Genomic DNA, 115,343 nt, shown 5'->3' on the forward strand with positions numbered 1-115,343 from the left:
TGAGATTTCCCAGTATGTAAGACCCCTTGTAGACGACGAGGTAGATAGGTTCGGGGTGGAAGCGCGGCAACGTGTGGAGCTGACGAATACTAATCGGTCGAGGGCTTATCCAAAACGATTCAGTGAGCTTTGTTTCGAATCCAGTTTTCAGGGTGCAAATCCTGAACAATCCGTTTGGTGATGATGGCGGAAGGGAACCACGCGTACCCATCCCGAACACGACCGTTAAGCCTTCCAGCGTCGATGGTACTTGGACCGCAGGGTCCTGGGAGAGTAGAACGTCGCCAAGCAACTGAGGAGCCCACCTGGGGTGGGCTTTTTATTTTTTTCAAATCATCAAGGGCCTTTAGCTCAGCTGGTTAGAGCGCACCCCTGATAAGGGTGAGGTCGGTGGTTCGAGTCCACTAAGGCCCAGTTTAATAACAAGGCCCGTTGGTCAAGGGGTTAAGACACCTCCCTTTCACGGAGGTAACAGGGGTTCGAATCCCCTACGGGTCATATATGGTAAGTAGGGGATGAGAAACTGAAGGGTTCGTCGGAGCTAAGCTTCGATAGGGTACGCCTCGCAGTCTCGAAGTGAAACGAAGAGTACCCCTACGGGTCACCATTTCCCATGGAGGCTTAGCTCAGCTGGGAGAGCATCTGCCTTACAAGCAGAGGGTCGGCGGTTCGATCCCGTCAGCCTCCACCACTTTTCTATAGGGGCATAGTTTAAAGGTAGAACAAAGGTCTCCAAAACCTTTGGTGTGGGTTCGATTCCTGCTGCCCCTGCTCGGCGGTCGTGGCGAAGGGGTTAACGCACTGGTCTGTGGCTCCAGCATTCGTGGGTTCAAGTCCCATCGATCGCCCCATTACACAATCCGTTGGGGATTAGCCAAGCGGTAAGGCAACGGACTTTGACTCCGTCATGCCTAGGTTCGAATCCTAGATCCCCAGTTTTCTTGCATGAGCCATTAGCTCAGTTGGTAGAGCACCTGACTTTTAATCAGGGTGTCGTAGGTTCGAGTCCTACATGGCTCACATGTTTTATATGCGTTCGTGGCGGAATTGGCAGACGCGCTAGATTCAGGTTCTAGTGGGGTAACAGCCGTGGAGGTTCGAGTCCTCTCGAGCGCATAGCGTTAAGCGGAAGTGGCTCAGCGGTAGAGCATCGCCTTGCCAAGGCGAGGGTCGCGGGTTCGATTCCCGTCTTCCGCTCCATATTTTTTGTGCCCTTAGCTCAGCCGGATAGAGCGTTTGACTACGAATCAAAAGGTCGGGAGTTCGAATCTCTCAGGGCACGCCATTAAGACATCTTCGAATTACCAAGTGAACTGAGCTAGATTTGCACGGTAGAGTTCGTCGGAGCATAAGCTTCGGAAGGATTGCATCGCAGTCGGTCGTCAGACCGCATCTCTCAGGGTACGTAATAAAAGAAAATTCCAAGCCTTAGCATCACCGTTCAGTGGACGGTATGGTGCTAAGGCTTTTTTCATGCTGTCCTGCTTGCTTTCAGTTCATTTTAATGGAAACTTAATCCTCTCTTCAGATATCCGTCACGGAGGTTTCAGAAACGTGCTGTAAAGTACTAGGTGTAGGACAAATACAGAGAACAGGAATGGAGAGAAGAATATGAAAATGAAAATGATGAACAAGAAAATTTTGACGGGTACATTGGCAGCAAGCGTATTGCTTGGAAGTGGGCTAACTGGAGCCCTTTATAATAAAGCTTTTGCAGCGACGGATGGGACAAGCTCATCGGCTGCTGTAACGACAGCGGCTGACACAGCTGCACCGGGGGACGGACAAGGCCACCATGGCCAACGCGGCCAACGCGGCGGCGGCCACGATGGTTTCCGAGTCCTCAACGTCGAGAAGGAGACGGCATCCATTCTGGGAATCGATGAAACGACCCTTCGCGATCAGCAGAAGCAAGGCCAAACGCTGGTTCAAATCGCGCAGGACAAAGGAGTAACGGAAGACGTGCTCCTGCAAGAGCTGACTACTGCCGCAACCGACACAATTAATGCAGCTGTAACAGCCGGCTCTCTGACACAGACTCAAGCCGACCAACAAACATCCGGTTTGGCGGATCGCTTGAAGCAGCAAGTGGAAGGACAGGGGTTTGGCCATAACGAAGGCCAGGGACACGGCAAGATGGAGCGCGGACGTTTCGGTACCTTTGCCGATCCGGAGGCCATGGCCCAAATCCTTGGGATGACGCAGGCGGAGCTGAATACCGAGCTACAAGCAGGCAAATCCCTGGCCGAGGTTGCTGAAGCCAAAGGCATTGCCAAAGACGAGCTGATCGCCAAAATCAAGGACAGCCTGACAGACAAGTTAACCAATTTCATCGATAAAAAAGAAACTAAAGATAAAGCAGCTGCGACCAACTCCAGCGATACTTCAGCGAACTAAGTCGGAAAGGGGCATGCACTATGAAACAGCGCAGCTTTTGGAAGAGCGCAATAGCCCTTGTGGGAGCAGGAATTCTCGCATCCACGGTGTTTAGAATCACCTCTTCCATCCATCATCCTGAATTCCCAGGAAGAAGGTTGGAGCCTGTACGGGCACTCCACGGGCAATGGGGACGCGGTGGCGGACCTGGCGAGTTTCATCACGGCTTTGCATGGATGCCGGGTTTGTTCCTTCTGGCAGCCATTGTGATAGCCGGCTATGTATACATTAAATATAGAAGTCATCGGAAGCCAAGCTACGAGGCCGTAGTTATGGAAGCACCATATACATCAACAGTGACACGTCGAGTGGATTATCTAGATGAATGGGAAAAACAAGTACAGCGGGAGGAAGTTAACCATGGGCATTCTAAAACGAATTAAGCAAATTGCGGCAGCGGACCTGAACAAATATTTGGATAGCTTTGAGGATCCCATCAGCATGGTTAACCAGTATATGCGGGAAATCGAGGAGCAGCTGGACAAAGCCAAGGCGGCGCTGGCGGGCCGGCTCGTTGTGGAAAAAAGCTACGAGGTGCTCGTCGAGCAAACGAAGGAGGTGATCGGAAAACGGACTCGCCAAGCCAATCTGGCTGTGGATCGCGGGGAAGAGGAGATCGCACTCCTAGCTCTTCAAGAAAAAATTATTCATGAGGAAAAACTGCAGGTGTACCTCGAGCAGCTGGCGACCGTGAAGCAGCAAACGGCGGCGCTGAGTGAGGAATTGAACAAGCTGACGGATATCTGCAATGAGCTGCAAACCAGAAGGCAGTTTCTACTATCTCGAACGAACGCTGCCGAAGCCATACAAAGAACAGTTAGAGTGCAAAATACGTACAATTCGGAGTCGATTCTGAGAGGCTTTGCGCGAATGGAGGAAAAGGTTTGGCGTATGGAAACTGGAGCGCAAGCGAGTAGAGAGGTATCACGGCTAGCGAGGCCTGATGGACTTGGTATTGGTTTAGTGAGTCAAGCCGCATTCAGTGAGCTTGAGAGGCTGAAGGCAGAAAGGAACGTTTGACACACCCACCTCAGTAAGCCGATGCTAATCGGATTGTGGAGTTGACCAGACCTCGCCGGAGACGCGTGGCCCCCATATAGGGGAGCCCGCGTCTTTTTCATATTGAAGTGCAGTACCTGGATACTGTTTATCCACATAGCAGCGATTTCTAAAAAAATGAAAAAAGACTATTTACACAATACGATATATCGTATTAGAATGAAGATGCAACAATAACGATATATCGTATTGGAGGCGAGCATATGAAATTTGATCACCATTGGAAGAGCCATCAAGGCTGGCGGGGCTTTAGCAGGGCAGGGGACTTGGAGGAACGATTCTCGAGGCACCACCGTGGAGGGGGACCGCACGGCCCCGGCGGAAGAGGGGAAGGGAGACGCCGTTTTTTTGAGCGCGGGGAATTTAAATTCGCACTTCTGGAGCTTCTTGCCACTGCACCGATGCACGGATATCAGCTGATCAAAGCAATGGAGGAGAGAACGGGAGGCTTGTATACGCCTAGCGCCGGTTCGATTTATCCTAATCTGCAGCTGCTGGAGGATATGAGCTATATAGGCTCGTCTGAAGCCGATGGGAAGAAGCTGTACCATATTACTGAACAGGGCATCCAATATCTTCGCCAGAGCGGCAAGACGGACCAGAAACAGCCCGAGAAGCTTTGGGACCGGCGCGGCGGCCGATACAAGCTGTTCGAGAAGCAGGGGAAGCACGAACTGCGGGAGCTCATGAAGGAGTGGTCTGGAGTTATTTCTCTGATGGCTTCGGCGGCAAGAGGGGCGCAGGAGGACAAGACCGGGGCAAAGGCGGAGAGGTTCCAAGACTTGATGGTCTCGTTTCAAACTCAGCTGAACGAATTTCTTGCGTCGGATGCCGACAAGTTTGCCAAAGAAGCGGATCCCGATCCATCTTCCTCAACGGAGGATGATCAGCAGGAGAAGGAATGAAACCGAAGGCAGCAGACATAATAACAAAAAGCGGCAAGCAGGGATGAAAGAATATCCTAGCTTTGCCGCTATTTTTTATCGTTCGTTCAGCTGCATGGTAAAGGTCGTTTTTTCATCGGGTACGCTCTTTGCGTAGATTTTCCCTTGGTGCTGTTACACAATCGACTTCGCAATGGCGAGCCCCAGACCATAGCCGCCGTTCTGGCGCGAGCGCGAGGAATCGATCCGGTAGAAGCGGTCGAAGATTTTATCGAGATGTTCCTCCGGATCCCCGGGCCCGTATTGCTTACCGACAGCTGGATATGGTGATGCTGCCTCTTGAGCACCAGCTGGATCGAGCCCTTCGGATTCGAATATTTGATGGCATTGTCCAACAGGATCATGGCTACCTGCTTCAACGTTGGCTTAATCATTCTGACCGTTTCAGGCATTGCCTTATCGATCCAAACCTTAAGAGCACAAAGCCGAAGCAGGATAAGAAAAGCGGCTTAGTAAAAATAGGGTGATAAAGGAACAGCTGGTTCCTCTATCACCCTATTTTGCCTATGAAGCGCCCATCATTATAGCAACGACTGCGTAATCACAACTACCGCGGAGCGCGGGTCCCTCTTCCCGAAACGGTGCTGCCAGCTGCTGGTTGGGCTAGCTGTTCCAACGCCGGAAGCGCCCGGGTGGTTGACGGCCATGAAGACGGTCGCTTGATAATCCGTAAAGGAAAGTCCGCATAACGCCGCTTCCGTTGGTGCTGATGCGTATTGCTTGGTTTTTTGGGCGGAGCCCGTAGGATGGATGAGATAAAGTCCGTTGTTCTTGAATTCCGACCAAGCGCCTGTGTTCAACCGTTCAGGAGAAATATCCGAGCCGACCCAGAGGTTGCCGTTATTGTCGATGGTCAGGCTGCCTGGCGAGCTGAAGCCGCTTTGGCGCCCGCCCGCAATGAACGTTTCCGACGTGAAAGTATCCCCGGAGCTTTCCTTCAAGCGGATGATTTGGCCGTGAAGATTGCCGCGATTATCGTTTTGGGTACAAGCGACGAACACGCTGCGATCCCTCGGATGAACAGTAAGCTCAGCTGGACGATCACACGGCGTGGCTCCGACAATCAGTGCCGCTTCACTGGCGGACGCCAGAACATCGCTTTGGGATTGAAACTGCTCCAGCAGCGTTTCTTTGGATTTATACAGGCTCTCCGGCGCTTGGTAGGTGATGCGCTTCAGCTGATTCCGCACATTGTCCAAGGATAGCTCGATCCAGCGGCCTTGGATAAAGTCAGCGGCGTACAGCGTGCCCTCGCTCAAAAGCTCACTCGTCTGAGTATCGCCAGCTTCCGTCCACTTGCCTGCGCTGACGTACTTGTAAATGAAGCCCTCCGGCGAATCTTCTCCCATATAGACAACGACCCGATTGTCGCTGCTCAGGGTCATGGCTGCGCTGCCGTGATGGAATCGTCCGAGCGCGGTATGCTTAACCGGCTTGCGGCGCTTATTGAACGGATCCACCTCGACGATCCACCCATAATGGGACAATGCGAGACCAGCGTCGCGGCTGGCGGCCTCGAACTGATTTTCGCCGGTTAGCTGGGTGTTCCATAAGGTTTTAGCCCCGCCTCGATTCGCTAATGTACCTTGGACCAGGGTTGCGCCGTTTACAGCCGAGGTGCCGCGAACCGGACCAGACAGCTCGATTGGTGTTAATCCGGAGACGCGATAAGCGAGGGTAGAGTCGGTCGCGAGCTTCCACTGGCCGAACGCATCCTTCTTCAGATGAAGCACCGAGCCGCCTTGCTCGTAAAGCAGCTGCTTTTGCTGCTCCCATGCCACGGCTTCCGACCGGTCTACCATCCAAGAATATTGGGCGAATTCGTGGTTGACCCAGAGCAGAGCTTCAGAGTCAGACCCCGGAATCGGGAAAAAGGACGTGTAGCTGCTGTTCATCCCCAGCGTATCGCCCGATGCATTGATCGTGTCGCCATACGCGGCCAGAACGGAATAAGCCAATCCGCCAGCCAAAAGCAATTGATCCGCATCGTCCGCGGTGTGCTTGGTCGGGTTGAAGGTCTCGGGCAGTTGATCGTATGTATTGAGCTCGGTGGCCTCGCTTGCCCGGGAGCTAAGAGAGCCTAGGCCGGAGTACGCAGCAGCCAGGGAAGCGAAGCCGGTTCCCAGGTATTTCAAGAAATGTCGACGCGACACATGTTTATTCAATTCCATCTCACGTTCTCCTCCGAAAGTTAGACACTATGCTACTAAAGATACCATATATTTCGAAGATTTGAATGCGGTTTACAAATAATTTTGCTAGAATTGTAGGTAACTAGAATTCCTTGGAGGTAACGTGATGGGTACACCTTTTATAGGCGAAGTTCGGATGTTTGCGGGTAATTTTCCTCCGGCAGGATGGGCGCTTTGCAATGGTCAGATCATGCCTATTAGTGAAAATGATACGTTGTTTAACTTAATTGGTACGACTTATGGTGGTGATGGTCAGGAGACGTTTGCATTGCCTAATTTGCAGAGCCGGATTCCATTGCATCAAGGAAACGGATTTACTTTAGCAGAGACGGGCGGAGCAGAAAGTGTCACGCTGACGGTGAGTCAAATCCCTGCCCATGCGCATGCTGCGGGCGTATCCTCCAAATTCGGCAGTACGAACAGTCCTGACAGCACGGTGATGGCGCGGTCGACCCTGAATCAGTTCACGGATGGGTCCGTGACGAAAAGTGCCATGGGAGCGACCACTTTTGTAGGTTCCTCGGGTGGGAGCCAGCCGCATGATAATATGCAGCCTTATTTGACGATTAACTACATTATTAGTTTGTATGGGATATTTCCTTCACAATCCGGCGGTGATCCAACCAATCCGTTTATTTCGGAGGTTCGCTGGATTGCCTTTAATTTTGCCCCAGGTGGAAATGCGTTTTGCAATGGACAGCTGTTGCCGATTGCCCAAAATCAAGCTTTATTCTCGCTGCTCGGCACCACTTATGGGGGAGATGGCCGGGTGAATTTTGCCCTCCCGGATTTAAGAGGCAGAGTACCGATTCATCAAGGTAATGGACATACCTTGGGGGAAAGAGGCGGAGAGCAAGGGCACACGCTAAGTATTAGTGAGCTGCCGGCGCATACGCACTCCCTTGGCGCCAGTAACAGTGTGGCCGGCTCCAATGCGGCCGTAAACAACACCTTTGGGGTGACCGCTACCAGCTCGTATGCTTTCGTACCGGATAACGCATCGGATACCGTGACCACTAATGTCGGTGGCAATCAAGCGCATTTGAACATGCAGCCTTATTTATGTCTGAACGCTATTATTGCTTTGGTGGGAGTATTCCCAAGTCAGAATTAAGGAGAGATACGATGTCTAGCGAACCGTTTGTTGGGGAGATTTGCCTATTTCCATTTTATTTTGCGCCCAGAGGGTGGGCTACTTGTGACGGACAGCTTCTCCCTATTGCGCAGAACACGGCGTTGTTCTCCCTGCTGGGGACTTATTACGGAGGGGATGGCCGAAGCACATTTGCTCTTCCCAATTTGAATGGCAAAGTGCCGCTGCAAGCCGGACAAGGTCCGGGGCTGTCCCAGTACGACCTTGGTCAGGAAGGCGGCTCGGATTACGTCACCTTGCTTCCTACAGAGATTCCTGCTCACAATCACACGCTTCAATACGGACAAGCTGCAGGCTCGCAAGAGTCGCCCGCAGGTCAAATTTGGAAGGATACACCCGGACGTCGCAGCGGCTTCGCCTATTCGAGTTTGCCGAATAATGTGGTTATGGGGGCACAAGCTATTGCACCGGCAGGCGGCGGACAGCCGCATAACAACATGCAGCCTTACTTGACGCTGAATTTTTGTATCGCGCTGCAAGGGATTTTTCCACCGCGCGGTTAAAGCATGAGTTAGAAGCGGTTTTCGATGAGTCGGAGAGGAGCCTGAGATGTGAGTGGCTGGCGGGATAGTTGGGGACAGTCGTTTTGGAAGTACAGGCGTTGGGAAGCAAGATTTATTTTGTTAGGGCTGTTCATCGTAGCCGGCGTTTGTTTTGGGTTTGTAGGTTCGGTACATGCGGCAGCATTCTCTGTAAATACGAACGCAGATACGGTGGATAGCAGTCCCGGCGACGGGATTTGTGCTGACAGTTCAGGGAAGTGTTCGCTTCGAGCGGCTGTAATGGAGGCGAATGCGGCAGCGAGCTCAGACGATATTAGCATTCCTTCAGGTACATATACTTTAACAGCGGGCGAATTGCAGATTACGAACCCAGTCAGACTGTTAGGTACCAACCAGTCGAATACGATTATCCAAGCGGCAAGCACACCGGATACGGCCGCGTCCCGAGTGTTTAATATTAATTCGACACTGGGCGCGGGATTCGATGTTACGATCCAGGGGCTAACGATTCGTTACGGTAAGGTGTCCGCGGACGCGAACGGCTTTGGCGGCGGAGGCATCGGCGCTGATGTCGGGAACAAAACGCTGACCATCAGAGATTCGATTATTGACAATAACGTCGCTTCAGGAGAAGGCTACGGCGGCGGACTGTATGTTTCAGGTACGTCTGCGGGAAGTGTGGTCCTGTCGAATGTGACGGTTAGCAATAACAAAGCAGGACAGTCGGGGATGTCCAGCTACGGCGCCCGAGGCGGGGGCATTTACCTGGAAGGGGACATGACCTTGAGCATGACGCAGCTAAACGTGACGAACAACGCTTCCTACGGGCAAGGCGGAGGAATGGCGATTGTATCCGCTACGGCATCATCGCGTTCGGTTGCAATCAGCTCCAGCTCTTTTACCGGCAACCATGCTTATAGTTCGGGAAGCACCCCTAATAAGGGGCCAGAGGGGCGCGCTGGGGGATTGTACTTGGGCTCGCCTGCGGTCATTACGGGCACCGACTTCACTGGCAATACCGCAGATGGGGACGGGGGCGGCTTGGTGCTCGACTATTTTGCCGGCACGGTGGGATTAACGAATGTTACGGTGACAGGTAACACGGCTGCGCGAGGCGGTGGGCTGTTCGTTAATGCGAATAAGGCGCCGAGCATCACGGGCACTACTTCATTCTCTGGAAATACGGGCGGCGATGTGGCGGCCAATCCGGAGAGCTCGGATCTGAAGGTTACGATTGCTCCAGCGGCTGCTCCGAACGGGACGTTCGCGCAAGGCAAGACAGGAGCGCACTACTCGGTGACCGTGCGAAATAATGGCACCCTCAAGACGAGCGGCACGGTCACGGCCACGGTGACGCTGCCGGCGGGGCTCACCGCTACGAATATGACGGGAACCGGATGGAGCTGTACAGTAGCGAGTTTGACTTGTACAAGTTCGGACGTCCGGAATGGACAGAGCGATTTTCCTGTTATTGATGTGACGGTCAACGTTGCGCCGGGTACATCTCGCACGGTGACGAGCACCGCTCAGGTATCTGGGGGCAATGAGCTCGATTTCAGCAACGATACCGGAACGCATACTACGACGGTTCTAAGCAATGATGCTACGTTAAAGGGGCTAGCTGCTTCGAGTGTGACGCTAAACGAACCGTTTGCAGCAGGGACATTGGATTATACGGCGAATGTGCTGTATGCCGTGAGCTCCATTACGGTCACACCGACGGTTAATGAGTCTCATGCTACGGTGAAAGTGAACACCAGCAATGTGAATAGCGGTCAAGCGAGCGGGGCCATCAATCTGGCGGTTGGCAGTACGAATGTCATTAGCGTGGTGGCGACGGCGGAAGACGGTACCACGACGATGAATTATACCATCACGGTGACCCGAGCGCCCAAATCGACGAATGCGAATTTGAGCGACTTGAAGGTCGACGGGGTGAGCATCGGAGGCTTTGCGCCTAACACGACATCGTATACCCTGAATGTACCGAACTCGAAGACAACGATGGCGGTGACGGGTACGAAGGCGGATGCGACGGCGACTGTGGTTGTGGCGGGTGACGGCAGCCTGGCGGTCGGCACCAACACGATCACTGTCACGGTGACGGCTGAGGATGCGACGGTCGTGAAAACCTACACCGTGACGGTGGTGCGAGCACCAAGCAGCAATGCGAACCTGAGCGATTTGAAGCTTAACGGTACAAGCGTGTCGGGTTTTGCCTCCGGCACATTGGATTACACGGTAAATGTGCCGAATGCGACGACCTCCGTCGCGGTGACTAGCACGAAAGAGGACGCGACAGCGACTGTGGCAGTGAACGGCGGCAGCAATTTAGCCGTTGGCGAGAATACGGTCACGGTCACTGTGACCGCACAGGATACGACGACGGTGAAGGTGTATACCGTGACCGTCGTGCGAGCGCCAAGCAGCAATGCGCTATTGAGCGACTTGCAGGTCGACGGGACAAGCATAGCCGGCTTCACGCCTGGCACGGTTAGCTATTCGGTGTATGTGCCGAATGCGACGACTTCCGTCGTCGTAACGGGACTGAAGGCGGATGCGACAGCAAATGTAGCGGTGACCGGTGGAAGCAGCTTGGCCGTCGGCCAAAATACGGTTACTGTCAAAGTGACAGCCGAGGATACGACTACGGTCGTCAACTACACCGTGACGATCGTCCGAGCGCCAAGCAGCAATGCGTTCTTGAGCGACCTGAAGGTCGACGGGACGAGCATCGCGGGCTTTGCTTCAAACACGGTCAGCTACTCGGTATATGTGCCGAATGCGACAACCTCCGTCGTGGTGACGGGACTCCAAGCGGATGCGACGGCGAATGTGGTGGTGACGGGCGGCAGTAATCTGGCCGTCGGCAACAACACGGTCACCGTCACGGTCACGGCTGAAGACAGCACAACCACGCTGAGCTACACAATTACGGTCCGCAGACAGGCCGCGGATCCGACCTTAAATGCACTGACGGTGAACGGAACCGGTGTAGCGGGCTTTGCACCAGGCACGCTGAGCTACACAGTGAGCGTGCCGAATGCTACCACCGCGATCACAGCTGTAGGGACGGCAGCAGATGCCAATGCTGCGGTAAGTGTGACCGGCGGCAGCAATCTAACCGTAGGCGATAACACAGTGACGGTGAAGGTGACGGCCGAAGATCCGTCCATTACCCAGACGTATACCCTTAAGGTGCACCGCATTTCCGCCAATGCAAATTTAAGCGACTTAAAGGTAAGCGGCACTAGCGTCGCAGGGTTTACACCAGGCACAGTCAGCTATGCGGTGTACGTGCCGAATGCCACGACCTCCGTCGTGGTAACGGGCACAACAGCGGATGCGAACGCCAGCCTTAGCGTGACAGGCGGCAGCAATCTCGTGGTCGGCAGCAATACGGTCACGGCCACCGTGACAGCGGAGGATACGACCACAGTGAAAGCCTACACCGTCACGGTCGTGCGAGCGGCCAGCAACAACGCCAGCTTAAGCGGCTTGAAGGTGGATGGGATCAGCGTGACTGGCTTTGCGCCAGGGACGCTCGGGTATACGGTGTACGTGCCGAATGCCACGACCTCCGTCGTGGTGACGGGCACGGCAGCGGATGTAACAGCCAGCCTAGTCGTCAACGGCGGCAGCAATCTTGTGGTCGGCAGCAATACGGCCACGGTGACGGTGACCGCGCAGGATGCCACGGTGCTGACCTACACGGTTAACGTGGTTCGGGCCGGCAGCAGCAACGTAGCCTTAAGCGGCTTGCTGCTGAACGGGACGAGCGTTCCGGGCTTTGCACCGGGCGTCCTGGATTACACAACGAGCGTCACGAACACGGTGTATAGCGTATCGGTGACCGCGAGCGTGTACGATCCGGCGTCAAGAATCAAAATTAACAACATCGACGTTCTGAGCGGACAAAGCCAAACGATTCTTTTGCAAGACGGACCGAATAAGATCACGGTTAAGGTGCTGGCTCAAGACCAAATCAGCGTGCAGGATTATGCAATCACGATTACGCGCTACAGTAGTGCCTCGCTGACCGGACTTGCGGTGGGCGGAGTCAATTTATCGCCATCGTTTAATGCGGGAACACTGAGCTATACCGGGACGGTCCCCTACGGCGTCAGTTCTGTGACGGTCACGGGCTCCGTATATGATCCTAACGCTTCGCTGCTGATCAATGGCGTGGCGGTGAGGGGCGGCGTACCTAGCTCGCCGATGAATTTGACCGTAGGCCTGAACACGATTCAGGTTGTCGTGACTCCGGCGTATGGTGCTCCATCGCAGCCGTACACGATTGTTTTGACCCGCCAACCTCAGCCAAGCTCGAGTTCGGGCGGCGGCGCTGGCGGCGGTTCCACTTCAGTCCTGTTGACGGTGGATGGGAATGGAAAAACCCTGCAGGTGGACGTGCAGCGAACGCTTACCCCGGACGGTAGAGTGATCGATAAAATGGTCATTACACCGGACATTGTCAAACCGCAAAGCGGTGGAGCAGGCAGCGAGCCAAATGCATGGACGCTGGTCATTCCGAAATTGCCGGCGGAAAGCACGGAGTTTAACGTCAACGTCCCTATGAATACGCTGCAGGTGTTAGCTGACAATGGCTTGACCCTTCGGATCGCCACCGACGATGTTCAAATTTCACTTGCCAAAGATGCGATCACGAAGGCGCTGGCCGCCCATGATGAAGTGTATTTCCGATTTGCCCCGATTCAAACGGATGCGGCATGGAAGGAAACCGAGAAGCGGGTCTTGACTGCGCAGCTCGTTACCAAGGCGGCGGCAGGCGGAGAAGTCACGGTTCTGGGAAGGCCTATGACGATTGAAACGAACGTCAAGAATCAGGAGACGAAGCTGAACTTCTCGCTCAAAGACATGAAGCTTCCATCGGATCCGAAGGAGCGGGCGAAGTTCTTGTCCTCGCTTCGCGTCTATGTAGAGCATAGCGATGGAGAGAAGGAATTGGTCAAGGGTGCGATCCGATACGATGCTCAGGATCAGCCGGTCAGCATTGAGATTGTTGTGACCAAATTCAGTACCTTCAGTATCGTCGAGATTCAGAAGAAGCCGATCGATACCTTGACGTATAAACGTTGGATCGACGGGTATCCGAATGGGACGTTTAAGCCGAATCAATCGATTACGCGGGCGGAAGCGGCAGCCATTTTTGTGAAGGCGTTAGAGCTGCCACAGCCGACGACGGAGGTAGAAAAGTTCAGTGACGTCTCGGAAGGCCACTGGGCGGAAGCGGTGATTCGCCAGGTGCAAAGCGCCGGCTTGCTGAGCGGCTATCCGGACGGTTCGTTTAAGCCGGATGCAGCGATCACAAGAGCGGAGCTTGCAGCGATTATCGCGCGCTTGAAGAAGCTCAGCACGGATGACAGCAGCGGTCGGGCATTTACGGACACGCAAGGCCATTGGGCCGAGGGTGCGATCCAGGCTGTGAAGGCAGCCGAATTGATGTCGGGCTACGAGGATGGTTCGTTCCGGCCGGATCAACCGGTGACACGCGCGGAAGCGGTGAAGGTGATCAATACGCTGCTCAAGCGTCCGACCCCAATGCTGGATAAGGACAGTTGGACCGACGTATCGAAGCAGGATTGGTTCTGGCTGGATGTCCAATCGGCCTCCTCGTCCTTCAGCCACACACGGTATACGGATGGCAGCAGTGATGCGGTAGTGATTCCGTAAAAATAAAGTCATGAAATCCTGCTATGCTCACGCTTAGCAGGATTTTTTACCACCGAGGAGGATATGATGACTCATTCTGTTCAGCGCAAAAGATCAAGCCTTATGGCAGCATTGGCAGTGACCCTGCTCTTAACGGCCGGCTGCTCGGCCTCGCAGCAGCCGGCTTCCGCCAAACCGGCCGCTACAACCACCCCAAGCGACAAAAGCGTGGCAGCAAGCACTCCTGCACCGGCTGCACCGACGGCCACCCCGGCACCAGCAAATCCGCCAAGCAGTCTGGATCGGAGCAAGCCTCCCGGAAGCAACATCGATTTATCACACTGGAAATTAACGCTGCCGCTCGAGAAAGCGACGGATATTTCCACGGCTGATTTAGTCAAAGGGTATTCCTCCGACTATTTCTATACGGATCCGCAGGACGGGGCGATGACATTTTGGTCCCCGGTAGTGGGCGGAAAGACGGCGAATACGGAGTATCCCCGATCGGAGCTTCGGGAGATGATGAACCCGTCTAGCAGTAAAGTCAACTGGACTTGGCAGGGGACACACATTGAGAATGCCAGAGAAATGGTAACCCAAGTACCTTCTTCGGGGCGGGTAGTGGTGATGCAAATTCACGGAATCACCACTGCCGGCGGGGACGCGGCGCCTCTGGTGAAAGTGGAATATGACGATAAGAAGAAAGCCATTGATTGTCTGGTGAAAAGCTCGTCCAAAACCGGCGACAAGGATATCCATTACACGTTTAACGGCTATGATCTGAATAAGGCCTACGATGGACAGCTGAAAGTGGTGGACGGCGTGCTAAGCATGACGTTCAACGGCGTCACGAAAACGGTGAATTTTGTAGAGCAGGACCCAAATTGGAAGACATTAAATTTCTACTTTAAAGCCGGAGTCTATGTACAGGATAATCAAGGAGATAAAAATGAGGGCGGGCGCGTCAAAATTTACAAATTAGACGTCAGCCACTCCTAATGAGGAGGAAAAAAGAAACGGCTGGACAAACATCCAACCGTTTCATAGTAACCCTACATAAATTGTGATGTGCATTTCTATTTTGAACGGCCTTAACTCTAAGGTCGTTTTTTTGTGTTTAAAAAAGCCAGGACACCCAATAGGCCAGAATAGCTAAGGTGAAAATAACCGTAATCGGGATGACCGTCGAGGTTACTTTTAAGTAGTCGCCCCATGTAATTTTGACTTTCCCTTTCTTCAGAATGTGCATCCACATCAGCGTAGCCAAAGTCCCAATGGGTAAAAACAGCGAGCCGACATCGCTGCCAATGACGCTGGCCAGGTACGAAATTTTGAGCGTTAAGGGATCGAGTCCCATATTGGTCAAGGTTAACGTGCCGACCATTAGAGCCGGATGGTTATTGAACAGGTTCGACAAGATGGAAATCAGTGTGCCCATGACGACGCTCGCTTGAAGCAGATTGCTTGTGACAAGCGGCTGAACAGAGTGAATCAGCAGTTGCGTTAAGCCGATATTGTGCAGCCCATAAATAATTACATACATACCGAAGGCAAAAATGAGGATGTACCAAGGCGTTTTCCGCAGCATATCCGCGGGTGTGATTTTCAAATAGTACCAGCGCCAGAGCAGGAGGAACACCGAGCCGATGACCGCCATCAGTGGGACCGGAAAGTGAAAGTAGGAAGCGACGAACAGGCTGATACGGACGGCGAAGACGAAAATGAGGATGTTGCGCATAAGAGAGCCGCGTTTCTCTGGCGAGATCGGCATGGCCACTTCTTTTAACGGATGCTGTTCATTGCGCGGCGACACGTTCCAGGGTTTAACTGGGGGAAGCTTAGCGGGCAGGACGCTGCGGAAGTTGAGAAACAGCAGCCCCGAGAGGAGTGCAAGTCCCAGTATGGCCGGAACGAACATCATAGCTGTAAACATGTATAGGTCCATATGAACGATTTGGAGCGCGATCAGGTTAACGATGTTGCTGACGCCGATGGGGGCACTGGATGCGGTGGCAATCAGGGCTCCGGAAAGTAAGTATGGAATTTTTTGATGGTTTTTCAACCCTAAATTGCGCAAGAGCATCATGAGGATCGGTGTCGTGATCAAAATACTGCCGTCATTATTGACGAACAGCGTCATGAGAAAGCAGAACAGGTTCGTAAACCAGAATAAGCGGATTCCCGAACCTCGGGATTTTTCGAGCAGCTTCTCGGCCGCCCATTGGAAGAAGCCGAAGCTTTCGAGCACGATCGCCATGACGATCGTAGCAATGATGGTGATGGCCGCTCCGCCGATCGTCTCAGTGATGACGCCCAAATCGGCTAAGGAAACGCTGCCGCTAAGCAGCACGAACAGCGCGCCGACCGTTGCAGGGATGGCTTCATTCACATGCGACCGCCAGAAGATAAATGTGATGGTACATAAAAAGCTAAGAATGGTAATTGGCACCATTAAATCGTGCATGTGCATTTCTAGTCCCTCTCTTTCTTTCAGTCTAGTAATTCTTGCTAGCTTTCGATACCAAAAGATACCCATCCATGGCATGTACCCCTCCTTGACAGGTGTCTTCGATGTTCTGGTGCTTACAATATTTATACGCCCCGAGCCACTGGCATGTACTAGACTGTTCTCTATTTCTACCAATTTCAACTAATAGATATCCTTGACGTTTCTACCTCCGTGATAACTGTATGGCTGGTTTGGCGCAAATAAAAAAGCATGCGAATTAGTTCACCTAATTCACATGCTGAAGATAGAAGAGCTCCTGGTTTAAAAAGATGAGCTTGCAGTCAAAAAGGAAAACTTCCATCGAACCAATGCGATAGCTTGCTAGACTCTGATCGTTCAAATCAGGCAGAGGATTTCTGCGATTGGAAGCGGATTTAAAGCAAGGTGGCATTCATTATCTGTGCTAATGCTGCGGTTTGCTGTGATTCTCGCAAAATGCTGAAACCGGTGAACCATTTTTATATTTTTTTTACACCCCGCATTAGATTTCTTTACCCCCTTTTTACAGCGATCCGTATTAAGATTTCACTTGTACCGGTGGTCGAAGACATGGAGGGAAAAAGGAATGAGTGAATCGGAGGTCATACTGGTTTCGGCGCCGACGAAAGCGGGGGAACAGTTCATTCATCAATTAAAAGCAAGAGGGATGCCGTTCGCTGTTGTCACTAATAACAAGCAAGAGCAGCGGCGTTTCATGGAAGCGGGTGTGGGGCACATCATCCTGCTGGATACAACGGAGCCTGAGACCTGGGTTGTTCCCCAGTATCCGATCGGTAAAGTCTTTTTGTTTGAGAGCAGTTTACCGCTTAGCTGCCGCTACCTGCAAATCACGCGCCAATGGACATCCGATGCCGTCTATGTGATCACGTTACGTGACCACCCGAGGAAGATCTACAAGGGACTAGGAGCTGATTATGTCATCCCTTCGAGGACAGGGGATGTTTCGTATCTATTAAGTTAAGGAGGTCATCCGAAGGATGTTTAACGATTTTACCATGATTGTATTGTTCGTCTTATCTTTCTTAGTATTCTGGGGGTTTCTTAAGTTTTGTGAAAAAGCCTAGGGAGGGTGCTTCATGATCGTCGTCGGAATGATTGCGGTTGCTCTAATTTTGTATCTCGGGTTTGTGCTCATCAAGCCGGAGAAATTTTAATAGCGTCGGATCGTTACAACCGTCTGCAACGAGGAGGATAATTTTAAATGAGTATGGGATTTGTGCAAGTGGCCGTTACCTTAATCATCATCATGCTATTGGTTAAGCCGGTAGGCAGCTATATGGTTAAGGTATTTGGTTCTGAAACAACGGGTCTGGATCGCGTATTCGGGCCGTTCGAACGATTGCTTTACAAGCTGATGGGTGTTCGCGAAGGGGATTCAATGGGATGGAAGGCTTATTTGGGCGCCATGTTCCTATCCAACTTCGTGATGCTGGTTCTAATGTATCTTGTCCTAAGATTGCAAAAATATTTGCCGCTCAACCCGGATGGGATCGACAATATGCCCGTGGCGCAGGCGTTTAATACGGCGGCATCATTTATCACCAATACGAACTGGCAGTCCTATAGCGGAGAAAATGGGCTCTCCTATTTATCGCAGCTTCTTGCGATCACGTTCCCGATGTTCACTTCGGCCGCTACCGGCTTCGCTGTGGCGATTGCCTTTATTCGCGGACTGATCGGACGGCAGGACAACCTGGGTAACTTTTATGTGGATATTACGCGTTCGATTACACGGATCTTTTTGCCGCTGAGCATCCTGATTGCCTTGTTCCTGGTGTTCCAGGGAATACCGCAAACACTGCAAGGCGCAGTGGATGCTGCTACGCTGGAAGGAGCGAAGCAAACCATTACCCGAGGGATGGTGGCGTCGCTGGAATCCATCAAACATATTGGAACCAACGGTGGCGGATGGTTTGGAACCAATGCTGCGCATCCGTTTGAGAATCCAACGCCGCTCACGAACCTGGTGCACATCCTATGCATGATGCTGCTGCCGACGTCGTTGGTGTATGCGTTTGGACTTATGATTAAAAACAAAAAGCAGGGCTGGACCGTGTTTGCGGCAATGGGGTTCATTTTCCTGGTGATGCTCGCAACCGTCTTCGTATCGGAGTATCGCGGTGTGCCCGCTTTGGACGCTTTGGGCGTACACGGCAATATGGAGGGCAAAGAGGTTCGCTTTGGCATATCCGAATCGGCCCTTTTCACCGCAGTAACGACAGCCGCAACAACGGGCTCCGTCAATACTATGCATGAATCGTTAACGCCGATGGGCGGGTTCGTGCCTCTTGCCGAAATGATGCTCAATAACGTGTTCGGCGGAAAAGGCGTAGGGCTTCTGAACGGCTTGTTGTATCTGATCTTATCGATCTTTATTTGCGGACTGATGGTTGGACGTACGCCGGAATTTCTGGGCAAAAAAATTGAGGGCAAAGAAGTTAAGCTGGCATCGATCGCCATTTTGACTCACCCGCTGATCATTCTTGCTCCGACGGCTTTGGCACTCCTGCGTCCGGAATCGATCGCATCGATCTCCAATCAAGGCATGCACGGCTTGTCTGAGGTGCTCTATGCTTTTACATCAGGAGCAGCCAATAACGGCTCCGCGTTTGCCGGCCTGAATGCCAATACGAATTTTTATAATGTCGGCATTGGACTTGTGATGCTGTTTGGGCGGTATGTTTCGATTATTGCAATGCTCGCGATTGCCGGTTCGCTCGCAACGAAGCGCGTTGTTCCAGTGACAACAGGGACACTGCGGACGAATACCCCATTGTTTGCGGGAATTCTGGTGGTCATTATTCTCGTCATCGGGGCGCTCACGTTCTTCCCGGCGCTGGCCCTGGGACCGATCGCTGAACATTTGGCTATGCCGCGTTAAAGTTGCAACAAACTAGGAGGTTCAATCCATATGACTACAGCTAGGAAAAATACGTTAACGAAAGAAATCGTTTCACAGGCGATCATTGATGCCTTTAAAAAGCTGAATCCCGCGGTCATGATTAAAAACCCGGTGATGTTCGTAGTTGAGGTTGGTACTGTCATAACATTATTGTTGTCGATCTGGCCGGATCTGTTTGTGGCTTCAACGGTAGGACGGGGCTATAATATCGCAGTTTTTCTCATCCTGCTGTTTACCGTATTGTTCGCCAACTTCGCTGAAGCACTGGCCGAGGGCCGAGGCAAAGCTCAAGCCGATACGCTCAGAAAAACCAAATCCGAAACGATGGCAAAGCTGGTGCAAAAAGACGGGTCCTACAAGCAGGTCTCCTCAACCCAATTGAAAAAAGGAGATGTCGTCCGAGTGGACACTGGTGAAATCATTCCGACGGACGGGGAAATTATTGAAGGGCTGGCATCGATCGACGAATCGGCGATCACGGGCGAATCCGCGCCGGTCATTAAAGAAGCGGGTGGTGATTTCTCATCGGTTACCGGGGGAACCCGCGTGGCCTCGGACTACATTATCGTGAAGGTCATGACGGATCCCGGCGAGTCGTTCCTGGATCGGATGATTGCGCTTGTCGAAGGCGCTAAACGGCAAAAAACGCCGAACGAGATCGCTTTAACGACGTTGCTTGCGGTTTTAACCCTGATCTTCCTGATCGTCATCATGACCATGGTTCCCATGGCGCAATATCTGAGCGTGAAGCTCGATGTCGCCACCTTGATCGCTTTGCTCGTTTGTTTAATCCCGACCACGATCGGCGGGCTGCTATCGGCCATCGGGATCGCAGGGATGGACCGGGTAACGCAATTCAACGTGCTGGCTATGTCCGGGAAAGCTGTGGAGGCTGCAGGCGACATCGATACGCTCATCCTGGATAAAACAGGAACGATTACGTACGGCAACCGGATGGCATCGGAGATCCTTCCTGTGAAGGGCGTTTCGTCCAAAGAGATGATTTTATCCGCGTTGATGGCGTCGGTGAAGGATGAAACACCGGAAGGCCGTTCCATCGTGGAGCTTGCAAATAAGCTTGGCGAGAGCTGGGCCGAGAAGGAATATAAAGACGCCGAGGCCATCGAGTTTACGGCGGAAACGCGGATGTCCGGCCTGAATCTGGCGAGCGGGGCGCAAATCCGCAAGGGTGCGGTGGATGCTATTAAGAAGCATATTTCGGCCAAAGGCGGCAGGATTCCAAGCGACCTGGACGACATTGCGAACCGCATTGCAAGAGCGGGAGGCACTCCGCTGGCTGTAGCCGCAGGCGATCGCATCTATGGTGTCATCTACTTGAAGGATACGGTGAAGCCCGGGCTCAAGGAACGATTCGCCGAGCTTCGAGGGATGGGGATCAAGACGATCATGTGTACCGGTGATAACCCGCTCACCGCGGCTACGATTGCGCTGGAAGCAGGCGTGGACGATTTCATTGCCGAAGCGAAGCCGGAGGATAAAATCGCGGCGATTAAGAAAGAGCAGCAGGATGGCAAGCTGGTCGCCATGACCGGGGATGGGACGAACGACGCGCCGGCGCTGGCGCAGGCGGATGTGGGTCTTGCGATGAATTCGGGGACGATGGCCGCCAAAGAGGCCGCCAATATGATCGACCTCGACTCCGATCCGACGAAGCTGCTGTCGGTTGTCGCGATCGGGAAGCAGCTGCTGATTACCCGCGGGGCGTTAACGACCTTCTCCATCGCCAATGATATCGCCAAATATTTCGCGATCATTCCTGCGATGTTCATTCTCGCGATGCCTCAGCTGGAGGCGCTGAATATCATGCATTTAGCTTCGCCGACATCGGCCATTCTATCGGCGCTCATTTTCAATGCCGTCATTATTCCGCTGCTGATTCCGATCGCCATGAAGGGTGTCAAATACCGTGCCATGAGCGCCGACAGGCTGCTCACGCGCAATGTGCTCATCTACGGCGTAGGCGGAGTGATCGTACCCTTCGTCGGCATCAAAGCCATCGATCTTGTGCTTCAGGTATTGAATATCGCATAAACAGATAAAAAGAAGCTTTAGGTGAGGAGATATGAATATGATAATGACAGCGATTCGTTCGTCCGTAGTGCTCATGCTGCTCTGCGGACTGATATATCCCCTGGTAACCACCGGGGTGGCCCAAGCCCTTTTTCCTAAGCAGGCTGACGGCAGCTTGATTGAATCGGGCGGTCAGATTGTCGGGTCGGAGCTGCTTGCCCAAGGCGTAGACTCGCCTAAGCTCTTTCATCCGAGAGTCTCAAATGCCAAATATGACCCGACTGCCTCAGCTGGCTCCAATATGGCGATCGCCTCCGATGATTATGTGCAAGGGATTGCCGATCAAATCGACGAGCTGAAGAAGGATAATCCGAAGCTGACAGACATCCCGGCCGATTTGGTCACGGTCTCCGGCTCCGGCTTTGATCCGGACCTGTCCCCGGAAGCGGCCAAGGCGCAAATGCCAAGAATCAGCCGTGAGACGGGGATCAGTGAGCAGCAGCTGGCTCAGCTGGTGGATGCGCATACGAAAGGAAGGCAGATGGGGATTTTTGGAGAGCCGCGCGTGAATGTGACGGAATTGAATTTGGAGCTGATCAAGCAAGTGAAGCGCTAAAGCGCAGCGCACAGCCGCTCCCGGTTTACCGGGGGTGGCTTTCTGAGCTTTCATTCATCCTTCTCATACAAAGGGGACATCGCATTGGAAGGCTTTAAACGAAAAACACCGGAAGAAATTTTACATTCCATCTCCAAGCTGCATCGCGGCAGGTTAAAGATTTATATCGGTCCAGTCAGCGGCTCGGGCAAAACCTACCATATGCTGCGGGAAGGGAATACCTTGAAGCAGCAAGGGATCGATGTGGTCATTTGCGCTGTCTCCACTCTGCAAAGACCCGAGACGGTAGAGCAATTGGGCGATTTGGAGCGGGTGCCCAGCATTCATTGGTTTAATCATGGCGTCGAAATGAAGGATTTAAATCTCGATGCATTATTGGAGCGCAATCCCGAAGTCGTTCTTGTCGACGGACTGGCTCACCATAACCGGCCGGAAGCCCGTTTTTCTACGCGTCTGGAGGACATCAAATTTTTGCTTTCCCATGATATAAGTGTGATCACGACCGTCAATGTGTACGAATTGGAGGGGTATACCGAGATCGCTCATAAATTGACCGGCATCGAGGTAGAGCACACGGTTCCGGCGGATACGCTCGAAATTGCCGATGAGGTGAGACTGATTGACGTCACTCCGGAAACGGTTTTAAACCGGTTAGCCGAGGGACATCTGAAAGTGAATAAAGACGCTTCGGTGTTTAAAAGAGGCAATCTGGGCGTGCTTCGTGAGCTGGCGCTCCGTTTGGTGGCGGAGGATGTCAACGAGTCGTTGATGGAGCATCGGGAAGAAATGGGGCTTGTCGGCCCGTCTGGAGCAGCGGAGCGCATTCTTGTATCCACGCAGTACCACTGGAACGGCTCCATTTATGTTCGCAGAGGGCAGCAGATTGCCAAACGGCTCAATGGCGAGCTGATGGTGGTTACGTTTTGCAATTTTAAGAAAACGTTAACGAAAGAAGAGGCCACCTTCCGCAGGAGTATGATTAAGCTGGTGGAGAAGGTCCAAGGCGAATTCGAAGAGCTGCCCTTTCAGAACCGCCGGTGCATTTCAAACACCTTGGTCCAATATGCGACCCGGCATCATGTGACGCGCATCGTCATGGGGCATACCAAGCATACGAGATGGCAGGAATTTTGGCAGGGCTCGATTGTAAACGATTTGCTCAAGGCAACGAAAAATATTGATTTGTTTCTGGTCGCGGACCGGGCCGAGCATGAGGGCGAGCGGGTGCTGCCGGCGAATCTCTCGTCAAAAAAGGAGAATCACAAATACCGTCGCCTTAGCGAGCAGGAGGTTGCCGAAAAGATCGGCAAAATCAAGCGCGGGAAATTCAAAGTATATATCGGCGCGGCGCCGGGCGTCGGCAAAACCTACATGATGCTTCGCGAGGGGAATGACCACCTCAAGAAGGGCATCGATGTGCAGATCGGGCTTTTGGAAACGCATAACCGGAAGGAAACGATCGCCCAGGTCGGCAGCCTGGAGATCATCCCCCGTCAGCAGGTGAAGTATCAGAATGTCACACTGGAGGAAATGGATACGGATGCGATTATCCGGCGCTGCCCGGAGGTGGTGCTGGTCGATGAGCTTGCGCATACGAATGTGCCCGGAAGCCAATATAAAAAGCGCTATGAGGATGTGCTGAAGATTCTCGATGCAGGCATTTCCGTGATTACGACCGTGAACGTGCAGCATTTAGAGAGCTTGAATGATGCAGTGGAGCAAATTACGGGTATCCGGGTCAGGGAGACGGTGCCGGATAGCATCCTTCGGCTGGCGGACGAGGTCCAGCTCATTGACGTCGCCCCGGAAGCGTTGCAGCAGCGCATGCGTGAAGGGAAAATTTACGCGATGGCCAAGGTCGACCAAGCACTGAATCATTTTTTCAAGACGGGTAACCTGATCGCACTGCGTGAGCTGGCCCTACGGGAGATTGCTGACGATGTAGACGAGCGGCTGGAGTCGCTGGAGCGCAAAAACTCGCTGCGCGGGCCGTGGCGGAGAAAGGAAGTGATCTTCGTCTGCGTGAATAGCACACCGCATGCCGAGCGGTTAATCCGACGCGGCTTCCGAACGGCTTATCGGCTCAAGGCGGCTTGGTATGTTAATTATGTCCATACTGGAACTGCGTGGACGGTCCTTTCCGATGAGCTGAAAACCAGGCTGGAAGCGTTGGAGCGGCTGACGGTCCGATTGGGCGGAAAATTCGTCGTTCATGATTGTCCAACGCCCAAGGATATCGCTGCCGTCCTATCGGCCAAAGCGATTGAAGCCGGGGCGACACAGCTGGTGATCGGGCAGTCAAAGCAAACCTTGTGGGAGGAATTGCTGCATGGCTCGGTCGTGAAACAATTGATCCGGCAATCCCGTCATATGGATGTGCTCATCGTAGCTGATTTTGACCCCAATCTCGCATTATAATAGAAGTAGAAGTGAATGGAAGCAGGATGTGAAACTTGAATGAGCTCAACCGGCAAAATGCTTGAAAATGAAAAGACGATTCGCTCGGTACAGTCCTTGGATTGGAAGCCTTATGCTTGGGGGACGCTGGCGATTGCCGTACTAACGCTGCTTCTGCACAGCCTTGAGGTATATTTGGATACGGTGAATATCGCACTGATCTATTTATTTCCCGTTCTGTTTGCCGCGGTGTTTGGAGGCTTGGGGCCATCGATCTATGCAGCGAGCTTGGGCGTGATGGCGTTTGACTTTTTCTTTGTCCCGCCCTTTCTTAGCTTTTCGGTGGCCGATCTGAGGTACTTGATCTCCTTTGCCGTGTATCTGGCTGTGGCCGTATCTACGGCAAGTCTTGCAGCGCGATTGAAGCAGCAGCTCCATGTATCGAAGCAGCGGGAGGCTACTACGGCAACCCTCTATGCGCTCAGCCGGCAAATGTCAGCGATCACGGACCTGCATGCTTTGCTGGAAAACGTATCCCATCAAGTGTCCGGAACGATCCATGCGCAGGTGATCTTTTACTTGCCGGATGAGGCGGATGAATTGAAGGTCACAACCGCTCCCTCCAGTCAAGCCGGTTGGGGAAGCGGGGAATCGGAGATGGGGATCGCCAAATGGGTCTATCGCCATGGCGAGATCGCTGGAAGAGGCTCGAACACACTCCGGGAATCGCCGGGGCTCTATGTTCCACTGCGGGCGGAGGGCCGCGTCTACGGCGTGCTGGCTGTGAATCTCGAGGTCCAGCCGGAGCCGGGAGGCGGAGAAGCGCAGGATACGCTGCGGCTGCTGGAGGCGATCGGAGGGCTGGCCGCCAGCGCCATTGCTCGTGTGAAGCTGGGGGAGGAAGCGAGGCTTGCGCATCTGACCGCGGAGTCTGAGCGAATCCGCACGGCGCTGCTTGACTCGGTGTCCCACGAATTACGCACGCCGCTGGCTACCATCATCGGCTCCGCGACCGGCCTCATCGAAGGCGAGCCGCTGTTCTCCTCCGAAGACCGTCTGGAGCTGGCCTCGACCATACGAGACGGCGCGCTGCGGATGAATCGGCTGGTCACGAATCTGCTAGGGATGGTCAAGCTGGAAAGCGGCATGCTGACCCTGCATAAAAAATGGTGTGACGTAGAAGACATGATCGGCGTGGTTTTGTCGCAGGTGAAGGATTTTCAGCAGCATCGCGAGCTTCGTGTCCGCCTGCCGGAGCCCGTTCCATTCCTGCCGGGCGATGAGGTGCTGCTGGAGCAGGTGCTGGTCAATGTGGTCAGCAACGCCATCAAGTATTCGCCCGATTACAGCGACATCGTGATTGAGGTGAAGCAGGATACGCAGCATGTTACGATGACGGTGGCGGATTCGGGGCTAGGAGTGACCGCCTCGGAGCGGGAGCGAATTTTTGATAAATTTTATCGCGCGGAATCGACCCGTCACGTGCCGGGAACCGGGCTCGGACTGGCCATCTGCAAAGGCATCGTGGAAGCGCACGGCGGCACGATCACCGCGGAGCCGAACCAGGAGCGGGGCACCATCATCACGATCACGCTCCCGGCAGGGGAGCAGCCGCAGGTGCCGTATCCCTGGATTCCGGAAGGAGAGCGAGAACCTCATGACAACCCCTAACGGTGCGCGCATCTTAATCATCGATGACGAGCCGCAGATTCGGAAGCTGCTGAAGGTGAGCTTGAAGGCTCACCACTTTGAAATTCATGAAGCAGGCACCGGAGAAGATGGCCTGTACCAAGCCAGCACGATCCATCCCGATCTGATCGTGCTCGATCTCGGCCTGCCGGATATCCCCGGCATGGAGGTGCTGCACCGCATCCGCGAATGGTCGCGGATGCCGATTATTGTGCTCACGGCCAAGGACCGTGAGGAGGATAAAATTACGGCGCTGGACTGCGGCGCGGACGATTATGTCACCAAGCCATTCGGCATGGGCGAGCTGGTGGCCCGGATCCGTGTCGCGCTGCGGCACGTGGCCAAAGCCGTGGACGAACCGATTCTCCATTTCGGCTCGCTGGTCATTGATTTGGCACAGCGGCTCGTTGAGCTGGACGGCCACCGGGTGAAGCTCACGCCCACAGAGTATGAGCTGCTGAAAATTCTCGCCTCGAACGCGGGCAAGGTGATTACTCAGCGGCAGCTGCTGCAGCAGGTCTGGGGCGGCCATCACCATGAGTCCGACAGCCATTATTTGCGCATCTATATCGGCCATTTACGCAAGAAGCTGGAGCCGGATCCGACAAGGCCCAGGTTCATCGAGACGGAGCCGGGGATCGGGTACCGGTTTATGCTGCAGCAGCCGTAGTAGCTCGCAGCAGGGGACACTGGCGGACAATTCCTTTTGACAACCGGAACAAAAAGGTCTATCATGAGTCAGTTCAAGTAGTAGATTGCTCGGAAAAGCTAGGAAAAGGAACGGACCTATGAAAGCCAATGAAGCATTTTTCACACGTATGCACCAGAAAACAGGCGTTTCGCTAAACGAAGTCCAGAAGCAGGCCGTGCTCCAAACGGAGGGGGCGCTGCTTCTTTTGGCTTCTCCGGGCTCGGGGAAGACGACGACGATCATTATGCGCATCGGCTACCTCATCGAGGAGAAGGGCGTGGCGCCGTCGCGGATCAAGGCGGTCACCTTCAGCCGGGCGTCGGCTGCGGATATGAAGGAGCGGTTCAAGCGCTTTTTCCCGGACGTGCCGCCTGTGGACTTCTCCACCATTCACTCTCTCGCCTTCGAAGTCGTTCGGGAGCATTACCGCAAGACGAGAACTGCCTTTCAGATCATTGAAGGGGATATCGATTTCGAGCTGGAGGCTCAAGGAGAGCCCGGGACCGATCGGCCGCCGCTGCAGAAGAAGCTGATTCTCCGGCACTTGTACCAACGCCTCGTTGGCGATAACCTCACCGAGGACCAGATGGACGAGCTCACCACCTACATCAGCTTAATCAAAAACAAGCTGATACCCCCTGAGCAATGGTCGGAGATCAAGTGCGAGGTGAAGCAGGCAGAGCGCATTTTAACTGAATATGAAGCGTTCAAGCGCGCAGGGGCAGGCACGGGAAAGCTGCTGCTTGATTACGACGATATGCTCACCGCAGGGCGAGAGATTCTGGAGCGGGACCGGGAGCTGCTTCGCCGGTATCAGGAGCGGTACGATTATTTGTTGACCGATGAGAGCCAGGACACATCGATGGTGCAGCATGCGATCATCGAGCAGTTGGTGCGGGAGCATGGGAAGCTGTGCGTGGTCGCGGACGACGACCAGTCGATCTACGCTTGGCGGGGCGCGGAGCCGTCGTATTTGCTCAATTTCAGGGAGGCGTATCCGAAGGCTGTGATCTTGTTCATGGAGCAGAACTACCGGTCCTCGAAGGAGATCGTGCAGACGGCTAATCAGTTCATTAAGCGCAACAAGCATCGCTACGACAAAAACATGTTCACCCGCAATCCGGCGCATAAGCCGATTCGGATCAAGGATTTTTCCGACTATGCGTTTCAGGTGAAATATCTGGTTCAGGACATTCAGCAGGTGGAAAATCTTCGCGAGGTGGCGGTGCTGTACCGCAACAACTCCTCCTCGATCCCGCTTATGAACGAGCTGGATCGGGCTGGGGTCCCCTTTTATATGAAGGATGCGGATGTGCGCTTTTTCTCCCACTGGGTGGTGAAGGACATGCTGAACTTCATGCGGATGACCTATACGGATAAAAGGGTCGACCTGCTCGAGGAAATTTACATGAAGCTGAACGGCTACATTACGAAGCAGCAGCTGGCGGCCGTGAAGGAGCTTCACCTGGGCACGGGCTCGGTATTTGACACGCTGCTGGAGCAGGTGAACCTGCAGGAGTATCAGCGCAAGCCGCTGCTTGAGTGCAAAGAGACGTTCCAGCGTCTTAGAGGAGCGCCGCCGCTGGAGGCGATTCGCATCTTCCGCAGCAAGCTGGGGTATGAAAAAGCGATCGAACGGATGAGCGAGCGGCTCGGCTTCCGCAAGGAATATTTGATCGGCATTTTGAACACGCTCGAGGAGATAGCCACTACGCTCGAGACGATGGAGGACTTCGCCAAGCGGCTGCAGTACCTGGAGTCGGTGATGAAAAGCGCCAAGCAGCGGAAATCGCAGAACGCCGTGACCTTGTCTACGCTGCACAGCGCGAAGGGGCTGGAGTTCCAGCGGGTGTACATGATTGACCTGATCGAAGGGGTTATTCCCTCGAAGGAGGATGCGGACAAGGCGGAGGAGCCGCTCATGGAAGAGGCGGTCCGGTTGTTCTACGTCGGCATGACGCGGGCGAAGCAGGAGCTGGAGCTGCTTACCTACAAGCAGCGGGATGGCGAGAAGGTGGCCGAGTCGCGGTTCGTGGCGCATGTGCGCAGCTTGATGAATCCGACTCCGGCGAAGCCGAAGCTGGGGCAGCCGGGGGCAGATGGCAAGCCTGTCAAGGCTTCCAAGGCACGAGCGACATCGCCCGCAAGCCAAAGCCGCCGCAAGGATGCCCCCCGCAATCCCAACGCCGTTCGGAGCCGGAGTGAGCTGAATGTCGGTGCTCAGATCCAGCACCGCGTGTTTGGGCCAGGAGAGATTGTGAGCGTTGGCGAGGAACGGCTCGAGATTCGGTTCGGGGCGGGCGTCAAGGTGCTGTCGCTAGAGACGTGCCTCGAGATGGGCGTGTTGGAAAAGTGTACTTAAAAAAAGCTTGCCGCTCAATGAAGATTGAGGCGGCAAGCTTTTTCGATTTGGTGTGTGCGCAAGTTATGCGCGCTTCAGCGGAATGCTCCAGTTTCCTTCTTTGATCCAGGTCCGGTCCATGAATTCGCGGGCACGCAGGGTAACCCTATCCGAGTACACTTGGACGTAGAGCCCCTGGGAGGTTAGCGGACTGTTCTGCGACAAGCTGCGGGTCCGACCTACCGAGGCATTATGGAACCAGTGGAACGATTCCGGGGTATAATGCTGTCCGGCGCGGAAATTTTCGTGCCGGTGGCCGGAGAACACGAACACGTTCGAGTACGGCTTCAAGATGCTGCGAAACTCTTTAGCGCGAATGAGCTGGTGCGTGGCACCGTCCTGACCGATCGACGGCAGCGGCTGGTGGATCATGACGAACACCGGGCTTCCGTCTTTGTGCGGCTCCATTTTTTGCTTAAACCAGGCCATCTGGGCATCCGAATACCAAGCGCCTTCGCCGACCTCAGGCTTCTCCTGCACGTACGCTTCTTGCGAAAGCATGATGATGTGATAGCCGTTCACATAAAAATCATGGTAGATTTGGTCCATTTTAAACTGAGATATGAAGGCCTTACGGGATTGTGCGTCGGATTTTCCGTTTGGCATCGCGTCTTTGTCCCACTGTCCATGCTTGTCGATCCAAATGCTGTAATAGTCGTGATTCCCCATATTGGCGTGCAGCGGGGGAAGCTTTTTGCTGTAGTCTTTGATGATTTTGTTATACTCGCGGTAGTCGGATTCCGTCCCGGAGTCGGTAATGTCGCCGGTGATGAGCACCGTTTCGACCTTGGATTCGAAGCTGGTAATGTCATCGAGCGCTTTGCGCAGCTTGTCGCTCTGCTCCGCCGCATAGCTGTTGACGTGCGTATCGCTGAGGATCATAAAAGAAAACAGCGGCTCGGTCGTCGAAGCTGTGGCCGTCGTAGCAGCTGCCGGGGCGGAAGCAAGGTTAGGTGTTGTAGTGGCAGGAGGAATCGGCTTCGGCGGCTCGACCGCCGCTTCGATGTCTCTTCCGAGCCATTTCCAAAGCCCTAGCAGCGACGCAGCGATGACGCCGACAAAGGAAAGCAGCATTTTAATAAACTGTCTTCGCGACATGACCTCCACCTCATTAGGCAGTACTTCAACGTTCCCATTGATAGCTCTATTATACCGAAGTCGCAGGCGATAATATATCTAATTTTTGCGGAAACCGAGGGGCTGGAGAGGGCATTAGCATGGATAAAAATGGCGCTGCGGGGCATTGTAGAAAAAAGCGAAAAGGAGGCGCATGAGGTTGGATGTGAATTTATTGGAATTGGAGAAGCTGCATGCGGACATTGAGGCGATCCACGAAATTGTGCTGACGCTCAAGGCGAGCATTGACGGCAAGGACGTCGGCATTCATATTTTGAAAAATAGTGCGGGCTCCTACTTTTACGAGCTCAGCCATGCGTACCGCGGGGCCGATCGCACCGACCGGTTCAGCTCGATGGAGAATCGCTACGCTTCCGTGGAGGAAGCGGCCAAGGGCGCGCTGCAGTCCGCGACGCTGTATTACCGCAGCACCGACGAAGGCGGAGCGTGGCAGAAGAACGAGTCGTACGTTCAGTAAGCGGTAGATTCGGCGAGAGAGCATTTATGGACGAAGGTCCGTGAGTGCTCTTTTTTGCTTGTTCTTTGTAAGGGGGGGGGTATACGAGGGAAAGTGGCGATATCGTGTGAAGCCGGGGAACCGGAGGAGTCGGAGGAGTTGTGCAAGCCACGCGGACTGCGGAAGCCGGCGAAAACTGGGCAAACCTGGCGAAGTGGGGAATCCGTGCAAACCGTGCAAACCGTGCAAACCGTGCAAACCGACCCGCCGCCCCCGCCGTATGGCGATCCTTCTGGACGTAGCGGAACTGAGCTCCGCTACGTAGCCCCAATCGGCGAAAATACTGATAAAGCGGAACTACGTTCCGTTAAATCAGCGAAATTGCATGCCCTGCGCGTCTTTTGGCTTAAATAGCGGAAACGAGTTCCGCTAGAAGAGTCCGACGGGGCACAAATACCGATATAACGGAACTGAGTTCCGATAAGGGGCGGTTAATAGTGCCCCGTAGTTGAAGTCCATAGTGTGTCCCACTGGAGCCTCATTGCCTACGACCCATCCACCAGTGCACTCCGCCCGCCACAAATGCTACACAGTACACCAAATATTGTGACAAGCATGGAAAATTATTAAATAGTGTGTCATATATAAAATAATAGTATACAATATATTATGAATGTTGTATCTTAATCATGACGAGGACGATAAAGGAGGCAGAACGCGGCATGGTACAAGGTGGTGTAGGCATCAGTGGGATGGGGAGGATTGGCCGTCTTCTGGTTCGAGCGATCTTTTCAAAGCAGGAGCCGCTGCTTCCGCTCAAGGCGATCAATTGTATTTACCCGGTAGAAACGGTGGCGCATTTGCTGAAATATGACACGGTCCACGGCAGATGGGACGCGGACATTGCGGTTCGCGACGGGCAGCTGATACTGAACGGCCATTGCATTCAAGTGACGTTCGAGCGTCAGCCGGAGCGCATTCCCTGGAGCGAGCTCGGCGTAGAGCTGGTGATCGATGCCACGGGGCAGTTCAACGATCGGCAGGGCGCATTGAGGCATATCCAAGCGGGGGCTGCTCGCGTGTTGATCACGGCACCGGGCCAAGCGATGGACCTCACCGTCGTGATGGGGGTGAATGACCATGCCTACGATCCGGCGCAGCATCGTTTGGTCTCGGCTGCCTCCTGTACGACGAACTGTGTCGCCCCAGTGCTGCATCTGTTGGATCGCGCCTTCCAGGTGCAAAGTGGATGGATCACCACGGTGCATTCCTACACGTCGGATCAAAATCACTTAGACAATCCGCACAAAGATTTACGCCGAGCGCGCGCCTGTACGGAATCGATTGTACCTACAACGACCGGCTTCGGGAAAGCGCTTACGGATGTGCTTCCGCATCTTGCGCCGCATGTGCAGGGACTGTCATTGCGCGTGCCGACGCAGGATGTCTCGCTCGCTGACCTGACGGTGAAGGTTTCCCGCGAAACGACCGTGGAGGAAGTGCGGACGATGTTCCGGAGCGCAGCGGAAGGAAGCATGGGGGCATATGTGGGCTATACGGAGGAGCCGCTGGTGTCGGCCGACTATATCGGGTGTGCGCAATCGGCGGTAGTGGATGGAATTTCCATGATGGTCATGGGGAGTGAAATTAAAGTGCTGGCGTGGTACGACAACGAATGGGCCTACGCCAGCCGTGTAGTGGAGCTTGGACAGCTGATGATGGAAAGGGTGGGGAAACCATGGAAAGCACCGCTCGTCGTTTAAATCTGGGTGTTATTCTCTGCAAGCACTGCATGACGGTCATCGATACGATCGATTCGGAAAAAGTCACTACGTACTACTCCGACTGCCACGAACTGGAATGCTTCGAAAAAAGAGCGCGGCAATCGAGCCAAGCGGCGGATTCGAGTGAGTCCAGCGATTGAGCGAGGTACGGTTCAAATGCTGCTGTCGGATCGCCTAGGCGATCCGACAGCTTATTTTTTTTGAAGAATATTTTGACAAAATGCCAAGAAAGCGAGATGCTAAACAAGGGAACAAGTCCAACTAGGAATGAAAGGGTGAACTTCGATGATTTGGGGAGATTTACAGCACTGGGAGCAGGAAAAAGGCGCGTTCCATCCGGCACTGCAGCAGGCGGTCGAATGGCTTCGCACGAATGATCTCGAAACGATGGCTTTGGGACGCTACGACATTCAGGGCAGCGATATGTTCGCTATGGTTCAGGCGCCGGACACAGTGGTTCGATCCGAGCGGCTGTCGGAGCATCATGCGGTTTACTTGGATGTTCAATATTTGATCCAAGGTGAAGAGCTCATGGTGGTCGGCCGTCAAGATGCGAGCCATGCTTCCATCGATAATCAGCTGGCGGAGAATGATATCGCTTTCTTCAAGGACGTACGTCATGAGAACGAAATTTATTTGAAGCCTGGGATGTTCGTTATTTTATTTCCGAATGATCTGCACCGCCCGAATTGCAGTCCTGATGGCGGAACGGTGCTCAAGAAGGTCGTTATTAAAGTCAATAAATCGCTGCTAGGTTTGTAAGCGCTATTCCCACTGGAGAGGAGAGGGCGGCAATCATGAAATTCGTCATCGCCCCGGATTCGTATAAAGGAAGCTTGAGCGCAGTAGAGGTTGGCGAAACGATGGCTCGTGCCGTGCTTGCAGAGCTGCCGTTGGCGGAGGTGCGGGTCATCCCGATGGCTGACGGAGGCGAAGGCACGGTCGACGCTTTGGTAGGAGCGACGCATGGAAGCACGGTTGCCGTACAGGCTGTTGGGCCGATGGGAGAGCCGGTCGATACGTATTTCGGCGTACTCCCGATGGGTGAAGGCCATGCGCCGGTAGTGGTGCTGGAGGCGGCGAATATTTTTGGCCTGCCGATGGTGGCGCCGGAGCAGCGGAATCCGCTGTATACGACCTCCCGAGGGATGGGGGATGTGATTCGAGCGGCGCTCGATCAAGGGTACCGGCAGTTTGTTATCGGTCTTGGCGGCAGCTCCACCAACGATGGCGGGCTGGGCATGCTCAGCGCGCTCGGTGCGAGATTCACGGACCGGGACGGTACGCTTGCAGAGGGCTTCGGGCGGGAGCTGGCCACGCTGGCCAAGGCGGATTTGTCCGGCCTTGACCCGCGCCTCGGCGAATGCCGCTTGACCGTCGCCTGCGATGTGACGAACCCGCTGCTGGGACCGCAAGGCGCATCACACATCTTCGGACCGCAAAAAGGCGCGACACCCGAGCTGGTCCAGCACTTGGATCAGGCGCTTGGCGCTTATGCCGATCTGGTGGAGGGGCAGCTGTCCCTCAGCCTGCGTGAGCACCCGGGCGCGGGAGCTGCCGGAGGGCTTGGCTTTGCGTTGCTGGCTCTCGGAGCGAAGCTCGTGCCCGGAGCCGAGGTGGTGGAGCAAATGACCGGCCTGAAGCAGCAGATTGCTGAAGCCGATTGGGTGCTGACCGGGGAAGGCCGAAGCGACGGCCAAACCTTGTTCGGGAAGCTGCCCTTCCATGTGGCGCAAGTCGCGAAGGAAGCGGGCAAAGGCGCGATTCTTATCTCCGGCGGCTTAGGGGATGGGAGCGAGGCGCTGAATGCGCATTTTGCCGGCTGCTTCTCGATCGTGCGGGGACCGGCTTCGCTGCAGGCTTGTATGGAGGAAGCGGAGTTTAATTTATTCGAATGTACGCGCAGTGTGGTCCGGTTAATCGGCGTTGCGTCGCAACGCTCGTGTGGAGGCGAGCCGCGATGAACATTGTCGTTTTGGATGGGTACACGCTCAATCCCGGTGACTTGGATTGGGATGGGCTTCGTCAGCTCGGGGAGCTGGCCGTTTACGACCGCACCGCGCCGGAGCTGATCGTGGAACGGGCTGCAGCCGCTGACCTCGTGCTCACGAACAAAACGCCGTTGACAGCAGCCACCATCGGCGAGCTGCCGAGGCTGAAGTATATTGGCGTGCTGGCTACCGGCTACAACGTGGTCGACACGGCTGCCGCTGCGGCACGCGGCATTCCGGTGGCCAACGTGCCGACGTACGGCACGACCTCCGTCGCGCAGGCGGTATTCGCCCTGCTGCTGGAGCTGTGCCACCGGGTGCAGCTGCACAGCGATGCGGTGCATGCCGGCGATTGGACGCGCAGCCCCGATTTTTGCTTCACGCGCGCGCCGCAAATCGAGCTGGCCGGCAAGACGCTCGGCCTGATCGGCCTGGGCCGCATCGGCCTGCAGACGGCGAAGATCGCCGGCGCCTTCGGGATGCGGGTCGTCGCCGTGGGCAGCGGGCGCAGCAAGCCTCAGCCGGTGGAGGGCGTGGAGTGGGTGGAGCTGGACGAGCTGCTGGCGCGCTCCGACGTCGTCAGCCTCCACTGCCCGCTCACTCCGGCGACCGAGAAGCTGATCCAAGCGGAGCGGATCGCGCGCATGAAGCCGTCGGCGCTGCTGATCAACACGTCGCGCGGCGCCTTGATCCACGAGCAGGACTTGGCCGACGCCCTGAATGCCGGGCGGCTGGCCGGCGCAGCGCTCGATGTGCTGTCCGTCGAACCGCCTACGCCGGACAATCCGCTCCTCACGGCGCGGAACTGCGTGATCACGCCGCACATCGCCTGGGCGACGAAGGAAGCCCGCAGCCGCTTGATGGCGACGGCGGTGGACAACGCGCGCGCGTTTTTGTCCGGGCAGCCCGTGAACGTGGTGAACGGGTAGGCCTGACCTTGCCGCCTCGGCACCCAACACAGCCCCAAAAACCTAGCGGAGAAACTCGCCGCTAGGTTTTATTTTTCAGCGTATAAAAGCCGCCCAAAATGCGAAATTTAAAAATACCATGGAAACGTAAACCAGTTCCCACTCTCACGAGGTATACACCGCATGAAGAACAACGTGTCCCCCCGCCGAACTCGAGCGTACATTTCCGCGTTCACTACGACCCAGATCCACCTGCGCAATCCGTGGGTCGTGACGTTTTTTGCGTTTTCCTTCCCCGGCTTCGGCAACCTGCTGCTGCACCGCTATGCGAAGGCATTTACTCTCATCAGCTGGGAGGTGTTTATCAATACCCATGCCAAGGTCAATCTCGGCATCCTGTATTCGATGACCGGCCACTTCGCTAAGGCGAAGGAGGTGCTGGACCCGCGCTGGCTGATCATTTATGTGGGCATCTATATGTACTCGATCTGGGACGGCTATCGATCCACGATGGATATCAACAAGCAATTTTTGCTGGCGGATCATGAGAATGCAAAGCTGACCCCGAGCGTGATGAGCGCGTGGGATATCAATTTTTTGGATAAAAAGGCTCCGTTCGTCGCCCTCGCCTGGTCGCTGCTCGTGCCGGGGCTCGGCCATTTGTATATTCACCACATGATCACCGGGTTTTTCTTATTCGGCTGGACGATCGCCATTATGTATTTTTCACATATCCCGGAGGCTATCAATCTGAGCATGATCGGGGATTTTGCCGGGGCCAAAGCGGCGGTGGATATGCAGTGGCTGCTGTACCTGCCCTCCATTCTATGCTTCGTGTTTTACGATGCCTATGTGTCGACGGTAGAATCCAACAAGCTGTTTGAGCTGGAGCAAGTCCAGCATCTGAAGCAGCAGTATCAATCGCCTCAGTTTCAAATGCCAATCTAGTATGGAGTGGAAGCTGTGTATATCGTGGCCACCTTTGAGCAGACCATTTTTCTGGAACTCGTGATCGCGGAAGTAGAAAAAAGAGGCATTACGAAGCAGCACATTTTGGCGGTTCCCCTAAATAAACGGAGCGAGCCCCGCGTCATATCCGATTCGCTGCATCATGCGGATGGGTTCAGTATGGTCGATTTGGGCGCGATTCTCGGTACCGTGGGGATGCTGCTCGGGGCGATTTATGGTTTCGTGCTGGCGTGGGGGCCGATTATTTGGGGCATTATCGGTGCATTAAGCGGCTGCCTCATTGGTTACTTCGGCAAGTGGTTATGGCTGAAACGGAAGCATCTTGAAAACAAACCGATCACCTCCGAAACCGTGCTGCTCATCCAGTGCCCAGTGGAGCAGTGCGAAGTGCTGGAAAAGCTGCTGTGGGATCACCTCGCTCTAGGCGTGTCCAAGGTGGACGTCCAGCCGAGGCTGAACGCGTAATCGTATGGCACCCAAATGGAAAAAACGTGCGCTCGGCGTTAGCCGGGCTATTTGTTTTGTAAAGAGCACAATCGAATCCATTTTCGGCCAAATCGAATAATGAATTCGTGTGGAAAAGCAGCTAAGATAGGAATAGATCAACAATATCTTGGAAGGTGGGGCGTAAAACAATGAGCCCATTGAGCAAGCATAACGTCGTTGTAGCGGGTTGCGGCAGTATGGCTAGAACCTGGGTGGAGTACGCCACGAAGCGAGAGGACACCCGAATCGTCGGTCTCGTGGATATTCGGGAGGAGAGCGCCCGGGCTATGGCGGAACGGTACAGCCTGGATGTTCCCGTGTTTACCGACCTGGGACAGGCGCTGGAAAGCACGGGGGCGACCCTCGTCTTCGACATCACGATTCCCGAGAGTCATAAGCAGGTCGTCACGACGGCGCTGCGGCACGGCTGCAACGTATTCGGCGAAAAGCCGATGGCCGCGAACATGGACGAGGCCAGGGAGCTGGTGGCGCTCGCACAGCAGACCGGCAAGCAGTTTGCCGTGATGCAGAATCGCCGCTATCTGCCGCGGATCCGCGCCCTGCGGGAGACGATCAAGGCGGGTACGATTGGAACGGTGGGCACCGTGCATGCGGACTTTTTTATCGGGGCGCATTTCGGCGGCTTCCGCGACCTGATGGACAGTCCGCTGATCCTGGATATGGCCATCCATACGTTTGATCAGGCACGGTTTATTACCGGGGCGGATCCGGTCTCGGTGTACTGCCACGAGTTCAACCCGCCGGGCTCCTGGTACAAAGGCAACGCGTCGGCGATCTGCATCTATGAGATGAGCGACGGCTCGGTCTTCTGCTACCGCGGCTCTTGGTGCGCTGAAGGCTTCCGAACGCCGTGGGAGGCGGATTGGCGCGTGATCGGGACGAAAGGGACGGCGATGTGGGCAGGCGGCACGGATCCGGTCTGCGAGGTAGTGGATGAGGCGGCGGAGCCTGCGTTTCACCTGCCGTACAAGCGAATTGAGGTGCCCGTCACGTGGAGCGGACAAGAGGGGCACAAGGGCTGCCTCGACGAAATGTTCGCTTCACTCGAAGAAAGCCGGCCGGCCGAAACGGTGTGCACGGACAACATCAAGAGCATGGCGATGGTGTTCGGGGCGATCGAGAGCGCGAAGAAAGGCCAGAAAATCTCGCTAGTATAAAATAGTGCAAGGCGGCCTGCACCAAGGGTCGCCTTTTTGCTCGGTATGCTATCCAGCCTCCTCCACCCAAAAGGGGTGATGATGTCCGGCCAAGCCGCATATGCTGTAACGATGGCATGGCCATGCACCAGTGGAGGGAGGCGCGCACGTGCTGAAAAAACGCCGATGGAGAAGCGGCCCGACGGGCAAAAACCGGGTGAGACGGAATATCCTCATCGCGCTGGTCATCCTGCTGCTGTTTTTTATGCAGGGGTACATTTACATCGATAAAAACCTGAAAGAGCCGCTCACGAACTTGGCCCGCATCCGGCTGAAGCAGATCGCTACGGACTCCATCAACACGGCCATCTCCGAACGCATCGCGGAGACGACGAATTTCGAGAAGCTGATCGATTGGCGCCTGGACCGCAACGGCAAAATCAACGGCTTTTCGCTCAACTATGCGGAGCATATGAAAATTACGGCTGACACGATCCAGATTGTCAAAAATCAGCTGCAAAAGCTCGAGCAGGTCCCAGAGCATATTCCGCTCGGTCAGGCCATGAACAGCCCGCTGCTGGCGTCCTTCGGGCCGGATATCCCGATCCGTCTCGTACCGGCCGGCGCGGCGAAGGTCGACTTGAACACGAGGTACCAGAATGCCGGAATCAACATGATCATGGTCGAGGTGTACGTCCGCATTACGGTGGAGGTTAGCGTCATTATCCCTTTCGACTCCGAAACCGAGATGGTCGAGACGGAGCTGCCGATCTCGTATTCTCTCGTGGTGGGGGATGTGCCGTCGTACTATTTTGACGGAAAAGGCAATTCGGTCGGGCAGAACACCCCGCCTCCAGGCATCGCGCTGCCGCATGTCACGCCGGCTCCTAGCACCAGCACCACCCCGAACGCTGCGGAAAAAAAATAAACCCCGTTTCGGCGCTGTACAGCGCCGGCGGGGTTTTCCTGTTTATCGGCTACCACTTCATTGCCTTGGCGTTTATTTTTTGCTGCGGCGCATCCGTTCCTCGCGCTCCCACTTGCGCAAATGCGGGTACGGATCGAATGACCAGTCGGTTAAGCCGTTGTCGCGGTACAGCCCGTAATGCAGGTGCGGCGGGAATTTGCCGGAGGTTCCCGGCTTGCCGTAGCCCGAGCTGCCGACCCAGCCGATCACTTGGCCGGGCTTGACGATGTCACCTTGCTTGACCTCCTTTTTATTGAAACCGGACAAATGCGCGTAATAGTGGTACACATTGTTTAAATCTCGAATGCCGACGCGCCAGCCGCCGTACGGATTCCAGCCCATCACTTCAATGATGCCGTAGGTCGCGCTGCGCACGGGGATGCCGTGGCTGGCGAACAAATCCGTGCCCTCGTGAATGCGGTAGCCTCCCCAGCCCCGGCTTGCTCCCCAAGTGCTGCGGTACGTGTAGTCTGAGGTGAGCGGCATGACGAAGCAGTGCTCGTGCAGATCCAGCGTATCGAATTTTGCGTAGATTTGGGCAAATTCCTGAATCCGTTCCACACTGCGGGTGTTTTGATAATACTCCCACAAGCCGATGCGCAAATCTTCCTCCGCGCTGCCCCGTTTGAGCAAATACATCGCCATCGTGTACAGCCGGTCCAGATCGTTGCTGCGATCCGCGAGCCCGTCCCCCGAGCCGTCGCGTCCGATGCCGCCGAATAAGGCGATGCTTTGGATGTTTTGGTCCTCGTGATCCGGATTCATCATGCCGCACCAGCGCAGCTCGGTAAAATAAATGGCCACAATCCCTTCCGGCGCCGGACGTTTTTTGGCCAGATTGATGGTTCGCTCATATTGGTCGATCGCCGCTAGATAGTACCACGGCAGGCCGGTCAGCGCGCTGACCTTATCGAACAAATCTTTTCGCTCCGCAAACACCGCTTTGATTCCGCTCGGGTCTTTTGGTTTAGCGGGCGCAGGTGTAGGCGCTTTGGCTTTCGCTTGCTTTGAGGCAGGGGCCTGAAGGTCAGCTTCCGCCGCCGTTGCCTGAGTGCAAAATGGAGAACAGACGCCGCACGCTAGCAGTAGACCGCTCAGCGCAGCGACGAGCATTCGTGGTGGGAATGCAGCCATGAACTGGTTCCTCCTTGATGAGTGTCCCAACGATTGTCTGATACGGATAGCATGTACTGCGGATTCCCTTTTTATCCCGGCTTGATTTTGATATGATGCAGGTGGAGGGGATGTCCATGGCGTTCGAACACCGCGACGAACATATAGATGATGGAATGCTGCTGCTGCAGGCCAATATTGACGATATGAACCCGGAATATTGCTCTTACGTGTCCGATTTGCTCTTTGCTGAGGGAGCGAATGATGTGTACTGGGTGCCGATTATTATGAAAAAAGGCCGTCCAGGCGTCATGCTCAACGTACTCGTGGATGAAGCGGCTTCGGGGCGGATGGAGGACATTATTTTTCGGGAGACGACGACGCTGGGGCTTCGCTATCTGCGGGCTTCAGTCCACCGGCTCGGCCGGGAGTTTTACGAGGTAGAGACGGCGTGGGGGACGATTCACGTCAAAGCCGGCTTCCACCAAGGGAAGCTGGTGCAGTTTGCGCCGGAATTCAAGGAGTGCGAGCAGGCAGCCAAAACGCATGGCGTTCCGCTGAAGCAGGTGTATGACGAGGTGCGGCGCAAGTTTTTGGAGGAGCGAGTGAACGAAGGGTAGGGAAAAAGAAAAAGCGGTTCCGCTGGGTGGACTGATCCTGTCTAATAAACAGGGGTCAGTACACCCGAGGGGGACCGCTTTTTTTGCTGTGCGTCGGGCTTATTGCCGGATCGTCGGATGGTGATGATCCGGCCCGTCGCCTGATTTCGGATGAATCATCTTGAACCGTTCGTTCTTATGGTTGTGCGCATGATCGTGATTGTGGTCATGATCATGGTGCTTATGGTCGTGCTCATGCTCGTGATGGTGATGTCCGTGCTCATGGTCATGGTCATGGTCGTGGTGGTGTCCATGCTCATGGTGGTGGTCATGGTCGTGATGATGTCCATGCTCATGGTGGTGGTTATGGTCGTGATGATGTCCATGCTCATGATGGTGGTCATGATCGTGATGATGCCCATGATCGTGTTCATGATGGTGATGGTGATCCGGCGCATGGTGGTGTGCATGATCATGGCTGTGCTGGAAATCCTGCGGCGGCACCTGCCATTTATTCAAAAATGGATCCAGCTGTCCAACCACGGCACGCAGCACGTTCGGCTGATTCGGCAAATCCCGGGTGCCGGCGCCATACCCGATCGTCTCGACGATCATCGGCGGCAGGCCTTTAGCGAATTCGTCCGCCAGCCCGGACACGATGCCCGCACCGGTCGGCGTTGTCATTTCCATCGTGTAAGGCGTCGGTGCGACAGGCAGCCCGCGCATCATCTCCAGCGTGGCCGGAGCGGGAACGGGATAGATGCCATGGTCGCAGCGGACCGTACCGGAGCCCAGCGGCACTGGGGAGCTAATGATCTTCTCCACACCCAGCGAGTCGATCGCCAGGGCAACACCGATCACGTCGACGATGGAGTCGATCGCGCCGACTTCATGGAAGTGCACACGGTCAATCGGCGTGTTGTGGATTTTCGCTTCCGCAACGGCGATTTTTTCAAAAATCGCCAGGCTTAGCTTCACCACCCGCTCGTTAAAGCCGGCATGGTGGATGAGCTCCACAATTTCCGAGTAATGACGGTGATGCTTGGGCGGCGAATTCGGGTCGAGCACGACATCCATTTTCATCGAGGAAATGCCGCGTTTGTTCACGCGCTTCCACTCGAGGGAGAACGGCTCGATTCGGATTTTGCTCAGCTCGTCTTCAATATAAGTGCGGTCCGCACCGGCATCCACCAAGGCTGCCAGCGTCATATCGCCGCTAATCCCGGAGAAACAGTCCAAGTATAGTACCTTCATGCTTGTTCATCCCTCTTTAATTGATTTTTAAGGATAAGTGCAGCGTTATAGCCGGCCCCGAAGCCGTTGTCGATATTGACGACCGAAATGCCGGGAGAGCAGGAGTTAAGCATCGAGAGCAGCGCCGCGATGCCGTTAAAGCTGGCGCCGTAGCCGATGCTGGTCGGAACCGCGATGACGGGTACGGAAACTAGCCCGCCCATCACGCTGGCCAGCGCGCCTTCCATGCCAGCCGCGACAACGATGGCGCTCGCTCCGCGAATGACCGGCAGACGCCGGAACAGCCGATGAATACCCGCCACGCCCACGTCGAAGATACGCTCCACGCGGCAGCCCATCACTTCAGCGGTCACAGCCGCTTCTTCGGCGATCGGCACGTCCGATGTGCCTGCGCAGACGACTGCGATATAGTCGCCGCTCATTGCAGGCTTCACATCCTCACGAAGCCAGATCAGCGCCCGGGCATCCGCCCGGTAGGTCGCTCCCGGCACCTTGTCCAGCACGTAGGCGGCTTTGTCAGCGCTTACCCGTGTAGCCAGCACGCGGTCCGTTTGTGCCATCAGGCGTTCAAAAATCGCCGCAATTTGCTCTGCCGTTTTCCCCTCGCCAAAAATGACCTCCGGAAAGCCCGTGCGCTTCGCCCGCTGTGTATCGAGCTGCGCGTACCCTAATGAATCGTCGATGGCTTGACCAGCAGGCGCCTCCGTCTTGGCGGTTTCCTCCAGCAGCTTCTTCGCCTCTGAAATATCCAAATCGCCGGATGATACCAGCTTCAAAATATGCTCTAATTGCATACAGCCCATTCCTCCGGTTTCTGAAAGATGCGGATTTTGAATAACAAATGTAAGTGGAATAACTGGGAACGTTGTCCAAAGATAGTTTACCACATTTTATGATGGCAGACGAGAAGCAGAGGCGGAGTCTTTTTCTCCGGCTGGATTGTTCGCGCATTCATGATATAATAACGCTATGCGTAGTATTTAAAAGCAATAAGAAGAAAGCGGGGAAGCATCTATGGCTACTCGACCTATCGAACGAAAACCCGATTGGCTGAAGATCAAACTAACCACAGGGGACAACTATAAAGAGTTAAAAAATATGATGCGCGGCAAAACACTCCACACCGTCTGTGAGGAGGCCAAATGCCCGAACATACATGAGTGCTGGACGAATCGGACGGCGACGTTCATGATACTCGGCGATATTTGTACGCGGGCTTGCCGGTTTTGCGCTGTGAACACGGGACTGCCGACCGAGCTGGATCTTCAGGAGCCGGAACGCGTGGCAGAGGCCGTCGAGCAAATGGGACTTCGCCATGCGGTCGTCACGTCGGTGGCGAGGGATGATTTGCAGGACGGCGGGGCGATGATTTTTGCCGAGACGATCCGCGCGGTCCGACGCCGCAACCCGTTCACCGGGGTAGAGGTGCTGATTCCGGATTTTCAAGGCAGCGAGGAATCGCTTCGGGTGGTGCTGGCGGCGAAGCCGGATATTTTGAACCACAACGTGGAAACGGTGGAGCGGATGTCCGACAAGGTGCGGGCCAAAGCCAAATACGGCCGCTCGCTGGAGCTGCTGGAGCGCTCCAAGCGCATCGCGCCTTCAATCCCGACCAAATCCAGCATTATGCTGGGCGTGGGGGAAGAGTGGGACGAGATTTTGCAGACGATGGACGACTTGCGGGCGGTGGACTGCAATATCATGACCATTGGCCAGTATTTGCAGCCCAGCGTGAATCATTTGCCGGTGACGAAGTATTACACGCCGGAGCAATTTGCGGAGCTGAAGGAAGAAGGCCAGAAACGAGGGTTCCGACACGTCGAGTCCGGGCCTTTGGTACGCAGCTCATATCATGCGCATGATCAGGTGCAATCAGCGCAGCAGTCGTAATCATGGGGGGGGGCAGTTACATTGATTCATATTGCGGGCAGAACCTACGAAGTGCTGATCGATCATAAAAACGGCTGGCGCCCTGAAGCCTTCCGTGACCGGTACAGTGAAGTATTGGATCGCTACGATTACATCGTAGGGGACTGGGGATACAGCCAGCTGCGGCTGCGCGGATTTTTTAAGGATACCCATCCGAAGGCGACGAAGGATTCGATGTTCTCGACGCTGCAGGATTATTTGAATGAATACTGCAATTTTGGCTGTGCTTACTTCATCATTGAGAAGGTGCCGAACAAGCAAGGGGAGCACGGTGAACTGCTGCCAATCTCCGAGGACGACTTGATGCTGGATGTCGAGCTCCCGCAGGAGCAGCCGGCGGCGGTACATGCTTCCGCGGTTCCAGCAAGAAGTCACGAGGGCAGGCACGCTGGAGGACAAGCATCGCATGGCGGAGGTGCCTCGTCAGGGCAGCAGAAGTCCCAGGGCGGCGAGCGGCATGAACGACATGGCCAGCAGTCGCATGCGCAGCAGGGAGGCAGAGGCGAGGGCGGGGGTGGGGGCGGTCACCGGGGCTCCGGCCACAAGACGCACCATCGCTCGCACCAGGGTCAGTCGCAGAAGCCGCATCAAGGCGGCTCGTCCGGCGGCCGGCACCATAAGCCGCACCAGAATCAAGGCCAAGGTCAAGGTCAGAACCAGAGCCAAGGCCAAGGCTCGTCCAAGCCGAAGCATTCGTCTCCTTCTGCATAGTGGCAGGAGGTCTACGCAGCAAGAGCCCGCAGGGGCTCTTGCTTTTTTGCGCTGCCCGCCATCGCTCTTGGGGATTAGCCTCGCCTCCGACCGCCCAGCACCCCTAGCGGAACTGGATTCCGCTATTTCGCCCCAAACCCACCAAAACCAGCCCCTAACGGAACTGAGTTCCGTTAAAACATCAAACCCGCTCGCCTCGCGCGACTTTCAGCCCAAATAGCGGTCCATAGTTCCGCTAAGCCGCCCCGGCTCCGCCAAAACCCCCAAATAGCGGAACACAGTTCCGCTAGCACCCTGCCGCCGCGCGCCCCCACGCCGCTGCTGCCTCAACGAAGAAAGCCGTCCGCCCCGAGCGAATCCCAGGACGAACGGTCAATCCACAACTACTTCAAATCGTTCTCGTACCCGATGAACGCCTCGCGCACGCGGCTCCAGAACGGGAACGGACGGAAGCGGGCGAACTTCACCTTTTTACCGGCGGCGACCAGGCTGCGAATCGAGATGATGTCGTTGCGCTGCATGTACAGGTGGTCGAGCGACAGCAAAATGTTCTGGTTCGCGCGCGGATAAATGTCGCAGTGATGATGCTTCGGCAGTAAAATCGGCGAACCTAGCGTACGGTACACACGGTTATTGATCGACGCGATCTCGGCAATCTGGATGGCATCCAGGGACGGGTGCACCATGGCTCCGCCCAAGCTCTTGTTATAAGCCGTACTGCCGGAAGGCGTTGAAATACAGATGCCGTCGCCGCGGAACGTTTCGAACAGCTCGTCGTTGATGTGCAGCTTCGCCACCAGCGTTGCATCTACGCCCTTGAGCGTGAATTCGTTGAGCGCCAGCTCCGTTTCGATCCCTTGCGCCGTCGTAATTTGAATCTCGACCAGCGGGTACTTGACCACGCGAAGGTCGTTCTGCTTAGCGCTCTCGCCCATCAATTCCGCCAGCAGCTCCACTTCATCCGGCTTCCAGTCGGCAAAGAAACCGAGCCGCCCCGTATGAATCCCGACGAACGCGATATGCTCCAGCTGAGTTTTATATTGGTGAAAAGCGTGCAGCAGCGTCCCATCGCCGCCGATAGAAAGCACAATGTCGGGGGAGGCTTCATCGAGAATCAGCCCGTGCTGCCCGATAAGCTGATGAAATGTATTCATCAATTGAATGGAAGTCTCGTCGCCGCGGTGAACCACATTATATTTCAACGGTTATCCTCCTAAGAGTAGAGTGGCAGCGGTGCAGTCGTGCAGCCGATGCCGGATAAGCAATACTATCGTTAGCCCCGAGAAGTCTCAGAGGCGGATGAGCAATATGCATCGATCTGGTGAAACAGGCTTTCGGGCAAATGGCGAAACTGAACCGCTACCCGATAGGAATCGCAGCTGAAGTGCGTGACCCGCAGCACCTCGCCATAAACCGTAAAGGTATGATTCACGCTAGGGAGTACGAAGGATAATTCCAAATACAAGGCGCATAAAACGCGAGTGTTCGTAATAAACGAAAGTCCGCCGCCTGCGATATCCAAAATTTGTCCGGAAAAAGCGACGCTCTGCTGACTCAAGCTGCCGCGGGCACCGGTAATCCGGCAGGTCACGGGGGTTCGAGCCGGGAGCGTAGTGCGGGTAAATACCCGATCCTCTTTCATGTTCAGCTCGAACGGAGAGGAGAGGGTTAAGGTGCATACGCTGCGCTTCACTTCCAAATTCAGCAAGTCGACAAAAGCATAATACAGAATACCCCGCTTGCGAAAAGAAAATTCAATAAAGCTCACATGGTGCAGCTTCTCCAAGGGGTTGACGGACGAGTACTCGAGTGAAACCGCCATCCCCGTTTCGTCCACTTTGAGGACCGTGAAGTCATCCTCGAAGCAAAACGGCTGGGCTTCCTTCGTTTCGCCGACAAGGATCAGGTGGCAGCTCATGCGGGGCACAACCTGCTCACTTGCTAAAGCTTCATTCCACAACATCCGTATCACCGCTCGTCTAGATTTGCAAATCTGACAAAATCCGCTATCTTCATATTAATCAATATTGGAAAATAAAACAATGCCGCCCCGAAGAAACGAGGCGGCATGGCTTTAGAACGTGGTGACGAGCGGCAGCTCGAAGCGGCGCGCGAAGTTTTCGCTGATCGGAAGGACGCGGACGCTGAAATGCGGGCCGTGCTTCAGATGCGCGGGAATCATCGCATGATAAATGACAGAGCTGTCGTCGAGCTGGCGAGCCGGCTCCATGGTGACGATCACCTGCCGCCAGGCATCCGGATGCTCTTCATAATACAGCAGCTCGACAGCGGTATCCTTGAACCAGACCGGACCGAATTTGACCGTGGCTGTTACGTCCTTGAGCCGATCGACCGGTAGTGCCGGCTGTCGGGCAGAGGTGCCGTCGTTTACCTCAATAATCCGCACCTTATGCCAGTGCTGCTGAATGAACCGCTTGTAATCGGCTACCTTCGTGGCTTCCGCAAAGGCGTCGGCAGACAGATGTTCCGTTCGCCGCAAGGAAGGGAGGTAGGTGTCGTTCGTATAATCCATCACCATCCGATCCGTGTTGTACTTCGGAGCAAGCGTCTGAATCGAACGCTTCATCCGGCTCACCCACGGTGTCGGCACCGGAGATTCCTGATAATACAGCGGGGCAATTTCGTGCTCCAGCAGCTGATAGATGGATTCTTTATTTTCCCGTTCCTGCGTCTCCCAGTCCGCCTCGTTATTCGCATAGATGCTCCAGCCGTTGGTGCCGTCGTAGCCTTCCTCCCACCAGCCGTCGAGCACACTGAAGTTGATGACGCCGTTCATGGCGGCCTTTTGCCCGCTGGTACCGCTGGCTTCATAGGGGCGGCGCGGATTGTTGAGCCAGACGTCGACACCCTGAACCAAGTAACGCGCGAGGCTGGTGTCATAATTTTCGAGCACGACGACTTTACCGCGAAACGGAGCCAGCTGAGAGACCCGGTGAATCTCCCGGATCAGCTCCTGCCCAGGGTGATCGGCGGGATGCGCTTTGCCGGCAAAAAGAAACTGAATCGGCCGCTCCGGATGATTCACCAGCCGGTCCAAGCGGCTCAAGTCGCTAAAGATCAGATTAGCGCGCTTATAGGTCGCAAACCGGCGGGCGAACCCGATGGTGAGCGCATCAGGGGATAGACTTCGCTGCGCTTCCTCGATGCGCCCTGCGGATTGGCCGGTGCGCCGGCACTGCTCGGCTAAGTTCTCGCGGGCGTGGCGGATCAGCTTCTCTTTGAGCTGCCGATGGGCGGACCAGAGCCATTCCGCAGGAAGGTGCTCGATCGCGCTCCACTGCTCCGGGTCCGCTTGCTGAGACTGCCAATGGCCGGGCAGAAAACGGCCGTACAGCTCCTTAAGCTCAGGGGCAAGCCAGGTGCTCAGATGGATGCCGTTGGTGATGTGTCCGATCGGCACCTCATTGGCATCGATATTGCCGTGAAATTTACGGAACATGTCACGCGAAACCTGCCCGTGCAGCTTGCTGACTCCGCCTCGGATGGCCGACGTATTCAGCGCAAGATGGGTCATATTGAACAGATTTTTATCCGGGTCATAGCCAAGCTGCGTGAACGTGTCCCGTTGTGCTTCATACCCTGGAAAAAAGCCGCGAAAGTAATACTCGTACATCGGCATTGGAAACGCATCATGCCCGGCGGGTACCGGGGTATGCGTCGTGAACACCGTGCTGGCACGCACCAGCTCCAGCGCGACATGAAACGGCAGCCCTTGATCCAGCTGCTCGCGCAGGCGCTCGAACGTGAGGAAGGCGGCGTGGCCTTCATTGATATGATATGCGCCGACCGGAATGTCCAGCGCCCGCAGCGCCTTGATGCCCCCGATGCCGAGCACGATCTCCTGCGCAATCCGCGTGTCCTGGGTGCCCCCGTACAGCTGAGCGGTCAGCTCGCGGTCCCAAGGGCTGTTGCCCTCGACATCTGCATCCAGCAGATAGACGCGAATTCGGCCGACCTCAGCGGCCCACACCTTAAGCTTCACGGTCCGGTCGGACACTTGAAGAGCTACCGTCAGCTGCTCGGCTTCTTCGTTCGCCGCCTTCGTCCGCGGAGCATAGACAGGGAGAATCGGCAGCTTGGTGAAATCATAGGTGACATATTCCGCCTGCTGCCCGCCTTCTGCATCGATGCGCTGCTTGAAGTAGCCTTTTTTATATAACAGACCGATGCCAATGAACGGAATGCCCAGGTCGCTGGCCGATTTGCAGTGATCCCCTGCGAGGATACCCAGCCCGCCGGAATAGATGGGAAGCGACTCATGAAACCCGAACTCCGCGCAAAAATAAGCGATAGCCTGCTGCGTATGCTGCGGGTAGGTGTCGCCGAACCAGGTGCCGGCCTCACGGTAGGCATCCCATTGCTGCAGCACCTGTTCATACTGGCGAAGGAACGCCGTATCCTTTGCGAACGCTTCCAGCGCTTCCGACGTCACCTCTTGCAGCAGGCGTACCGGATTGTGCTGCAGCTGCTCCCACAGCTGCGGATGGATGCGGGAAAAGAGCGCTTGAGCGCTGGGATTCCAGCTGTACCACAGGTTGTAGGCCAGCTCCGGCAATCGTGCGAGGGACGATGGAATAGCCGTCGTCATTTTCGGATAAGCGGGGGTTTGCATTTCAATCACTCCTATTGCTGCAGCCGTTCCGTCGGACCTCGACGTCGGTAGTCAGCCGGTATTTTGCAACCGTTGTACCGGTGTGGTTTTTACGTGTTTACCTTAAGTCCGCATGGCGTTCATCCAGCGTTTTCCGATGAAAAAGAGCACGGAGAGCAGCAGCAGACTGCCCAGCATCGCAGTGAACACGACGCCAGCCGACGGCAGAGTATAGCCTAACAGGTTGGTCAAGGGACGGGTTACGTCCAGCTCAGGCATGAAGGTCCTGAGGGTTTCATGATATGGCGCAAGCGGTGCCCATAGAACCAAAACCAAGCCTGCCGCCAGCAGACCATGAAGAAATCGCGCCGCCAAAAACGGAAAATAGCGCAAATTCGTGTGATGGAGCAGACTGACGATTTGTCCGTGAACCGACAGTCCCGCCCAAGAAAGCACCCAGGCAGCGATCGCCGCTTTGTACATCAGCGGAATGCCGGCAGCAGCCCCGGCTGCCTTGGCACCGAGCGTCACCTCGAAGAAGCCGTTCACCACCGCTTGCGAAAGCACCAGTGGCACTCCGAACAGACCCAGCACCGAATCGATCGACGCATAGAAGAAGGACATGATGCCGGAGGCGGTCATCACCTCCATGACCACAGAGAAGAATACGACCAGCCCGCCGATGACGAGTACGAGCTGGAGCCCGGAGCTGAGCGCCTGCTGGAACATGACGCCGAGCGAGCGTCCGTCGGCCAGCCGGGCGACATGCATCGCGTCGAAGGCGCGCGGCCAGATCCCGCGGCCATCCTTAGCGGCAGGAAGGCCGCTGGAGACTGAGGCCGGCTGCTTCCGGCCATGGAACCGCATCAAGAGGCCGATCAGCATGGCGGAGCCATAGTGTGCCACCGCCAGTATGCCTGCCAGAGCCGGATCCTGGAAAAAGCCGACGGATACGACGCCGACCAGAAAGATCGGGTCCGACGACGTCGTGAAGGCGACCAGCCGCTCGCCCTCCTCGCGGTTTACCAGCCCTTGAGACCAGAGCTGCGACGTGAGCCGGGCACCGACAGGGTACCCGGAAGCAAAGCCCATCGCCACGACGAAGCCGCCGATTCCGGGGATGCGAAACAGCGGACGCATGAGCGGATCGAGCAGCGTTCCGAAGAAGTGTACGATCCCGACCCCGAGCATCATCTCGGAGATGACGAAGAACGGGAAGAGCGCCGGAAACAGCACGTCCCACCAGATCGACATCCCTTTCAGCGAAGCCCGGAAGGATTCCGCAGGGAACATGACCATCAGGCCCGCCAAGATCAGAGCGAAGAGCGCTGCAGCGATAAGCAGTGAATGTTTGGTTCGCATATGCGAATGACCCCCTCCAAAAAGCCTGTCATTCTGATATATGAACCACCGGTGTGAGACATGCCCCTGTCATGTCGATTATCTTTTTGCGAGCGAACGGATGTGTCGACGAAATTGCTGTATTCAAACCCCGATTATGGTACAATAGTACCAATAGGAGAATGGGAGTGATGCTTATGATGAGTGTTATTGCTGGAATTCTCGTATGCGCTTTTGTCTATGTGATTAGGGAAACCTTGATGACAGCCGGAGAAGAGGATGCATAACGCGGATCGCTTCTATAGAACGAAAGGCAGCTCAATTTAGGATGCTAAGGCGGAGCGTGCGCATTAGCATCTTTTTTATCATAGGAGATGAATGGAATGTCCGATCTGGATTCGCTGCGGGGGAAGACCATCTACGAGGCATTGGGCGGGCCGGAAGGGATCCGCAGCCTGGTGGAAGCCTTCTACCCGAAGGTGCAGCAGGAGCCGCTGCTTGGCCCGTTGTTCCCTGAAGATATTACCCCGGTGATCGAGAAGCAGTATTTGTTTTTGAGCCAGTTTTTCGGGGGGCCGCCGCTCTATTCGGAGCAGTACGGTCATCCGATGATGCGCGCCAGACACATGCCGTTCCCGGTAACGGTGGAGCGGGCTGAAGCGTGGCTTGGCTGCATGAGCCGGGCGCTGGCCGAGACGGTGAGCGATCCGGAGCTTCGCGCCGCCGTGCTGGAGAGGCTGAAGGGGCCGGCGTATCATTTTATCAATAGCTAACCGTTAAACAAAGGAAGTGTCTGTCCATGGTTGAACCGTTATACCTAGTTAAAGTCACGTGTCCGCATTGCGATTTTGAGTACAAAACCTCCCGCGTCCGTCCCAGCTTCAAGAAGTCGAGCGGCTCTGATACGGATTTTTGCCTGTATTACAAAGCGATTAATCCGGATTTTTATGTCGTACGCGTGTGCCCTTTCTGCGGCTTCGCTTGCACCGAGAGCTCGGCGGAGCATTTGACGGCGGTCCAGAAGAAGCTGTTCAGCGAAAAGGTAGCCGAGCAATGGGTGCCTAGAGACTACGGCGGCGAACGGAATTGGGACGATGCGCTCTATACCTATAAGCTGGGCTTGTTAAGCTGTCAAATTATCGGGGAGAAAAATCGCGTCATCGCAGGACTGCTGCATCATATCGCGTGGCTGTACCGGGAAAAGGGCGACCGGGGGCAGGAGAACCGCTTCTTGCAATATGCGCTGGACGAGTATACGAGAGTATTCGAGACGGAGCAAAATGAGGTGAACAACGCCAGGCTCATGTACTTGCTCGGGGAATTGAACCGCAGGCTGAAGAACTACAACCAAGCGGTACGATGGTTTGCCCGCGTGATCAACGATCGCCGGATCATGGATGCCGGGATTATTCGTGCTTGCCGGGAGCAGTGGCAGGTGACCCGCGAGGACATGCAGGCCGAGCAGTTCGAGCTGGATGAAGAAGCGAGGCTGCTGAAGGAATCATAATTTGTACATAAAAAAGCGCTTAGACCTTGTGCCAGCATTACAATGGCGTAGGGCTAAGCGTTTTTTCTTTCTTTCGCAGGCGCTAGCTAGCGGTATTGGCGCATCGACCGGCCTGCGAGCAGGTAATCCTGATCGGCGCCGACGAGCGTCAGCCTGCTATGGCAGCAGGGGAACACGAGCAGCTTTTTCACCCCATCGCGGAGGTCTTCCATGTCTCTCGGCTTGAGCGGCAGGATGACATGCTCGCGTTGGCAGAAGGGGCAGCTCTGCACATACAGGTCGGTCCCGATGCGTTCGTAGGGCCATGTATTTTCAAAAGGAATCATCGATCGACCTACTCCTTACTCCTGTCCGGGCTTATCCGTCTCGGTGTCCCCGGCTTGTCCGGGAGCCGTCTCGGTTGTTTCTGCCGTCTGCTTGGCGGACATCTCGGCGAGCTTTTGCAGCAGAATATGCTGCGGCATGTGCATCAAGTGCTCCAGCGGCACCTTCAGCTCCTTGGCCAGCTTTTGCGCCGTCTCGGGCGAAATTTGCAGCGGTCTCATGCTCGCTTCACTCCATCGCGTTAGATTTTAGCTTCATTTAAACACACTCTACGCTTCAAATACAACCCCTAATCGCGCCACCCGATGTATTTTCGCTTCCATCAAAAATATGGTTTAATGGAAGGGGAACAGGTAATGATCCCCATTTGACTAGGAAGGTGCGATGCTTATGCAATCTCCTTTGCCACAAACATGGAACTTGGAACGTTTTTTCCCGGGCGGCAGCGGGTCTTCTGCATTTGCCGGTTTTCTGGAGGAGCTTCGGACTAATATTGCTAACTTAAACCGCATGCTGAGTGACCTGGAGGTCCCGAAAACAGCCGAAGCGGCGGCCACGCTGCTGCCTGTGATTGAGCTGCTGCAAAAAGCGTCGCTGCAGATTCGGGAAGCCGACTCGTTTACGGGCTGCTTGGCTGCGGAAAATCAGAACGATAAACAAGCCGTCATTTTGGGCGGTCAGGTCAAAAGCATCGGCGCTGACTACAGCTCCGCGCTGACGCGGTTCGATGATTTTCTCACGCGGATCGAAGGTGAAGCTTGGACGGCGCTGCTGGCCTGCCCCGAGCTGAAGGAAATTACATACCCGCTGGAAGAGCGTAGGGCATTGGCTTCCGAGAAGCTGCCACCGGAGCAGGAAGCGCTGATCAACGATCTGGCCGTTGACGGCTATCACGGCTGGGGCGAGCTGTACAACACGACGGTGAGCAAGTTCCGCGTCCCGTTCGAGGAGAACGGCACGGTCAAGCAGCTGTCCGCCGGGCAAGCCGCGAACAAAATGCACAGCCCCGATCGCAGCGTTCGGGAAACGTTGTTCCGCGCCTGGGAGGAGCAATGGGCGGAGCATGCGGATTATTGCGCTGACGCGCTCAATCATCTGGGCGGCTTCCGCTTGAAGCTGTACGAGCGTCGGGGCTGGGAGACGATCCATAAGGAGCCGCTAGCGATCAACCGGATGTCCAAAGAGACGCTGGATGCGATGTGGGGCGTGATCGAACGGGGCAAGGACGTGTTCGTGCAGTACCTGGAGCGTAAGGCGAAGCTGCTGGGGCTCAGCCAGCTCAGCTGGCACGACGTGGATGCGCCGGTCGGCGAAGGGAGCAAGCACTTCAGCTATGACGAAGGCGCGCAGCTGATCGTCGAGCAGTTCCGGCGCTTCAGCCCGAAGCTGGCGGACTTCTCGGTGATGGCGTTCGAGAACCGCTGGATTGAGGCGGAGGATCGTCCAGGCAAGCGGCCCGGCGGCTTCTGCACGTCGTTCCCGCTGACGGAGGAGACGCGCATCTTCATGACGTTCGGCGGGACGGCCTCCAACGTCGCCACGCTGGCGCATGAGCTCGGACACGGGTATCATCAGCATGTGATGAACGACCTTCCGGCGCTTGCGCAGGACTATGCGATGAACGTCGCCGAGACGGCCTCCACCTTCGCCGAGATGGTCGTCGCCGATGCGGCGGTCAAGAGCGCGACCTCGGATGAAGAGCGCTTGACGCTGCTGGAAGACAAAATCCAACGCTCGGTTGCATTCTACATGAACATTCATGCGCGCTTTATTTTCGAGACCGCCTTCTATGAGGAGCGTCGCCGCGGCTTGGTCAGCGTCGAGCGCTTGAACGAGCTGATGGAATCGGCGCAGAAGGAAGCGTACCGCAACGCGCTGGCGGAGTACCATCCGCATTTCTGGGCGTCAAAGCTGCATTTTTACATCACCGAGGTGCCGTTCTATAACTTCCCGTACACGTTCGGGTACATGTTCAGCACCGGCTTGTATGCGGAGGCGCTGCGTCGCGGCGAGGCCTTCGAGGAGCAGTATGTCGCGCTGCTGCGGGATACGGGGCGAATGACCGTGGAAGACTTGGCGCAAAAGCATCTGGGCGTCGATCTGCGCAAGCCGGACTTTTGGCAGCAGGCGATGGACCTGTCGATTGTTGATGTTCAGGAGTTTCTGCGGCTGACAGAGTAGGCAGAGGGAAGGGGACAGGGACAAGGACATGGACTACCAAATCGTAGAAAAAGCTTCGTTTACCGTCGCAGGTAAAGGCATTCAAGTATCCACGCAGGCAGGGGAAAATGTCCGGGTCATCCCGGCATTCTGGGATACGTACGCAAGTGATGGGACGGTGGCGAAGCTGCAGGCGATCGGAATGAAGCCGGAGCTGCTGGGCATCTGCATGAACATGGACTGCGCCGCGGGCCAGTTCACGTATCTCATTGCTGCGGAGGTCGGTGAAGGAGACGCAGGCGGGGATGCGGGACTAGTGACGGCAAGCATCCCTGCGGCGACCTGGGCCGTGTTCACGTCGGTTGGTCCGATGCCCGGCGCCATTCAGAAGGTGTGGGAGCACATTTTCCAAACGTGGCTGCCGACTTCCGGCTATAAACACGCCGGCGGACCGGAGCTGGAGCTGTACCCTGCAGGAGATGTGTCGGCGGCGGATTATCGCTGCGAGGTATGGATCCCTGTGGTGAAACCATAAGCAGTGCGCGATATGAAAAGCCCCGTCCAACCTTTGCAGGTGGGCGGGGCTTATTGCGTAGTGCGGGGGAAATCCGCTTTGGGTCAGCCTAGAGCTTAAACACCGTCATCGTCTGCTGCAGCTGCGACACCAGCTTGGTCATTTCCTCCGATTGGGCGACGATCGCTTGGGCGGAAGAGATCTGCTCCTTCATCGAGGCGGATACCTGCTGCGTACCGGCCGCGGATTGCTGGGTGATAGCGGAGATGTTTTCCATCGTCCTAGAGATATGCTGCGCGCTCGACAGCATGTGCTCGCTTTCTTCAGCGAAGGAGGCGATCTTCTCGGTAATGAAGCTCACGCTGCCGACGATCTCGGAGAACACGCGCTCCGTTTCGGCGATCAGCTGGGATTGTTCTTTTACAATCAGCTCGTTCTCCGCCATGGATGCGAGGGCCTGCTCAATGCCGTGCTCGATGGCGCGGACGAGGTTGAACACCTCCTTCGTCGAGGTGGTCGATTCCTCGGCCAGCTTGCGCACCTCTTGCGCGACAACGGCAAAGCCTCTGCCATGCTCGCCGGCTCTGGCGGCTTCGATCGAAGCGTTCAGCGACAGCAGGTTCGTCTGCTCCGCCAGCTCCGAGATGGTCCGCGTAATTTGCGAAATGCCGTTCGCCTGCTTGGCCAACTGGTCGATCGTCTGTGAGACGTTGGCGGTGGCTTCGACGTTTTTGCGCATGCCGACCTCCAGCTGCTCGCCGGATTGCTTCCCGCGTTCGACAACGGCCATCAGCTGCCCGGAACGGTTATTCATCTCCCGGGTGGAGCCGGTATAGCCGGTTACCATCTGCTCGATATCCTTGGTCGCTGCGGACACGCCGCCAATCTCCTCCGAGATTTGGCCTGCGCCGGCCGCCAGCTCGTACGAAGCGATGGAGACTTCCTCCATGACGGCTTTCATTTTCTCATTCTTGTAAAAAATATCCCGGCTTGACTCAAACACATGCTTGGAGGTGCGGCCGGTATCCTGAAGCAGCTCCCGCAGCTTCCCGGTCATTCGGTTAAAGGCAGATGCCAGCTCGCCCAGCGCATCGTCGGATTGCATTTCGATCTTTTGGGTGAAGTCGCCTTTGGAAATGTTTAAAGCTGCGCGGGTAATGTCTGCGATCGGTTCTGTAAGCGCTCTCTCCAGCCAGCGGAAAAATAAGATGCTAAGCAGCGCCAAAGCGACGATACAGCCTAAGCCAATGCCCAGGTAACCGGTTTGTAATGATAAAAACAGCAGTACGGCGGAGTATGCAATGATGACGGCATAGCATCCGGTTTGAAGCTTTCTTTTAAAAGAAAGACCTGTGAACCAGTACATTATAACGACCCCTTCGACAAATAATTGTAAAATTTGACCATAACATGTGGGTAATTATACCACTAGAGCTGTAAAACGGTCTATAGTTTTGAGTGAGGAAGAGTCTTTAGTCATGGTTCCGCCGGAGGAGGAAAGAAAACGTTGCCGCGCACCGATCTGTCCATTATAGTTATCGGTGTAGGGACGAAAAGAACGGAGGGACGCGATGATACCGGTTGAATCGATCCACCATATCAGCTTGAATGTGAAGGATTTAGAGCGCTCGAAGGCGTTCTACAGCACGATTATTGGCCTTAAGGAGATCGAACGGCCGCCGTTTGATTTTCCGGGTGCTTGGTTTGGGATTGGAGAGGGCGGTCAGCAGCTTCACCTGATCGTCTATGACGGGGAAACGCTGCGGGAAGGCGGCATTGACTCGCGCGACGGTCACTTCGCCCTCCGGGTGCGAAGCTACAAGGAATCGATCGCATGGCTGGACCAGCACGGGATCCAGTATGACGCGAGGCCGAAGGCGAGAGCGGGATTTCCGCAAATTTACGTGATCGACCCGGATCGGAACGTCGTGGAATTGAATGCAGAGGTTTGCGATTTGGAGTAGAGCGAAGAAAGGCAGGGGGTGAACCCCTGTCTTTTTATTTTGTGTAAAAAATGTAAAATTTTGTTGAAAGTTTACTTTTATTAAACTATAATAGGTCTGCAGAACTAAATTACATAATATGACATTATTTCAAAAAGAAAGGGGGTTTTGTGATGATCCTGGAGCAACCGTCATTAGCCAGACAGCTGGAACTTGTGTTTCGCGAATTGAAAGAAGAGCTTGCGCTGCTGACTTCGGGGACCGTCTTTGTTCAAATCCGCAACAATGTGGTGGGCAAGTTCGGCATCCGGCATTTTCCTTTGGAAAGCAAGGGGACGGAGCTGAAGAAGATCGAGACTGGACTGACGGAGACGCACCAGAATTCGTTTTTTCAGACGGCGATGGAGTCGCTTAAGCTGAAACGCTGGACACATGGGGAAATCCAATTCGATTTCGCCATGCGCCAGAACACGCTTTGCACCAGTGTAACTTTTGAGTCCAACTACAACATGGCGAGCGTGCTGAAAGATTCGTTCAAGGATTAATTGATGCTTTTACGATGATTTTGGCATTATTCATTATTATTCTTTGGTTAATACAAAATCCAGAAGCGTGTGAATTAGCATCCTAATTCGTGCGCTTTTTTTATTCGTATGACGGTCATATTCGGGAATCGGCCGCTGGCGATCTCTTGCTCTGGGATCGAGGGGAATGATATCTTCACCTTTGGATAACATCCAAGCCATTGCGAGCTGTGACAGGGTAATTTGCTTCTCGGCAGCTATTTCACGTACTGCTTCAACGAGAGAAAGGTTCTTGTCGATATTTTCTTTAAAAAATAGGGGGATATAAGCATGATTCGAATCCTCTTTCTCCTTGGTCCAGGTTCCCCGAGCAAGCCATGAGCTAATGCGCCAAACGCTACAACTCCGATTCCTAATTCTTTTGCCGTCGGAATGTCTTAACGTGTCAGCGTCAACCTGAGTGACCCCAATATGTTTTACGTACCCGTCCTGCACCAGATCCGAGATCGCTCCTATGGTCTCTTCAATAGGAATGGCTAAGTCAATCGCCATCTATACGTTTAAGCTAATACGCGAGATTGTTCTTAATATGTTAAGGTCTGACAATCCAGTCCATACATCGCTCCGCTAGGGGGTACTAGTGCCCCAAACTTTACCGATAAAAAATACTTCTCCCGGCTGCAGCCTTTAAGCAATTCTCCTAGCAGCATTAGACAAACGACCGCAGCCAAGTCCAAGCTTGGATCGTTTCAACATGTTATTTTCCATAGTAACATCCTCCTAAGTATAATAAGTTACGTGTGATGAACGTTACGTTAACTTCATGTTTGTGGCAAAAAAAACTAATGGCCTTGTTTCTATGTAAAACAGCGCTCGAAATAGTCGATATGGGTTCGTAACTCCGCACTAAATTGCTGCAATTCGTTGATTTTCTGATCTGTTTGAGCAAGATATTGGCGTAATAGGGACAGTACTTTCTGTTTGGATTGTACTCCGCTAGGGTCAATAAAATAAAAGTCAACCACTTCACGGATTTCGTCTAGGCTGAGTCCAAGCTTTTTTAACTGGTCAATTTTCCGCAGGCGTACAAGAGTATCCTCTGTGTAGTAGTGCTGCCCGCTACCTTCGCGCATCCCTTGTGGCAGCAGCCCAATGCTTTCGTAATATCGAACCGTGCGTATGGTTACTTGAGCTCGTCTTGCCAATTCCCCGATCCTCATACGGTTATCCAATCCTCACACCTCCTAAACGTGACGTTAACGTGGTGTTTGGAAGTTTACCCTCAAAGCATGATATTGTCAAAGCAAGTGCCCTATTTTTCTCCCCGACAAAATTCGATATAATGGACAAATGGAAAGGTGACTCCCACGGAGCCACCCTAATCTTAAGTATTCGGGGTAAAGCATTATCTTGTAGTGAATTTGCCTGCCAATTGCTGCTCGGCAATTTGAACCAGACGACGAGTGATGTTGCCTCCAATTGCACCAGCATCACGGGTGGCCATAAAGCCCATGTAACCGTCTTGCGGAATTTGGATGCCCAATTCTTGAGCAACTTCATACTTCAGCTGATCCAAAGCTGCTGTAGCTTGTGGAACCAACAAAGTGTTGCTGCTGCGGGATTGTCCTGCTGCCATCGATATCACCTCCGTTCACTAGGTAGTATGTACCAAAACTAAAATTATACGCGAGGAAAAATTGGTAATTTTGTCCAGACTATTTTTGGGAGGTGCCCCATGTCATTTACATTAACCTGCCGCGGCTGGTCGCACGATGCGGATTTGCAGATTGTGCATGCAGATGTTTATATGGAAGCGGAAGGCGAAGTCTTGATCGATGAACCGCTATGCGTCGATGTTGGCTTGCCGGCGCTCTTGCTCAGCGTGCGGGAGAATGTGTCCCCGAACCGGTGGGCGGCTGCGGACGCGTGGCACCGGATGCCCTTCTTCGTCTGCGGCTGCGGGGATCCGGAGTGCAGAGCTTTCTCGTTTATCGCACAGCATCAGGAGTCGGGAGATCGAATGGAGTTGATCGAGGTGGAAGAGAAGCAAGATCAGCCGCCGCGCGGGCTCGGAAAATATGAGGTGTCCCAAGCGAATTACGCCCGTCAGGTGAAAGCGATCGGGGAGACCTTTCTCGAATTTGTGGAGGGGCTGGATTATCGTCCCTACTATAAAGATACGGTTAGCACCGTGAAGAGGCTGTTGGCCGAGCTGGATTAACGCCCACCTGGCCTGGATGACCCGTACAAAGCGGAAAATTCGCTTTGGGTCGTGGCTCCGGGCCAGAGCGACCCGTGCAAAGCGGAAAATCCGCTTTGGGTCGTGGCTCCAGGCCAGAGCAACCCGTGCAAAGCGGAAAATCCGCTTTGGGTCGTGCCTCCTGGCCAGAGCGACCCGTGCAAAGTGGAAAATCCGCTTTGGGTCGTGCCTCCGGGCCAGAGCGACCCGTGCAAAGCAGAAAATCCGCTTTGGGTCGTGGCTCGGGGCCTGGATGACCCGTGCAAAGCGGAAAAGCCGCTTTGGATCGTGCCTCCGGGCCTGGATGACCCGTGCAAAGCGGAAAAGCCGCTTTGGAACCCGTCCCCGGGCCTGCGGGGCTGCAAAACTAAGAAAAACCTGAGACTAGGTGGTAAAAAGACCACCTAGTCTCAGGTTTTTCTTATTTCAAATACGACTGCGCACGTTTCGCCATCCACAGGCACACGTCCCATAGATTGGCAACGGGCTGATTCGTGAACGGCAGCGTGTGCAGGTAGCCTGGAGGCCCGAACTCCGGCGTTAGCGTGAACTCGGTTTGCCCGGCCGCTGCGCGTGCTTTGAAAATCTCCTGCCACCAAGCCTCATGTGCGCTCAGCTCCTCCGCATATTCAGGCGCCGCCGGATGCGGAACCTGTGGTCCCTCCGCGTAGCCGACCCGCGCATGAATGTGATACGCGCGCTCGAAGGCGAGCTTGAGGTTATCGAGCTGATCCGCCAGCAGCGATTCGCAGACGCAGCACCAATGGCTGAAGTCAGCGGTTATTTTCAGCTCCGGAAAATCGCGCAGCAGCGCCGCCGTAGTCCAAGGCGTAAACATTGCACGTCCCCGATGCGTCTCGTGGGCGACCGGAATGCCGATGGCACGCTCTACACGGAGCGCATGCTCAAAAAATGGCTGCTGTTGGTCATACGGCATCGAATCTTTGGCGCTGTGCGAGTTGATAAGCACCGGGTTGAACTCGGCTGCGGCGGTGGCTTGCTTTTCGAACGAGGCCGCGTGATCGTCTTCGCCCGTAAAGACCATGGCGATGTACTGGAAGCCGTATCGGTCAAGCAGCTCGCGGAATTGCGAAGCCTCTTCCTTGCGAGGAAGTCCAGCTTCGATGCCCTGGTAACAACCGGCTGCGGCAATCGCTGCGAATTGCTCCTCCAAGGAGCCCTGCATTCCCCATAGCGCTTTGTAAATCGTTAACTGTGACAACGTAGATCACCTCATCTGCATTTTGCTTTTTCCATTGTATCCCAGAGCTTAAGGGTTGTTTGTATCCGATTTTGCCGAACAGTGGCGAATCTTGCCGAACGATATGGACATTTTTGGTGGTTAAATGCAGCATAATAGAGGTTAAATATCATCAATGAAATCGGCACAAAGCCTTACCAGGCCTAGTTCGGTACGATTTTCGGCCATGAAGTTAAATACTAACGATAGCTTATCACGCCGCTTTGTTCCATAATCAAGTCGAGAGTTCGATAGAGACTTTGATTCGCTGAACTGAAAGCGAATTCAAACCGAATTCAAACCGAAACACGAATGGCTTAAACCATGATTTACCATTTTAAGGGGGTCCGTTTCAAAGATGAAAAAGACAAACCGATTGGCGCTCTTCGGTGCAACGATTGTTGCAGCTGGAGCTATCGCAGGATGCGGCGGCGCAGCAGACGGTGGAAAAAATGCAGCAGCTCCTGCTAAGGATGCACCTGTAGACAACACGCCATACCCGATCTCGATCGCAGTTACCCAAGTAGGCGATATTCCTGCGAAGGGCAATGAAGTCGAGCAAGCGATTGAGAAATATACGAATACAAAGCTGGACATCCAATGGATCCCGAGCGCAGCCTACGATGAGAAGATCAACGTCATGATCGCCTCCAACGAGCTGCCAAAAATCGTGAAGGTGAAGTATATCCCAACGATCATCAGCGCCGTAGAATCCGGTCTGTTCTGGGAAATCGGGCCTTACCTGAAGGATTACAAAAACCTGTCCGCACAAAACAAGCTGTACTACGATAACATTTCCGTGGGCGGCAAGCTGTATGGGATTCCGACGTACCGGGATATCGGCCGCGCGGCTGTCGTTTACCGTGCAGACTGGCTGAAAAACCTCGGCATGAAGGCGCCTACGACGACCGACGAGTGGTACAACGTGATGAAGGCGATGACGCAAAACGATCCGGATAAAAACGGCAAGAACGATACGTACGGCATGATCGTGTCCAAAACGTACAATCAAGGCGCTGCTTCCATGACTACGCGGATGGCGGTTACTCTGGGCGGGCCTAACAAGTGGGCTGTCGATAACGGCAAGTTCATCCCTGAATTTTTGACCAAAGAATATAACGACGTCTTGAAGCTTCTGAAGCGTGCTTACGATGAGAAGCTGATCAACCAGGATTTCGCTGTATTTGACGATGCGGAAGTAGAAAAAGCGTACGACTCCAGCCGTGCAGGTCTGCGGATCGCGGTAGCTCAGAACGCTAAGAGTATGCAAGAGCGTCTGGCGAAAATTACACCGACTGGCGAGTTTGACGTCATGAGCATGACCGGTCCTACTGGCATTCGTATTGCAAGTGAAGCGGGGAACAATGGCTTCTTAGCGATTCCTAAATCGTCGGTTAAAACCGAAGCTGAGCTGAAGAAAGTGCTGACGTTCCTCGACAAAATGATGGACGAGCCGATGTCCACGCTGCAAATGCGCGGTATTGAAGGCAAGCACTTCGTGAAAGTGGACGGCAACAAAACCGAGTACAAAGACTTCAACGACTTCCAACGTCTGGTGAAGCCTTACCGCGACAATCTGCTCAACATCGAAGGCTACAACGTAGCTCCGCTGAAAGACGTGCCAATCGGCGAAAAAGGGACGATGCTGGCCAGAGACGGCGCGAAGTATATCGTGGCGAATCCTGCCCTCACTCTGCCTTCGGCAACCTACTCCGAGCGCGGTAAAGAGCTGGATACCATGATCAACGACGCTCAAACCAAGTTCATTATGGGCAAAATCGACGAGGCGGGCTACCAAGCTGAAATCGACAAATGGCGTAAAGCTGGCGGCGACAAAGTCATCAAAGAATATGAAGACGCGTATGCCAAGCTGAACAAAAAATAATCGAAAGAATGGGAGTAAGGGTACACGTGTACTCTTTACTTCCTTTCTTTTTGTGAGATAATGTTAACGTGAACAATTCGCAGCAAGAGAAGCGGAGGGACTGGAAATGCTGAACAAGCTTAATAAAACGTTGGAAAAATGGATGCCTCTCTTAACCCCGACCAGTGTCGTTCTCGGGATGCTGCTGACCGTGTATCTTCGATCTTATTCCAACATCGTTCCATGGATTTTTGCATTCATTACGTTTTCCGGCAGTCTTAGCCTGAACTTTAAAGATTTGAAACGGGTGCTGACGCATCCGCTGCCGATCTTCGTCTCGCTGCTCATGCTGCATGTGATTATGCCGGCCGCGGCTTGGGGCATCGGGCATATTCTGTTTCCCGGCGACCCCCACCTGGTGACGGGACTCGTGCTGTTTATGGCTGTGCCAACGGGAATCGTCAGCTTCATGTGGGTATCCCTCTATAAGGGGAACATTGCTTTGACGCTGTCGGTCATTTTGATCGATACGCTGCTGTCGCCATTTATCGTGCCGGGTATCATGTCGGTTCTGGTTGGGGCGGATGTGGATATGGATGTTTGGGGCATGATGAAAGGGCTATTAATCATGGTCGTATTCCCGTCTGTGCTCGGCATGGTGCTGAATCAATGGACGGCCGGCAAAGTAAAGACGGTATGGGGCCCGCGCCTGGCGCCGTTCTCCAAGCTGTCACTGGCTGTGGTCATCATGATTAACAGCGCCTTCGTTGCGCCATACTTCACAGGCATCAATATGAAATTCGTGTGGACTGCGGTGGTGATCGTCCTGATGGCATCGCTCGGTTACTTCGCAGGCTATTATTTATCGAAAGCGTTCGGGTGGGGGCGTGATCTCGCCGTAACGATGACCTTCAACACCGGCATGCGGAATATTAGCGCCGGGGCGGTTCTTGCGATTGCATACTTCCCGCCGGCGGTTGCGATGCCTGTCATTATCGGGATGCTGTTTCAGCAGATGCTCGCCTCGTTCTTCGGATTCTTTTTGTTGGGGGAACGAAAAAAGGCCGCGCCAACCCAGTCGGGAACTCTGACTCGCGGCGCATAAATAGGGATCGTGGAATCGGACGATGAACGATAGACCTGAAAAGGTGCTATCGTTCTTTTTCTTTTTCTGTTTTTGGCAAATAATGAAATGAGTCTTTACGTATGGTATGATGTAAGATGTCACTTTTTGTTGCAGAAAGGGGGTCGCTCGGATGCCTAAGTATTTACAGCGCCTAGTACTGTTTAGTTTGCTGCTCGGGGCGATTCCCGTGATTGCGATCGGAATTATTTCTTATTACATATCGACCGGAGACATTGAGAATAAAGTTAAGGAAGCCAATATGCAGGTCTTGCTCCAAACCCAAATGCGGGTCGAGCAGGTGATGAAGACGCTGGAGCTGACGTCCATTCAGTATGTCAACTCAGCGCTGGTCACGTCCACGATTCAGGAAAAGCTGACAGTAGACGACTTTTCGGTGATTCGCGATTTATCCAAAGGCTTGTACAACCTGCAAACCTTCGCGGGGATTAATGAGGCCTACTTAGTCAGCTTCGATAAGGATTGGCTGGTCAGCTTCAAAAAGTTCAGTCCGCTGTCGTCGATGCCGCAGGCGGAGACGTTTAAGACGTATGCCAAGCACCCCAACAGCTTATTTTGGGTGACGTCGGGGGTCAAATCGGACGCAGGTGAGGCCAATCCGGACGAGACCGGCGACATTGTGGCTTCAGCGCCGAAGGATACGACCCGCATGGTGTATAAGATCCCTGTCGTGCCCATGACCACCCAGCCGAAAGGGATGCTGGTCGTTGAAATCCAGAATGATCAAATCACGAATTTGCTGTCCCAAAGCAACCAGCTTGGCGAGAGCTACGTGCTGGACAAGGGCGGCAGCAACTTTCTCTCCGATACCGCGGGAAGCAAATATGCTGAAATTAACCGGATGGTTACGCAGAGGCTGATCGATGCTTCGGAGCCGACGTCGGGCTTTTTTAACGCGTATGCAGGCGATCGGGAGATGGGGGTCACCTACAGACAATCTCCATACAACGGTTGGATTTATGTTTCCGTCGTTTCGATCAAAGACATTACGTCGCAGTCGAGAAAAATCGCATGGATTACGTTCTTGCTCTGTACGTTTCTATTTATACTGGTCGGATTGGGCGCATTCTACGGCAGCCGGAAAATGTATTCGCCGATTAAGCGGCTGTTCGAGTTTACGAAGGAAATCCAGGTCGAAGGGCTGGACAAGCCTGGGCAGGATGAGTTTGTCTCCATTGAGGAGCGTTTCCGGGCGCTGTTTAGTACGGAAAAGCAGCTTCAGCAGCAGGTGCAGGGGCATTTTGCGCAGCTGAAGGAGTTTTTTATGCTCAAGCTGTTCACCGGGCAAGTCTCGGGCAGCGACTTCGCCAAACGGGCGGAAATGCTGGGCTTCCCGACCAGCTGGAAACGGCTTGGCGTGCTGACGCTGAACATCGATACGCTGCAGGGCACACGCTTCCGGGAGCATGACCGCGAGCTGCTGCTGTTTGCGATTCACAATATGGTGGGCGAGCTGATTCCGCCGCAGCGGCGCTTCAGTCCCGTGCTGCTGGATCAATGCCAAGTCACGCTGCTCACAAGCGACTTGGAGAACGAGACCGAGCTTAAGCAGGAGTTTTATGAAGCTGCGGAGAGCATCCGCTTCAAGGTGCAGGAGTACCTGAAGCTGTCGGTCAGTATTGGCATCAGCCGGCCGTTTGAGAAGCTCGGCGACGCGATGCGCGCATATGGCGAAGGGCTTGAGGCGTTGAAGAACCGGATCAGCCTTGGCAACGAGATCATTCTCCATTACGAGGATATCGAGACAGGCAAGAAGGGGCTGGAAGCCGCTGTCTATACACAGCTGAAGATGCATGAGGATCAGCTGGTCAATGCGATGAAGCTGGGCGATATGGACCGGGTGAATGAGCATTTTGATAAGTACATCGCGGCGATCGTCCAGAAAGAAGTGCATACGGGCGATTATCCGGTGCTGATGATTCAGCTGATCTCCAAAATTCTGCAGCTGGTGCAGGAGCAGGGCGGACGGGTCAAGACCGTGCTTGGCGGACGAGCGACGATCGATCATTTTCTCAAGCTCGGTACGATGGAGGATATCGTCGCGTGGTTCCGGGCGGATTTGTTCGAGCCGGTGCATAAGTTCCTGAACAGCCAAGCGGAGTCGCAATATATCGACATTGCCGGCCAAATGGTCAAGCTGATTCACGAGCGCTTTGATCAAGACTTCTCACTGGAGTCTTGTGCGCAGGCTTTGAGCTTCCATCCGGTTTATTTGAGCCGGGTGTTCAAGAAGGAGATGGGCATCAACTTCAGCGAGTATTTGGCGGACTACCGGATGACGATGGCCAAGACGTGGCTGGAGAGCACGAATTGGAAAATCTCCGAAATTGCGGAGAAGCTTAGCTACACGAATACGACGGCGTTCATCCGCACCTTTCGGAAAATCGTCGGCACGACCCCCGGTCAATATCGGGAGGAGCATAATAAAGATTAAATCAGACTTATTCGAGCAGACCCCACCAGAACCCATTTTTCGACAATGGCTTCTGGAGGCGGTCTGCTTTTTTTAACATGCTACGATTTAGGTTAAAAAGCGCTTATTATCGCTGTAGTTCCGCATTCCTAGCCGAGGATAACCGCAATAAGTTGAATTCGGGTTATAGCATGTTACAGCTCTTTGATGAATAATAAAGTTAACAAAGTTGGTTAACGGCTCGCACACTTCGATCAAGTGGCCGCCGTCCCATGAAAGAAGAGAGGGTTGTGACAGCTTATGAGAACGCATTCCAATGTGGAAATGAACTTGAGTAAAGCGAAGCCAAAGGCTGGAATTTTGAAGCGGGAAGGTCTTGTCAGAGACATGATCCGTGACCGGTGGCTGTACTTGATGGTGCTTCCGGGTGTGCTATATTTTCTAATTTTCAAATATGTTCCGATGTACGGGCTGACGATGGCCTTCCAGGACTATAAACCGCATATCGGGATGATGGACAGCCCTTGGGTAGGTCTCAAGCACTTCCAGCGGTTCTTCGGTGAGGATCAATTCTGGCAGCTGCTGCGGAACACCGCGCTTCTCGCTGTGTATAACATGGTTTTCTTCTTTCCACTGCCGATCGTGCTGGCGCTGATGATGAACGAGGTGCGACGTGAGCGATTCAAACGGTTTGTACAGACACTGGTTTATATACCGCACTTTGTTTCCTGGGTTGTCGTTGTCGGTATCTTCTACATGCTGTTCACGACCGAAGGCGGCGCAGTCAACGAGCTTTTGTTTGCGCTTACAGGAAATAAAGTTCAATTCTTGCTTGAGCCGGGCTGGTTCCGGACAATGATCATCTCGCAGTCGATCTGGAAAGAGGTAGGCTGGGGTACGGTTATTTTCCTCGCGGCCTTGTCCGGTGTGGATCTTCAATTATACGAAGCGGCGCGGATGGATGGAGCTAACCGCTGGAGACAGCTGTGGCACATTACGCTGCCGGCGATTCGAAGCACGATTGTTATTTTGCTTATTCTCCGTTTGGGTACCTTCTTGGATTCCGGCTTCGAGCACATCTACCTGATGCTTGCTCCGACGAACCGTGAGGTAGGCGAAGTGTTCGATACGTACGTGTATGTCAAAGGCTTGACTCAAGCGCAGTACAGCTACAGCGCCGCGGTAGGGATGTTCAAATCCGTCGTTGGTCTGGTGCTCGTACTCGGTTCGAACTGGCTGGCAAAACGTTTTGGTCAAGAAGGCGTTTATTAATTCCATGGAGGAGGTCGAAGGGCCGTGCAACAAGATAATACACTTGGCAATAAAATCATCGACGGATTGAATTATGTGCTGCTGACGCTCATTGGGGTCATTACGGTCGTTCCGTTTATCTATATTCTTGCGGTGTCGTTTACCGCTCCGCATATCGTGGCGCAAGGGGGCTTCATTCTTTATCCGAAGGAATTCTCACTGGCTGCATACAAATATATTTTATCGACCAGCGCACTGACACATAGTATGGGGGTTTCGATTTATATTACCGTGCTCGGTACGGCAATTAACTTGCTTCTCACTTCTCTGATGGCCTATCCGCTGGCTAAAACCACCTTCCGCGGCCGCAACGTCATTCTGCTGGGGGTTGTGTTTACGATGCTGTTCAGCGGCGGCTTGATTCCTACGTATTTCGTAGTCAAAGCGCTTCACCTGACCAACTCCCTGTGGTCCTTGATGATTCCAAGTGCAATCAGTGCGTTTAACTTGATTGTCCTGAAAAACTTCTTTCAGCAAATTCCTGACGGCCTCGAAGATTCCGCTAAGATCGACGGCTGTAACGACGTAGGCGTGCTGTTCAAAATCGTGCTTCCACTGTCGATGCCGGCGCTGGCGACCTTCGGCTTGTTCTATGCGGTCGGCCACTGGAACCAATATTTTAACGCGATTATGTATATCAACGACAATACGAAATGGCCGGTTCAAGTCTTGCTCCGCGAGATCGTTATTAATGCGCAGAGCCGGATCGGAGATACCGGATTTGATGAATCGGAAATCCAGCCGCTGACCATCAAGATGGCTGCCATCGTGTTCGCTACTATTCCAATTTTGCTTGTTTATCCGTTCTTGCAAAAGCATTTTGCCAAAGGTGTTATGTTAGGTTCGGTTAAAGGCTAACAACGGAGAAACGGGGGCTGAACGGCGTGGGCAATGAGGTGGCACTTCAAAGCAATCCGATCGATGCGTTTATGCAGCGTATGTATGACAACACCCTCGGCAGGCGGGGAAGCAGCGCCCCGGTAATGGACCACCCGGATGGCTGGGAGGTGTACTTAAGCCGTCAGCGTCAAAAGCTCTCGGAGCTGCTCCGTCTTCCGGAAGCGCAGGCGGCAACCGAGCCTCTCGCCCCCGGGCTTCTCGAGCAGCACAATTGCGGCAGTTACACCCGTGAGCGGGTTACCTTTAATACGGGCTTCGGCCTTACGATGACCGCCTATGTTCTCTTGCCCAAGGGACCGAGCAAGCCTCGTGCGGCCGTCATCGCTTTGCATGGGCACGGCTATGGCAGCCGGGAAATCGTCGGGCTGACGCCGGATGGGCGAGATAACGCTGAGGCGCCGACCCTACACCGCAACTTCGCCGTTTCGTTGGTGGAGAAGGGCTTCGTCGTGATCGCTCCGGAGCTGCTCGGTTTTGGAGACCGCAGGCTGCAGGAGGATCAGGAGAAGGAGCTGAAGATGAGCTCCTGCCTGCATATGGCTACGTCGCTGCTGCAGATGGGGCAGAGCCTAGCGGGAATTCGCGTGTTCGAGGTGATGCGGACCGTGGATTACGCTATGACTCGCCCTGAGATCGAAGGCAGCCGGATCGGCTGTATGGGAATGTCGGGCGGCGGCATGATCGCAGCGCTAAGCGCGGCGGTGGACAAGCGCATCATCGCTACGGTGCTTAGCGGATATGCATGTACGTTCGCCGACAGCATCCTGAGCCGGCCGCATTGCTTGGACAATTACGTGCCCGGCATGCTGGAGCTCGGAGAAATGCCGGATACGCTGCGATTGATCGCGCCGCGGAAGCTGTTTGTGGAGTCGGGTACGGAGGATGCCGTCTTCCCGATTGACGGCGCACGCAAAGCGATGGACCAGCTCAAGCGGCATTATACTGCGATGTGGGTTCCGTCGCATTTTCAAGCGGATATCTTTGAAGGCAAGCATGAGGTTTCGGGGCGTCGGGCGTATGCTTGGATGGCCGAACAGCTGCTGTAATGGTGTGAAAAAAAAGACTCCGTGAGGATTTAGTCCTCACGGAGTCTTTTGGCTAATTTAGAAGATGCTGTTTTTCCAACCGCTCAGCTTGGCGATCGCTTCGACATAGTAGTAATCGCCATAAATGAGCGATACGTCGATGTTGGAATTCGCCGGCTTATGGCCTGTGCCGTGCAGCAATATCGCTTCATGCTCCGGCTGATCCCACGTTGCGTAGTTCTCGGTCAGCGACTTCAAGATGCGCTTCGCCGCGTCGGTATAGAAGCGGGCTTCTGCAGCCGGCACGTGGCGTGCGATCTCGAGCAGGCCGGAGGCGGTGATCGCCGCAGCCGAGCTGTCGCGAGGCTCGCCTTCCAGCTGCTCCACGCGGAAGTCCCAATGCGGGACATGATCTTCCGGCAGCGAAGCGAGGAAGAAATGCGCGATGCGCTGAGCTGCTTCCAGATACTTTTTGTCGCCGGTATATTTGTACGTATTGGCAAAGCCGTATACGGCCCAGGATGTACCGCGGCTCCAGGCCGATTTCGGGCCGTAGCCTTGGCCGCCGAGCGATTCGATCGCTTCGCCGGTCTCCGGGTTGAAGCTGACGATATGATTGACCGATCCGTCCGGGCGGACAAATTGCTTCAGCGCGGTATTCGCGTGAGCGATGGCAATATGCTTGAAGCGCGGGTCGCCGGATTCTTCGCTGGCCCAGAACAGCAGGGAGAGGTTCATCATGCAGTCGATGATCGCCCAGCCGATGTGGTTATGGTTCCAGGCGCGGATGAATTGGCCCGCGAGGTTAAAGCGGCCGGTCAAGAAATTGGCCGCTTCCATTCCGCGGCGGCGTCCGTCGGTATCGCCGGTTAGCTTGTATTTGATGACAGCCGTAGGCAGGAATTGAAAGCCAACGTCATGATGCAGTTCCTCTGTTGCCTTGATGAACCACTGCTCGATTTCCTCGTCCCAGCGCCAGGCCGCCTCTTTGTAATGGTCTTTGCCCGTCACATCGTGCATCACCCAAAGCAGCCCCGGCCAAAAACCGGACGTCCACCAGTCGCTCGACATGTCGTCGTACTTTCCATCCGCCTTCGCCACATGAGGGGACTTGTTTCCAATTTGCTCGATCATGCGGTCTACCTTGGGCTGCAGGCGTTCAAGCACCTTCGCAATATAAGCTTGATCCATTCTGATCTTCCTCCTTCAATGGGTCATCATTGAGTAGTTTTGAATTCTCGTAGCTCTACTATATCATTTAAACGCTTAAATTGAAACGTTTAAATTATTAAAACGGGAGGGGTGGAGCCACTTAAAGCACAAAACCCTCCAGCAGCTAACTGAAGGGTTCTAGTCATTCTTTATTTATGCAGCACTTCGAGCTTGACTTCCAGCTCCAGCGTGTCGCCGGGGGCGATGCCGCGCAGGCCGGTCACGTCAGCGGGAAGATCGAGGTTCGGCGCGTCGGTCACCCACGTGTAAGGCTCGAGGCAAATGAATTCGTTCGCTTCGCCCTTGGTGAAAATGACCCACTGCTTAAATTCCTTTGAGCCGCTGTAGCGAATTTCCATGGTGTCCTTGGACAAAATCGCCAGGCAAGGGTAGTCCCCGATCTGGAATACGGTATCCAGGTTGTATCCGCCCAGCCGGTCGCCCTGAACCAGCTGCTCGAAGCGGCCGCTGAGCTTGTCAATCTGCCCGGTAGGGACGTTCAGCTCGTTCAGCTCCCAAATGCCTTCGGTCGGCACCTGCAGCGTCCACTTATCGGGTTCGCCGTCGAGCAAGAACCATGTATGCAGCCCGTAGCCAAACGGGGCGCTCGTCTCGCCGTGGTTGGTCGCTTTAAGCAGCTGACGCAGCGTGCCGCCCTCTAGCTCATAGGTGACCTCCAGCTCCAAGGCATGCGGGTATTGACGCTGAACGTTCGCATCCTCGGCCAATCGCAGGACGGAGGTAAGGAACAGCTTGCCTTCCCGTTCTCCCGAAGCGGTGACGCTCCATGGTTGGCTTCGATTCATCCCGTGAATGTGATTGCCTGTGGCATGGTTGATGTCAAATTGGTAGTCGCGCCCGTCAAAATGGAATTTGCCCTTTGAGATCCTATTCGGAGGCATTAAGATCGGTGTGCCGTACTGAATCGGCTGCTCGATCAGCTCAGCAGGAGAGGCGGGAACGCGCAGCGTTTCCCTGTCGAGCTTTTTGTCCCAAATGCTGTAGGCGTTGTTGCCAATGGCTGGACAGATGCTGACGATGAGCGTGTCATTTTCGAGCGTGTATGCAGGGGTACCTTGCCAATCGATTTGCTTGATCATAAAAAGTGCGTCTCCTTCTGCTATGAAATGTGAATTGTATACTTATGTGCCGAACTCATAATTCGGATACACATAAGGCGTTTTGGCCGGTTCGGCCTTGGCCACTTTGTCGACTTTCAGCACCATGATGTCCATATCGTTGTACTTGGTTTTCTGGATCGTTCCGGTGACGGTCACCCAGCTGTCGCTGGCCAGCGTTTTGGCGCGGTCATACTCTACGAGCACTCCGAAGGGGGCGGCATCCGCTGAGCAGCATTGGATGGAGAAGCGTCCCACGACAAACTGGTTATCCTTCATTTCATCCTGGCGGTAGACGAAGCCGGTGAGCTCCAGCTTTTTGCCGACGAAGCGGTCGAGGTACAAATCCACGGTCGTCAGCGTCTCCATATACAGCTCTTCCCTCACTGTAATTAGATTGCTCTGGTACAGCTGTTTGGCATACTTGGCATAATGCTGCGTAAATTTATCCGCCGGAAAAAGCTCGCTGTCTGCGGCTGAGGCGGCTTTGCCGTCCGCTGGCTGCTGAGGCGCGGTGGGGGCAGTATTCCCATTAACGCTGCCTGCCGGTGCGGCTGAGCTGTCTTTTTTTACGGCGCTGGCGCTGTTGAGGTTCATGCCTTTTTTGGCGGCCAAGCTGCTGCCCATCGACGTATCCGGGAGCACAATCCCCAGCACGAGCGGGAGAAAAAAGAGACCGTAAATTACGGTATTTTTCAGCACGGAAGGAGACGGCGTATGATCATGGTCACAGTCGCACGCCGCGGCATCGCTCCCGCGAAAGGCAAGAATCGTTTGATACACCTGGTACACGGCAACGGCATACAGCGCGATCGCCGACCATTTGACGTAAACGACCATCCGCGGCGCAATGTACAGCAGAATGTTATCCGTTTTCACCAAATACGCGATATAAACGGCAAAGCCCAGCAAAATGACGGATTTGATCGCATGATGCAGGCCAAGCACCCGTGAATTCGATTTCAAGACGAGCTCACTCCTTGTCGGTTAAGTGAAAAACACCCGCTCAAACAGCAGGGAAGCGGAAAGGACGACCACAATGACCAGCAGGGACAGCTGCAGCACGAACTTAGCGCGGAACGAGGATAGCAGCATAAGAGTGCTTTTGATATCGAGCATGGGGCCGAACACGAGAAAGGTCAGCAGGGAGCCGGTGGAGAAGGTCGTCGTAAATGATGAAGCCACGAAGGCGTCAGACGTAGAGCAAAGCGACAGGATATAAGCGAGCCCCATCATAAAAAGGTGGGAGCTGAAGGCACCCTGGCCGATGGAGACGAGACTTTCGCGGTCCATGAAGGTTTGGATCAGTGCGGTAAGAAACGCGCCGAAAATCAAATATTTACCCATGTCGAAAAACTCGTCCGAAGCGTGCCCAAGCAGCGCAAACACCCGGTTTGGCTTGCCCGGAGCAGCATGATGATGGTGGTCATGGGTATGGTCGTGCTCGTGATGATGATGCGCATGGTGGTCGTGATGATGGTGATGCGTATGTGTATGCCCGTCGCTGTGGTGATGCTCTGCGATGCCGCGAAGCGGGGCGGTTTTGACAAAACGGTAGATGAGAAGTCCGATAACGAGTGCCACTATAAAAGCAATCGCCATCCGCGAATTTGCGATTTCCGGACGGCTGCGGAACGCCATGAAGGTCGATGCGTATACCACCGGGTTGATGATTGGCCCAACCAAAATAAAGACAACGGCGACATACACCGGCATGCCTTTGTGCAGCAAGCGCCGGATGACCGGGATCATGCCGCATTCACATAAGGGGAAAATAAGCCCCATCACGCACGCAAACAAAATGCCAAGCACCGGATTGCGGGGAATGAGACGACGGATCGTTTGCTCCGAGACAAAAATTTGCAGCAGCGCCGACACGAGCACCCCCAGCAGGACAAACGGGAACGCCTCGAGAATTATGCTGATGAACAGCGTTTTAAAATTCTGGAGGCTGTCAATCTTAATAAAGGACAGATCCGGCGGCTGCTTTTGCGTATAAATAAGAAAGAGCATGACGATGCAAAGAACGGCCAGAATGTTGGTGCTCCAACGGTAGATGATGTTTTGCAATGGGCATATCTCCCTTATTTTCGTAATAATGATTATAGCGTATGCGTTAAAAATCGTATATAGGACAAGATTTTGCGGGCTCTGGGCAGCTTCACCAGTTGACATCGGTGTGTGGCTCGGGTAAGATGTCTTTTAATGTTAGTATGATTCCTCATATCGAGCGATGACAGGAACAAGTAGGCGGAAGTGCTGCTCTGAAGAGAGCCGGTGGTTGGTGTGAACCGGTGAGAAGCGTCCGGCCGAATGGGCCCTTGAGCTGAAGGCTGAACGTGTGCGGCAGCAATGGACTGCATGCCGGTAGGCTGATCCGGTTGACTCCCCGTTATAGGAGATAAAGGCTTAGACTGCACGCGGTTTGTTTGGCAGCTGAGCGAATTAGGGTGGCACCACGGTCTCACGTCCCTTTGCGGACGGGGGGGCCTTTTTTGTTTTTTCGGAGAAAGCCGGGTAGAAAAATCATCAGAACAGTAAACCATAGGAGGGTGTTTAAGCCATGACTAAACTAAGAGTATTATCCGGAATGCAGCCCAGCGGGCAATTGACGCTCGGCAATTATATCGGCGCCTTGAAAAATTACGTGAAGCTGCAGCATACGCACGACTGCTATTTTATGGTGGTGGATTTGCACGCGGTGACCGTGCCGCAGGAGCCGGCCGCGCTGAAGGAGCAATCGGAGGCGGTAACTGCGCTGTATTTGGCTGCAGGACTGGATTCGCAGGCGGCAACCGTGTTCCTGCAGTCGACGGTCCGCGCGCATGCGGAGCTCGGCTGGTTGATGACGACGCTCACCTATATGGGCGAGCTGGAGCGGATGACGCAGTTCAAGGATAAGTCGGCGGGCAAGGATTCCGTCGGAGCAGGGCTGTTCACGTACCCATCGCTGATGGCAGCGGATATTTTGCTGTACAACGCGGATTTGGTGCCAGTGGGCGATGACCAAAAGCAGCATTTGGAGCTGACGCGCGATTTGGCGCACCGGTTTAACCAACGCCTTGGTGATACGTTCAAGATTCCGCAAGGGTACATTCCGGAGGTTGGGGCGCGGATCATGTCGCTGGACGACGCATCTAAGAAAATGAGCAAGAGCAGCCCGAACGCCGGCAGCTACATTGCCATGCTCGACACGCCGGATGTAATCCGCAAAAAAATTAGCCGTGCCGTCACCGACTCCGGTCGGGAAGTGAAGTTTGACCCGCAAAATAAGCCGGAGGTCAGCAATTTGATGAGCATCTATTCGCAGTGTGCGGATAAGTCGATTGCGGACATCGAAGCGCAGTATGAAGGCCAAGGCTACGGACCGTTCAAGAAGGATCTGGCCGAAGCCGTCGTTGCGACGCTCGAGCCGATCCAGACACGCTATCATGAGATTCGCCAGTCCGGCGAGCTGTACGACGTGCTCCGCCAAGGCCAGGAGCGTGCGGAAGCGCAAGCCGACAAGATGGTGCGCATCGTGAAGGAGAAGATGGGCTTCGTTATTTTGTAAGATGCAGGAGGCGGGAAGTGCCGGGGGCCCGGAGCGGCGCTGCAAAGCGGCGTAGCCGCGTTAGCGCGAGGCACGTGGCCCGAGGCGGCGCGCCAAGCGGGAAAGCCGCGTTAGCGCGAGCGCTGTGGGCCCGAGGCGGAGCGCAAAGCGGTGGGTGTAGCCGCGTTGGCGTGAGAGGCAGTCTTGAGCTATAATAAAATAAAGTTGCGTGAAGCACACGCCGTTTGTTCCCAATTTAGGGGCAGGCGGCGTTTTTTGTTTTTATAAACTGTTTTTATAGGAGGTAATTATGATGTTTGAACAAGAGTTTGAGAGGTTTTTGGTAGAACAGCGTCGCACGGCGAGTGGAATGAGGCTGGAGCAGCTACAGAAAGAGCTGACAGGAGAGAAAAAACTGCTCAGCACAGTCATTTGGCCAACTCTAAATTCCTTTAAAGGTATAATCTTGTAGCACGAGATCGTGAGTTTAACGGGGATCAAAATCTACGTAGACGTATTTTACGAGCCGCTCGGGCTTGCTCTGGAAAGTGAGGGGTTCGCTGTGCATGCTGGAAACGTGACACGGGATCGGTTTGATTTTGAGCGGATGCGGATGCGCACGATGGCGATGTACGGGTATAAATATATCCCTTTCACATGGGACGAGCTGAGTAAGAAACCGGAGGCGTGCCGCCGTACCATGTATGCACTGCTGGGGCGATTTTCAGCGACGCCGGACACAGAAAATAACCCGCTAAGCGTCTACGAACGGGAGTTACTCCGATACGCGCTGCGCCTCCATCGATCGATTCGCTTGAGTGATGTGTGCAGCTGCTTGCAGTTGGGATCCGAAGCCAGCCGCAGGGTGCTGCGTAATCTGGTGGAGAAAAAGCTGATTCAGCGACTCGGTACGGGAAAACAGCGCCATCATGAGTACATACTGGGGGAAAATGTAAGGGACACGTTGTTTTAACATAGACAAAAAACAAGCAAAGCGGAAAACCCGCGCTACAGCGCAGCACAAACAAGCCCGCAGCCAAGGCTTGCGAGCTTGTCCATCCTGCGACGGGCCGGCTATGATCTCTTTCTTCGCTGCTTCGCTTTGACGATAAAGCCGGAGCCGATAAAAAACAGCGAGAGTACGCTGAACAGCACCGCCAGCCATGGACGGCCTACGGCCATAAAGTAGCCAATGCATGCCAGCAGCACACTGCCTGCAATGGCGTAAAGCAATGCTAACCCTTTATTCATCCTTCCCACCTGCCTTTCACCGAACATCTGAATCTTCGAACGATTTTTCGAAAGATGCGTATACTTTTAGGCGCACGTCACATACTAAGCTTGCAAGCTTGCAAAAACATCAAGACATTTCTTTCAAATGAAAAGGAGCGCTGAATATGGCAGGACAATCCCGCAGCAGCAACCAACTTGTTGTTCCACAAGCTACAGCAGCTTTGAATCAAATGAAGTATGAAGTTGCACAAGAATTGGGTGTTCAAGTACCGCAAGATGGGTACTGGGGTCATTCGACAGCTCGTGATACGGGCTCGATCGGTGGCGGCATCACGAAGCGCTTGGTGCAAATTGCCGAGCAGACTCTATCGGGCGGAGCTCGCTGAGGTCCCAGCCGATTGTTTAGCCGCAAAGCTCAAGGAGCAATCCTTGGGCTTTTTTTGCATTGGGACAAGTGCCCGGGCGCAAGCAAAAAACCGGGACAAGCCCGGTCATCCGCTTCTGTACCCAGCACAGCATATTAGTACAAATCCACGCGCAGCCGCTTTTCCAGACGGGAATGGCTGAGCCAGCCGACATACGAGTCGATGGGCTGGTAATCCATATCCATCAAGAGCACGGCGACGAACGGATACTGCTTCCGGTGACGATATCGAACATCGGCCCAGCGCACCTCATAGCCCCACGCGTGATCTTTCACATGGGCGCAGGCATATTGTGAGAAGTAAAGGAAGGAAGCGATATTCGGATGCGACTTCGATGCTTCCACGGCCGGATGCTCATCACAGGTGACATGATCCACCCAGCGGAGCTTATGATTCCGGTATTCGCCGAGCATGAAGGAACCGTCGGCCTTCTTCTTCAGCACCTGCCATTGATATTGGTGAACGGTGGGAATCAAAATAAATTTATCGCCTGGCTCATAGTCCTTATCCTGCTTGTACAATTGAGACTCCAAAGCATGATGATACCACGACCGCCATAGATAGTAAACGGCGATAAAAGCGTACAAAATAGGAAACAGCACCTGCGGACGCATCACATGGAAAGACCAGATAAAGATCGCCAGCATATGGGCCGAGAAAATAATGGGATCGAAAATGTGGATGATGTTCCACGAGACCCACCTTTCTGAGATCGGCCGCAGCGCCTGGGTGCCGTACGTATTGAACAAATCGGTAAACACGTGAAAAGCGACCGCGATAAAAACCCACATCGTAACGTGCAGCATGGGCAGGTGATCAAAAAACAGCCACAGCATGCCGGAGATGAGCGCGGTCCAAATCGCCAAGGCCGGAAGCGAATGGGATAAGCCCCGATGATTCTTAATGTAGACGGCGTTGCCTTTGAGCCGTAGCAAAGTATCGAGGTCCGGAGCCTGCGAGCCGATTACCGTTCCGATGAGAACAGCTGTAGACACCGCACCGCCTGCGGCTACAACCGGATCGATATAGGCGAGACCCGCCAATCCAAGTCCGATGACTAGGTGTGTTCCAGTATCCATGGACTAACCTCCAGCAACTCTTTTTTTCCATAGTGTATTGCAGCCCATTAGGTTTAGTGTATCATTTTCTTCATCAAAATAAAGCAAAGGACGTGAAAAAAAGTGTGTATTGTTTTCGTGGAATATCGGATTGGCACTGAGCACAAGGGAGCATTTCAAGCCTGGATGGAGGAGATGCGTTCCGCCCATACTGAGGTGGAATGGTATGAAGGGACGGAGCAGCCCGGGCTGTTTGTGGAAATTTGGAGCGGGTTAAGCGATGCGGGGTACGAAGACATGTTGGCCGCGCGGCGAGGGGACGGACCTGTATCCTTCCTTTGGGAAAGGGCGATGCAGCTCCAAAATTGGGTGCCCGGAGGGCGCGAAAAGATCCATATTTGGCAATTTCGAAAAGTAAAATAGTCCATTATATGCGGTAAAGAAATCCATGGTTTCTTCCTTGCAATCGCGGTAACCTTACAATAGTCATCATAATTCGCGCAGGAGGAAATAAGGATGCACAGGAAAGACATCTTCATGTCCCATATCAAATCCCATGCCTGGTCCTATGTTATGGGTTTTGCATTATTGTCCATATCATCCGTACTTCAGCTGTTCATCCCAAGACTCCTCGGCCAGTTTACCGATCAATTGCAGCTCGGTGCACTTACATACGACCAGGCGGTGCGCCTAGCGGTATGGATGATCGTGGCGGGGCTTGGCATCGCCTTATTCCGCTCGGTCTCGCGCATCTACTTGTTCCGGCTATCGCGCCAGCTGGAAACGCGGGTACGGGGAGAGCTGTTTACTCACTGGGAAAAGCTGTCGGCGCAATACTTCAACAACCAGCGGATCGGCGACTTGATGTCGCACGCGATCAGCGATGTCGGGGTCATTCGCGAGGTCACGATGCAGGGATATTTTAACGTGATGGAGGCATGCTTCCTGATCGTCGTATCCGTGATTGCGATGGTCACCACTGTCAATCCATGGCTGACGCTGATCACTATGCTGCCGCTGCCGCTGTTAAGCCTTCTGGCTTACCGTTTCAACAAACGGATCATGCAGCAATCCGCCGACATGCAAGCCGCGATCTCCGATCTCACGAGCCGGGTGCAGGAATTTACGGCCGGTATTCGTGTTGTTAAAGCGTTCATACAAGAAAAAGCGGAGCGCATGCTCTTCACAAAAGATAATCAGCACGCTGTCGATATGAACCGCCGGTTCGTCCGCTCCAACTCCTTGTTCGGCGCGTTAAGCTCCGGGATTGTGGGCTTCAGCTTTTTGGTGTCGGTGGTGCTGGGGGGCATTCTGGTACTTAAGGACGTCATTACGCTGGGCGAGTTCGTTGCTTTTAACACGTATTTATCCCTTCTTATGGGACCGATCGAGAACTTGGGCAAGGTCGTCAATTTGCTGCAGCGCGGGAAAGCGTCGGAGCTTCGGCTGCTTGAAATTTTTAACACGGCGCCGGATATTGTCGATGATGTAGTGGCCAAGCCAGACATTCAAGACTTGACCGGCGAGATCGAGATTCGTAATCTTACGTTCTCCTACCCGGAAGCAAAGCACCCGACGCTGCGCAACATTTCGCTCAAGGTGCCCAAGGGCTCCAGCCTCGCTATCGTCGGCCGGGTCGGCAGCGGCAAGAGTACGCTGGTGCATTTGCTCGTCAGGCTGTACAACCCGCCGAAGAACACGGTTTTTGTCGACGGGCATGACATCCACGAGATTCCGCTGCGAACGCTGCGCGGCCAGATCGGGATCGTACCGCAGGACCAGTTCCTGTTCTCGTCCACGATCCGCGACAATATTGGCTTCGATCCGAATCCTTACAGCGACGCTCAGGTGGTGGAAGCGGCTAAGGTTGCCCAAGTATACGACAACATCGTCGAGTTCCCGAACCAGTTCGAGACGGCGCTTGGCGAACGCGGCATCTCGCTCTCCGGCGGTCAGCGCCAGCGGGTCAGCATTGCCCGGGCAATTATCAAGAAGCCGTCGGTGTTGATCTTTGACGACAGCTTATCGGCCGTCGATACGATCACGGAGGACCTCATCCTGGAGGGGCTCAAATCGGTCATGAACAAGCGGACGACGATCATTATCGGTCACCGAATATCGTCCGTACAAAATGCCGATCAAATCATCGTGATGGACGAAGGACGCATCGTGGAGCGGGGCACCCATCAGCAACTGCTCGCGAAGAACGGCATGTATGCCGACATGCATCATAAGCAGATGCTTGATCAGGAAGCGGAGCGTCAGGATGGACAAGAGCTTGGGCCGATGGTGTCCAGGCTGCTTCAAGGGGGAAAAGCGGCGTATGAGTGATAAGCACGATATTCATAATGAGCGAGAGGTAAGCAAATATACGGATTCACAGCTTTTATCCAGGCTGCTTTCTTATACCAAGCCTTATTGGAAAATGGTTCTCCTCTGCATCACCTTGGCCTTTATTATCGTTGTTTCCGATTTGGCAAGACCATATCTCATTAAGGTAGCCATTGACGGGCACATTAACGGCATCAATAAGCCGATGCTGGCGGCGTCCTCGGCGCAGGCGGAGCAGTTGAAGGCTTACGGTGATGTCACCGAGTGGAACGGAAAAGCCTACGTCCGGCTCGACAACGAAGCCGCAGCCAAGAAGCTGGAGCCGATTCCCGCGGGGCTGGAGAAAACGCAGATTGTCCGCTTGCAGGGCAAGGATTGGCTGGCTGCAGGCTGGATTCCGGCGGCGGAGCAGGACAAAACGACCGTCTCTGCGAACGATGGCAAGGCTGTGCTTCAAACTACCGGTCAGACGATCAACGCGGAACGGCTCGATCAGGCGGGGCTAGAGGTGTTTCGCAAGCAGGATTACGTTGGATTTTTCAAGCTGGGCGTGGTGTTCCTGCTCACGGTTATCGCGGCGGCGATCCTCAGCTACTTGCAGAGCAATCTGCTGCAGTATACCGGGCAGACGATCATTTTTAACATTCGCCAAAAGCTGTTCGATCACTTAAGCCTGATGTCGATGTCCTACTTCGACCGCAATCCGGTCGGCCGGCTTGTGGTGCGGGTCACGCAGGATACGGAGTCGCTTAACCAGCTGTATTCGCAGGTGGTTGTGAATCTGATCAAGGATATGATCGTGCTCGTCGGGATTATCGTGGTCATGCTGCAAATGAGCTTGAAGCTGGCGCTGCTGTCCTTTGCCGTTTTGCCGTTTCTCGCCGCGCTGACCTTCTGGTATCGTTCCGAAATCCGGGAGGCGCAGCGGGCATCGCGGATCATTTTGTCGCGGTTAAATGCCTTCTTGGCGGAAAATCTGTCCGGCATCCGCATTACGCAGCTGTTCATCCGTGAAGAGCGGCAGCAGGAGCAGTTTGACGATCACAATAATGGCTACTATCGCGCAGGGATGCGGGGTACGGTGATCAACTCGATTTTTCAGCCGGCGATCGGCTTTATGGGCAACTTGGCGATCGCGCTCTTGCTGTGGTACGGCGGAGCGAGCGTCATCGAGGGCGGTATTACCTTCGGTATCGTGTACGCCTTTACGCATTACGTGCGTCAATTCTTCCAGCCGCTCATGAGCTTGGCGGAGAAATATAACCAGATTCAAACTGCAATGGTTGGTGCGGAACGGATTTTTGACATGCTGGACGAGGAACCGAGCATCGTGGATGCGGAGCGGCCGAAGAAGCTTCCGGCGCATGTGCGCGGAGAGATTGTGTTCGAGAACGTCTGGTTCGCTTACAAGGACGAAGAGTGGGTGCTGAGGGACGTCAGCTTCACCATCAAGCCGGGTCAGACTGTCGCTTTCGTAGGCGCCACCGGGGCAGGCAAAAGCTCCATTATTCAGCTGATCAATCGGTTCTATGATATTCAGAAGGGCAGCATCAAGCTGGATGGCGTCGATATTCGCGAGGTAGCGATGGACGACCTGCGTCATTATATCAGCATCGTGCAGCAGGATGTGTTCCTGTTTACCGGGGACATCGCTTCGAACATTCGCTTGAAGAATGAGCACATTACGGACGAACAAGTCATCGAAGCCGCTAAAATGGTGCATATCGACGAGTATATCCGCTCCCTGCCGCAAGGCTACCAAACGCTGCTCGGAGAGCGCGGCATCAACTTATCGCTCGGTCAGCGACAGCTGCTTTCCTTCGCTCGGGCGATCGCGTTCCGGCCGCAGATATTGATTTTGGATGAAGCGACGTCCAATATCGATACGGAGACGGAGCTGGTCGTGCAGGATGCGCTGCACAACATCTCTGCGGGACGGACGACGCTGATCGTCGCGCACCGGTTGTCCACGATCCAGCACGCCGACCAGATCATCGTTATGCACAAAGGCCGGGTGCGGGAGATCGGCAACCATTATCAGCTGCTGGCTCAGCGCGGCTACTATTACCGGCTGTACGAGCTGCAGTACAAAGAACAGAAGCCGATGCAGAAGGCAAGGTAAGCAGAAAAGCGCGCCGCCACGGGCCCCTAGGCCTTACGCTAGCGCGGGTTTTCCGCGTTTCGGGGCCGCGTGCCCTCAAGGGCCTGTGCTAGCGCGGGTTTTCCGCGTTGCAGGGCGCCGCGTCCCCCAAGAGCCTGTGCTAGCTTCCGCGTAGCGCGATATCCGCCTTGCGCGCCGTCGCTGACTCCTGGCACTCGTGATGCCACTTGAGAATAAGTAGAAGAGAGCGCGAAGCAGGGCCCGCACAGCAAAGAACCGTCCGGAGAGATTTCCGGACGGTTTTTCTTATGTCGATACATACTCAATGCCCTGAGGCTGCTTACGGTAAACGCCGGGGGGCAGGCCGACGATTTTTTTGAAGGCGCGGGAGAAGTTCTGCGCATTGCTGTAGAACAAGCGGGTGGAGATTTCATCCAGGCTCATGGAGGTTTCCCGGAGCCACTTCTTGCTTAATTCCATGCGGGACTGGAACAGGTATTCCGTGAACGTCATCCCATAGATGTCTTTTAGCGCGCTGGTCGCCAGATTGACGGGAAGCCCTAGCTGCTTGCACACCTCGTGGAGCCGCAGGTCCTCCTCCAGCCGGGTGTCTATGTATCGCACCAATTGGGCGGCGGCGTCCTCATGCTGCTGCCTCTCGCGCTGGATTAGGTCATCGATCAGGCGATCGATGCATTGGGTGCCGATCCATTCGGTCCATGCCTCCAGCGTCGATAAATTCACGATGTCTCTGACGGAAATTTGGCTGATAAAGCGGTGATCCTCCGCAAATTCGCGGAATAGGAACAGGATCATATTGACCAAATAGTTTTGCAGGCTGCGGGAATCGATGTTTTCCGCTTTTTTGATGTCCACCAGTCGACTCAAGGCGCCGTGGGCGAGCTCGCGGTTTTTATCCCGGATGTGCTGCACGATCTGGTTCTCAATCGCATAAAGGTCGGGGGAGAATAAGGCATCCTTCCGGACCACATCACTATAGTAAATCACTTGATTGATGCCTACGATCCATTTTTGCTTCAGGCTTTCTAAGGATTCATGGTAAGACACGTTCAGCTGCGCTAGTTCGCTTCTCGTTTGGCTGACTCCGATACTGACGGTAAACGGGAAATATTCGTTAATGAAGCTTTTAATCTTGGTCAGTGCCAGATCGAGCGCGAGCTCCTCGGCCTTCGAGGCCGTTTCATAGATTCCTACGAGCCGCGCCGGATGGTCGACCGTGACCAGCCCCGTAATATTTGCCTCGTTCATCACTTCCCGAATGACGCAGGCCACCCCATATTCAAACTGGCTGATATCTGCCGGGCTATAACGCTCCTTCAAGGTTTTGTACTCATCGGCTTCCAAACCAAAGCACCGGTAGGGCGATTGGCCCAGCGCAATGTTATACTGCTTCAGCTTGGCGTAATCTCGCTTGCTGCAGCCTTTGTCCAGGAGGCTCTTAACAAAGGCGTCCTTGGCCTCGGGAAGAATCACGTCCATTCGGTCTTTCAGCTGATTATGGTTCTGGGTCAGACCCTGAATTTTTTGGAACAGCAGCTCAAAATCATCGCTCGACCGGGCACCCTGGGAATCCGCAATCAGTTCCGTAAGACGATTCCATCCTCGCCAGGAGAAATGGATGGACAACGCATACAGCAGCAAGGAAAGCAGCAGCAGGGCCGCAGTGGACTGAAGCACGACGTTTCGAAGCTTGATAATGGGGGCGAGCGCCTGCGATTCTTTGATGGAATAGATGTAGCTCCATTTTTGATTGACGGGCTTATGTAAGATGAAGAAGTACCCTTGGTCGCTAATCGACTGTACACGCTGATCCTCGGCGAGGGCAGAGGGACTCCACAGCATGCTTGGGGGCTGCACCGCAGGATCTTGCTTGCCGTCCAGACTGTAGCTGTCCAGCACCTGGTGATCTTCGTTGACGATCATGTACGTACTGTCGCCACGCTCATTTTGGAGCAGCCGGTTCAGAAAATGCTTATTAAAATGAAAGATCAAATACCCTAAAGGCTTCAATTGAAGCAAAGGGAGGGACTGGATGTAGACGACCGAACGAGAGCCGTTGTGGCTGCTGTCGAGCAGCGCTTGGGGAGCCCTAAGGCTTTGAAATTTTGCAATCTCTTCTTGAAATTCGTTGAATTCCTTATTCATCACGCCATTGGTAGCATATTCCTGGCCGTTCTCGACGTTGTAAAAGGTGATATTGTCCACGTAATCCAAGGATGCGCTGATCGCATTCAGTTGATTGACGAATTTGAAGATGAAATGGGCGGAGCTTTCGTAATTCTCAAAGGGGAGCGATTGGATGAACTGCTGGTAGTCTTCGGTGTTTTGCAAATCAATGACCGCCTGGCTGATCCGCTCCTGGAAATGGGACACTTGGTTGCTGAGATTGATGAGGGAGGATTCGGTTTGCTTTTCAATTTGATGCTTGATGATCTCCGTAGAAATATTGTAGAGCAGCAAGCTCAAGAGGGAGGTGCTGACAACAGAAATCAGAAAAATCATCAATATGCTTCGGATTTTTCGGGAAGACAAGCTTGAGTACCCCCTTAGTCGACAACCTACAAGTCAGGTGCATCCATTATACCATAATCCTGGAAGCGCTTGCTTTAGTCATTTCCTATTTTCGGGCCGAAACGGCGAAATGACGAAAGTATCTTTCCCGCCACCTCATTGATTTTGCAGGATTCATTATTGAGGGCCCCGAAGGTATCGTGTAACAATGACATCAGTGATGGCTGCAATGGCTGCGATAGAGTACACAGACGGAAGGAGGAGGCTGCGTTTGGAAGGAAATCGAATTCGTGTAGGCGCTGCTGCAACCGGCATCGAGCATGGTCCTGTCATCCGTGCCAACCGGTACCTGAAGGCCAAAAAAATGTGGCGCGATCGGTATCTGTATTTGCTGCTGCTGCCGGTGGTCGCATTTTATCTGATCTTTCATTACGCTCCGATGTACGGGGTCATTATTTCATTTCAGGATTACAACATGTTTAAAGGCGTCTTCGGGAGCAAGTGGATCGGCTTGGCCAACTTTCACGATATTTTTTCGAACAGCGATTTTTATGTGGTGTTACGAAATACGCTGCTGCTCAACTTTTTAACGCTCATTTTCGGTTTTCCGGGACCGATCATTCTGGCTTTACTGCTAAACGAGCTTACGAGCATGAAGTTCAAACGCACGATTCAGACGATCATCTACTTGCCCCATTTTATCTCGTGGGTGGTGGTGGCCAGCTTAATCATTCCCATGCTTTCGCCTCGCGACGGGATTGTAAATGCCTTGATTACCGCGCTGGGAGGCAAATCGATCTACTTCATGGGGGATGCGACCTGGTGGATTATCGTGTACGTCCTCTCCGGGATCTGGAAGGGCATCGGCTGGGGAGCGATTATTTACTTGGCTGCGCTGACGAGCATCGATCCGACGCTGTACGAGGCTGCCGTCATCGACGGTGCGGGAAAATGGAAGCAAACCTGGTACGTGACGCTGCCGGGCATCCGGCCTACGATTATCGTGCTGCTGATTTTGAACATTGGGCATATGATGTCGGTCGGCTTCGACCAGCCCTTCCTGCTCGGCAACGGGGCCGTTATTCAGGTCAGCGACGTGCTCAGCACATATGTCTACCGTCTGGGGCTGCTCAGTGCGGATGTGGCTCATTCCACGGCGGTGGGATTGTTTCAGGCGCTTGTCAACTTCATTTTGCTGATCGGGGCCAACCTGCTGTCCAAAAAGATTTCCGGCGATGGCATCTATTAACCTTGGAGGGGGGAGAACATGGGCAAAACAACAACCGGAAGGTACATTTTCCAGGCATTCAACGGATTGATTCTGACGCTCCTGGCCGCCTCGGCGCTCTTTCCTTTCGTTCATGTGCTTGCCCGGTCGCTCAGCGATGAAGCGGCAATAATGGCCGGCAAGGTCGTCGTGGTTCCGATCGGCATGACATGGGCCGCCTACAACGCCGTCATTCATAATTCCGGGATGAACCAAGCCTTTCTGTTTACGGTCTATCTGACCGTTGCAGGCACCTTGATCAACCTGCTGCTTACCGTATTCGGGGCGTATCCGCTGTCGAAGCGGGATTTGATCGGCGGCCGGGGCATATGGATCTTCATTTTGTTTACGATGTTTTTCGGCGGAGGCATTGTGCCGACGTACTTGGTGGTGAAGTCGCTGGGCTTGCTTAACACGATGTGGGCGCTGATTTTCCCCGTGGCGGTCAATACCTTTAATCTGATTATTATGAAAACCTTCTTCCAGGGCATTCCCTCCGAGCTTGAGGAATCCGCGAAGCTGGACGGCGCGATGGATATCGGCATTCTGTTCCGCATTATCCTGCCGCTATCGCTCCCGATCATTGCGACGCTGACGCTGTTTTACGCTGTGGACCGCTGGAACGAATTTTACCATGCCCTGCTCTATAACAGTGACAGCAGCAAGTTTACGCTGCAATTAAAGTTGAGGGAGCTGGTATTGCAGGGGCAGGTGCCCCAAATGACGGAGGGCAGCTCTCAGCAAGTTGTCCCTAAAGAATCGCTAAAGTACGCATCCATTATTTACGCCACCGTTCCCATCTTGATCGTCTATCCTTGGCTGCAGAAGTATTTTGTGAAAGGGGCCTTAATCGGCTCGCTCAAAGCGTAAGCAAGAGCAAGGCGAACCCATATTAGCGATAAAAATATTGAAGGGAGTCGGTACCATGAGCAAGAAGCGCATCGCAGGGCTATTGGCCTTCACGCTGGTTGTTTTGGCAGGCTGTAACAGCGGAGGCAGTGGAAGCAGCGGAAGCGGAGGAGCGAGCCCAGCTCCGGGTTCCAACGCGAAGCAGGAAGTCGTCGATCTGACCGTCGAGCTGTTCGACCGAAACAATGTCCCCGAAGGGCAAGGCACGCTGCTGGATAACCAGTGGACCAAATGGATTCAGCAGGAAATGCTCAAGCAAGGGGTGCGGGTGACCTTCGTTCCCGTTCCGAGAAGCCAGGAAGTGGATAAGCTCAATGTCATGCTGGCCGCCGGCAATGCACCGGACATCATCTACACGTATGACCGGCTGCTGTTTACCAAGTATGCACTGAGCGACGGGCTGGCCGATCTGACGGATGCGCTCAACAAATATGGCGGTGATCTGAAAAAAGTGCTGGGCACCGAAGTGCTGGCGGACGGGGTTATTAACGGAAAGCAGTATGCGATCCCGGCAATCCGAAGCAATACGAATCACTATGGTTCGTTCATTCGTCAGGATTGGCTGGATAAATTGGGACTCAAAGCACCAACGACAAGAGATGAATTGGTAGAAGTGCTGAAAGCGTTTAAAGAGAAGGACCCCGGAGGCTTGGGGGCTAACAATGTGATCCCGTGGGAACGCGTTCCGCAGGATCCGAACAAATTCGGCACCGAATTTTTGCTGTATGACCTGGAGGCTTCCTTCTTCAAGGATAATTCGTTGAAGACGCGGTTTACGACCCCTGAGCCGGCCCGGGAAGGCTTCAAAGAGTTCATGCAGTTTATGAATACGATGTATAAAAACGGTCTGGTGAACCGGGAATTCGCCACGACCGACAATAAGGCGCAGCTGGCCAATGTTAATAAAGGCGTCACGGGCTTCTTTACCGAAGGCGCGTGGGTGCCGTACAGCGGCGTGCCAAGCCCGTATTCCGCTCTCCAGAAGAGCGTATCGACCGCGAAGCTGACGCCAATCGAGCCGTTCAAAAATGCGGACGGAAAATATTACAAAACGAACTATCCGCCGCTCGGCTTCTACATGTTCACACCGAAAACATCCAAGCATGTGGATGCAGTCATCAAGTATATGAACTGGATGGCGAAGCCAGATGTGACGCAAACCTTGGGCTTCGGGTTCGAGGGCAAGAACTTTAAGATGGATAACGGCGTACCGGCGCCGATCAATGCGGATGAGAACAACAAAACGATGAACTGGATTTTGGGTGACTTGAGGCTGATCTATAGCGGCGTGCCTCCAATGCCGAAGCCTCAAGCGGATGCGCTGCTCAAATTGACGGCGCAGCCGTATGGCGATTTCGCGGTGCAGTCGAACCAAATTGCGGCGAAGGATGCCGTACCGGACGTCTTATATAACGAGCCGATCGACTCCGAGGTGAAGAACAACCCGCAAATCGTCAAGATCGAGCAGGAGTATTGGATCAAAATGGTGACGGCAGCAGATTTCGAAAGCACGTACAGCCAGTTCCAAAAAGAGCTCAAGGATCGGGGCATCGACCAAATTATTAAGGATCGCACAGCGCTGTATAACAAAACCTACAATAAATAAAGCGAGCGGAGATGGTGCTTGTACAGGGCATCATCTCTTTTTTCTTGACGAGAGGAGCGGAATCCATCCGATGTTGAAACATCATTATTCGAGAATCGTGGAGATTACGGAGCGCTTTGTGCCTTTTATATTGAAGTATCAGTGTCTGGACGAACACTCGCGCGATTATGGCGGCAGCGTGGCCCCGCCTAAGGCATTCAGTGAGCCGTGTGTTTCGGCCTACTGCTTGGACGTTGTCATCAGCCTGTACTACAATGCGGATTCACGCTATTACCTGAATCCGGAGCTACTGACGAGTGCCCGGCTTTACCTGGTAAGCCTGCTGCGCGAGCAGCATGAGGACGGGACGATCGATCTCAAAGAGACGAACTTTCACGATGCGACGACGGCCGCTTTTGCCGTTCAGGTGCTGGGCTATACGTATAGACTGCTGGAGAAGGTTTCGCAGCAATCGGCGGAGGAGCAGGAAGTCCGCAGCATGCTTTTGCAGTTTCTGAGCCAGGCGGCTGAGGGGATGGTAACCGGCGGGTTTCATACTCCGAACCACAGGTGGGTAATGGCGTCGGCTTTGTCACTGCTGTATAACATTTTGGGCGAGGAGAGGCTGAGGGAAGAAATTCAGCTGTACTTAAATGAGGGCATTGACTGCGATGAAGAAGGCGAGTATACCGAAAGGTCCGTCGGCATTTACAACGTCGTGAACAACCGCTCCTTGCTCATTATGGCGGATGAATTGGCGATGCCGGAGCTGCTGCAGCATGTGCAGAGGAATCTGAACATGGTGCTGCAATACATCGAACCGGATCATACCCTGTTCACCTTAAACTCCTCGAGACAGGATAACGGCAAGGAAGCGTATCCAGTCGCCTATATGGAGAACTACCTCTTGATGGCTTATAAGACGAACAATCCGATTTACGCCCACACCGCCGACTTTTTGCTTCGACTCACCGATCGGTTGTTGAGCAAGGCGGACTCCCTGGTGGAGCTGGTGACAGCGGTTCCGATCCCCCGCGAGCTGACGAAATGCATGCTGGACGAACGGTTGGCTGAGTTCGAATCAGATACAAAGCCGCCGGAGCTGGAATATGAGCATTGGTTTCAGCAGTCCGGTGTGGTGCGGAGAAGAGAAGGGGATGTCACGTTAACGCTGCTGGAAAACAACAGCACGTTTGCTAAGCTTCAATATGGGAGCAATAAAGTGTATTTGAAATTTGCGGGCTCCTTCTTCAGCAAGGGGCAATTCAAGGGGAGCGGCCTGCGCAAGACCGAACGGGGCTACAGCATGAATTACCGGCGCGAATGGGGATATGTTAGACCGCTGGCTGGCGGGTCGTCCACGAACGTGTGGAAGGATATGGCGCATGACCAGCGGGAAAAGGTACAGATGCAGACCTACGACATCACCATGCAGATCATCGTAGAGCCTCAAGGCATTATCGTGGAGGTCGACTCTCAGGGCGTGGAGCAGGTGCCTTGCAAGCTGGAGCTGATGTTTGAGTCCGGCGGTGCGCTGGAAACCGGCGACAGCATCATTCCCGGCGATGCAGGGCGAGGCGTTATCTTAAAAAGCGGCGGAGCCGTCTACCGGCGGGACGGGGAGAGCCTACGCCTGCAGGGCGGATTCGGCGAGCACGCCTACACCACCGCCATGAGGGGATCGGAGCCGCAGAGTAAAGAGAAATTTACGGTTTATATGACGGATTTCACGCCGATTCACAGGCAAATCGCCATCTTGGCGGAGAAGTAAGCGAGCGGCCGCGGTTTCCCAGTGGAAATCGTGGCTTTCTCTATTCTATTTGAGCTTGTCATGATACAGTAGGGAATAAGATAGGGTGGCTTGAACTGAAGGGGAATCTGTTTTAAGACGGAGGGGTTCATCCAGTGGAGAGTGTCAGGTTCCGGTATCGCAGGAAGTCGCCGAGTAAGCCGGCGCCGTTTCATTCACATGAGCTGTACGAGCTGTATTACTTCCACGAAGGCAAAGGCAACTATTTGATCGGGGACAAGATTTATGCGCTGCAGCCGGGCGACCTGATCGTCATGAACGGCATGAGTCTTCATTGCGCCAATATTGATCCACATTATAACCACTTTCGCACGACGCTTCATTTTGACCCTTACTATACCCGCGAGCTCATTACGTCTCTCCAGGCCGTAGATGTGCTGAAGCCGTTTGTCGAGCTGGGCAACCTGAGACTGCATTTGGGTCCGGGGGATCGATACGAGTTCGAGCAAATGCTGCTGCGACTGCACACCTTTTACCGGCAAAATGATCCGATCATGGACAGCCGCTTCCTGCTGGCGTTTCTCGACTTACTGCATCTGGTATACCGGTTATGCGAGCAGCCCCTGGAGCAAAAGAGCGAATTCGGGTCGGACAAAGAGCGGCATGTGCAGAACATTATCGCCTACGTGGAGCAGCATTACCGCGAGGAGATGACCCTGGAGCAAATGGAGAAGAGCCTTCATCTGAGCAAAACGTACTTATCTAAAATCTTTAAGGAAGTCACCGGGCTCACGCTGTTCAAATATGTATATCAGCGCCGCATCAATCAAGCGAAGGTGTTGTTCCTGCTGGAGAACCGGTCCGTCACGGATACGTGCTTTCAAGTCGGGTTTAAGCATTTGGCCCATTTCAGCCGCATCTTTAAGGAGCATGTCGGAAGCACGCCGGAGCAATTCCGAAAGGCGGCCAATCAACGCCAATAAAAGGAATTTGATTACAGCTGTCCCCTTGCCCTGGGGGATGGTTTTTTATTTTTTGTTTACTCACAGTTAAATCGGCGCCCATTATACAGCAACAGCGAGTAAGACTTCCTTAGAGAGCCGATGTTAAAATATAATCAAGAATGATAGCGGTTACATTTTAGGCAGGACTAAAAAGGGGGAGCAAAAGTATGGTTTGTAATCGAAAGCTTGGGTTATTCGTGAGTTTGCTTGCCGTTTCAGTATCCGTTGCAGGATGTGGAGGTGGAGGGACCCCAGCGGCCAATGCGCCTGCTGGAAGCGCTCCAAGCCCTGCCGCCAAATCAACTGAGCCGGCGGCCACTGCTGCACCGGCACCGACGACACCGGCCGCACCGGTTACCTTGAAGGTGTTCAACTGGGGGGGACTGGATGATAATCTGTTCCAGAAGCTGGTGGTGGAGCCGACGAAGAAGAAATATCCGCACATCAGCTTTCAGGTGACCAACCGGGATAAAAACACCAAAGCCGAAGGGCTGGCCGCGAGCGGTGCCGATATCGATATTTTGTTTATTCAGAGCGGTCCTGTCATGGGCCAGTTCAAGTCGGTTAAGCTGCTTGAGGATATGACCCCATATATCAAAAAGAACAACGTCAATCTGGATCGATTTGAGCCGGAGTTTATGGATGCGATCCGCAAGGAGTCCGATAACGGCTTGCTGGGGCTGCCTTTCGGGGCTTCGCTGTGGGCTACCTTTTATAACAAAGATATATTCGACCGATTCGGCGTTCCGTATCCGAAGGACGGCATGACGTGGGATGAGGTTTATGAGCTTGCGAAGAAATTAACGAAGAACGAAGGCGGGGTGCAGTACAAGGGGCTGGACTTCCAAACCTTGCACTCCTTAGCCAGCCCTCTGCAGCTCGTTACGGTCGATCCGACGACGATGAAAGCGGCCGTCAACTCTCCAGGCTGGGCTAATATCTTTGATCTTGCGAAGCGAATCAGCGACATCCCCGGCAACGACCTGCCGATCGTAACAGCGGCAAAGACACGGGAGCGGTTCCTGAAGGATAAAAATGTGGCGATATTCGCCTCGCCTGACGTGTTTGCTTTTGCCAACGAATCGCAAGCGGTCAAGGATCTCAATTGGGACATCGTGCAGTACCCAAGCTTCAAGGAAAAGCCGAATGTGTACGGCATGATTAATCCAAATCCGGTGGTTTCGCTAGGAACTACCGGTAAAAACAAGGAAGAGGCGATGAAGGTCATCGATCTGGTCACCTCAGACGAGGTACAGCTGGCCTATGCGAGGGTGGGCGGCAAATCATCGCTGAAAAACCCGGAAATGAAAAAGCAGTTCGCTGCCGACCTTGCTCATCTGAAAGGGAAAAATGTCGCCGGCATTTTCAAAAGCAAGCCCGCCCCTTATGTGGTCGCCACGGAGTTTACTGATAACGCCCAAAACTACTTGAGCACCAAGTACGAGGATCTTAAGAAGGGGAAGGACGTCAATACGTTCATGCGGGAAGCGGAAGAGGGCATCAACAAGCTGATTCAATCGTCAGGTAAGTAATCATGGGATAGAGGAGAGACCGCATGAAGCCGAATATTTTGGTCATCATGAGCGATCAGTTTCGCCACGATGCCGTGGAATGCAACGGAAATCCGGTGATCAAGACACTGAATATGAATGCGCTCGCGGCCAGCGGGGTGAATTTCAGCCACTCGTTTACGCCGAATCCGGTCTGTGTGCCGGCACGAATCAGCTTTACAACCGGCTGCTACGCGCATAAGGCGGCGGCTGGGGAGAAGGGGAACAAAGGCGTCATTCAGCCGGGATTCCCCAAGCTGGGTGAGGAGCTGGTCAAACGCGGCTACGAAACCTACTCCGTCGGCAAGCTGCACTACTTGCCTTACCGAAAGCCGGGAGAGCCGCGAACGGTGCATGGCTTGCAGCATGTGGAGCTCGCTGAATCCGGCCGGATTCTCGGGAAGTACGACAAGCTGGGGCAGCTGGAAGGCGTCGAGGACTACCATGATTATTTGAAAACGGTCGGCTGGGGTGGCTATACCCGCGGTCACGGGCTAGGCAACAACGATATTTATCCGGCCAGCAGTCCGATTCCCGAGGAGCATTATGTCGATAGCTGGGTAGCGAACGGCGCAATTTCCTACATGAAGAAGCATGTACAGGAGCAGCCGGATAAGCCGTTCTTCATGTGGGCCTCGTTTCCCAAGCCGCACTCCGTCTACGATCCACCGAGGCCTTACGATGCCTTGTACGATCCCCGGGAGATGCCGGATCCGGTCGGCGATATCGGGATGATCCGCGAGCGTGGACTCGATCTGCTCTACAGTGAGCATATCAACTACATCTGGGATCTGCTGTCGCCGGAAGCCAAGAAAGTGATCAAAGCGTACTATTACGGCCTTATTTCGCTGCAGGACAAATTGATCGGGAATATGCTGCGTTTTCTCGACGAGCAGGGGCTGCGTGACAATACGATCGTCATCTTTACCTCGGATCACGGCGATCTGATGGGCGACTTCGGGCTCTATTTCAAGCGCTGCTTCTACAATGGCTCCGTCAAAGTGCCGCTCATGATCAGCTGGCCCGGCCACATTCCAGCGGGCACGACGTCGGATGAGCTGGTCGGTCTGGAGGATCTGATGCCGACGCTCATGTCGCTCATCGGCGAGCCGCTGGAGCAGGCGGTGGACGGTAAAGATTTGTCGCCGGTGCTCTTGGAGCAGAAGCCGGTGCGGGAGTATTACGTCTCCCAGAGCGAGACGAGCGGGATGAAGATGAGCTATATGATCACGAACAAAACGTGGCGCTACATGTACCACGTCTACGGCGGAGTTGAGGAGCTCTACAACGAGGTGGAGGATCCGCAGGAGCTGCATAACTTGGCCCATTCGACCGATTCCGGCGTTCAGGACTTGAAGGAGCAAATGCGTGTCGAGCTGCTGAAGTGGATTATCAGCAACGAGGATCATAACATGCTGGAGCATGGCGACTTGCTGCGCGTGGAGAAGCTGGAGGACCTGCCGCTGCCCAAGCGTCATTACTTGTTCGGCCGCCGGTTTTATTAAAATCACATCCAAGGGAAGGGGAGCCGCACCGATGAAACACAAATTTGCCGCCCAATTGACGACGGTTCGAGAGCTGGTTAAACAGGATTTTCCGGGAACGCTGCGTGAGCTGAAAGCGATGGGCTGGCCTGCCGTTCAAATTTCAAGGCTGTGGGGCTGGGATGCGAGAGAGATTGCTGCCGTACTGCAGGAAACCGGATTGCAGGTAGCAGGCATGCACGTGGCCTTGGATCGTTTGATAGACGAATTGGACAAGGTCCTAGAGGAAGCGGTTCTGTTCAATACGAAAGATATCGTGCTGAAAGGCCTGCCGGGGAAGACGCACAATCCAAGCGATTTTGTTTCAGCGCGCTTTCTTCTGAACGAGCTTGCACGGAAGCTGGCCCCGCAAGGGTATCGGATCAGCTATCACAATCATGATTTTGAATTGCAGACGAATATTGAGGGGAAGTCCGCGCTGGAGTTTTTGCTAGAGCCGACGGAAGACAACCTGCTGCTGGCTGAAATCGACGTGTATTGGGTGAAAAAAGGGGGGCGCGACACGGTGGAGTTCCTCAAGCCGTACGCCCATCGGATGCCGATCATTCACTTGAAGGACATGACGAATGACGAGGCGCAGACGTTTGCCGAAATTGGCACGGGGACGATTGATTTCGAGCCGATCCTTCGCTGGGGCGAGCAAAGCGGCATCGAGTGGTACGCGGTGGAGCAGGACAAATGCCCGGGCCATCCGATGGACAGCATGCAGATCAGTCTGGACAACTTGAACCGGCTGGCGGACCGCATTCAGAAGCAAGGTCATGCAGTATAGAAGGAGGAATCGCCGATGTCATCCGCGTCCGCGTTGAACAATCAGCCGAACATCTTAATTTTCATGCCCGATCAAATGCAGGCGCAGGTCACTTTACCGGGGCACCTTTGTCATATGCCGAATGTGAACCGCTTGGCGTCAGAAGGAGTTTCCTTTACGTACGCTTATCCGCCGATGGCGCATTGCTGTCCGGCGAGGGCATCCTTCATGACAGGGCTTTACCCGACGCAGCACGGCGTATTCAACAACGTATCCAATGACCAAGCTCTTCGGACGACTTTAAATGACGGCGTAGAGATGTTTTCGGAAAAGCTGCAGGATGTGGGCTACCAGCTGTTTTACAGCGGCAAATGGCACGTGTCCGCCACGGAGATGCCCCGGGATCGGGGCTGGGCCGAGCTGCATATGCGGGAGCAGAAGCTCGATCACGGCTCGCGCCGGGAGGCGTTCAGGAAGCTCAAAGCGGACAAAGCCGAGGCGGACCGGGAGCGGGGAGAGATTGCCCGGCCGGGCTGGGGCTCATACCGGTTGTATGGGACATCCGACGAGCGCTACGAGGATACGAAGGATTACCGGACGGTGCAGGCGGCGATCGAGCAGCTGGACCGCTTGAAGGATAGCAGCGATCCGTGGTGCATGTTTGTCGGTCCGACGGCACCGCATGATCCTTTTATCGTACCGGAAAAGTACGCCAAGATGTATGACCCGAGCAAGGTGCAGCTGCCGCCGAACTTTCATGATGATATGAAGGATAAGCCGGGCATTTACCGCCGGATGAAGAGCGTGTTCAGCCAGCTGACGGAGGACGAGGTCAAGGAATCGATCGCCCACTACTGGGGCTTCTGCACGATGGTGGACGATCTGTTCGGCGAGGTGCTGGAGGCGCTGGAGCGCAACGGCCAGCTCGACAACACGATCGTAATGTTCGTTTCCGATCACGGGGAGCACGCGGGAGCGCATGGCTTATATTGCAAAGGCATCAGCACCTTCGATGAGGGTTACCGGGTACCGTTCATCATTCGGGCGCCTCAGCTGGCGGAGCATGGTGGACGTGCCATGGACGAGTTCGTCAGCTTAATGGATGCGGCGCCGACGATTCTGGAGCTGGCCGGAGCCCAGCCTTTGGGCAAGTGCAGCGGTCTCAGCCTGGTTCCATTCCTGCGGGGCACCCAGCCGGAGCGTTGGCGCGATTCGCTGTTCACGCAATGCAACGGTACCGAGCTGTACTATATCAACCGCATGGTCAAGACGAAGCGGTACAAATTCGTGTACAACCCTTCGGATCTCGATGAGCTGTATGATTTGCAGGCGGATCCGCATGAGCTGGTCAATATCGCTGATCATCCGGGCATGGAGGGGATTGTGAAGGAAATGTACACCAGGATGTGGGAGCATGCCTTCAGCGCCGAGGACAACTGCTTTGTTCGCTACATTCCGGTGACGACTGCGCAATACGGTCCCTACGTTGTCAGTCAGGCGTCACAGTCGCAGCCATCTTACACATAGGGGGAATTGAGGCCGTCGGTCAATTTCTCGCTGCCCTACGAAGGGTATCGGCTAGCCATCAACGGCACGAAGGGACGCATCGAATCGCAGGAGTACAACCATAACCGGACCCCTTTTCCGACGCCGGTGCAGACGGTGGACTATTTCCCGTTATTTGGCTCCAAGGAAACGATCCATGTGGTCCAAAACGGCGGCTCCCACGGCGGCGCCGATCCGATCATGCAGGAGGACCTGTTCCTCGACCCGGATCCGAAGCGATCCTACGAAATTTTGTCCGGCGCGAAGGCCGGGGCTTATTCGGTTGCTACGGGCGAAGCGGTTTGGCGTTCTGTGAAGGAGCGATGTCCCATTCGGATCAAGGATGTTCTGCAAGGGTGAATCTCTATTAGGGAGGAACGAATATGAAGCGTACGGCCTGGATTTCTCTAGTCAGTTTAACGGCATTAGCCCTTACTTCCGCTGGCTGCAGCCAAGGCGACGGCAAGACACATTCGCAGCAGCCACAGCAAACACAGCAGCCTTCCGCAGCACCGGCGAAGCAAGCACCGCCTAAGGACGATCAGATTAACGGCGGCAAGCCGATTACTTTAAAGGTGTACAACTGGGGCGTCTTCAGCGATGAGGAATACCAGAAGCTGATTGTCGAGCCGTTAAAAAAGAAATATCCGAACGTGACGCTGGACATGATCGTCCGAGATTCCAAGACCGGTCCTGAACAGCTCGCTGCTTCCGGCACGGATCTGGACATCTACGCGATTCAGAGCGGCCAAATCATTGATTTTACGACCTATAACCTGATCGACGACGTGACGCCGCTGCTCAGCAAAAACAACATCAGCCTGGACAAATTCAAGCCTCAGTATATCGATATTTCACGCGGCAGAACGAAGGATAAGCTGTGGGGCATTCCGTTCGGAGCCGGAGGCAGCACGCCGTGGGCGCTCATTTACAACAAGGATATTTTCGACAAGTTCGGCATTCCTTACCCGAAGGACGGCATGCTGTGGGATGACGTTTACGAGCTGGCCAAGAAGCTGACTCGCAACGATAACGGCGTGCAGTATAAAGGCCTGGACTACCAAAATATTCAGAGCTTGGGCGCGGGGCTCGGCGTAGCGTCTGTCGATCCGAAAACGGAAAAAGCATCCGTCAACACCGCGGATTGGCAAAAGGTGCTCGCCCTCGGCAAAATAATTAACGACATTCCCGGCAACGACCTTCCGGTGGTCAATGCGGCCAAGACGCGGGAACGGTTTATGAAAGACAAAACCATTGCCATGTTCGCCTCGCCGAGTCTATTGACCTTTATTAAAGAAGTGACGCCCATAAAAGACCTGAACTGGGATGTGGCGCAATATCCGAGCTATCCGGAAAAGCCGAATATCAGCAATCCGGAAGGCGGTATCCGGCCTTTGCTCTCGATCGGTTCCAACAGCAAACACAAGGATGACGTAATTAAGCTGTTCGACTTCCTGACGACCGACGAGATTCAAATAGAGTATTCCAAAATGGCAGGATTGACCACCTTGAAGAACCCTGAGATTCAAAAGGTTTTTGCCACCAGTGTGCCCGGCCTTAGCGACAAGAAGATCAGCAGCGCCTTCAAAAGCCAGCACAGCCCATACGTGGATGGGACCGACTATGACAACTTGGCCGACAAGGTGATGAGCGACAAGTTTGAGGAAGTAAAGAAAGGCAAGGACATCAATACGATGACGCGGGAAGCCGAGGAAGCGATAAACAAGCAGATCGAAGCCGCGAAAAAGAAGTAGGTGACCACAGAGCGATGTCGAGGAAGCCGAATGTCGTCATCCTGATGGCCGATCAGCTGCGCAAGGATGTCATCACTGAGCGGTATACGCCGCATCTATATGCCCTGCAGCAGCAAAGCGTGAGCATGGAGCGGGCCTACTGCGCCTCTCCGCTTTGTGTGCCGGCGCGCGGCGCTTTTTTTACCGGCACGTACCCGAACTGCAACGGCAGCTTGATGAATCCCGGCAAGACGCCGGATCGGGAGCACGGGTTCATGCAGCCGGGCATTGCGAATTTGTATCAGCTGCTCGAGCGGGAGTGGGATAGCTGGCACGTTGGCAAGCAGCATCTGAAGCTAGCAGAGCCGCTGGATCAAGACCCAGAATCGCCGACGAAATGGAATACGGACGCCGATTATAAGCGTTTTTTGCAACAGCATGGCAAACGCAGTCCCGGCGGGAGTGCGTTCCGGGGCATGACGCCGGAGCTGGTGGCAGGCAAGTACACCCGGATGAAGCCGTATTCCATCCCTGCCACGGGCTGCTATGAGGAAGGCTTCGAATTCAGCTTCGACGGCTATATCGCAAATGCCGCCGTGGAGGCGATTCGCTCGCGGGATCAGGGCAAGCCGTTCCTGCTGAACGCGATGTTTATCGCGCCTCATCCCCCGTTCGATGTGCCCGAGCCGTGGTTTTCCATGGTGAAGGACGCGGAGGTGGAGCTGCCTGAGAACGTTGGGGTGTGGTGCAAGCATCAATCCCCGCTGCAGCTGCATCATTTGCCGGGTGCGATCGGAACGCGGTACAGCCGGGACGATTGGCAGCACATCTGGCCGGTCTATCTAGGGCTGGTGGGAATGCTCGACCATTGCGTCGGCCTGATCGTGGAGGAGCTGAAGACGCAAGGCCTGTACGACGACACGCTGATTGTGTTTACCAGCGATCACGGGGAAATGCTGGGCTCACACTGCCTGTGGCAAAAAAACTGCATGTACGAGGAAGCGACGCGGATCCCGCTGACCTTCAAATTGCCGAGTTCAATGCAGGATATCATTCCTGCCGGGACGGTGAGCGAGCTGGTCAGCGCGGTGGACGTCCTTCCTACGCTGTGCGGCATACTTGGGATAGAGCCGCCTGAGCGGCTGTCCGGCGTGTCGCTGCTGCCGAGCATCCAGCATGGAACGCGGCTGGAGCGTGACAGCGTCTATATCCAGTACGACGGGAATCAGGCGAGAGGGCATTTTCAACGGTGTGTCGTTCATCAGGAGCACAAGCTGATCGTGGACTTTTATAAGGATGAGCTGTACTTGGAGCTGTACAACGTTATCCGCGATCCGCAGGAGATGGACAATCTCGCCGTTCGCGAGGATGCGAGTCCGCTTGTGGCGGAATTATTGGATCGATTACGCGGGCATATGCAGGATACAAACGATTTGATCTCGCTGCCAGATGACGCCTGGGAGCACTTTGCCGAACGATTATCTGTATTCCAAATCTAAGAAGGGCTGGTGACCATACCTATGGAGCAAGTCAGAATCGGTCTGATCGGTATCGGCAATATGGGGAAAAACCATACCAAGTATCTCATGGACAAGGAGATTAAAGGGGGCGTCCTGACGGCGATCTGCGATAAGGATCCCGCGCGCTTCGGTTGGGTGAAGTCGAATTATGGGGACCGCATTCAGCTGTTTGACAATACGGCGCAATTTTTCGAGTCCCGGGCCTTCGACGCCGTGATCATTGCCACGCCGCATTACGACCATCCGACGCTCGCGATTGAGGCGTTTGACCATGGCTACCATGTGCTGGTGGAGAAGCCGGCCGGCGTCTACACGAAGAAGGTGCGCGAGATGAACGAAGCCGCCGCCGCTTCCGGCAAGGTGTTCGGCATCATGTACAACCAGCGCACGAATCCGATGTATCAGAAGCTGCGCGAGCTGATCTCCTCGGGAGAGCTGGGCGAAATTCGCCGTACCAATTGGATTATTACGTCCTGGTACCGCCCGCAGAGCTACTACGATTCCGGCGGCTGGCGTGCGACTTGGGCCGGAGAAGGCGGAGGGGTCCTGATCAATCAGGACCCGCATCAGCTCGACCTGTGGCAGTGGACGACTGGCCTGATGCCGAAGCGCGTTCGCGCATTTTGCCACTTCGGCAAGTACCGCGACATTGAAGTCGAAGACGATGTTACGGCGTACGTCGAGTATGAGAACGGCGCCACCGGTCTTTTCGTCACAACAACGGGTGAAGCGCCAGGAACGGACCGCTTTGAGGTGTCGGGGGATCGGGGCAAAATTTTGATCGAGGACGGCAAAATGACGTTCCACCGGCTGACCGTATCGGAACCGGAATTCAACCGGAACTATAAGGGCGGCTTCGGCAAGCCGGAGTGCTGGAAGATCGACATTCCGGTGAAGTCGAGCGGAGCGAAGCATGCGGGCATTACCCAAAACTTCGTCGACGCGATCCTGAAGGGCACCGCGCTGCTGGCTCCCGGCGAAGAGGGCATCAAAGGGCTGACGATCTCCAATGCGATCCATTTATCGTCCTGGCTGGATGATTGGGTGGATCTGCCGCTTGACGAGGATCTGTATTACGAGAAGCTTCAGGAGCGGATTCGTGCCTCGAAGGGGAGCAAGGAAGTGAAGGAAGTTAGCGCGATGGACGTGACCGGCACGTTTTAGCTTGGGATCACTGTGACAAAAATCACAGCGCTGATCGCGCAGCTGCATGGTTTAATGGTAGCATGGATGGATTTCCTCAACTAAAAAAGGAGAGACATGGCATGCTGACTTGCGAACAATGCGGTAAAATCAACGGGCACGGCGAAGTGGGAACAAGCTGGATTTGCGGGGACTGCAAGATGGGCGAGCAGGAGCCGGCGAATGACAGCATATCGAAAAAGGCTCGAAACAAATCGGCCGAACAAGGCGCTACGAATGGGCAGATTGAAAACAAATAACCATTTAGCAGAAGCTGCAATGAACCCCGCGAGGGGTTCTTTTTTTTCGTTGCCCCAGTTCGAAAAAAGTCAAAAAAGTATAAAAGTAGTCAAGATGTTTACTTATCCGCGTAAATCCGTGTAGCTATAATGAAAACAGCCTGTCCAAACGGTCAAGCTGCATATAGTGCATAGTTTACTTGGGGGTGTCAACTTGTTAAAACGAAGTTTATCTGCCATTCTCGCCATTACTATTTTGATCAGTCTGTTTAATGTGGCAGCCGGTGTTTCCCTTGCGGCAGCGCCAAGTCAGCCGGGTGTGACGACAACGACCGCCAATTCGGTCAGCTTGTCCTGGCCCGCTGTATCAGGTGCCGACAGTTATAATGTGTACCGTTCCCTGAGCAGTAGCGGTCCCTTCCTCAAGGCGAACACGTCGGCTATTGCTTCGAACAGCTATGCTGACACAAGCTTGTCATCGAACACCAGATATTACTACAAGGTTGCAGCGGTAAGCGGCGGCACAGAATCCGCCTTGTCTACAGATGCTTCCGGATTAACGCAGCCGGACTTCGGACCTAACGTGTATGTGTTTGATCCGTCCACACCGGCGGCAGACATTCAATCGATCAGCACGAGTGTATTCACGAAGCAGGAAACAAACCAATTCGGCAGCGACCGCTATGCGATGCTCTTCAAGCCCGGGACGTACAGCGCGAATATCCGCATGGGCTTCTACACGCAAGTGTCCGGTCTGGGGCAATTGCCGGATGACGTCACCATTAACGGCGGGATCACGGTAGATGCAGATTGGGCGGGAAGTCACAATGCGACGCAGAACTTCTGGCGATCCGTCGAAAACTTGGCCGTAGCGCCATCCAGCGGCGATATGAAGTTTGCCGTTTCTCAGGCGGCGCCTATGCGACGTTTGCACGTGAAAGGCGGCCTGACCTTGCACGATCAAGGCGGGTGGGCAAGCGGCGGCTTTTTGGCCGATACGTTGGTGGATGGGACGGTAACATCCGGTTCCCAGCAGCAGTGGTTTTCCCGAAACAGTAAGTGGGGAACGTGGAATGGGGCTGTCTGGAACACGACGATAGTCGGCTCCGTCAATGCTCCGGTGGAAAATTGGCCAACCACGGCCTTTACGGTGGTCAATTCGACGCCTGTCATTCGGGAGAAGCCGTTCCTGACTTTCGATACGGCTGCGAATCAATATAACGTGTTTGTACCAAATACGGCTTCGAACACGAATGGAACTAGCTGGGCAGGCGGGCCTGCGGCCGGTACGTCGATTCCGATCGAAAACTTCTTTATAGCTAATCCGGCAACTACAGCGGCGGCAATTAATGCGGCGCTCGCTCAAGGCAAGCACCTACTGCTAACACCTGGCGTCTACCATCTCACAGATACGATTCGAGTCACACGGCCGGACACAGTGGTGCTGGGTCTTGGACTCGCTACGCTGCATTCGGACAATGGCATTGTAGCCCTTTCGGTGGACGATGTAGATGGCGTGAAAATTGCCGGGCTTCTGTTCGAAGCAGGCAGTGTGAGCTCGCCTGTCCTTCTGCAGGTCGGCCCTAAAGGCAGCTCCGCGAATCATGCCGGCAACCCAAGTTCGCTTCACGATCTGTTTTTCCGGGTCGGCGGGGATGCGCTTGCCAAAGCGGACGTTTGTATCGAGATCAACAGCAGCAATGTCATCGGCGACCACTTCTGGGTATGGCGCGCGGATCATGGCACAGGGGCGGCGTGGAATTCTAACCTCACGACCAATGGCATGATTGTCAACGGAAATGACGTCACGATGTACGGCCTTTTCGTCGAGCATTTCCATCAATATCAGACCGTATGGAATGGCGAACGCGGCAAAATGTTTTTTTATCAAACGGAGATCCCTTATGATGTGCCAAACCAAAATAGCTGGATGAGCAGCAATGGCACCGTCAACGGTTATGCTTCTTATAAAGTTGCGGATTCCGTGACCTCGCATGAAGCGTATGGACTGGGTTTATATTCCTTCTTTAGAGATGCGGATGTGAAGCTGGACCACGCGATTGAAATTCCTGACACACCAGGCGTCAAAATCCACAATGCAACGACCGTGTACTTAAGCGGCTTCGGTGAGATTACGCATATTGCCAATAACACCGGAACTCCCGTGAAAAAAGGCACGATGCGAACTACGATGGGCGATTACGTGCCAAGAGTAACGGCAGGCTTCACACCGGTGAACGCGGCTACGATTACGGGACGAGCTCCGCTGCTGCCGGCTTATGCCGTACAGAATTTCACCGATTCGTCGACGAAGCAGGCGCTTGTAAGCTGGGACAGCATCGATCCGTCCCAATATGCGACCCCGGGAAGCTTTACGGTCCAGGGATCGGTTCAAGCGGCCCTAGGTGCTTTGAATACCCCGGTTAAAGCACAGGCCAATGTCACGGTGAATCCAGCAAAAGCTGTACCGGTGACTGGCATTACCTTAACCTCGGAGGGCAACGCGACAGCGATCACAGCCAAGGGCGGCACGCTGCAAATGAATGCGGTTGTAGCTCCCTCTAATGCTACCGACGCATCGGTTGCCTGGACGGTTGTCAACCCGGACGGCACGGCAACGAATAAGGCGACGATTAGCAGCGGAGGCTTGCTATCCGCCGTTCAGGATATGAACGATAGCATGGTGAAGGTGATCGCTACAGCCAATGACGGGACTGGCGCTTCGGCAAGTCAGCTGATCGCGATCAGCGGTCAGATTTTGAAGGTGACCAGCATAACCGTTACCGGACAGAACAGTGTAACCGCGATTACCTACAAAAACGGCACGCTGCAGATGCTGGCCGATGTCCAACCTCTAAATGCCAATGACCGGTCACTGACGTGGTCAGTTGTGAACGGCACGGGCACCGCTTCGATCGATGCTACTACAGGCATGCTAAAAGCGCTGACAGACGGAACCGTGAGCGTTGTTGCGACGGCCAAAGACGGCTCCGGGGTCACCGGTAAACAGACGATCACGATTAGCGGGCAAGCCTTGGTCTTGGGCAACGGATGGAGCTGGGTCAGAGAGAACCGGGATAATTGGGCGATCACTCCAGCGAATCCGAATGTCATGCGATTAACGACAATCGAAGGAAGCTGGGGCGGGTCTAAGCCGAGCAATATTTTGCTTCGAGATCCTGGAACCACCGATTTCTCGATTTCTACAAAGTTAAAGTTCGATGCTTCAGCAAGCTTTGAATGGGCTGGCTTAATCGTTTATCAAGATGACAGCAACTTGATCTCCTTGGGACGCCAAGCCAACGGCAGTCCGGCTGCCAAACAAATCCGATTCTCGCAAGTCAAGACCGGAACACAAACGGATAAAAACTATACCGATCCGGTGGCTCCGGGAGATATCTATTTAAGAATTGATAAGACGGGAACGACATACAAGGGCTATTATAGTGCGGACGGTACTAACTGGACTCAAGTTACGGATACCTTCACGCTGACGTTGACGAACCCTAAGATCGGGATTTTTGACCGGAAGCTGAATACGAGTATTCCTGTCAAAACAGCGGAATATACGGACTTTAAACTCGGCGGAACGGTGATTCCGTACTGGGCTCCTGTTAGCTCTGTAAGTTTGGCGGGAGCTGGCGGTGCGTCGGCGATTACTACGGATAACGGCACATTGCAAATGTCCGCGCAGGTTCTGCCTGCGAATGCGAGTTCGAATGCAGTCCTTTGGTCTGTGTTTAACGCAGACAACAGCCCTACCGACAAGGCAACGATCAGCTCGAGCGGGGTATTAACCGCGGTCAAGAACGGGCCAGTGAAGGTTGTGGCTACGGCTTACGACGGCTCAGGTGCAGTCGCAAGCACGATCATCACCATCTCGGGGCAAGTGCTTACTCCACCGACCATTGGCGTTCTGTCTTCGGGAGATGGACAGGTCACTCTCGGATGGAGCCCAATGAACGGGGCGGTTACGTATTCCGTGTATCAGAAAACGGCAAACGGTACGTATGCTGATGCTCTGACCACCGTAAGCGGCAATGTATACGGCTACACCGCGACGGGCTTAACGAACGGGATAACTTATTCTTATGTGGTAACTGCGCAGTACCCTGGCAAAGTGAGCGATGCTTCCAATGAAGTCAGCGCCACTCCGCAAGTAGCGGCACCAGGAGCACCGTCGCTGCAAACGGCTGTAGCAGGCAATGGCCACGTCAGCCTCGGCTGGAGCCAGGTAGCAGGCGCAACGGACTACCAAGTGTACAGCAGCACGGCAACCGGAGTGTACAGCAGCACGTCACTGGCGACAGTAAGCGGCGCGGTGTACAGCTACGATGCGATCAATCTGACCAATGGCACGACCTATTACTTTGTCATCAAGGCAGTAAATCCAGGTGGACTCAGCGCAGCGTCCAATGAGCTTAACGCGACGCCGCAAGTTCCGGCGCCAGGAGCACCATCGCTGCAAACAGCGGTAGCAGGCAATGGCCACGTCAGCCTCGGCTGGAGCCAGGTAGCAGGCGCAACGGGCTACCAAGTGTACAGCAGCACGGCAACCGGAGTGTACAGCAGCACGCCACTGGCGACAGTAAGCGGCGCGGTGTACAGCTACGATGCGATCAATCTGACCAATGGCACGACCTATTACTTTGTCATCAAGGCAATAAATCCAGGTGGACTCAGCGCAGCGTCCAATGAGCTTAGCGCGACGCCGCAAGTTCCGGCGCCAGGAGCACCGTCGCTGCAAACAGCGGTAGCAGGCAGCGGCCACGTCAGCCTTGGCTGGAGCCAGGTAGCAGGCGCAACGGGCTACCAAGTGTACAGCAGCACGGCAACCGGAGTGTACAGCAGCACGCCACTGGCGACAGTAAACGGCGCGGTGTACAGCTACGATGCGATCAATCTGACCAATGGCACGACCTATTACTTTGTCGTCAAGGCAGTAAATCCAGGTGGACTCAGCGCAGCGTCCAATGAGCTTAGCGCAACGCCACTGGCACCGGCGACTTCCAGCAGTGGAGGCTCCAGCTCTTCGAGCCAGCCATCCACGGTGAACAATGGAACGGTCACGGCTACAGCCGATCAATTAACGAACGGCCAAAACGGCAAAGCAACGATCTCGGTTCCAGCTAACACTTCGGAGATCAAGCTTCCGGGGAATGCGTCCGAGTTGGTTAAATCGAACCGCTTGGAGATCAAGACCGATGCCTTAACCATTACAATTCCATCCGATGTGTTAAAGCAAGTAACAGGCAAGCTTTCCGCGGATGATGTGAAGAACAGCACGATCTCGCTGAAGGTTGACCGGATCACCGAAGCCGATGCGAAGAAGTTAATCAGTAAACCAGATACTAAACTGGCAGGCGACGTGTACGAATTCCATCTGTCCATTCAGACTGCGGATGGAAAAACGACCGAGCTTACGAAATTTGATAAGCCTATGATCATTGAACTGAAGCTTGCAGCTTCCATGAATCCGAAATTGGCAGGTATCTATTACATTGCAAATGATGGAACATTGGAGTATGTCGGCGGTAAAGTGAAAAATGATGTTATTACCGCTGAAATCAGCCATTTTAGCAAATACGCAGTACTTGAAGTGACGAAGACCTTCACAGATGTGCCGTCCGGCCACTGGGCTTCCAATGTGATCCGTGAGCTTGCAGCGAAGCAATTCGTAGATGGAACGAGCGCGACGACCTTTGAGCCTGAGCGCAGCGTAACGCGTGCCGAATTTACGGTGCTGCTTGCAAGAGCATTGAAGCTGACGGACAAAGGCGAAACAGCCTTTACCGACGTGAAGTCCGGCGACTGGTATGCCGATGCGGTATCCGCCGCAGTGAAGGCCGGCGTTCTGCAAGGCAAGCAGGCGGGATTGTTCGATCCGAATGCATCGATTACCCGCGAGGAAATGGTGACCATGCTGCTCCGAGCTTACAAGTACAAGAAGGGCAAGGTCGCGAGCCAAGGCACCCATGCTTTCGCAGATGAAGCTCAAATGTCTCCATGGGCGACAGAGTTTGTGCAAACCGCGGCGGCGCTGCATCTGATTCAAGGACGTACAGCGGACAAGTTCGATCCGCAAGGCATCTCCACACGTGCCGAGGCCGTTCAAGTTCTCTATAATCTCTTAGCCGCTATTCAGGCACTTTAAGATCATCCAACAGGGGCAGTTCATCTTGGTAAAATCAATCCTTTACTAAGTGAGCTGCTCCTCTTTTTTATGTCATAAATGGATGAGGGGAGGTGAGGCCGAAGGAGCTTATTATTTTTTTGGGATTTTGTAAACGGTTACAACTTAAAATTGAGAAGGGATGAAACGGATGATTAAAAAAATCAGCTTATGGATGTTTCTAGTACTTTCCCTGTTTGCAGCAAGCAGCTTCGTATCCTCACAGCAAGCCCATGCAGCACCCACAGACACTTGGGTACCGGTTTGGAGTGATGAGTTTGACGGCACAAGCGGGGCTGCTCCGGATACGACGAAGTGGAGCTACGATATTGGCACGGGAGCCAATAATGACGGGTGGGGCAATCAAGAGAAAGAATATTATACCGATCGGACCGCGAATTGCTTCTTGGACGGGAACGGCAAGCTTATTTTAAAAGCGCTTCAAGAAACCTATGGCTCAGGCTCACAGCAGCGCAATTATACGTCCTGCCGGATGGTCACGAAGTCTAAGGGAGACTGGAAATACGGAAGGGTCGAAGTGATGGCGAAGCTTCCAACTGGCGGCCTAGGAATCTGGCCGGCCATCTGGATGCTGCCGTCCGACAAGGTGTATGGCAATTGGCCGCGGAGCGGGGAAATTGACATGATGGAAATGGTCGGGGCGGAGCCGCTCAAGGTTTATGGAACGATCCATTACGGCAACCCGTGGCTACACACCGGAGGGGATTACACCTTACCGAATAACGGATTCCATGAGTATGCGGTAGAGTGGGACGAAGAAGAAATTCGCTGGTACGTCGATGACGTCCTATTTTCCACGAAGAAAGTGGATGATTGGTACAGCTCCAATAGCCCCAAGCCGGGTCCGTTCGACCAGCGCTTTCACCTTCTGTTGAATCTGGCGGTAGGCGGCACTTGGCCGGGGACACCGGATGCATCCACGGTTTTCCCGCAGCAGATGGAAGTGGATTATGTGCGTGTTTACGAAAGACCTGGCACATGGACGAAGCCCTTGCCGGGAAAAATTGAAGCGGAGAGCTACGCAAGTATGAGCGGCGTCAGCGTAGAAGCCACAACAGATACGGGGAATGGTAAAAATGTCGCAAGCATTCAGACGAGTGATACGTTAACCTACAATGCAGCAGTAAAAACGACGGGCAGCTACACAATGGAATATCGCGTTGCGAATGGCGGGACTTCCAATGCCAGCTTCAATCTGCTAGTGGACGGCGTACAGCAAGGAACCACAGTAACCGTGCCTCCGACGGGCGGGAACCAGCAATGGACAACCTTGACGCAAGCCGTCACCTTGAATGCGGGCAACCATACGCTGCAAGTCAGCGGAGCTTCAGGGGACTTCCGGCTAAACTGGCTTCAAGCAGTGAAGTTGAACACGGTGATCGCGGAGGATTTTGAAAACTGGGATAACAACGCCTTGTTCGGCAGTTCGACCAGCGGTAGCTCGACCATTACGCTATCCAAGGACACGGCTAGCAAAACCCAAGGCAATTACGCTTTGAAAGTGGATTATAATCAAGCGTCAGGCGGGGCTCTGGAGTGGTACAGTAAGTTCTACCAGAACTGGTCGTATCACATGGGGATGAAGCTGGATGTCTTGGGTCAGAGCAGCGGACGTACCGTACGAGTGGAGCTGGAGGATGCGGAAGGCGAGCGGTACGATTATGATTTCGTCGATAATTTTACGGGATGGAACAGCGTCGTCATGCCGTTCTCGAGCTTTGTTCGCGCGTCGACGCAGCCAAGCGGGGCACCGAATGACGGCCTGGATCGCAAAGACTTGAATGGTGTCCACATCCAGATGCTGACGGCAGGAGCGGGGACGCTGTATTTTGACAACCTGATTGTGTACTCCGGTTCTCCAACCTCGACGCCGGAGCCGAAAGCGGTGCCTCCGGTCATTACAAGCGCCATTCCGGGTGTGGTTGAGGCCGAGAGCTATGGCGCAATGAGCGGAGTGAAGAAAGAGGACACACAGGACGTCGGTGGCGGGCAAAATATCGGCTACATCAATACCGGCGACTGGCTCGATTATAACGTGAACGTGGCGCAGACCGGCGCCTATAAGGTAGAGTACCGGGTGGCCTCGGCGAACGGCAGCAGCGGCTTTGAGCTGCGAAGCGGGAGCGCGGTACTGGATTCGCACGGGGTGAGCCCTACCGGAGGCTCGCAGGTGTGGCAGACGATGACCGACTATATTTCGCTGAGTGCCGGCTCCCAGGTCATTCGATTGTACGCAGTAGGAAGCTCCTTCAACATCAATTGGATTCAATTCACCAAAGTCGATCCGATCAAAATCGAAGCGGAAGCGTATACGACCATGAACGGCGTACAAACCCAGACGACGACCGACACCGGCGGAGGGCTGAATGTGGCCTACATCGATCCCGGTGATTGGATGGACTACACGGTGACGCTGCCAAGAACGGCAACCTACAAGGTCGAATACCGTGTCGCAAGCGCGAATACGACGGGGGCGTTCCAGCTCATGGAAGGGTCAACGGTGCTCGATTCACAAAGCGTTCCCAACACAGGGGGTACGCAGAAATGGATTACCCAATCGTCCGGCAGCATCCAGCTAACCGCGGGCACACATACGTTCCGGATTTATTCGAACGGCAATCATTATAACCTCAACTGGTTCCAGCTTCTAGAGCAGTAACAATCCCATGCCCAAGCCATAATGCGAGCAATCCTCGTATTATGGCTTTTTACTATGGTCAAATATTTTCGAGAATGGTCAAATCTGTTGCTTTTTTTGGGTGCTTTAAAACGGTTAAATAGGAATAGCAGAAAATAAGATTGCGCAAAGAGGTGTTCGCTTTTGAAGGTGGCAGAGAATTTAAGGGTACAACCCGTGCCGAGAATGGAAAAGGGACGCACTGCGTCGCTTCGTAAAATTAAGGGAGAGAAGAAGGAGAACCTGGCAGGCTACATCTTGGTGGCGCCGATGTTCGTGGGTTTGACGATTTTCACCATCATCCCTTCACTGCTGTCGCTCATGCTCAGCTTTACGAATTGGAGCTTTATTGCCGGCGTGGACAAAATCAAGTTCAACGGTCTTGCGAATTATGGCCAGCTGTTTGATGATCAGGTGTTTTTGACCTCATTCAAAAATAATCTGCTCCTTCTGTTGGTCGTGCCGGTCCAGCTGATTCTGGCCCTAATGCTTGCCGTTGTCATTGATAAGTATGTGTATCTCAAGAACTTGTTTAAGGTGATCTTTTTCATGCCCTATATTTCCAGCGTGGTGGCGGTGGCGATCGTATTTCAGCTGCTGTTCCATCCGTCGTACGGCCCTATTAATCAGGCGCTCCAATCGCTTGGCGTCACCAATCCCCCGAAGTGGCTGGGCGATATCCATTTTGCACTGCCCTCCGTTATGCTCATCATGATCTGGATCGGCATCGGCTTCTGCTTGATCGTATATATGGCTGCACTGCAGGCGATCCCTCGTGAGCTGTACGAATCGGCCGATATCGATGGGGCGGGCTCCTGGACGAGATTTCGAAAAATCACGATCCCTTTGGTATCTCCGACCACGTTCTTCCTGCTGGTTACAGGACTCATCAGCTCCTTTAAATCGTTTGATATTATTAAGGTGCTGACGAACGGCGGTCCATCGTATTCGACTTCGGTTATTACTTACTATTTGTACACAACGGCCTTTGAAAATTTGAAAACCGGCTATGCCTCGTCGATGGCGTGGATCCTGTTCGGCTGCGTCTTGATGATCACGCTGGTACAATTGTACGGACAGAAGAAATGGGTTAATTACTAGGTTGGAGGAAGATTCATGCTAACAAAGGGAACGATAAGGCGGGCAGCAGCCACCGTCCTAATGCTAATAGTGGGCATTGCGTTTTTGCTGCCCTTCTTTTGGATGGTATCGGCGTCCATGAAGCCGGAGATTGACGTGTTCAAGTACCCGATCGAATGGATCCCCAAGCATTGGCAGGCCTATCAAAATTATTACGATGTGTGGTTTGGCGAGCATCCTTTTGAGTTATATTATTGGAACTCGATTAAGGTCAGCGTTCTGACGACACTGGTCTCGCTGGTGGTGTCCAGCATGGCTTCGTACGCCTTCTCCCATGTGGAGTTTCGGGGAAAAAATGCGCTGTTCATGGTCGTGCTGATGACGTTTATGATCCCCAGCTCCTCCATCATGGTTCCGCAGTTTATGATTTTTAAATGGTTGAATTTGTTCGATACACATCTAGGGCTCATTCTGATCGGCTCCTTCAGCGCGTTAGGCACCTTCATGCTGAGGCAGTTTTTTCTCGGTATTCATAAGGAATATATGGAGGCGGCGCGTTTGGACGGTGCGGGACAATTCACGATGTTCACCAGCATCGCACTGCCGCTCATTAGACCGGCGCTGGCGACCTACGCGATTTTGCGGTTTATCTGGACGTGGAACGACTATGCGAATCCGCTGATTTTTCTACGGAGCGACGAGCTGGTCACGGTTCAGATCGGCATTCAGAAGTTCGCTTCGCAGAGCGGAGCTTACTTCTCCTTGATTATGGCGGGCACCGTTTCGGCGATCATCCCGCTGCTGATTATTTTTATTGTGGGGCAAAAACAGGTCATCGAGGGCATTGCGCTCGGAGGGGTGAAAGGGTGAAAAATTTTAAAAAGGGGTAAAAATACAAGCTTTGAAACAATTTATTAAGGTGATAAGGTAATGATGTAACGCATTAACGTGTGTCCATTCGGGGAGGTCAAAACGATCATGAAGAGAAAAGCAGGATCTGCAGTTGCATCATCTCTTGTCATTGCGGCATTGCTGACAGGATGTGCTAGTGGAGGTGGTGGAAGCTCCACAGGCCCAAGCAAAGGAACCGATTCCGCCGCAGGCGCCGGCTCCAGCGCTCCGGTAACGATTAAGTTCCTCAACTGGGAGAAAGCGTCGGTATACCAGCCGGCGATCGACGCCTTTGAGAAGAATTATCCGAATATCAAGGTCCAGTACATGCCATTGGTAGAGAATGATTCAAATGAAACGCAGAAAAAAATCGATATCATGTACGCGTCCGGTGAGAGCTTCGACGTCTTCTCATTGAACTCCACCCCCGACTTTAGCAAGCGGGCATCGAACGGCATGCTGGAGCCCTTAGATAGCTATTTAAGCAAAGAAAACGTGAAATACGAGGATGAATATAAAGCGGAGCAGATGAAGGTGAACGGAAAACGCTACTCGCTGCCAGGCAAGTTCGGGCCGTGGCTCATCCTGCTGAATAAGACGCAGCTGGATGCCGCAGGACTAGCCGTACCGAAGAGCTGGACATGGGACGAGTTCCGTGATTATGCGAAGAAGCTGACGAAAGGGGACGGTCCAAGCAAGCAATACGGAGCGTTTTTTTATACCTGGAAAGACTATTTCCTGCTCCGTCAGTACAGCTCGCAGAAAGATCAAGGCATCATGGCGGACGATGGCACGAAGCTGAACGCGGACAATCCATTGATGAAGTCGTCACTCGAGCTACGCTATGCGATGGAGCATACAGATAAGAGCATCCGTCCTTATCAGGATGTCGTCTCTCAGAAGATTCCTTACCGTGATGAATATTTCCAGGGCAAAGCCAGCATGCTGCCAACTGGCCCTTGGATGATTTCGGAAGCGGGCGGAACAGACAAGCTGCCGGCGACCTTCGTCTCTGCCTTCGCTCCATGGCCGACGAACAACAAAGGGGATGAGCCTTATTCGTTCGGCGGAGCCGACTCCTTGGTTATCTCCTCGAATTCGAAGCATAAGCAAGAAGCCTACCAATTCATCCGCTTCCTGTCGACAGAAGGGATGGGGCTGACGAAGCAGCTGTCCGCTTGGAAGAAGGCAGATCTGAACAAGGAATTGGATCAGATCGTTTCGGCTACGAAGACGCCGGACAAAATCGACAAGGCCTCGCTGATCAACACGCTCAGCGTATCGAAGCTTCCGAATCCGCCGATCGCGGTTTCGTACTCGGCTGATTTGGAGAAAGGGTTTATTGCCGAATCGGAGAAGTATTTGCTCGGCAACGCTGATATCGACACGACGATGAAGAGCATTAAGGCCAATCTTCAAAAAATTATCGATACCAACAAGAAATAAGTTGGGAAAAAGAGGATGCCAATTGCGGCATCCCTTTTTGCATAAAAGCGCACCAAGCTGCAGGTTAGGTGTGGTACACTCAGATTACTACTTAGATATGACCGAAAATGAAAGAGGAAGTCCCTTATGAGAAGAAAGCCCTCCTTCAGCTGGCGGCAGAAGCTGATTACGATCTCGCTGTTGTGCTTGATGATCCCCTCCATCGTTACCCTGGCCCTTACCGGGCTATATACGAAGAACGAGCTGACGAATAAAGCATCCATCAAATCGGAGCAGTCGCTGGAAGTAGCCGATCTCTACATTTCCAACATCGTCAGGGACATGCTCAATGCCTTCAATACGTTGCAATATGATAGTGAATTCATAACCAACCTGAGAGCCGCCTGGAGCAGCTACAATAAGAATGGCGGCAGCCAAGTCGATTTTTTCGCCTTCAAGCCGGTCTCTGAGAAGCTCGAACAGCTCACGTTCTTTGGCGGTCAAACCTACGTCACCATTTTGCTGCCGGACGGGCTGATCTTCTCGAATTATTCGACGTATCAGAATGACCTATCCTTCTTGTATTCGGAGCCATGGATCAAGCAGATGGATGGGGACCCCGTCAATACGACCAATTGGATCGGCGCCCAGAACAATTATATCCGCTCCACAGCCGACCGCTATCCGAAGCTGATCACGGTGGTCCGGAGCTTCCGTTTATTTGCCAGCTCGCCGAATGCTTATATGATCATAAGCAAGCCGCAGGAGCAGTTTAACGAAATTTTTAGCAAATATGCGGAGGATCAAACGATCATGCTGTTGGATGAGCAAGGGACGGTGCTATCCCAGTCCGACCCTGCTCGAATCGGGAGCCAGGTTCCCTCGTCCATGCTATACCCGGGGGAACTGCAGAATTTGATGTGGGAGGGCCAGGAGTACATTGCCTTGAATCATCCGCTTTCCTTCGCGGGCTGGAGCCTGCAGTGCCTTACCCCTTACCGAATCATTACGGGCAGGATCGGGAATTTCCTGAACGATATCTTCGTCTTCCAAGCGTTGTTTTTCGTCGTATTTTCGTTCGTCTTGTTCTACTTGCTGCGGCAGCTGACCAAGCCGATCGTCCAATTGGTCAAGACGGCTACGCGAGTAGAGCTCGGCAACCTGGATGAACGCTCGCTGGTGACAGGGCAGGACGAAATCGGCCGGCTAGGTTCCTCGTTCGACCGCATGCTGGACCGGATCAAGGAAATGATTCAGC

Annotated in this window: 96 protein-coding genes, 10 tRNA genes, 2 rRNA genes, 1 pseudogene and 1 other annotated feature (1 of these 110 running past the window's edge); of the genes and pseudogenes, 84 read left to right on the plus strand and 25 right to left on the minus strand. The window is 54.1% G+C overall.

Features of this window, described 5'->3' with window-relative positions:
- The 16 genes from FPZ49_RS13015 to FPZ49_RS13090 form a co-directional block, all read left to right on the plus strand.
- Positions 1-113 (plus strand): 23S ribosomal RNA (locus FPZ49_RS13015); the annotation flags it as partial.
- Positions 114-173: 60 nt separating this feature from the next.
- Positions 174-290, plus strand: a 5S ribosomal RNA gene (gene rrf, locus FPZ49_RS13020).
- A gap of 50 nt (positions 291-340) precedes the next feature.
- Positions 341-414 (plus strand) — tRNA-Ile (locus FPZ49_RS13025).
- A 12-nt stretch (positions 415-426) separates the two neighbouring features.
- A tRNA-Glu gene (locus FPZ49_RS13030) sits at positions 427-498 on the plus strand.
- A gap of 117 nt (positions 499-615) precedes the next feature.
- Positions 616-691: transfer RNA gene (locus FPZ49_RS13035), tRNA-Val, on the plus strand.
- 9 nt (positions 692-700) lie between these two features.
- A tRNA-Trp gene (locus FPZ49_RS13040) sits at positions 701-771 on the plus strand.
- A gap of 4 nt (positions 772-775) precedes the next feature.
- Positions 776-851: transfer RNA gene (locus tag FPZ49_RS13045), tRNA-His, on the plus strand.
- Positions 852-864: 13 nt separating this feature from the next.
- Positions 865-936: transfer RNA gene (locus FPZ49_RS13050), tRNA-Gln, on the plus strand.
- Between the two features lie 11 nt (positions 937-947).
- Positions 948-1,020: transfer RNA gene (locus FPZ49_RS13055), tRNA-Lys, on the plus strand.
- 12 nt (positions 1,021-1,032) lie between these two features.
- Positions 1,033-1,116: transfer RNA gene (locus FPZ49_RS13060), tRNA-Leu, on the plus strand.
- 9 nt (positions 1,117-1,125) lie between these two features.
- Positions 1,126-1,200: transfer RNA gene (locus FPZ49_RS13065), tRNA-Gly, on the plus strand.
- Between the two features lie 8 nt (positions 1,201-1,208).
- Positions 1,209-1,285 (plus strand) — tRNA-Arg (locus FPZ49_RS13070).
- 326 nt (positions 1,286-1,611) lie between these two features.
- Positions 1,612-2,397 (plus strand): hypothetical protein, encoded by a 786-nt coding sequence (locus tag FPZ49_RS13075; protein WP_144847325.1) that lies wholly within the window; start codon positions 1,612-1,614, stop codon positions 2,395-2,397.
- Positions 2,398-2,417: 20 nt separating this feature from the next.
- Positions 2,418-2,819 (plus strand): hypothetical protein, encoded by a 402-nt coding sequence (locus FPZ49_RS13080; RefSeq protein WP_144847327.1) that lies wholly within the window; start codon positions 2,418-2,420, stop codon positions 2,817-2,819.
- Complete coding sequence (locus tag FPZ49_RS13085; RefSeq protein WP_186445802.1) at positions 2,797-3,456, plus strand: PspA/IM30 family protein; 660 nt, start codon at positions 2,797-2,799, stop codon at positions 3,454-3,456. The genes FPZ49_RS13080 and FPZ49_RS13085 overlap by 23 nt, the downstream gene beginning before the upstream one ends.
- Positions 3,457-3,698: 242 nt before the next feature.
- Positions 3,699-4,400, plus strand: coding sequence for a PadR family transcriptional regulator (locus tag FPZ49_RS13090; RefSeq protein ID WP_144847330.1), 702 nt, complete (start codon positions 3,699-3,701; stop codon positions 4,398-4,400).
- An 86-nt stretch (positions 4,401-4,486) separates the two neighbouring features.
- On the opposite strand, the gene FPZ49_RS37255 is transcribed toward FPZ49_RS13090, so the two are convergent.
- Both FPZ49_RS37255 and FPZ49_RS13100 read right to left on the minus strand, forming a co-directional pair.
- The gene (locus FPZ49_RS37255; protein ID WP_449289941.1) at positions 4,487-4,831 is read right to left on the minus strand and encodes an ATP-binding protein; all 345 of its coding nucleotides are present in this window, start codon (positions 4,829-4,831) and stop codon (positions 4,487-4,489) included.
- 129 nt (positions 4,832-4,960) lie between these two features.
- Positions 4,961-6,610 carry a PhoX family protein gene (locus FPZ49_RS13100; RefSeq protein ID WP_144847332.1) on the minus strand — a complete coding sequence of 550 codons (1,650 nt, stop codon included), beginning with the start codon at positions 6,608-6,610 and terminating at the stop codon, positions 4,961-4,963.
- Positions 6,611-6,737: 127 nt separating this feature from the next.
- On the opposite strand from FPZ49_RS13100, the gene FPZ49_RS37265 reads away from it, so the two are divergent.
- The 4 genes from FPZ49_RS37265 (at position 6,738) to FPZ49_RS13120 (ending at position 14,959) form a co-directional block, all read left to right on the plus strand.
- Positions 6,738-7,745, plus strand: a complete 1,008-nt coding sequence (locus FPZ49_RS37265; protein ID WP_315899172.1) for a phage tail protein — start codon at positions 6,738-6,740, stop codon at positions 7,743-7,745.
- 11 nt (positions 7,746-7,756) lie between these two features.
- Positions 7,757-8,287: a phage tail protein gene (locus tag FPZ49_RS13110; protein WP_144847333.1), complete on the plus strand. Its 531-nt coding sequence runs from the start codon at positions 7,757-7,759 to the stop codon at positions 8,285-8,287.
- 48 nt (positions 8,288-8,335) lie between these two features.
- A complete protein-coding gene (locus FPZ49_RS13115) occupies positions 8,336-13,981 on the plus strand; it encodes a cadherin-like beta sandwich domain-containing protein (RefSeq protein ID WP_144847335.1) in 5,646 nt (1,881 codons plus the stop codon).
- Positions 13,982-14,083: 102 nt separating this feature from the next.
- Positions 14,084-14,959 (plus strand): polysaccharide lyase family 7 protein, encoded by an 876-nt coding sequence (locus FPZ49_RS13120; RefSeq protein WP_186445803.1) that lies wholly within the window; start codon positions 14,084-14,086, stop codon positions 14,957-14,959.
- 118 nt (positions 14,960-15,077) lie between these two features.
- On the opposite strand, the gene FPZ49_RS13125 is transcribed toward FPZ49_RS13120, so the two are convergent.
- The gene (locus FPZ49_RS13125) at positions 15,078-16,424 is read right to left on the minus strand and encodes an arsenic transporter (protein ID WP_144847544.1); all 1,347 of its coding nucleotides are present in this window, start codon (positions 16,422-16,424) and stop codon (positions 15,078-15,080) included.
- Between the two features lie 610 nt (positions 16,425-17,034).
- Here FPZ49_RS13125 and FPZ49_RS13130 point away from each other — a divergent pair.
- The 9 genes from FPZ49_RS13130 (at position 17,035) to FPZ49_RS13170 (ending at position 29,157) form a co-directional block, all read left to right on the plus strand.
- Entirely contained in the window at positions 17,035-17,430 is a 396-nt protein-coding gene (locus tag FPZ49_RS13130; RefSeq protein ID WP_144847339.1) for a hypothetical protein, read from the plus strand.
- 130 nt (positions 17,431-17,560) lie between these two features.
- Complete coding sequence (locus tag FPZ49_RS37470; protein ID WP_391563819.1) at positions 17,561-17,623, plus strand: potassium-transporting ATPase subunit F; 63 nt, start codon at positions 17,561-17,563, stop codon at positions 17,621-17,623.
- A gap of 53 nt (positions 17,624-17,676) precedes the next feature.
- Complete coding sequence (gene kdpA, locus FPZ49_RS13140) at positions 17,677-19,350, plus strand: potassium-transporting ATPase subunit KdpA (protein WP_144847548.1); 1,674 nt, start codon at positions 17,677-17,679, stop codon at positions 19,348-19,350.
- A 30-nt stretch (positions 19,351-19,380) separates the two neighbouring features.
- A complete protein-coding gene (kdpB, locus tag FPZ49_RS13145; RefSeq protein ID WP_144847340.1) occupies positions 19,381-21,423 on the plus strand; it encodes a potassium-transporting ATPase subunit KdpB in 2,043 nt (680 codons plus the stop codon).
- 37 nt (positions 21,424-21,460) lie between these two features.
- Positions 21,461-22,018, plus strand: a complete 558-nt coding sequence (gene kdpC / locus FPZ49_RS13150; RefSeq protein WP_261381380.1) for a potassium-transporting ATPase subunit KdpC — start codon at positions 21,461-21,463, stop codon at positions 22,016-22,018.
- 84 nt (positions 22,019-22,102) lie between these two features.
- Entirely contained in the window at positions 22,103-24,436 is a 2,334-nt protein-coding gene (locus FPZ49_RS13155; protein WP_144847344.1) for a universal stress protein, read from the plus strand.
- A gap of 39 nt (positions 24,437-24,475) precedes the next feature.
- A complete protein-coding gene (locus FPZ49_RS13160) occupies positions 24,476-26,086 on the plus strand; it encodes an ATP-binding protein (RefSeq protein ID WP_261381381.1) in 1,611 nt (536 codons plus the stop codon).
- On the plus strand, positions 26,073-26,774 hold the full coding sequence (locus FPZ49_RS13165; protein ID WP_144847346.1) for a response regulator: 702 nt from the start codon (positions 26,073-26,075) through the stop codon (positions 26,772-26,774). The genes FPZ49_RS13160 and FPZ49_RS13165 overlap by 14 nt, the downstream gene beginning before the upstream one ends.
- A 118-nt stretch (positions 26,775-26,892) precedes the next feature.
- Positions 26,893-29,157, plus strand: coding sequence for an ATP-dependent helicase (locus FPZ49_RS13170; RefSeq protein WP_144847348.1), 2,265 nt, complete (start codon positions 26,893-26,895; stop codon positions 29,155-29,157).
- A 63-nt stretch (positions 29,158-29,220) separates the two neighbouring features.
- On the opposite strand, the gene FPZ49_RS13175 is transcribed toward FPZ49_RS13170, so the two are convergent.
- On the minus strand, positions 29,221-30,294 hold the full coding sequence (locus FPZ49_RS13175) for a metallophosphoesterase family protein (RefSeq protein WP_144847350.1): 1,074 nt from the start codon (positions 30,292-30,294) through the stop codon (positions 29,221-29,223).
- 184 nt (positions 30,295-30,478) lie between these two features.
- Here FPZ49_RS13175 and FPZ49_RS13180 point away from each other — a divergent pair, with 184 nt between their 5' ends.
- From FPZ49_RS13180 to yunB, 11 genes are all read left to right on the plus strand, one after another.
- Positions 30,479-30,790 carry a hypothetical protein gene (locus tag FPZ49_RS13180; protein WP_261381396.1) on the plus strand — a complete coding sequence of 104 codons (312 nt, stop codon included), beginning with the start codon at positions 30,479-30,481 and terminating at the stop codon, positions 30,788-30,790.
- 93 nt (positions 30,791-30,883) lie between these two features.
- Positions 30,884-31,183, plus strand: a complete 300-nt coding sequence (locus FPZ49_RS13185; protein WP_144847354.1) for a hypothetical protein — start codon at positions 30,884-30,886, stop codon at positions 31,181-31,183.
- A gap of 308 nt (positions 31,184-31,491) precedes the next feature.
- Entirely contained in the window at positions 31,492-32,532 is a 1,041-nt protein-coding gene (gene gap / locus FPZ49_RS13190; RefSeq protein ID WP_144847356.1) for a type I glyceraldehyde-3-phosphate dehydrogenase, read from the plus strand.
- Complete coding sequence (locus FPZ49_RS13195; RefSeq protein ID WP_261381382.1) at positions 32,508-32,693, plus strand: GapA-binding peptide SR1P; 186 nt, start codon at positions 32,508-32,510, stop codon at positions 32,691-32,693. The genes gap and FPZ49_RS13195 overlap by 25 nt, the downstream gene beginning before the upstream one ends.
- Positions 32,694-32,838: 145 nt before the next feature.
- Positions 32,839-33,315 carry a YhcH/YjgK/YiaL family protein gene (locus FPZ49_RS13200; RefSeq protein WP_144847358.1) on the plus strand — a complete coding sequence of 159 codons (477 nt, stop codon included), beginning with the start codon at positions 32,839-32,841 and terminating at the stop codon, positions 33,313-33,315.
- Positions 33,316-33,350: 35 nt separating this feature from the next.
- The gene (locus tag FPZ49_RS13205) at positions 33,351-34,517 is read left to right on the plus strand and encodes a glycerate kinase (protein ID WP_144847360.1); all 1,167 of its coding nucleotides are present in this window, start codon (positions 33,351-33,353) and stop codon (positions 34,515-34,517) included.
- The gene (locus FPZ49_RS13210) at positions 34,514-35,473 is read left to right on the plus strand and encodes a D-2-hydroxyacid dehydrogenase (RefSeq protein WP_144847362.1); all 960 of its coding nucleotides are present in this window, start codon (positions 34,514-34,516) and stop codon (positions 35,471-35,473) included. Before FPZ49_RS13205 ends, FPZ49_RS13210 begins: the two co-directional genes overlap by 4 nt.
- Positions 35,474-35,635: 162 nt before the next feature.
- Positions 35,636-36,400: a hypothetical protein gene (locus tag FPZ49_RS13215; RefSeq protein ID WP_144847364.1), complete on the plus strand. Its 765-nt coding sequence runs from the start codon at positions 35,636-35,638 to the stop codon at positions 36,398-36,400.
- 15 nt (positions 36,401-36,415) lie between these two features.
- A complete protein-coding gene (locus FPZ49_RS13220) occupies positions 36,416-36,886 on the plus strand; it encodes a hypothetical protein (RefSeq protein WP_144847366.1) in 471 nt (156 codons plus the stop codon).
- A 179-nt stretch (positions 36,887-37,065) separates the two neighbouring features.
- Entirely contained in the window at positions 37,066-38,085 is a 1,020-nt protein-coding gene (locus FPZ49_RS13225; protein WP_144847554.1) for a Gfo/Idh/MocA family protein, read from the plus strand.
- A gap of 148 nt (positions 38,086-38,233) precedes the next feature.
- Positions 38,234-38,992: a sporulation protein YunB gene (gene yunB / locus FPZ49_RS13230; RefSeq protein ID WP_261381383.1), complete on the plus strand. Its 759-nt coding sequence runs from the start codon at positions 38,234-38,236 to the stop codon at positions 38,990-38,992.
- Positions 38,993-39,064: 72 nt separating this feature from the next.
- On the opposite strand, the gene FPZ49_RS13235 is transcribed toward yunB, so the two are convergent.
- On the minus strand, positions 39,065-40,165 hold the full coding sequence (locus FPZ49_RS13235) for a M23 family metallopeptidase (RefSeq protein ID WP_261381384.1): 1,101 nt from the start codon (positions 40,163-40,165) through the stop codon (positions 39,065-39,067).
- A gap of 116 nt (positions 40,166-40,281) precedes the next feature.
- On the opposite strand from FPZ49_RS13235, the gene larC reads away from it, so the two are divergent.
- Entirely contained in the window at positions 40,282-40,764 is a 483-nt protein-coding gene (larC, locus tag FPZ49_RS13240; protein ID WP_144847368.1) for a nickel insertion protein, read from the plus strand.
- A 99-nt stretch (positions 40,765-40,863) separates the two neighbouring features.
- Here the strand turns inward: larC and FPZ49_RS13245 are convergent, their stop codons facing one another.
- Together FPZ49_RS13245 and larB are read right to left on the minus strand one after the other, a co-directional pair.
- Entirely contained in the window at positions 40,864-41,997 is a 1,134-nt protein-coding gene (locus FPZ49_RS13245; protein WP_144847370.1) for a LarC family nickel insertion protein, read from the minus strand.
- Positions 41,994-42,800, minus strand: a complete 807-nt coding sequence (larB, locus tag FPZ49_RS13250) for a nickel pincer cofactor biosynthesis protein LarB (RefSeq protein WP_144847372.1) — start codon at positions 42,798-42,800, stop codon at positions 41,994-41,996. Before larB ends, FPZ49_RS13245 begins: the two co-directional genes overlap by 4 nt.
- A gap of 211 nt (positions 42,801-43,011) precedes the next feature.
- On the opposite strand from larB, the gene lipA reads away from it, so the two are divergent.
- Both lipA and FPZ49_RS13260 read left to right on the plus strand, forming a co-directional pair.
- On the plus strand, positions 43,012-43,887 hold the full coding sequence (gene lipA, locus FPZ49_RS13255; RefSeq protein ID WP_144847374.1) for a lipoyl synthase: 876 nt from the start codon (positions 43,012-43,014) through the stop codon (positions 43,885-43,887).
- A gap of 21 nt (positions 43,888-43,908) precedes the next feature.
- A complete protein-coding gene (locus FPZ49_RS13260; protein ID WP_144847376.1) occupies positions 43,909-44,637 on the plus strand; it encodes a YutD family protein in 729 nt (242 codons plus the stop codon).
- Between the two features lie 383 nt (positions 44,638-45,020).
- On the opposite strand, the gene FPZ49_RS13265 is transcribed toward FPZ49_RS13260, so the two are convergent.
- The 4 genes from FPZ49_RS13265 to ylbJ all read right to left on the minus strand — a co-directional run bounded on the left by FPZ49_RS13265 (position 45,021) and on the right by ylbJ (position 50,611).
- Positions 45,021-45,839 (minus strand): NAD kinase, encoded by an 819-nt coding sequence (locus tag FPZ49_RS13265; protein WP_144847378.1) that lies wholly within the window; start codon positions 45,837-45,839, stop codon positions 45,021-45,023.
- Between the two features lie 71 nt (positions 45,840-45,910).
- Positions 45,911-46,600: a PilZ domain-containing protein gene (locus FPZ49_RS13270; RefSeq protein ID WP_144847383.1), complete on the minus strand. Its 690-nt coding sequence runs from the start codon at positions 46,598-46,600 to the stop codon at positions 45,911-45,913.
- A gap of 111 nt (positions 46,601-46,711) precedes the next feature.
- Positions 46,712-49,270 (minus strand): alpha-glucan family phosphorylase, encoded by a 2,559-nt coding sequence (gene glgP / locus FPZ49_RS13275; protein ID WP_261381387.1) that lies wholly within the window; start codon positions 49,268-49,270, stop codon positions 46,712-46,714.
- Positions 49,271-49,372: 102 nt separating this feature from the next.
- Positions 49,373-50,611: a sporulation integral membrane protein YlbJ gene (ylbJ, locus tag FPZ49_RS13280; protein ID WP_144847385.1), complete on the minus strand. Its 1,239-nt coding sequence runs from the start codon at positions 50,609-50,611 to the stop codon at positions 49,373-49,375.
- Between the two features lie 362 nt (positions 50,612-50,973).
- On the opposite strand from ylbJ, the gene FPZ49_RS13285 reads away from it, so the two are divergent.
- Positions 50,974-51,363 carry a globin domain-containing protein gene (locus tag FPZ49_RS13285; RefSeq protein WP_186445804.1) on the plus strand — a complete coding sequence of 130 codons (390 nt, stop codon included), beginning with the start codon at positions 50,974-50,976 and terminating at the stop codon, positions 51,361-51,363.
- Between the two features lie 26 nt (positions 51,364-51,389).
- Positions 51,390-52,097 (plus strand): DUF2225 domain-containing protein, encoded by a 708-nt coding sequence (locus FPZ49_RS13290; RefSeq protein WP_144847387.1) that lies wholly within the window; start codon positions 51,390-51,392, stop codon positions 52,095-52,097.
- Positions 52,098-52,183: 86 nt separating this feature from the next.
- Here the strand turns inward: FPZ49_RS13290 and FPZ49_RS13295 are convergent, their stop codons facing one another.
- Positions 52,184-52,423: a hypothetical protein gene (locus tag FPZ49_RS13295; RefSeq protein ID WP_144847389.1), complete on the minus strand. Its 240-nt coding sequence runs from the start codon at positions 52,421-52,423 to the stop codon at positions 52,184-52,186.
- A 15-nt stretch (positions 52,424-52,438) separates the two neighbouring features.
- Positions 52,439-52,642, minus strand: coding sequence for a YycC family protein (locus FPZ49_RS13300; RefSeq protein ID WP_144847391.1), 204 nt, complete (start codon positions 52,640-52,642; stop codon positions 52,439-52,441).
- 169 nt (positions 52,643-52,811) lie between these two features.
- Between FPZ49_RS13300 and FPZ49_RS13305 the strand changes: the two genes are divergently transcribed.
- Positions 52,812-54,602, plus strand: a complete 1,791-nt coding sequence (locus FPZ49_RS13305) for a M3 family oligoendopeptidase (RefSeq protein ID WP_144847393.1) — start codon at positions 52,812-52,814, stop codon at positions 54,600-54,602.
- A gap of 28 nt (positions 54,603-54,630) precedes the next feature.
- Positions 54,631-55,116 (plus strand): GyrI-like domain-containing protein, encoded by a 486-nt coding sequence (locus tag FPZ49_RS13310; RefSeq protein WP_144847395.1) that lies wholly within the window; start codon positions 54,631-54,633, stop codon positions 55,114-55,116.
- Positions 55,117-55,204: 88 nt separating this feature from the next.
- Here the strand turns inward: FPZ49_RS13310 and FPZ49_RS13315 are convergent, their stop codons facing one another.
- Positions 55,205-56,461 carry a methyl-accepting chemotaxis protein gene (locus FPZ49_RS13315; RefSeq protein WP_144847397.1) on the minus strand — a complete coding sequence of 419 codons (1,257 nt, stop codon included), beginning with the start codon at positions 56,459-56,461 and terminating at the stop codon, positions 55,205-55,207.
- A 205-nt stretch (positions 56,462-56,666) separates the two neighbouring features.
- Here FPZ49_RS13315 and FPZ49_RS13320 point away from each other — a divergent pair, with 205 nt between their 5' ends.
- Entirely contained in the window at positions 56,667-57,059 is a 393-nt protein-coding gene (locus tag FPZ49_RS13320) for a VOC family protein (RefSeq protein WP_144847399.1), read from the plus strand.
- Positions 57,060-57,211: 152 nt separating this feature from the next.
- Positions 57,212-57,583 carry an O-methyltransferase gene (locus FPZ49_RS13325; protein WP_144847401.1) on the plus strand — a complete coding sequence of 124 codons (372 nt, stop codon included), beginning with the start codon at positions 57,212-57,214 and terminating at the stop codon, positions 57,581-57,583.
- Positions 57,584-57,619: 36 nt separating this feature from the next.
- Here the strand turns inward: FPZ49_RS13325 and FPZ49_RS13330 are convergent, their stop codons facing one another.
- From FPZ49_RS13330 to FPZ49_RS13340, 3 genes are all read right to left on the minus strand, one after another.
- Entirely contained in the window at positions 57,620-58,114 is a 495-nt protein-coding gene (locus tag FPZ49_RS13330) for a hypothetical protein (RefSeq protein ID WP_186445805.1), read from the minus strand.
- Positions 58,115-58,419: 305 nt separating this feature from the next.
- Positions 58,420-58,794 (minus strand): MerR family transcriptional regulator, encoded by a 375-nt coding sequence (locus FPZ49_RS13335; RefSeq protein ID WP_261381388.1) that lies wholly within the window; start codon positions 58,792-58,794, stop codon positions 58,420-58,422.
- Between the two features lie 173 nt (positions 58,795-58,967).
- Positions 58,968-59,198, minus strand: a complete 231-nt coding sequence (locus FPZ49_RS13340; protein WP_144847403.1) for an alpha/beta-type small acid-soluble spore protein — start codon at positions 59,196-59,198, stop codon at positions 58,968-58,970.
- 99 nt (positions 59,199-59,297) lie between these two features.
- On the opposite strand from FPZ49_RS13340, the gene FPZ49_RS13345 reads away from it, so the two are divergent.
- Positions 59,298-59,783 (plus strand): hypothetical protein, encoded by a 486-nt coding sequence (locus FPZ49_RS13345; protein WP_144847405.1) that lies wholly within the window; start codon positions 59,298-59,300, stop codon positions 59,781-59,783.
- Between the two features lie 51 nt (positions 59,784-59,834).
- Complete coding sequence (locus FPZ49_RS13350) at positions 59,835-60,209, plus strand: hypothetical protein (RefSeq protein ID WP_144847407.1); 375 nt, start codon at positions 59,835-59,837, stop codon at positions 60,207-60,209.
- A gap of 13 nt (positions 60,210-60,222) precedes the next feature.
- Here the strand turns inward: FPZ49_RS13350 and FPZ49_RS13355 are convergent, their stop codons facing one another.
- The gene (locus tag FPZ49_RS13355; RefSeq protein ID WP_261381389.1) at positions 60,223-61,023 is read right to left on the minus strand and encodes a sugar phosphate isomerase/epimerase family protein; all 801 of its coding nucleotides are present in this window, start codon (positions 61,021-61,023) and stop codon (positions 60,223-60,225) included.
- Between the two features lie 376 nt (positions 61,024-61,399).
- On the opposite strand from FPZ49_RS13355, the gene FPZ49_RS13360 reads away from it, so the two are divergent.
- The 6 genes from FPZ49_RS13360 (at position 61,400) to FPZ49_RS13385 (ending at position 69,719) form a co-directional block, all read left to right on the plus strand.
- Positions 61,400-62,926, plus strand: coding sequence for an extracellular solute-binding protein (locus tag FPZ49_RS13360; protein ID WP_144847409.1), 1,527 nt, complete (start codon positions 61,400-61,402; stop codon positions 62,924-62,926).
- Positions 62,927-63,032: 106 nt separating this feature from the next.
- The gene (locus FPZ49_RS13365; protein WP_144847411.1) at positions 63,033-64,010 is read left to right on the plus strand and encodes a bile acid:sodium symporter family protein; all 978 of its coding nucleotides are present in this window, start codon (positions 63,033-63,035) and stop codon (positions 64,008-64,010) included.
- A gap of 151 nt (positions 64,011-64,161) precedes the next feature.
- Positions 64,162-66,483 carry a helix-turn-helix domain-containing protein gene (locus FPZ49_RS13370; RefSeq protein WP_144847413.1) on the plus strand — a complete coding sequence of 774 codons (2,322 nt, stop codon included), beginning with the start codon at positions 64,162-64,164 and terminating at the stop codon, positions 66,481-66,483.
- 303 nt (positions 66,484-66,786) lie between these two features.
- Positions 66,787-67,734: an ABC transporter permease gene (locus tag FPZ49_RS13375; RefSeq protein WP_144847568.1), complete on the plus strand. Its 948-nt coding sequence runs from the start codon at positions 66,787-66,789 to the stop codon at positions 67,732-67,734.
- 24 nt (positions 67,735-67,758) lie between these two features.
- On the plus strand, positions 67,759-68,631 hold the full coding sequence (locus tag FPZ49_RS13380) for a carbohydrate ABC transporter permease (protein ID WP_144847415.1): 873 nt from the start codon (positions 67,759-67,761) through the stop codon (positions 68,629-68,631).
- Between the two features lie 26 nt (positions 68,632-68,657).
- Entirely contained in the window at positions 68,658-69,719 is a 1,062-nt protein-coding gene (locus FPZ49_RS13385; RefSeq protein WP_144847417.1) for a dienelactone hydrolase family protein, read from the plus strand.
- A 57-nt stretch (positions 69,720-69,776) separates the two neighbouring features.
- On the opposite strand, the gene FPZ49_RS13390 is transcribed toward FPZ49_RS13385, so the two are convergent.
- The 4 genes from FPZ49_RS13390 to FPZ49_RS13405 all read right to left on the minus strand — a co-directional run bounded on the left by FPZ49_RS13390 (position 69,777) and on the right by FPZ49_RS13405 (position 74,041).
- Entirely contained in the window at positions 69,777-70,889 is a 1,113-nt protein-coding gene (locus tag FPZ49_RS13390) for a glycoside hydrolase family 88 protein (protein ID WP_144847419.1), read from the minus strand.
- 170 nt (positions 70,890-71,059) lie between these two features.
- Positions 71,060-72,010: an aldose 1-epimerase gene (locus FPZ49_RS13395; protein ID WP_144847421.1), complete on the minus strand. Its 951-nt coding sequence runs from the start codon at positions 72,008-72,010 to the stop codon at positions 71,060-71,062.
- Between the two features lie 42 nt (positions 72,011-72,052).
- Positions 72,053-72,994, minus strand: a complete 942-nt coding sequence (locus tag FPZ49_RS13400; protein ID WP_144847423.1) for a TIGR03943 family putative permease subunit — start codon at positions 72,992-72,994, stop codon at positions 72,053-72,055.
- Between the two features lie 21 nt (positions 72,995-73,015).
- A complete protein-coding gene (locus FPZ49_RS13405) occupies positions 73,016-74,041 on the minus strand; it encodes a permease (protein WP_391563820.1) in 1,026 nt (341 codons plus the stop codon).
- A 211-nt stretch (positions 74,042-74,252) separates the two neighbouring features.
- Positions 74,253-74,505 (plus strand) — a binding site (T-box leader).
- Positions 74,506-74,591: 86 nt separating this feature from the next.
- Between FPZ49_RS13405 and trpS the strand changes: the two genes are divergently transcribed.
- The 3 genes from trpS (at position 74,592) to FPZ49_RS13415 (ending at position 76,533) form a co-directional block, all read left to right on the plus strand.
- Positions 74,592-75,581 carry a tryptophan--tRNA ligase gene (gene trpS, locus FPZ49_RS13410; protein WP_144847427.1) on the plus strand — a complete coding sequence of 330 codons (990 nt, stop codon included), beginning with the start codon at positions 74,592-74,594 and terminating at the stop codon, positions 75,579-75,581.
- 289 nt (positions 75,582-75,870) lie between these two features.
- Positions 75,871-76,032: a hypothetical protein gene (locus FPZ49_RS35715; RefSeq protein WP_186445806.1), complete on the plus strand. Its 162-nt coding sequence runs from the start codon at positions 75,871-75,873 to the stop codon at positions 76,030-76,032.
- Between the two features lie 9 nt (positions 76,033-76,041).
- Entirely contained in the window at positions 76,042-76,533 is a 492-nt protein-coding gene (locus tag FPZ49_RS13415) for a hypothetical protein (RefSeq protein ID WP_144847429.1), read from the plus strand.
- A 101-nt stretch (positions 76,534-76,634) separates the two neighbouring features.
- Here FPZ49_RS13415 and FPZ49_RS35720 read toward each other — a convergent pair whose 3' ends face one another.
- Positions 76,635-76,811: a DUF5325 family protein gene (locus tag FPZ49_RS35720; RefSeq protein WP_186445807.1), complete on the minus strand. Its 177-nt coding sequence runs from the start codon at positions 76,809-76,811 to the stop codon at positions 76,635-76,637.
- Positions 76,812-76,957: 146 nt separating this feature from the next.
- Here FPZ49_RS35720 and FPZ49_RS13420 point away from each other — a divergent pair, with 146 nt between their 5' ends.
- The gene (locus FPZ49_RS13420; protein WP_144847431.1) at positions 76,958-77,179 is read left to right on the plus strand and encodes an alpha/beta-type small acid-soluble spore protein; all 222 of its coding nucleotides are present in this window, start codon (positions 76,958-76,960) and stop codon (positions 77,177-77,179) included.
- 134 nt (positions 77,180-77,313) lie between these two features.
- Here FPZ49_RS13420 and FPZ49_RS13425 read toward each other — a convergent pair whose 3' ends face one another.
- Positions 77,314-78,297: a metal-dependent hydrolase gene (locus tag FPZ49_RS13425; RefSeq protein ID WP_144847433.1), complete on the minus strand. Its 984-nt coding sequence runs from the start codon at positions 78,295-78,297 to the stop codon at positions 77,314-77,316.
- Positions 78,298-78,462: 165 nt separating this feature from the next.
- Here FPZ49_RS13425 and FPZ49_RS13430 point away from each other — a divergent pair, with 165 nt between their 5' ends.
- From FPZ49_RS13430 to FPZ49_RS13440, 3 genes are all read left to right on the plus strand, one after another.
- Positions 78,463-78,699 carry a hypothetical protein gene (locus FPZ49_RS13430; RefSeq protein ID WP_144847435.1) on the plus strand — a complete coding sequence of 79 codons (237 nt, stop codon included), beginning with the start codon at positions 78,463-78,465 and terminating at the stop codon, positions 78,697-78,699.
- Positions 78,700-78,792: 93 nt separating this feature from the next.
- Positions 78,793-80,607 carry an ABC transporter ATP-binding protein gene (locus FPZ49_RS13435; RefSeq protein ID WP_144847437.1) on the plus strand — a complete coding sequence of 605 codons (1,815 nt, stop codon included), beginning with the start codon at positions 78,793-78,795 and terminating at the stop codon, positions 80,605-80,607.
- Positions 80,600-82,729 carry an ABC transporter ATP-binding protein gene (locus tag FPZ49_RS13440; RefSeq protein ID WP_144847439.1) on the plus strand — a complete coding sequence of 710 codons (2,130 nt, stop codon included), beginning with the start codon at positions 80,600-80,602 and terminating at the stop codon, positions 82,727-82,729. Before FPZ49_RS13435 ends, FPZ49_RS13440 begins: the two co-directional genes overlap by 8 nt.
- A gap of 285 nt (positions 82,730-83,014) precedes the next feature.
- Here FPZ49_RS13440 and FPZ49_RS13445 read toward each other — a convergent pair whose 3' ends face one another.
- Positions 83,015-85,261, minus strand: coding sequence for a helix-turn-helix domain-containing protein (locus FPZ49_RS13445; protein WP_144847441.1), 2,247 nt, complete (start codon positions 85,259-85,261; stop codon positions 83,015-83,017).
- A gap of 250 nt (positions 85,262-85,511) precedes the next feature.
- On the opposite strand from FPZ49_RS13445, the gene FPZ49_RS13450 reads away from it, so the two are divergent.
- From FPZ49_RS13450 to FPZ49_RS13540, 20 genes and pseudogenes are all read left to right on the plus strand, one after another.
- On the plus strand, positions 85,512-86,489 hold the full coding sequence (locus FPZ49_RS13450) for an ABC transporter permease (protein WP_261381390.1): 978 nt from the start codon (positions 85,512-85,514) through the stop codon (positions 86,487-86,489).
- An 18-nt stretch (positions 86,490-86,507) separates the two neighbouring features.
- Entirely contained in the window at positions 86,508-87,377 is an 870-nt protein-coding gene (locus FPZ49_RS13455; protein ID WP_144847443.1) for a carbohydrate ABC transporter permease, read from the plus strand.
- 55 nt (positions 87,378-87,432) lie between these two features.
- Positions 87,433-89,022, plus strand: coding sequence for an extracellular solute-binding protein (locus FPZ49_RS13460; RefSeq protein ID WP_144847445.1), 1,590 nt, complete (start codon positions 87,433-87,435; stop codon positions 89,020-89,022).
- 70 nt (positions 89,023-89,092) lie between these two features.
- Entirely contained in the window at positions 89,093-90,772 is a 1,680-nt protein-coding gene (locus FPZ49_RS13465; RefSeq protein WP_144847446.1) for a hypothetical protein, read from the plus strand.
- Positions 90,773-90,906: 134 nt separating this feature from the next.
- A complete protein-coding gene (locus FPZ49_RS13470; protein ID WP_144847448.1) occupies positions 90,907-91,734 on the plus strand; it encodes an AraC family transcriptional regulator in 828 nt (275 codons plus the stop codon).
- 188 nt (positions 91,735-91,922) lie between these two features.
- A complete protein-coding gene (locus tag FPZ49_RS13475) occupies positions 91,923-93,287 on the plus strand; it encodes an ABC transporter substrate-binding protein (RefSeq protein ID WP_144847450.1) in 1,365 nt (454 codons plus the stop codon).
- A gap of 23 nt (positions 93,288-93,310) precedes the next feature.
- Positions 93,311-94,810, plus strand: a complete 1,500-nt coding sequence (locus FPZ49_RS13480) for a sulfatase family protein (protein ID WP_144847452.1) — start codon at positions 93,311-93,313, stop codon at positions 94,808-94,810.
- Positions 94,811-94,841: 31 nt separating this feature from the next.
- Positions 94,842-95,621: a sugar phosphate isomerase/epimerase family protein gene (locus tag FPZ49_RS13485; protein ID WP_144847454.1), complete on the plus strand. Its 780-nt coding sequence runs from the start codon at positions 94,842-94,844 to the stop codon at positions 95,619-95,621.
- Between the two features lie 15 nt (positions 95,622-95,636).
- Positions 95,637-97,127, plus strand: a complete 1,491-nt coding sequence (locus tag FPZ49_RS13490; RefSeq protein WP_144847456.1) for a sulfatase-like hydrolase/transferase — start codon at positions 95,637-95,639, stop codon at positions 97,125-97,127.
- Positions 97,128-97,142: 15 nt separating this feature from the next.
- Positions 97,143-97,505 (plus strand): annotated as a pseudogene (locus FPZ49_RS13495) (Gfo/Idh/MocA family oxidoreductase); the annotation flags it as partial.
- Positions 97,506-97,528: 23 nt separating this feature from the next.
- On the plus strand, positions 97,529-98,899 hold the full coding sequence (locus tag FPZ49_RS13500; RefSeq protein ID WP_144847458.1) for an ABC transporter substrate-binding protein: 1,371 nt from the start codon (positions 97,529-97,531) through the stop codon (positions 98,897-98,899).
- A 14-nt stretch (positions 98,900-98,913) separates the two neighbouring features.
- The gene (locus tag FPZ49_RS13505) at positions 98,914-100,377 is read left to right on the plus strand and encodes a sulfatase family protein (protein ID WP_144847460.1); all 1,464 of its coding nucleotides are present in this window, start codon (positions 98,914-98,916) and stop codon (positions 100,375-100,377) included.
- Between the two features lie 21 nt (positions 100,378-100,398).
- A complete protein-coding gene (locus FPZ49_RS13510; RefSeq protein ID WP_144847462.1) occupies positions 100,399-101,562 on the plus strand; it encodes a Gfo/Idh/MocA family protein in 1,164 nt (387 codons plus the stop codon).
- A 101-nt stretch (positions 101,563-101,663) separates the two neighbouring features.
- Positions 101,664-101,840: a hypothetical protein gene (locus tag FPZ49_RS35725; protein WP_186445809.1), complete on the plus strand. Its 177-nt coding sequence runs from the start codon at positions 101,664-101,666 to the stop codon at positions 101,838-101,840.
- A 193-nt stretch (positions 101,841-102,033) separates the two neighbouring features.
- Positions 102,034-107,973: an S-layer homology domain-containing protein gene (locus FPZ49_RS13515; protein ID WP_144847464.1), complete on the plus strand. Its 5,940-nt coding sequence runs from the start codon at positions 102,034-102,036 to the stop codon at positions 107,971-107,973.
- 169 nt (positions 107,974-108,142) lie between these two features.
- Positions 108,143-110,671 carry a carbohydrate-binding protein gene (locus FPZ49_RS13520; RefSeq protein WP_144847466.1) on the plus strand — a complete coding sequence of 843 codons (2,529 nt, stop codon included), beginning with the start codon at positions 108,143-108,145 and terminating at the stop codon, positions 110,669-110,671.
- A 204-nt stretch (positions 110,672-110,875) separates the two neighbouring features.
- Entirely contained in the window at positions 110,876-111,790 is a 915-nt protein-coding gene (locus tag FPZ49_RS13525) for a carbohydrate ABC transporter permease (RefSeq protein WP_144847572.1), read from the plus strand.
- 15 nt (positions 111,791-111,805) lie between these two features.
- Entirely contained in the window at positions 111,806-112,639 is an 834-nt protein-coding gene (locus FPZ49_RS13530) for a carbohydrate ABC transporter permease (protein WP_144847468.1), read from the plus strand.
- 108 nt (positions 112,640-112,747) lie between these two features.
- Positions 112,748-114,106: an ABC transporter substrate-binding protein gene (locus FPZ49_RS13535; RefSeq protein ID WP_144847471.1), complete on the plus strand. Its 1,359-nt coding sequence runs from the start codon at positions 112,748-112,750 to the stop codon at positions 114,104-114,106.
- A 126-nt stretch (positions 114,107-114,232) separates the two neighbouring features.
- Positions 114,233-115,343: the 5' portion of a sensor histidine kinase gene (locus tag FPZ49_RS13540; RefSeq protein ID WP_144847473.1), read on the plus strand. 695 nt of this gene lie beyond the right edge of the window; only the first 1,111 of its 1,806 coding nucleotides appear in the window; the start codon lies at positions 114,233-114,235; its stop codon lies beyond the right edge, outside the window.

The sequence above is a fragment of the Paenibacillus cremeus genome, assembly GCF_007786445.1.
Taxonomy (GTDB): domain Bacteria; phylum Bacillota; class Bacilli; order Paenibacillales; family NBRC-103111; genus Paenibacillus_G; species Paenibacillus_G cremeus.

Bases quoted from the DNA above. Each gene is read 5' to 3' on its own strand.
- FPZ49_RS13370 (WP_144847413.1), top strand. From the start codon at position 64,162: ATGCCTAAGTATTTACAGCGCCTAGTACTGTTTAGTTTGCTGCTCGGG.
- FPZ49_RS13325 (WP_144847401.1), top strand. From the start codon at position 57,212: ATGATCCTGGAGCAACCGTCATTAGCCAGACAGCTGGAACTTGTGTTT.
- FPZ49_RS13085 (WP_186445802.1), top strand. From the start codon at position 2,797: ATGGGCATTCTAAAACGAATTAAGCAAATTGCGGCAGCGGACCTGAAC.
- FPZ49_RS37265 (WP_315899172.1), top strand. From the start codon at position 6,738: ATGGGTACACCTTTTATAGGCGAAGTTCGGATGTTTGCGGGTAATTTT.
- FPZ49_RS13480 (WP_144847452.1), top strand. From the start codon at position 93,311: ATGAAGCCGAATATTTTGGTCATCATGAGCGATCAGTTTCGCCACGAT.
- FPZ49_RS13395 (WP_144847421.1), bottom strand. From the start codon at position 72,010: ATGATCAAGCAAATCGATTGGCAAGGTACCCCTGCATACACGCTCGAA.
- FPZ49_RS13080 (WP_144847327.1), top strand. From the start codon at position 2,418: ATGAAACAGCGCAGCTTTTGGAAGAGCGCAATAGCCCTTGTGGGAGCA.
- FPZ49_RS13170 (WP_144847348.1), top strand. From the start codon at position 26,893: ATGAAAGCCAATGAAGCATTTTTCACACGTATGCACCAGAAAACAGGC.
- kdpA (WP_144847548.1), top strand. From the start codon at position 17,677: ATGGGATTTGTGCAAGTGGCCGTTACCTTAATCATCATCATGCTATTG.
- FPZ49_RS13360 (WP_144847409.1), top strand. From the start codon at position 61,400: ATGAAAAAGACAAACCGATTGGCGCTCTTCGGTGCAACGATTGTTGCA.
- FPZ49_RS13505 (WP_144847460.1), top strand. From the start codon at position 98,914: ATGTCGAGGAAGCCGAATGTCGTCATCCTGATGGCCGATCAGCTGCGC.
- FPZ49_RS13100 (WP_144847332.1), bottom strand. From the start codon at position 6,610: ATGGAATTGAATAAACATGTGTCGCGTCGACATTTCTTGAAATACCTG.
- FPZ49_RS13310 (WP_144847395.1), top strand. From the start codon at position 54,631: ATGGACTACCAAATCGTAGAAAAAGCTTCGTTTACCGTCGCAGGTAAA.
- FPZ49_RS13500 (WP_144847458.1), top strand. From the start codon at position 97,529: ATGAAGCGTACGGCCTGGATTTCTCTAGTCAGTTTAACGGCATTAGCC.
- FPZ49_RS13460 (WP_144847445.1), top strand. From the start codon at position 87,433: ATGAGCAAGAAGCGCATCGCAGGGCTATTGGCCTTCACGCTGGTTGTT.
- FPZ49_RS37255 (WP_449289941.1), bottom strand. From the start codon at position 4,831: ATGCCTGAAACGGTCAGAATGATTAAGCCAACGTTGAAGCAGGTAGCC.
- lipA (WP_144847374.1), top strand. From the start codon at position 43,012: ATGGCTACTCGACCTATCGAACGAAAACCCGATTGGCTGAAGATCAAA.
- FPZ49_RS13175 (WP_144847350.1), bottom strand. From the start codon at position 30,294: ATGTCGCGAAGACAGTTTATTAAAATGCTGCTTTCCTTTGTCGGCGTC.
- FPZ49_RS13490 (WP_144847456.1), top strand. From the start codon at position 95,637: ATGTCATCCGCGTCCGCGTTGAACAATCAGCCGAACATCTTAATTTTC.
- FPZ49_RS13295 (WP_144847389.1), bottom strand. From the start codon at position 52,423: ATGATTCCTTTTGAAAATACATGGCCCTACGAACGCATCGGGACCGAC.
- FPZ49_RS13530 (WP_144847468.1), top strand. From the start codon at position 111,806: ATGCTAACAAAGGGAACGATAAGGCGGGCAGCAGCCACCGTCCTAATG.
- FPZ49_RS13130 (WP_144847339.1), top strand. From the start codon at position 17,035: ATGAGTGAATCGGAGGTCATACTGGTTTCGGCGCCGACGAAAGCGGGG.
- FPZ49_RS13330 (WP_186445805.1), bottom strand. From the start codon at position 58,114: ATGGCGATTGACTTAGCCATTCCTATTGAAGAGACCATAGGAGCGATC.
- FPZ49_RS13525 (WP_144847572.1), top strand. From the start codon at position 110,876: ATGGAAAAGGGACGCACTGCGTCGCTTCGTAAAATTAAGGGAGAGAAG.
- FPZ49_RS13320 (WP_144847399.1), top strand. From the start codon at position 56,667: ATGATACCGGTTGAATCGATCCACCATATCAGCTTGAATGTGAAGGAT.
- FPZ49_RS13075 (WP_144847325.1), top strand. From the start codon at position 1,612: ATGAAAATGAAAATGATGAACAAGAAAATTTTGACGGGTACATTGGCA.
- FPZ49_RS13245 (WP_144847370.1), bottom strand. From the start codon at position 41,997: ATGAAGGTACTATACTTGGACTGTTTCTCCGGGATTAGCGGCGATATG.
- FPZ49_RS13300 (WP_144847391.1), bottom strand. From the start codon at position 52,642: ATGAGACCGCTGCAAATTTCGCCCGAGACGGCGCAAAAGCTGGCCAAG.
- FPZ49_RS13510 (WP_144847462.1), top strand. From the start codon at position 100,399: ATGGAGCAAGTCAGAATCGGTCTGATCGGTATCGGCAATATGGGGAAA.
- FPZ49_RS13090 (WP_144847330.1), top strand. From the start codon at position 3,699: ATGAAATTTGATCACCATTGGAAGAGCCATCAAGGCTGGCGGGGCTTT.
- FPZ49_RS13465 (WP_144847446.1), top strand. From the start codon at position 89,093: ATGTTGAAACATCATTATTCGAGAATCGTGGAGATTACGGAGCGCTTT.
- kdpC (WP_261381380.1), top strand. From the start codon at position 21,461: ATGATAATGACAGCGATTCGTTCGTCCGTAGTGCTCATGCTGCTCTGC.
- FPZ49_RS35725 (WP_186445809.1), top strand. From the start codon at position 101,664: ATGCTGACTTGCGAACAATGCGGTAAAATCAACGGGCACGGCGAAGTG.
- FPZ49_RS13235 (WP_261381384.1), bottom strand. From the start codon at position 40,165: ATGGCTGCATTCCCACCACGAATGCTCGTCGCTGCGCTGAGCGGTCTA.
- FPZ49_RS35720 (WP_186445807.1), bottom strand. From the start codon at position 76,811: ATGAATAAAGGGTTAGCATTGCTTTACGCCATTGCAGGCAGTGTGCTG.
- FPZ49_RS13215 (WP_144847364.1), top strand. From the start codon at position 35,636: ATGAAGAACAACGTGTCCCCCCGCCGAACTCGAGCGTACATTTCCGCG.
- FPZ49_RS13305 (WP_144847393.1), top strand. From the start codon at position 52,812: ATGCAATCTCCTTTGCCACAAACATGGAACTTGGAACGTTTTTTCCCG.
- FPZ49_RS13435 (WP_144847437.1), top strand. From the start codon at position 78,793: ATGCACAGGAAAGACATCTTCATGTCCCATATCAAATCCCATGCCTGG.
- FPZ49_RS13345 (WP_144847405.1), top strand. From the start codon at position 59,298: ATGTCATTTACATTAACCTGCCGCGGCTGGTCGCACGATGCGGATTTG.
- larC (WP_144847368.1), top strand. From the start codon at position 40,282: ATGGCGTTCGAACACCGCGACGAACATATAGATGATGGAATGCTGCTG.
- FPZ49_RS13165 (WP_144847346.1), top strand. From the start codon at position 26,073: ATGACAACCCCTAACGGTGCGCGCATCTTAATCATCGATGACGAGCCG.
- FPZ49_RS13195 (WP_261381382.1), top strand. From the start codon at position 32,508: ATGGAAAGCACCGCTCGTCGTTTAAATCTGGGTGTTATTCTCTGCAAG.
- FPZ49_RS13210 (WP_144847362.1), top strand. From the start codon at position 34,514: ATGAACATTGTCGTTTTGGATGGGTACACGCTCAATCCCGGTGACTTG.
- FPZ49_RS13455 (WP_144847443.1), top strand. From the start codon at position 86,508: ATGGGCAAAACAACAACCGGAAGGTACATTTTCCAGGCATTCAACGGA.
- gap (WP_144847356.1), top strand. From the start codon at position 31,492: ATGGTACAAGGTGGTGTAGGCATCAGTGGGATGGGGAGGATTGGCCGT.
- glgP (WP_261381387.1), bottom strand. From the start codon at position 49,270: ATGCAAACCCCCGCTTATCCGAAAATGACGACGGCTATTCCATCGTCC.
- FPZ49_RS13420 (WP_144847431.1), top strand. From the start codon at position 76,958: ATGGCAGGACAATCCCGCAGCAGCAACCAACTTGTTGTTCCACAAGCT.
- FPZ49_RS13365 (WP_144847411.1), top strand. From the start codon at position 63,033: ATGCTGAACAAGCTTAATAAAACGTTGGAAAAATGGATGCCTCTCTTA.
- FPZ49_RS13160 (WP_261381381.1), top strand. From the start codon at position 24,476: ATGAGCTCAACCGGCAAAATGCTTGAAAATGAAAAGACGATTCGCTCG.
- FPZ49_RS13485 (WP_144847454.1), top strand. From the start codon at position 94,842: ATGAAACACAAATTTGCCGCCCAATTGACGACGGTTCGAGAGCTGGTT.
- FPZ49_RS13520 (WP_144847466.1), top strand. From the start codon at position 108,143: ATGATTAAAAAAATCAGCTTATGGATGTTTCTAGTACTTTCCCTGTTT.
- FPZ49_RS13390 (WP_144847419.1), bottom strand. From the start codon at position 70,889: ATGGATCAAGCTTATATTGCGAAGGTGCTTGAACGCCTGCAGCCCAAG.
- FPZ49_RS13290 (WP_144847387.1), top strand. From the start codon at position 51,390: ATGGTTGAACCGTTATACCTAGTTAAAGTCACGTGTCCGCATTGCGAT.
- FPZ49_RS13315 (WP_144847397.1), bottom strand. From the start codon at position 56,461: ATGTACTGGTTCACAGGTCTTTCTTTTAAAAGAAAGCTTCAAACCGGA.
- FPZ49_RS13270 (WP_144847383.1), bottom strand. From the start codon at position 46,600: ATGTTGTGGAATGAAGCTTTAGCAAGTGAGCAGGTTGTGCCCCGCATG.
- FPZ49_RS35715 (WP_186445806.1), top strand. From the start codon at position 75,871: ATGATGTTTGAACAAGAGTTTGAGAGGTTTTTGGTAGAACAGCGTCGC.
- FPZ49_RS13200 (WP_144847358.1), top strand. From the start codon at position 32,839: ATGATTTGGGGAGATTTACAGCACTGGGAGCAGGAAAAAGGCGCGTTC.
- FPZ49_RS13375 (WP_144847568.1), top strand. From the start codon at position 66,787: ATGAACTTGAGTAAAGCGAAGCCAAAGGCTGGAATTTTGAAGCGGGAA.
- FPZ49_RS13475 (WP_144847450.1), top strand. From the start codon at position 91,923: ATGGTTTGTAATCGAAAGCTTGGGTTATTCGTGAGTTTGCTTGCCGTT.
- FPZ49_RS13205 (WP_144847360.1), top strand. From the start codon at position 33,351: ATGAAATTCGTCATCGCCCCGGATTCGTATAAAGGAAGCTTGAGCGCA.
- trpS (WP_144847427.1), top strand. From the start codon at position 74,592: ATGACTAAACTAAGAGTATTATCCGGAATGCAGCCCAGCGGGCAATTG.
- FPZ49_RS13285 (WP_186445804.1), top strand. From the start codon at position 50,974: ATGTCCGATCTGGATTCGCTGCGGGGGAAGACCATCTACGAGGCATTG.
- kdpB (WP_144847340.1), top strand. From the start codon at position 19,381: ATGACTACAGCTAGGAAAAATACGTTAACGAAAGAAATCGTTTCACAG.
- FPZ49_RS13440 (WP_144847439.1), top strand. From the start codon at position 80,600: ATGAGTGATAAGCACGATATTCATAATGAGCGAGAGGTAAGCAAATAT.
- FPZ49_RS13425 (WP_144847433.1), bottom strand. From the start codon at position 78,297: ATGGATACTGGAACACACCTAGTCATCGGACTTGGATTGGCGGGTCTC.
- FPZ49_RS13120 (WP_186445803.1), top strand. From the start codon at position 14,084: ATGGCAGCATTGGCAGTGACCCTGCTCTTAACGGCCGGCTGCTCGGCC.
- FPZ49_RS13535 (WP_144847471.1), top strand. From the start codon at position 112,748: ATGAAGAGAAAAGCAGGATCTGCAGTTGCATCATCTCTTGTCATTGCG.
- FPZ49_RS13405 (WP_391563820.1), bottom strand. From the start codon at position 74,041: ATGCTCTTTCTTATTTATACGCAAAAGCAGCCGCCGGATCTGTCCTTT.
- FPZ49_RS13430 (WP_144847435.1), top strand. From the start codon at position 78,463: ATGGAGGAGATGCGTTCCGCCCATACTGAGGTGGAATGGTATGAAGGG.
- FPZ49_RS13125 (WP_144847544.1), bottom strand. From the start codon at position 16,424: ATGCACGATTTAATGGTGCCAATTACCATTCTTAGCTTTTTATGTACC.
- ylbJ (WP_144847385.1), bottom strand. From the start codon at position 50,611: ATGCGAACCAAACATTCACTGCTTATCGCTGCAGCGCTCTTCGCTCTG.
- larB (WP_144847372.1), bottom strand. From the start codon at position 42,800: ATGGGCTGTATGCAATTAGAGCATATTTTGAAGCTGGTATCATCCGGC.
- FPZ49_RS13340 (WP_144847403.1), bottom strand. From the start codon at position 59,198: ATGGCAGCAGGACAATCCCGCAGCAGCAACACTTTGTTGGTTCCACAA.
- FPZ49_RS13110 (WP_144847333.1), top strand. From the start codon at position 7,757: ATGTCTAGCGAACCGTTTGTTGGGGAGATTTGCCTATTTCCATTTTAT.